This window comes from Occallatibacter sp., from assembly GCF_049582745.1.
In the GTDB taxonomy this organism is placed as follows: Bacteria; Acidobacteriota; Terriglobia; order Terriglobales; family Acidobacteriaceae; genus Telmatobacter.
In genome coordinates this window covers 114,268-203,534 of record NZ_JBAUUO010000059.1, presented here as the reverse complement: position 1 = coordinate 203,534, position 89,267 = coordinate 114,268, and the positions used below count along the sequence as shown (strand labels likewise).

Annotated in this window: 76 protein-coding genes, 1 tRNA gene, 3 pseudogenes and 2 riboswitches (1 of these 82 running past the window's edge); of the genes and pseudogenes, 29 read left to right on the top strand and 51 right to left on the bottom strand. The window is 55.4% G+C overall.

Going from position 1 to position 89,267, the window contains the following annotated elements; all coding sequences use genetic code 11:
* The 4 genes from WCA10_RS08525 to WCA10_RS08510 form a co-directional block, all read left to right on the top strand.
* Window positions 1-487 (top strand): hypothetical protein (locus tag WCA10_RS08525; protein WP_472822082.1); only part of this gene is annotated, 487 nt, incomplete at its 5' end.
* Window positions 488-1,384: 897 nt separating this feature from the next.
* Window positions 1,385-2,107 (top strand): metallophosphoesterase family protein, encoded by a 723-nt coding sequence (locus tag WCA10_RS08520; RefSeq protein WP_472822081.1) that lies wholly within the window; start codon window positions 1,385-1,387, stop codon window positions 2,105-2,107.
* A gap of 72 nt (window positions 2,108-2,179) precedes the next feature.
* On the top strand, window positions 2,180-3,061 hold the full coding sequence (locus tag WCA10_RS08515; protein ID WP_472822080.1) for a hypothetical protein: 882 nt from the start codon (window positions 2,180-2,182) through the stop codon (window positions 3,059-3,061).
* A gap of 4 nt (window positions 3,062-3,065) precedes the next feature.
* Window positions 3,066-4,763, top strand: a complete 1,698-nt coding sequence (locus WCA10_RS08510) for a dynamin family protein (protein WP_472822079.1) — start codon at window positions 3,066-3,068, stop codon at window positions 4,761-4,763.
* A 62-nt stretch (window positions 4,764-4,825) separates the two neighbouring features.
* On the opposite strand, the gene WCA10_RS08505 is transcribed toward WCA10_RS08510, so the two are convergent.
* The 5 genes from WCA10_RS08505 to WCA10_RS08485 form a co-directional block, all read right to left on the bottom strand.
* Window positions 4,826-5,554 carry a sulfite exporter TauE/SafE family protein gene (locus tag WCA10_RS08505; RefSeq protein WP_472822078.1) on the bottom strand — a complete coding sequence of 243 codons (729 nt, stop codon included), beginning with the start codon at window positions 5,552-5,554 and terminating at the stop codon, window positions 4,826-4,828.
* A gap of 159 nt (window positions 5,555-5,713) precedes the next feature.
* A complete protein-coding gene (locus tag WCA10_RS08500) occupies window positions 5,714-6,469 on the bottom strand; it encodes a hypothetical protein (protein ID WP_472822077.1) in 756 nt (251 codons plus the stop codon).
* A gap of 9 nt (window positions 6,470-6,478) precedes the next feature.
* On the bottom strand, window positions 6,479-7,012 hold the full coding sequence (locus tag WCA10_RS08495; RefSeq protein ID WP_472822076.1) for an inorganic diphosphatase: 534 nt from the start codon (window positions 7,010-7,012) through the stop codon (window positions 6,479-6,481).
* 195 nt (window positions 7,013-7,207) lie between these two features.
* Window positions 7,208-8,728: a MutS-related protein gene (locus WCA10_RS08490; protein ID WP_472822075.1), complete on the bottom strand. Its 1,521-nt coding sequence runs from the start codon at window positions 8,726-8,728 to the stop codon at window positions 7,208-7,210.
* Entirely contained in the window at window positions 8,725-10,197 is a 1,473-nt protein-coding gene (locus tag WCA10_RS08485) for a MutS-related protein (protein ID WP_472822074.1), read from the bottom strand. Before WCA10_RS08485 ends, WCA10_RS08490 begins: the two co-directional genes overlap by 4 nt.
* A 358-nt stretch (window positions 10,198-10,555) precedes the next feature.
* A riboswitch (Fluoride riboswitch) is annotated at window positions 10,556-10,617 on the top strand.
* A gap of 207 nt (window positions 10,618-10,824) precedes the next feature.
* Here WCA10_RS08485 and WCA10_RS08480 point away from each other — a divergent pair.
* Genes WCA10_RS08480 through WCA10_RS08455 form a run of 6 tightly spaced genes read left to right on the top strand, consistent with a single transcriptional unit; the run spans window position 10,825 to window position 18,473 of the window.
* The gene (locus WCA10_RS08480) at window positions 10,825-11,784 is read left to right on the top strand and encodes a respiratory chain complex I subunit 1 family protein (RefSeq protein ID WP_472822073.1); all 960 of its coding nucleotides are present in this window, start codon (window positions 10,825-10,827) and stop codon (window positions 11,782-11,784) included.
* A gap of 16 nt (window positions 11,785-11,800) precedes the next feature.
* Complete coding sequence (locus WCA10_RS08475; protein WP_472822072.1) at window positions 11,801-12,493, top strand: hypothetical protein; 693 nt, start codon at window positions 11,801-11,803, stop codon at window positions 12,491-12,493.
* Complete coding sequence (locus WCA10_RS08470; RefSeq protein WP_472822071.1) at window positions 12,484-13,929, top strand: proton-conducting transporter transmembrane domain-containing protein; 1,446 nt, start codon at window positions 12,484-12,486, stop codon at window positions 13,927-13,929. The genes WCA10_RS08475 and WCA10_RS08470 overlap by 10 nt, the downstream gene beginning before the upstream one ends.
* A gap of 55 nt (window positions 13,930-13,984) precedes the next feature.
* Window positions 13,985-15,556: an NADH-quinone oxidoreductase subunit D-related protein gene (locus WCA10_RS08465; RefSeq protein WP_472822070.1), complete on the top strand. Its 1,572-nt coding sequence runs from the start codon at window positions 13,985-13,987 to the stop codon at window positions 15,554-15,556.
* Between the two features lie 12 nt (window positions 15,557-15,568).
* Complete coding sequence (locus WCA10_RS08460) at window positions 15,569-16,324, top strand: NADH-quinone oxidoreductase subunit B family protein (protein ID WP_472822069.1); 756 nt, start codon at window positions 15,569-15,571, stop codon at window positions 16,322-16,324.
* A gap of 4 nt (window positions 16,325-16,328) precedes the next feature.
* The gene (locus tag WCA10_RS08455) at window positions 16,329-18,473 is read left to right on the top strand and encodes a proton-conducting transporter transmembrane domain-containing protein (RefSeq protein ID WP_472822068.1); all 2,145 of its coding nucleotides are present in this window, start codon (window positions 16,329-16,331) and stop codon (window positions 18,471-18,473) included.
* A gap of 14 nt (window positions 18,474-18,487) precedes the next feature.
* Here the strand turns inward: WCA10_RS08455 and WCA10_RS08450 are convergent, their stop codons facing one another.
* The 8 genes from WCA10_RS08450 to WCA10_RS08415 all read right to left on the bottom strand — a co-directional run bounded on the left by WCA10_RS08450 (window position 18,488) and on the right by WCA10_RS08415 (window position 28,093).
* Window positions 18,488-20,179 (bottom strand): dynamin family protein, encoded by a 1,692-nt coding sequence (locus WCA10_RS08450; protein ID WP_472822067.1) that lies wholly within the window; start codon window positions 20,177-20,179, stop codon window positions 18,488-18,490.
* Between the two features lie 94 nt (window positions 20,180-20,273).
* Entirely contained in the window at window positions 20,274-20,615 is a 342-nt protein-coding gene (locus WCA10_RS08445; RefSeq protein ID WP_472822066.1) for a DUF190 domain-containing protein, read from the bottom strand.
* 14 nt (window positions 20,616-20,629) lie between these two features.
* Window positions 20,630-21,373 carry a DUF190 domain-containing protein gene (locus WCA10_RS08440; protein WP_472822065.1) on the bottom strand — a complete coding sequence of 248 codons (744 nt, stop codon included), beginning with the start codon at window positions 21,371-21,373 and terminating at the stop codon, window positions 20,630-20,632.
* A 573-nt stretch (window positions 21,374-21,946) separates the two neighbouring features.
* Entirely contained in the window at window positions 21,947-22,324 is a 378-nt protein-coding gene (crcB, locus tag WCA10_RS08435; RefSeq protein WP_472822064.1) for a fluoride efflux transporter CrcB, read from the bottom strand.
* Between the two features lie 16 nt (window positions 22,325-22,340).
* The gene (locus WCA10_RS08430) at window positions 22,341-24,401 is read right to left on the bottom strand and encodes a dynamin family protein (protein ID WP_472822063.1); all 2,061 of its coding nucleotides are present in this window, start codon (window positions 24,399-24,401) and stop codon (window positions 22,341-22,343) included.
* A 99-nt stretch (window positions 24,402-24,500) separates the two neighbouring features.
* Window positions 24,501-25,805, bottom strand: a complete 1,305-nt coding sequence (gene eno, locus WCA10_RS08425; protein WP_472822062.1) for a phosphopyruvate hydratase — start codon at window positions 25,803-25,805, stop codon at window positions 24,501-24,503.
* Between the two features lie 22 nt (window positions 25,806-25,827).
* Window positions 25,828-26,136, bottom strand: a complete 309-nt coding sequence (locus tag WCA10_RS08420; RefSeq protein ID WP_472822061.1) for a hypothetical protein — start codon at window positions 26,134-26,136, stop codon at window positions 25,828-25,830.
* Between the two features lie 62 nt (window positions 26,137-26,198).
* A riboswitch (Fluoride riboswitch) is annotated at window positions 26,199-26,276 on the bottom strand.
* Between the two features lie 449 nt (window positions 26,277-26,725).
* Complete coding sequence (locus tag WCA10_RS08415; protein WP_472822060.1) at window positions 26,726-28,093, bottom strand: ATP-binding protein; 1,368 nt, start codon at window positions 28,091-28,093, stop codon at window positions 26,726-26,728.
* Window positions 28,094-28,435: 342 nt separating this feature from the next.
* Here WCA10_RS08415 and WCA10_RS08410 point away from each other — a divergent pair.
* Window positions 28,436-28,536, top strand: a tRNA-Asn gene (locus tag WCA10_RS08410).
* Window positions 28,537-28,838: 302 nt separating this feature from the next.
* Here WCA10_RS08410 and WCA10_RS08405 read toward each other — a convergent pair.
* Window positions 28,839-29,435, bottom strand: a pseudogene (locus WCA10_RS08405) (site-specific integrase); the annotation flags it as partial.
* A 2,165-nt stretch (window positions 29,436-31,600) separates the two neighbouring features.
* Between WCA10_RS08405 and WCA10_RS08400 the strand changes: the two are divergent.
* From WCA10_RS08400 to mug, 5 genes are all read left to right on the top strand, one after another.
* Complete coding sequence (locus WCA10_RS08400; protein WP_472822059.1) at window positions 31,601-31,882, top strand: hypothetical protein; 282 nt, start codon at window positions 31,601-31,603, stop codon at window positions 31,880-31,882.
* 956 nt (window positions 31,883-32,838) lie between these two features.
* On the top strand, window positions 32,839-34,188 hold the full coding sequence (gene egtB, locus WCA10_RS08395; protein ID WP_472822058.1) for an ergothioneine biosynthesis protein EgtB: 1,350 nt from the start codon (window positions 32,839-32,841) through the stop codon (window positions 34,186-34,188).
* Between the two features lie 10 nt (window positions 34,189-34,198).
* On the top strand, window positions 34,199-35,218 hold the full coding sequence (gene egtD / locus WCA10_RS08390) for an L-histidine N(alpha)-methyltransferase (RefSeq protein WP_472822057.1): 1,020 nt from the start codon (window positions 34,199-34,201) through the stop codon (window positions 35,216-35,218).
* 91 nt (window positions 35,219-35,309) lie between these two features.
* Window positions 35,310-36,194 (top strand): aldo/keto reductase, encoded by an 885-nt coding sequence (locus WCA10_RS08385; protein ID WP_472822056.1) that lies wholly within the window; start codon window positions 35,310-35,312, stop codon window positions 36,192-36,194.
* Window positions 36,191-36,742: a G/U mismatch-specific DNA glycosylase gene (gene mug, locus WCA10_RS08380; RefSeq protein ID WP_472822055.1), complete on the top strand. Its 552-nt coding sequence runs from the start codon at window positions 36,191-36,193 to the stop codon at window positions 36,740-36,742. The genes WCA10_RS08385 and mug overlap by 4 nt, the downstream gene beginning before the upstream one ends.
* Before the next feature lie 11 nt (window positions 36,743-36,753).
* Here mug and WCA10_RS08375 read toward each other — a convergent pair whose 3' ends face one another.
* The 7 genes from WCA10_RS08375 to WCA10_RS08345 form a co-directional block, all read right to left on the bottom strand.
* Window positions 36,754-37,323 carry a DNA-3-methyladenine glycosylase gene (locus WCA10_RS08375; RefSeq protein WP_472822086.1) on the bottom strand — a complete coding sequence of 190 codons (570 nt, stop codon included), beginning with the start codon at window positions 37,321-37,323 and terminating at the stop codon, window positions 36,754-36,756.
* A 131-nt stretch (window positions 37,324-37,454) separates the two neighbouring features.
* Window positions 37,455-39,203: an FAD-dependent oxidoreductase gene (locus WCA10_RS08370; RefSeq protein WP_472822054.1), complete on the bottom strand. Its 1,749-nt coding sequence runs from the start codon at window positions 39,201-39,203 to the stop codon at window positions 37,455-37,457.
* A 96-nt stretch (window positions 39,204-39,299) separates the two neighbouring features.
* The gene (locus WCA10_RS08365; RefSeq protein ID WP_472822053.1) at window positions 39,300-39,977 is read right to left on the bottom strand and encodes a cytidylate kinase-like family protein; all 678 of its coding nucleotides are present in this window, start codon (window positions 39,975-39,977) and stop codon (window positions 39,300-39,302) included.
* An 11-nt stretch (window positions 39,978-39,988) separates the two neighbouring features.
* Window positions 39,989-41,590, bottom strand: a complete 1,602-nt coding sequence (locus WCA10_RS08360; RefSeq protein WP_472822052.1) for a DHA2 family efflux MFS transporter permease subunit — start codon at window positions 41,588-41,590, stop codon at window positions 39,989-39,991.
* Window positions 41,587-42,855, bottom strand: a complete 1,269-nt coding sequence (locus WCA10_RS08355) for an HlyD family secretion protein (RefSeq protein WP_472822051.1) — start codon at window positions 42,853-42,855, stop codon at window positions 41,587-41,589. Before WCA10_RS08355 ends, WCA10_RS08360 begins: the two co-directional genes overlap by 4 nt.
* Window positions 42,852-44,393 carry a TolC family protein gene (locus tag WCA10_RS08350; protein WP_472822050.1) on the bottom strand — a complete coding sequence of 514 codons (1,542 nt, stop codon included), beginning with the start codon at window positions 44,391-44,393 and terminating at the stop codon, window positions 42,852-42,854. Before WCA10_RS08350 ends, WCA10_RS08355 begins: the two co-directional genes overlap by 4 nt.
* A gap of 38 nt (window positions 44,394-44,431) precedes the next feature.
* Window positions 44,432-44,932 carry a cupin domain-containing protein gene (locus WCA10_RS08345; protein WP_472822049.1) on the bottom strand — a complete coding sequence of 167 codons (501 nt, stop codon included), beginning with the start codon at window positions 44,930-44,932 and terminating at the stop codon, window positions 44,432-44,434.
* A 354-nt stretch (window positions 44,933-45,286) separates the two neighbouring features.
* Between WCA10_RS08345 and WCA10_RS08340 the strand changes: the two genes are divergently transcribed.
* From WCA10_RS08340 to WCA10_RS08330, 3 genes are all read left to right on the top strand, one after another.
* Complete coding sequence (locus WCA10_RS08340) at window positions 45,287-45,634, top strand: DUF488 domain-containing protein (protein ID WP_472822048.1); 348 nt, start codon at window positions 45,287-45,289, stop codon at window positions 45,632-45,634.
* A gap of 89 nt (window positions 45,635-45,723) precedes the next feature.
* A complete protein-coding gene (locus tag WCA10_RS08335; RefSeq protein WP_472822047.1) occupies window positions 45,724-46,818 on the top strand; it encodes a Dyp-type peroxidase in 1,095 nt (364 codons plus the stop codon).
* Window positions 46,811-47,629: a family 1 encapsulin nanocompartment shell protein gene (locus tag WCA10_RS08330; protein WP_472822046.1), complete on the top strand. Its 819-nt coding sequence runs from the start codon at window positions 46,811-46,813 to the stop codon at window positions 47,627-47,629. Before WCA10_RS08335 ends, WCA10_RS08330 begins: the two co-directional genes overlap by 8 nt.
* A gap of 68 nt (window positions 47,630-47,697) precedes the next feature.
* Here the strand turns inward: WCA10_RS08330 and WCA10_RS08325 are convergent, their stop codons facing one another.
* The 9 genes from WCA10_RS08325 to WCA10_RS08285 all read right to left on the bottom strand — a co-directional run bounded on the left by WCA10_RS08325 (window position 47,698) and on the right by WCA10_RS08285 (window position 54,289).
* Window positions 47,698-48,276, bottom strand: coding sequence for a redoxin domain-containing protein (locus WCA10_RS08325; protein WP_472822045.1), 579 nt, complete (start codon window positions 48,274-48,276; stop codon window positions 47,698-47,700).
* A 40-nt stretch (window positions 48,277-48,316) separates the two neighbouring features.
* The gene (locus tag WCA10_RS08320; RefSeq protein WP_472822044.1) at window positions 48,317-48,976 is read right to left on the bottom strand and encodes a VOC family protein; all 660 of its coding nucleotides are present in this window, start codon (window positions 48,974-48,976) and stop codon (window positions 48,317-48,319) included.
* Between the two features lie 61 nt (window positions 48,977-49,037).
* Window positions 49,038-49,481, bottom strand: coding sequence for a VOC family protein (locus WCA10_RS08315; protein ID WP_472822043.1), 444 nt, complete (start codon window positions 49,479-49,481; stop codon window positions 49,038-49,040).
* Window positions 49,482-49,539: 58 nt separating this feature from the next.
* Entirely contained in the window at window positions 49,540-50,346 is an 807-nt protein-coding gene (locus WCA10_RS08310; protein WP_472822042.1) for a type 1 glutamine amidotransferase domain-containing protein, read from the bottom strand.
* A 39-nt stretch (window positions 50,347-50,385) separates the two neighbouring features.
* Entirely contained in the window at window positions 50,386-51,276 is an 891-nt protein-coding gene (locus tag WCA10_RS08305) for an MBL fold metallo-hydrolase (protein ID WP_472822041.1), read from the bottom strand.
* 143 nt (window positions 51,277-51,419) lie between these two features.
* On the bottom strand, window positions 51,420-51,773 hold the full coding sequence (locus WCA10_RS08300) for a UBP-type zinc finger domain-containing protein (RefSeq protein ID WP_472822040.1): 354 nt from the start codon (window positions 51,771-51,773) through the stop codon (window positions 51,420-51,422).
* Between the two features lie 39 nt (window positions 51,774-51,812).
* Window positions 51,813-52,718, bottom strand: coding sequence for an NADP-dependent oxidoreductase (locus WCA10_RS08295; protein WP_472822039.1), 906 nt, complete (start codon window positions 52,716-52,718; stop codon window positions 51,813-51,815).
* Between the two features lie 104 nt (window positions 52,719-52,822).
* Complete coding sequence (locus WCA10_RS08290; RefSeq protein ID WP_472822038.1) at window positions 52,823-53,368, bottom strand: cytochrome P460 family protein; 546 nt, start codon at window positions 53,366-53,368, stop codon at window positions 52,823-52,825.
* Between the two features lie 189 nt (window positions 53,369-53,557).
* Complete coding sequence (locus WCA10_RS08285; RefSeq protein ID WP_472822037.1) at window positions 53,558-54,289, bottom strand: response regulator transcription factor; 732 nt, start codon at window positions 54,287-54,289, stop codon at window positions 53,558-53,560.
* A 240-nt stretch (window positions 54,290-54,529) separates the two neighbouring features.
* Here WCA10_RS08285 and WCA10_RS08280 point away from each other — a divergent pair, with 240 nt between their 5' ends.
* From WCA10_RS08280 to WCA10_RS08270, 3 genes and pseudogenes are all read left to right on the top strand, one after another.
* Window positions 54,530-55,156 carry a response regulator gene (locus tag WCA10_RS08280; protein ID WP_472822036.1) on the top strand — a complete coding sequence of 209 codons (627 nt, stop codon included), beginning with the start codon at window positions 54,530-54,532 and terminating at the stop codon, window positions 55,154-55,156.
* A 78-nt stretch (window positions 55,157-55,234) separates the two neighbouring features.
* Window positions 55,235-55,588, top strand: a pseudogene (locus WCA10_RS08275) (two-component regulator propeller domain-containing protein); the annotation flags it as partial.
* 417 nt (window positions 55,589-56,005) lie between these two features.
* Window positions 56,006-58,333, top strand: a complete 2,328-nt coding sequence (locus WCA10_RS08270; protein WP_472822085.1) for a sensor histidine kinase — start codon at window positions 56,006-56,008, stop codon at window positions 58,331-58,333.
* Between the two features lie 130 nt (window positions 58,334-58,463).
* Here WCA10_RS08270 and WCA10_RS08265 read toward each other — a convergent pair whose 3' ends face one another.
* From WCA10_RS08265 to WCA10_RS08200, 14 genes are all read right to left on the bottom strand, one after another.
* Window positions 58,464-59,423, bottom strand: a complete 960-nt coding sequence (locus WCA10_RS08265) for an alpha/beta fold hydrolase (RefSeq protein WP_472822035.1) — start codon at window positions 59,421-59,423, stop codon at window positions 58,464-58,466.
* Window positions 59,424-59,435: 12 nt separating this feature from the next.
* Window positions 59,436-59,939 (bottom strand): RidA family protein, encoded by a 504-nt coding sequence (locus WCA10_RS08260; protein WP_472822034.1) that lies wholly within the window; start codon window positions 59,937-59,939, stop codon window positions 59,436-59,438.
* Between the two features lie 70 nt (window positions 59,940-60,009).
* Window positions 60,010-60,525, bottom strand: coding sequence for a GlcG/HbpS family heme-binding protein (locus WCA10_RS08255; protein WP_472822033.1), 516 nt, complete (start codon window positions 60,523-60,525; stop codon window positions 60,010-60,012).
* 96 nt (window positions 60,526-60,621) lie between these two features.
* On the bottom strand, window positions 60,622-61,095 hold the full coding sequence (locus WCA10_RS08250; protein ID WP_472822032.1) for a DoxX family protein: 474 nt from the start codon (window positions 61,093-61,095) through the stop codon (window positions 60,622-60,624).
* 61 nt (window positions 61,096-61,156) lie between these two features.
* Window positions 61,157-62,029, bottom strand: coding sequence for an enoyl-CoA hydratase/isomerase family protein (locus tag WCA10_RS08245; RefSeq protein ID WP_472822031.1), 873 nt, complete (start codon window positions 62,027-62,029; stop codon window positions 61,157-61,159).
* A gap of 236 nt (window positions 62,030-62,265) precedes the next feature.
* The gene (locus tag WCA10_RS08240) at window positions 62,266-63,264 is read right to left on the bottom strand and encodes a DUF4331 family protein (RefSeq protein WP_472822030.1); all 999 of its coding nucleotides are present in this window, start codon (window positions 63,262-63,264) and stop codon (window positions 62,266-62,268) included.
* Between the two features lie 46 nt (window positions 63,265-63,310).
* Window positions 63,311-63,919, bottom strand: a complete 609-nt coding sequence (locus WCA10_RS08235; protein WP_472822029.1) for a response regulator — start codon at window positions 63,917-63,919, stop codon at window positions 63,311-63,313.
* A 36-nt stretch (window positions 63,920-63,955) separates the two neighbouring features.
* Window positions 63,956-65,014, bottom strand: a complete 1,059-nt coding sequence (locus tag WCA10_RS08230; RefSeq protein ID WP_472822028.1) for an alpha/beta fold hydrolase — start codon at window positions 65,012-65,014, stop codon at window positions 63,956-63,958.
* Window positions 65,015-65,394: 380 nt separating this feature from the next.
* The gene (locus WCA10_RS08225; protein ID WP_472822027.1) at window positions 65,395-65,970 is read right to left on the bottom strand and encodes a YceI family protein; all 576 of its coding nucleotides are present in this window, start codon (window positions 65,968-65,970) and stop codon (window positions 65,395-65,397) included.
* 323 nt (window positions 65,971-66,293) lie between these two features.
* Window positions 66,294-67,988, bottom strand: a complete 1,695-nt coding sequence (locus WCA10_RS08220) for a sigma 54-interacting transcriptional regulator (RefSeq protein WP_472822026.1) — start codon at window positions 67,986-67,988, stop codon at window positions 66,294-66,296.
* Between the two features lie 127 nt (window positions 67,989-68,115).
* Window positions 68,116-68,877, bottom strand: coding sequence for a response regulator (locus WCA10_RS08215; protein ID WP_472822025.1), 762 nt, complete (start codon window positions 68,875-68,877; stop codon window positions 68,116-68,118).
* A 104-nt stretch (window positions 68,878-68,981) separates the two neighbouring features.
* Entirely contained in the window at window positions 68,982-69,608 is a 627-nt protein-coding gene (locus tag WCA10_RS08210) for a response regulator transcription factor (RefSeq protein WP_472822024.1), read from the bottom strand.
* Window positions 69,605-72,409 carry a PAS domain S-box protein gene (locus tag WCA10_RS08205; RefSeq protein ID WP_472822023.1) on the bottom strand — a complete coding sequence of 935 codons (2,805 nt, stop codon included), beginning with the start codon at window positions 72,407-72,409 and terminating at the stop codon, window positions 69,605-69,607. The genes WCA10_RS08210 and WCA10_RS08205 overlap by 4 nt, the downstream gene beginning before the upstream one ends.
* 644 nt (window positions 72,410-73,053) lie before the next feature.
* Complete coding sequence (locus WCA10_RS08200; protein ID WP_472822022.1) at window positions 73,054-73,608, bottom strand: general stress protein; 555 nt, start codon at window positions 73,606-73,608, stop codon at window positions 73,054-73,056.
* Between the two features lie 233 nt (window positions 73,609-73,841).
* Here WCA10_RS08200 and WCA10_RS08195 point away from each other — a divergent pair, with 233 nt between their 5' ends.
* Complete coding sequence (locus WCA10_RS08195; protein WP_472822021.1) at window positions 73,842-74,516, top strand: hypothetical protein; 675 nt, start codon at window positions 73,842-73,844, stop codon at window positions 74,514-74,516.
* Between the two features lie 38 nt (window positions 74,517-74,554).
* Entirely contained in the window at window positions 74,555-74,917 is a 363-nt protein-coding gene (locus WCA10_RS08190; RefSeq protein ID WP_472822020.1) for a DUF6582 domain-containing protein, read from the top strand.
* 133 nt (window positions 74,918-75,050) lie between these two features.
* Here WCA10_RS08190 and WCA10_RS08185 read toward each other — a convergent pair whose 3' ends face one another.
* From WCA10_RS08185 to glgX, 4 genes are read right to left on the bottom strand one after another with little or no spacing between them, the layout of a single operon-like run.
* Window positions 75,051-75,305 carry a DUF2934 domain-containing protein gene (locus WCA10_RS08185; protein ID WP_472822019.1) on the bottom strand — a complete coding sequence of 85 codons (255 nt, stop codon included), beginning with the start codon at window positions 75,303-75,305 and terminating at the stop codon, window positions 75,051-75,053.
* 38 nt (window positions 75,306-75,343) lie between these two features.
* Window positions 75,344-77,884, bottom strand: coding sequence for an alpha-glucan family phosphorylase (gene glgP, locus WCA10_RS08180; RefSeq protein ID WP_472822018.1), 2,541 nt, complete (start codon window positions 77,882-77,884; stop codon window positions 75,344-75,346).
* A 23-nt stretch (window positions 77,885-77,907) separates the two neighbouring features.
* Complete coding sequence (pgm, locus tag WCA10_RS08175) at window positions 77,908-79,566, bottom strand: phosphoglucomutase (alpha-D-glucose-1,6-bisphosphate-dependent) (RefSeq protein WP_472822017.1); 1,659 nt, start codon at window positions 79,564-79,566, stop codon at window positions 77,908-77,910.
* Window positions 79,556-81,733 (bottom strand): glycogen debranching protein GlgX, encoded by a 2,178-nt coding sequence (glgX, locus tag WCA10_RS08170; RefSeq protein ID WP_472822016.1) that lies wholly within the window; start codon window positions 81,731-81,733, stop codon window positions 79,556-79,558. Before glgX ends, pgm begins: the two co-directional genes overlap by 11 nt.
* A 306-nt stretch (window positions 81,734-82,039) precedes the next feature.
* Between glgX and WCA10_RS08165 the strand changes: the two genes are divergently transcribed.
* The gene (locus WCA10_RS08165) at window positions 82,040-82,924 is read left to right on the top strand and encodes a RibD family protein (RefSeq protein WP_472822015.1); all 885 of its coding nucleotides are present in this window, start codon (window positions 82,040-82,042) and stop codon (window positions 82,922-82,924) included.
* Here WCA10_RS08165 and WCA10_RS08160 read toward each other — a convergent pair.
* From WCA10_RS08160 to WCA10_RS08150, 3 genes and pseudogenes are all read right to left on the bottom strand, one after another.
* Entirely contained in the window at window positions 82,921-83,976 is a 1,056-nt protein-coding gene (locus WCA10_RS08160) for a sensor histidine kinase (RefSeq protein WP_472822084.1), read from the bottom strand. The genes WCA10_RS08165 and WCA10_RS08160 overlap by 4 nt on opposite strands.
* A 12-nt stretch (window positions 83,977-83,988) precedes the next feature.
* A pseudogene (locus tag WCA10_RS08155) lies at window positions 83,989-84,321 on the bottom strand (cyclic nucleotide-binding domain-containing protein); the annotation flags it as partial.
* Window positions 84,322-84,384: 63 nt separating this feature from the next.
* Entirely contained in the window at window positions 84,385-84,507 is a 123-nt protein-coding gene (locus tag WCA10_RS08150) for a hypothetical protein (RefSeq protein ID WP_472822014.1), read from the bottom strand.
* A gap of 350 nt (window positions 84,508-84,857) precedes the next feature.
* On the opposite strand from WCA10_RS08150, the gene WCA10_RS08145 reads away from it, so the two are divergent.
* The 4 genes from WCA10_RS08145 to WCA10_RS08130 all read left to right on the top strand — a co-directional run.
* Window positions 84,858-85,478, top strand: coding sequence for an RNA polymerase sigma factor (locus WCA10_RS08145; protein ID WP_472822013.1), 621 nt, complete (start codon window positions 84,858-84,860; stop codon window positions 85,476-85,478).
* Window positions 85,460-85,738 carry a hypothetical protein gene (locus WCA10_RS08140; protein WP_472822012.1) on the top strand — a complete coding sequence of 93 codons (279 nt, stop codon included), beginning with the start codon at window positions 85,460-85,462 and terminating at the stop codon, window positions 85,736-85,738. Before WCA10_RS08145 ends, WCA10_RS08140 begins: the two co-directional genes overlap by 19 nt.
* A gap of 734 nt (window positions 85,739-86,472) precedes the next feature.
* Complete coding sequence (locus WCA10_RS08135) at window positions 86,473-88,026, top strand: MFS transporter (RefSeq protein WP_472822011.1); 1,554 nt, start codon at window positions 86,473-86,475, stop codon at window positions 88,024-88,026.
* Between the two features lie 944 nt (window positions 88,027-88,970).
* A protein-coding gene (locus tag WCA10_RS08130) for an ATP-binding protein (protein WP_472822010.1) crosses the window boundary here: on the top strand, window positions 88,971-89,267 show its 5' portion. 1,236 nt of this gene lie beyond the right edge of the window; only the first 297 of its 1,533 coding nucleotides appear in the window; it begins with the start codon at window positions 88,971-88,973; its stop codon lies beyond the right edge, outside the window.

The window sequence follows — 89,267 nt, the reverse complement described above, 5'->3', positions numbered from 1 at the left end:
CATGCTCAGGAGGAACCAACTCAGCCTGCGAGAAATCCGATGCGATTTGTTCTCGGTAGAAAGTCTGGCCAGCGCGCTTCATGTTCGCAAGGCAGAGGTCGTCTTCTGGATTCAACAGAACTGGCTCCAGGCTTCAGTCGCCACTCAAGGCAAGCGGCGTTTCTACATCATCACTCCCGAAGCGCTCAAGGTCCTTTACAAGCATCATCACGGGGATCTCACGAATCGTGGCATTCGGAACCAGGCGTTATTTGAGGCTTACGTTGAATACTGCTTCGTCCCCAAACACACGGTTGGGGAGCAACTGCTAGTCGTCCGGCGAGACAAACGTGAACGGGCGGCTTTTGCGGCGTTGGGTGACCAGGCTACTGATAACGAAGAGGAGGACGATAGCGATGAGATCGATTCGGACATGGACGGGCGGTATCGCATCGAGATGGCAGAGAGGGGTAGCTCAGAGGGAGACCCGGGAAACGGCGAAGCATGAGCTTTGCCCGCGCTGCGGCACCCCGATTCTTTCGTCCCGAATGTCGTTGAGTGAGATGGCTGTGTCGGCCCTTTGTGGGAGCCTCTTGCTATCGATCCTCATTTCGGTGTTCCTGATAGCCGAACCGTGGTTAGAGGAGGCTGGCCACCGATTCGTTGATCGAATGGTCTGGCACGAGCCGCTCGACAGTTGGAATCTGTGACCGGTTCGTTCAAGACGTTGCTGTCGGGCCGGCTTATTCCGCCTTATTCGGGTTTCCGTCTTCGAACTTTGGCGATGCGGCGAGGATCGATGCGCGGAAAGCTCCACGTGCGATGTGTCGAAGAGCGACTCGAAGTCAACAGTTAAGCCAAGGGCCACTTGTCCGGAAAGGCGACTACGAGGCGGTTCCGATCAAGGCTAGCGACTATTCGCTCAAGTGGATTGCCGCAAAATTCGACCAATGGCATTCTTGGACCTAACGTTTTCAGGGATTAACCCTTAGAATTCAGCGTAGCAAGTGTGCAATGAGCAGTTTGCAATAGTCAAAAGAACTCAACTCCAAGCTTAGTTCCGGAAGATAACAAACAGGAAACATGGCCCGAAAATCTTCGAGCGAATCCTGGGGAATGAACTACCAGGACCTACAGTGAATGCTTCCGAAATGCTCCGTCAGTTGCTGGAATCCGAGGGCCAATTTCTTGATAGAATAGCGATGTACATCGAAAGCGGGAATGTACGAGGCGAAGGGGTTCGCCTTAACCGCTGTTCCTTCCTCTCTTCATTCGCGTGGACGAACAGATGATAACCCCTGGTGAGATTTCGCCGGGGAGTTGCCTGTTCACACGGATCTTCCAGCAATCCCATCTCACCTCCAACGCACGCGCTTACTGTTTCTGCGCAAGGAATGGAGGAATCTTGAAGATCGTCATCATCTCCGATATTCATGGCAACCTCGCGGCCTTGAATGCACTGCCAGAGCGCGATTTCGACCAACTGTGGTGCATCGGCGATCTGGTCGACTACGGCCCGAATCCGCATGAGGTAGTCGAGTGGGTGAGACAACAGGCCAAGGTAACAGTCCGCGGCAATCACGACCATGCCGCAGGATTCTCTGTAGATCCGCAATGCTCGACCCCATTCAAGAAACTGGCTGAGGATACTCTGCGCTTTACGCAGGTTGTTTGCACGCAGGACGATTTTGGCTTTTTGCGAAGTCTGCCCATTCGGCAAGAACTGACAGTAAATTCCGCCCGCTTTTATCTCGTACACGCTATTCCTAGTGATCCGCTTTTCGGCTATTGCCCTGAAGGGTCTGACCAATGGAAGCAGGAAGTCGAGAGAATCAACTCGAACTTTCTCATCGTCGGTCACACTCACACTCCCTTCGTGCGACGCGAGGGCAACACAATCATCCTGAATCCGGGAAGTCTTGGCCAACCAAAGACGGGACGCCCGCTGGCGTGCTACGCCGTCTGGCAAGACGGGCATGTTTCTTTGAAGGAGTTCGAATATCCCGTAGCTGACACCATTCGTGGAATTCGCGCTATGCCAATCTCCTCAGAAGAGCAGGACGCTCTGATCGGTCTACTGCGAACGGGCACTTTGCCTGCGATGCAATCCTCGAAAGCGACAAGGTAGTTCGCAATGGGCGCGCACCAGATTCAGCCGAACCAAACGATTCAGGAAGCCATCAGAGAGCTGGATTCCTTAATGGGTGGCGAATCTGTGGTGGAGAGAGTGGTCGCGTTCGGAAAACAAGCCATCCCTCATCTCGAACACTTTCTGTTGGACTGTCCGCCAAGAACGGTTTTTATACCGCGCTGCCGTGCCGTCCGCGCTCTTGGAGAGTTGGGCGCTTACTCGGCTCTCACGCGCTACTTCGAGCGATACCAGCGTCCCGCTGACTCTGCCGTTCTGTTTGCGGAGGACGCAGTCCGCAGTGCGGCAGCAAGAGAACTCGCCCAAGTCCACTGCGACGAAGTTTATTGCGTATTACTGGAAGCTGCGAAGCGGCGCGCGACCAGCGGCCTGGTTCAAGCGTTGGGCGCATTTCGCCGTCGCGAGAGCGTCCCTTTGCTGTTCGAATTGCTCGAAGACGATTTGTGCAGATCGGACGCAATGACGGAATTGCGAAAAGTACCGCTGGCAGCCCAACCCTACGCGATCCTGTTGCTCCGCGGATGCGCGGAGACTCCAATTCAAGGGTCAATGGCGACGCGGCGACGGCACTGCACTCTTCAACTCCTGGTTGACTTCGGCATTCCAGAGAGTGACTGGCCAGAGATTCAACAGTATCTGCACGACGAAGATCTCGATTGCGTCATCGCCACGACGCGACTGGGGCTATCCCTCGCTGGGGATGTAGATAGAGAGAGCATCGTCGAGGCGTTGATCGAGGCATCGGCCAGAATGAATTGGGCGCAGGAATTGGAGGTGACCGAATTGCTGGACAGGCATCGTGCTACTGCCAGGCCAGCCGCCAACACCGTCGCAGTGCGACACGCAGATGAGGGTGAGAAGCCGAACTGGGGTTCGCCCTTATGGCGCATCCTTTATCACGTTCTCAGGGGCCACTTAGAGGAGGCGCCTTGATCCGATGAACCTAAAGGAGTACGAGCAGGCAAAGTTCTCGATGGCGGAGATTGTCCGGACTGCGCAGGCCATCGATTCGAAGGACGCGGAACTGCAATCCGCGTCCCGTGAACTGTTGACGCGCCTGGCAGACGATCGCTTCAACTTGATGTTGGTCGGCCGCTTCAGCCGCGGCAAATCCACCCTGATCAACGCTGTCCTTGGTCATCCGTACTTGCCAACAGGAATACTGCCCCTCACATCCGTTATCACTACGGTGCGATATGGAAGTCGTCCCCAGGTTGTTTTGAATTTCAGAAACGCGGGCTTGCCGCGCGAGATTCCGCTCTCGCAGTTGCCGGAATATGTGACTCAGCAGTCCAATCCCGGAAATGTGAAACATGTAGCGTATGCAGAGATTCAAGTGCCGGTGGAATTGTTGCGCCGTGGACTGTTCTTTGTAGACAGTCCCGGGCTCGGCTCCTCGATCACAGAGAATACCGAAACCACGGAGCGCTTCTTTCCGGAGGCAGACGCCTTTGTCCTAATCACAAGCTATGACAGCCCGCTCTCGGAAGAGGAGGACCGCGCTCTGCGCAGGATTCGACAGGCGGATCGAGTTCTTTTTGTGATTGTCAACAAACATGACACGGTGAGTCCAAGCGAGCGAGGACAGGTTCTGGAGTTTGTGAAGGAACGTCTTGCTCAATACTTCTTCTCAAGAGAGCCACTAGTTTTCTCCGTTTCTGCACGTCAGGCTCTTGAGGGAAAACAATCGCGAAACGACGAACTTGTCGAGTCAAGCGGCATTCGCCAGCTGGAAGACGCGCTTTTCCAATTTTTGACTGAAGAGAAGGCGGAGGCGTTTCTCGCAAACATTCAAACGCGGGTTTTGGCGTTCCTCACTCAGAGGTCCGACCTAGAACGATTATCTGAGCGACGGGAGATCCTGGATGGCCTCCTTGCAAGGTTCCGTGAACTGACAGCGCCCTCGCATCTGCCTCCACAAGAAGTCGCCGAGGACCGAGGCAAGAAAGCTGGCGTCACAGTCGGCATTGCGCTTGAGAGGCGAACCGGGTGCTGGATCTGTGGACAGGTACTGGAAGCCGTCTTTCGATTCCTGAGCAAGCACCAATACGACCTAACTATTGACCGCGCAGCGCAGCAGGAACACGCAAAACGGGGAGGCTTCTGCTCTCTGCACACCTGGCAGTACGAGAATATTTCTTCGCCCTACGGAGTCTGCGCATCATATCCGGCGCTAGCTTACCGTCTGGCGTCGGAGCTACAGGCGCTGGCCAACGACCTGGACGGGGCGACCAGAACTTTTGAGAGCATCAACCACTTGGCCGCATCTCAGGGCACCTGCCAAGTATGTCAAGTGCGCATCGAGACGGAACGAAATGCCGTCACTGAGGCGGCAGGCAGAATCCGTGAAATCGCGAGGTCACAGGCCGGCAACATGCCCGCTTGCTGTCTCGTTCATCTTGCCATGACGACCGCGGCGCTCGGGAAAGGAAAACCCGCCCAGGTATTGTTAGCTGCCCACGCCAGGTTTCTTGAACGACTTGGGGAAGATGCGCAGCGCTACGCGCTTCGCCACGATGCGCTTCGCCGGTATCTAACCAGTGAAGAGGAGCGGCGCGCGTCACAGCTTCTGTTGCTGATGCTTGCCGGTCATCGAAACGTCAACGCGCCTTGGCAGGTGGAATTTCTGCTTTAGAGTCTCAAGACGAATCTAGAATTCCCTTGAACGCTCAGCGCCACGAGTACCATGCAGCGGTTTCAGGGGTGGATAAGGAATACGCACCCAGCAATGACGAGAACTGCCTCGATCAACAGTATGAATGCTGCTTTCGGGAGATGATCGAGAATTCTCTTGCCCAGAAACGAACCAAGCACCATGGCTGGCCCCAGTGTCAGACCCACGAATACATCCGATTGCGTCAGCACAGAAGTTCCTCCGTAAGCAATTAGTTTTGTAACGTGCATGATCACGGTGGAAAGCGCCTCTGTTCCGATATAAGCTCCCTTGACCAGGCCGTAGGCAAGAAAAAATGGGGCCATAAGGGGACCAACGCTGCCCAAAAGAGCGGACAGAAAGCTGGAAACTGCGCCGATTCCGGCGAACGCCACCGTGGGAAAGGGCTTCATGACTCGCGGTCTGATATGGCGTAGGACGACGACTCCCAGAAGGAAAACCCCGAGGAGACGGGTGAGCAGGGTCAAAGGAGCGACCGCAAAGGCATAACCGCCAAGAAGTGCCATCGGAATCCCGCCGAGCGCGAACCAGCCGACGACTTTCCACTCCAACTGGCTGCGATTAAACCAGACCCGGCTTCCGTTTCCGATCAGTTGCGCGACAGTAAGAATCGGAACGGCATCTCGTACTCCGAAAGTTGCCACCAGAATTGGCAGAAGGACGGCGGCTCCGCCGAATCCTGTGACTCCCGCCAGAGTGGATGCAACGAGTGCCCCCGCAAGAAGGGCGAACCACTTTAGAATCTCACTCATTCAGATAGCGATTCCCTCCCTGCTCAATGGCGGTAGTGCATACAGACATTTCAGTTCGGATACTTCGGACTCACTGGGATAACGGATCAAACTTTCATCCAGGAAAGTCTGAGGACGGGAAAGGGCAGGGTCCGTGTTTTGATAGTCCGAACCGTCAGTTCACTCGCGGCGGCCCATTCTGTAATCGAGATAAAGAACATGCACCTTGATCTGGTCTCCGGCATAGTAACGAGGGAAATGCGCCATCTTCAGCATGTGAACGATGGAGCCGGGATTTCCGCTGCTCCATTCGACCAGTTGATGCAGGACATGATCGAGGTTTGAGGCCCAAAGTCCCGTATTGCTCGCTTCTCTCCGCGCGAATTCCAATGCAATGGGCGGCACGAACTCCTTCAACTCCAGCCGTTCCGCTTTACCGGCGCACATGGGCTGCAAATTCCCAATGTCTTCCATGTGCGGTGTACGAGCTACGAAGATCACCGGAGTCCGATCAAAATAATTGAGGTCCTTAATAAGACCCGTCACAACACGCGACGGACCCGCCAGGTGATCAAGCGCGAGGGAAAACGGATGTTTTTCGAGCGCACGTTGCACAATGCCCTTTAAAGAACCCGTGCGCAGAGACGTACAGTTTGCAGGAAGGTCAATTCCGGGCTTTGCCACGCGCCGGAGCTCCTCAATCAGAGCCAGCAACATTTCGCGCGGAGACTGGACTTGGGGAGCAAAGAGGACGAGCGGTTGTGTTTGGACAAAGGCCCGCAGCAGGCGCGTCTTGCCGACCGCTTCCGGGCCAAAAATCAGCATCGACTTCCGCCTCTGTGCCTGGGCCTGCAACCGTGCCAGTTCCTCAGTGCGCTCGACGACTGCCAAATACTGCTGAGGATCGATGGTGCCGTTAACAGCCAAAACGGCCATGTTGGAGCCTCATTCGGAAGCGTACTTCTTGTTGAACCTTTTATGGCTGGATTGGATCACCGCGTGTGCAGCATCCCGATCCTTCCAGCCGAGTACCTTCGTTTGTTTGCCTTCAAGGTCCTTGTAAACAGCAAAGAAGTGTTCAATCTCACGGAGAATGTGCGGACGGATGTCTGAGTAATTCTGGAGTTCGACATACCGAGGATTCCCGGCTGCGTAGGCGATGACCTTCTCATCGCAGACACCGTTGTCCAACATCTCGAACAACCCGATTGGACGCGTCTTGCAGAGGCACCCGGTAAAACTGGGACCGTCGCCGAGCACAAGGATGTCGAGCGGGTCACCATCCTGCGCGATCGTCTGCGTGATGAAGCCGTAATCGCCAGGATAGTGGATCGGAGAATGCAGGTTGCGGTCGAGTACGAAGACCTTCAGATTTAGATCGTACTCATACTTATTGACACTATCCTGGGGAATTTCGACGATCGCGGTGACGATATCGGGCGCGTTATCGCCAATGGGGAGTTCAAGATAGCTGTCCATTTTGCTCCTTCTCCAGGCAGAACACAGGAGCAAAAGAAAGACCCCCGCGCATCTGCAGGAGTCATCATCCAACCCGTTTCGGGCGGCGCTTAATGGCGGATTCCTTCGCCAACCTGAAAGTAGCATACTTTGCAACTCAACCGCAACGACTCCAGATGATTAGGTCCAGTCAAGCACCGAAACTGACCGTCGATCTCAACTGGCGATTTCAAAAATCCGCCGGAAGAGGTCTCCGCCATAGCTAGTCGACAGTGGCTCGCCTTCGAGAAGACGAAAAGTTCGCTGGCCATCCGCGAGCCTCTCCGCCCTTAGGAAGAGCGCAGAACTCGATTCTGAACGAAAAAAGCCCTCGGCTAATGCGAAGAGGTGCGTCACATAAAACACCTCGATTCCCATCTTCAGGAATGCGTGCACGATCTGCGTTGCTATCTCCGAGCCTTCGCGCTCATTGGTCGAAGCAAAGGATTCATTCAGCAGAACGATGCTGCCTGGAGCGACCTTATCGACAATCGTGCTCATCCGGCTCAATTCCTCATCGAGCTTTCCGCTCTGCATCGTTGTGTCTTCTTCGCGCTTGAAGTGGGTGAAAATGCCACTGCACACGGCGGCGCAAAGGGCCTTAGCGGGCACGAGCATTCCGCACTGCATCATCAGTTGCGCGAGGCCGACGCTTCGGAGAAATGTTGATTTACCGCCGCGATTGGCGCCTGTAATCACTACGAGCGGCTTGCCGTGACAATTCACGTCGTTGCCAACGGTGCGCTCGCCCAACCTGAGGCTCAGGCAAACATCATAAAGTCCCTCGCACCTGAACCCCGAGTTGAGGCTCGCTAATGGTTCTGGAATGCAGGCGGGCTCTCCCTTCCGTGCCAGCCGCTCATGGAGATTCAAGCAGCCGATGTAGAAGCCGAGTTCGAGCCGCAACATTCTGAAGAAGCTCAGAATGTGATCCGTTGATTGCGTAAGAGCGGTGGCGACATGGACGATTCCTTGCGCCCGCAGGTCTCCAAGTATTCGGAAGCCAGCTTCATCGCGTTCGTCCACCTCGTACACAAGGGCTGGATCGGACTTGCCGGTCAATCCATCCACCCATTCCTGTGCACGCTGAAACCATGTCCGCCTTGTTGTGGCCGTCTGGCGAAGAACGTAGTTGTCGCCTTTGCAGTCGCTGCTTAGTCCGGCGCTCATTAGCACCCCGTTATTGAAGTCGAGCCGTTCGAGGTACTCTTCGACGCTTCGCATGTACTCTTCGTCAAACTCGGTGACGATCATGGCAAAGAATCGCGTGAATCCCTCTGAACGAAACTGCGGGCCATTGTTTGCCGCGATTTGCCAGAGACGGCGGAGCGGACTCACGCATAGTTGAAGGACTTCAGTTGAGCGATGAAGGGCCGAGCTCGCATCCCGCTCCCACATCAGGCTCCAGACTTTTCGTTCACTTTCGATTGCTTCAATTGCAATCGCATAAATCTCTCGGATAACCGCGGGCGCTGACAGACAGTCAGCAACTATCTCTTGCCGGTAGAGAATCGACTCCGGATCGCGAAGGCTTGCGAGGGTGGCGTTCTTTGCAACCTCCCGCAGAAAGCTGTCGTCTGCCGCCATGGCGTCGAACAGAATGTCCAGTTCCAAATCCTGGGTCAACTCTCCTCTATTTGGTGGCAGATTCTCTCCGAGCCGGAAATCGCGGTCGCGATGCATGAGAAAGACCTTCATGATGGGATCTCCCTCTTTCCCTTTGCGGAAATGCGTTCCACAATGGCCTCTTGCGTGAGACGGTATTTCTGAGCGATTGCTGCAGCGTACGCGAGCCCGTCCGCAGGCTTTCGAATGATCTTGAAAGTGCGAAGGGCCGGATCTTTCGGGTCCACAGTGCTGACCATGCTGACAGTGGAATCATTCAGCGTCGCTAATTCGTCCAGGAACGTGACGGTTACGCAAAGCATGTCGAGCGAATGAATGCGCTGGATGATCTGTTTCGAAAGGAACAGCGCGTCGTTCAATGTAGTGGACAGGAAGCTCTCATTCATGATGAGAATACTTTTGTCGCTCGCCTGTTCCAGAATTCTGTGAATCCGCTTTAATTCGTCTTCGAGCTTGCCAGTCAGATTCTGGAGATTTTCCTGCCTTTCGAAGTGAGTAAACACCTGATCAAACAGGAAAAGCTTAGTGTTGGTTCCCGGAACCGGGCAGCCGAGACTGCCCAAATAGTGGAGCTGCCCAACGGTGCGAGCGAGCGTCGTTTTGCCGCCCTGATTCGGCCCTGATACGACGAGAATTCGCTCCCCGTCCTTCAAGAAGAAGCTATTCGTTACTACCGGCAGGTGCTCTTCGACGAGCTTATTTGCAAGCGCCAGATCGAAGGTGTCGTGAGCGTGGATGTCCTTGAGCGTGGCAACCACGGGATAGCAGAATGGAAGACCGCCCTGTTCAATGCGACTCTTGAACTCAATGTAGGAAAGGTAAAACTGCACTTCGCGGTCAAATACCGCAATCACAGAATCCAAAAAGCCGCCATGTCGATCTGGAAATTCCGACAGGCGCAAAAACACTTCCGGATAGAGGCGGGCGACCCGGTCCAGGATAGCGGCTTCGACGTGATTCATCTCCTGCCAATTCGATACTCTGAACTGGTACTCCTTGGATACCCCTTGTCTGAATTTCTCGAAGGCCAGCAGGACATCTGCGCTGAGGTCCGGCTCGTCGCCATATCGCCCCACGGTTACACGCTTGCCCTTGATGTGCAGCGAGTATCGGACCGACTGGAGGTCCGCTCGCAGCCTCGCCGTTTCCGCAGTTAGCAGCCGAAAATCACTAGACTTGGTGTAGCGAGCCAGATAATCGCGTAGGCTTCGGAAAGCGAGCGATTGTGGACTAGCGGACAGGAACTCGTCAGTCAGCCGCGACACAGCGGCACAGTAGCCTTCGACGGCGCTCAGGAAGAACGCATTCTTTTGGAACTTGTAATAGAACTTTGCGGACTGAGCCATGCACGACCGCATTCGCCGCATCTTTTCGGCAAATGCCTTGACCCGCTCAAACAGTGAAGGGTCCTCCAAATCCCGGAACACAGCCTGGCGATAATGGATCTCCTCAACACGCCTGAGAGGCCGGTAGAAAAGCGGCTTTAGATCGTACTCGTCGCGTCCGGCTGTCATTGCTTCAACAACCTGATCGAGGTTCAAATCACCGAAGTACTCCGGTGCCTCGTGGTTCGTGTGCTTCGAGCCATTCTCGTCACTGTCAAAAAGGACGCTGTGAAATGGCGCGGAATGGGTTTTAGACGCAGGAGTACTGTTGCTATGCGATTCAGAAGTGAGGCTTGGCGTTCTGGCGAGTTGCGATGGCACAAGCGGCTCCTCCGAGGTCAAGCCTCGCAGGAGTCATCTTCCCCTCGGGAGAGAGGCGTTTAAGAGTGGACTCCAACACTCGTCCACATTTAGTATACGCGCGATTCGAATGATTCTGCCCGCGCCGGAGCTAGCCATCTAAGCCCAATGTTGACAACCAGTCAGCCCGGGTTCATTATGGTCGCAGAGACATTTCCGCAACGGTGATGGAACTCCACCGATAACCGCCTCACGGCTGATGATTCCTACCCCGATAAGGAGTAGCGCCGTGAAGATGAACCTGCGAAAATCAACTCAACAGCCTGAATACCCGGCCCTCCCCCTCCAAAGTTCTCAATTCTCAGCCCCCTCGCGTGGAGCAATGTCTTCGCGTGGAGCCGAAGTTCGCCGCTGTTGAATCGCCAAGGAGTCCGCTGAAGTCTGGCAAGTTGGCGGTAATTGAACTCAACATGGGGAACCCTGATGGCTCAAACCATTCTCTACAACCTTATCCAGCTCCTGTTCGTGCTCGGCTTCGCTCCCCTGTATGCCGGCGTAATGAGCAAATTGAAAGAGAACGTGCAGAGCAGGCGCGGGCCGAGCGTGCTTCAGCCGTATCGGGACATCTGGAAGCTCTTCCATAAAGACGAGGTTGTCTCTTCCCAGGCAACGTGGATCTTTCGCGTCACTCCCTACCTCGTCTTCATCGTTCCGTTGTTTGTCGCCAGCCTTATCCCGGTTCTCACCGATTATCCACTCGCTTTTGCCTTCATGGGCGACATGCTTGCCGGAGGCTTCTTCCTTGCGCTTGGCGGCTTCTTTGCTGCGCTCGCGGCGGTCGATACCGGGAATCCCTATGGCCCCATGGGAGCCAGCCGGACCCGAATGGTTGGATTCCTGGCGGAGCCGGTTTTCATGATCGTCTTCTTTACCGTTTCGTTTGTCGCTCAATCTACCATTCCCTACATTGTTCAGCAGAAATGGGTCGCCAGCCCCACCGCTTTCTTCTCGCCGGCGCACATCCTTCTACTGATCGCTTTTCTGATGCTGATTCTCGCCGAGGGAGGAAGGATTCCCGTTGACAATCCTACGGGCCACTTTGAGTTGGCAATGATCGATGAATCGAAGGGACTGGAATACTCCGGCCGAGGCGCTGCGTTGATGAAGTGGGGCGGACAGATGAAATTTCTGGTGCTGACCTGCATATTCCTGAACGTCTTGCTGGCGCCTTGGGGCCTTGCAACGGATTTGCAGGTTGGCCACGTCCTTCTGGCGATTCCATTGATCCTTGTCAAGATTTTCTTGTTCACGTTGATCCTGGTGATGATTGAAACCTCCCTGGCCAAACTGCGCCTTTTTCGCATCAGCGAGTTTCTTGGGGCAGCGTTCATCATTTCCGTTGCGGCGATGATCGCGAGCATTTTTTCGTCCGGAGCGGCTTAGAGAAAGGAGCCGGAATATGGTGAATGCGCACACGCAGCTGATCTACGGCCTCAATGCACTCACTGCGGGGCTGGTCCTGCTGGCTGCATTTGGCATGGTGACAACTCGTCAGGTGCAGGGTGTACTTCGGTTTCTTATCGTTCAATCGCTCTTTGTCGCCGCATCGGCGTTCCTGATCGGATTCAACCGCGGCTCCATCGATCTCCTGGCTCTGGGTTGCATCATGATCGCTTCCAAAGTGATCACAATTCCCTGGGTTCTCAGGCGCATGCTGCCAGGGGATCTGTACGAGCGCCGGGAGATCGACCAAGTCATCAACATTCCTTTCTCGTTGTTGCTGGCGCTGGGGTTGGCAATTGCGGCCGAATTTCTGGTTGGCCCTCTGGTAGCCGCCACCCCGGACCCGGTTGTCCATGCGAATCTGCCCATCGGAATGGCTGGACTCCTAATCGGCGCATATTCCCTAATTGCACGACGGGAGGCTATACCGCAGCTTATCGGCATTCTCGCGATGGAAAACGGAGCCTTCTTTGCTGGGATTGCGATCGCGCCCGATCTCCCGGTAATTGCCGAACTTGCCATCGCGATCGATGTGATTCTTATTGTTGTCGTCGTCGGCGTGCTCACCCGGAATATCACTGAAACCGTCGGAACGACAGAAGCCGCTACCATGAGTGAACTGCGAGAGGAGCCCCGGCGATGGCACTAATCGCTGCTGTCAGTCTCCCGCTTTTAGCGGCGCTCCTTTGCTGGTTCCGGCCATTGCGATCAATTGCTTGGGCTGTAACCGTTGTCTGCCTTGCTGTCAGCCTGGGTTCAGCTGTTGTTGCTGTGGGCGAAGTTCTTTCGAGTGGACATGTCGTTGCCGTGCCGGGATGGATTGAAGCGGATGGTCTAAGCGCTCTCGTACTTCTTCTTGTCGCGTTCGTTTGCTTCGTGGCGGCGGTTTTTGCCGGCGGATATATGCGACGTGAGGCTCGATCCAAGGAACGGTTGTGGTGGTTTTATTCGAACTACAACCTGTTCGTGTTTTCACTTGCTGTGGTTCCTGTTCTCGCTCGCGTCAATTTGGTTTGGGTCGGGGTGGAGCTGGTTACTCTGTTTGCCACTCTGTTGGTTGGGTTCGAAAGCACGCCGGGTGCGCTCGAAGCGGCTTGGAAGATGGCGATATTGACCATCATGGGAGCGCCCATTGCGCTATTCGGGTTTCTAACTCTCTACTGGGCCTTTCGGACGAGCGGTGGGGGTACGGCCGAAACCTGGCAGGGCTTATACGCGATGGCATCCACCATGTCGCCGAACTTGTTGAGGCTGTCGTTTTTGCTGGTCTTTGTGGGGTTCGGCGCAAAGGCCGGTCTTGCTCCGATGCACACCTGGTTGCCCGATGCGCACAGCCAGGCGCCTACACCGGTATGCGCTGTGCTATCCGGGATGAAGACCACCATACCCCTCTACGTGATCCTGCGCCTGCTTTCCGTCATTTTGGGTTCGCCCGATGCGCGGATGGGGGAGTGGATGATCGTCATCGGCCTGATCTCTGTGGCGATTGCTGCATTCCTGCTATTGCAAGTCCGCGATTACAAGCGCATGTTCGCCTACTCCACTGTGGAACACATGGGCATCATCCTCACTGCTGCTGGCTTCGCCACCCATGCGGCGGCGTATGGAGCCGTCGCCCAAATGCTGAATCATTCAATTACCAAGTCCCTGTGCTTTTACGCGGCAGGTTTGGTCCTGATGACGTTTGGGACCCGCGAGATTAGCCAAGTGCGCGGACTGTTCCGGATCTCGCCGTTTACTGGCGGCGCGTTGCTTCTATGCTCGCTGGCAATCGCCGGGGCGCCGCCATTCCCAATCTTTTTGAGCGAGTTCTCCATTCTTTCGGCGGGCTTGCGTGCAGGGCATTACGTCGCTGTTGTTATTTTGGCAACTCTTATCGTGGTTGCCTTTGTGGCGATTCTCCTCCAGATGAACGGTATGTTGTTTGGCCATTCAGAATCGACGGTTCCAAAGGTCCCGTTGCCATTGAGCCCTCGCATCGCAATTCTGCTGGGCGCGATACCCGTTTGCGTTTTGGGTATCTACATTCCGGGGCCAATTCACTCTCTCATGGAGCTGGCAGCACAGCAATTGGGAGGGCATTGAAATGACAGCCAACTCGCCTTCCAGCAAAAGTAATAGGCAAGCTGAATTCGAGAGTTTGAGTACCTCATTGGTCGGGCATTTCATGGGCGAGGTCTCAATCGTGTCCGCCAAGGGCGGTTATTCGCTCACGCTCTCGCTCTCACGTGCAGAGATTCTTCCTGCATTGTGCAAATACCTGTTCTGGGACTGTGGTTGCATTTTTGGCGGCATCATTGCAGAGGAACGCCTGAGCCAGTGGCAGCTCCATTACACGTTCCTCTGGCCGGAGTCGGGATGGATCGAAGTAGCGCTCTCTTTGCCGACCGAGACCATGATTGTCCCAAGCATCGTGAGTGAAGTGCATGGCGCAGACTGGCACGAGCGCGAGATCGAAGACATGTTTGGGATCTGCTTCGAGAATCACCCGCGGCTTGGCGACTTCATCCTTCACGACCAGATCTGGCGTGAAGGCATCGCGCCGATGCGCAAGCGTTTCGACATCAACCAACCCCCGCTCGCACGGAAGATCGACCTTGAATGGCAACCGCTTCTGGTGGTTGGAGACCCAGGCTCATTCGCGATGCCGGTGGGGCCTGTGTATGAAGGAGGTCTCGGCGAGCCGCTGCATTTCCTGTTGGAGACGGTTGGCGAGGACGTGATTCGTGCGGTACCCCGGCTATTCTACAAGTACCGTGCGGTTGAGAAAATTGCCGAAGGCAAGAAGGCCAGCGACGTCTTGTTGCTCGCTGAGCGCTTTGCGGCGACCTCCGCTTTTGCGCACTCGCTTGCGTTCTGTCAGGCCGTCGAGAAGCTCAATGACATCGAAACGCCGGAGCGTGCGATGCGCTTTCGTGTGCTCATTGCCGAAGTCGAGAGATTGCGGCATCACGTAGGTGCCATAGGTGACATCTGCACGTCCACAGCATTGGCCGTACCGGCCGCTCACGCATCCATCATCGAAGAAGAACTGCTGCGCGCCTCCTGCGTCTTTACCGGACACCGTTATCTTTTTGGATTGAACGTGCCGGGAGGACTGAGCCGCGATTTCGAAGTGGAGGAGTGCCAGAGCCTTCTGCCGGCGATTGACAAGGCAGCTAAGGAGCTGCAAGTCCTCGAGAACCGGCTGCGCTACAGCAGCAGTTTTCTCGATCGTCTTGAAGATGTCGGGGTCGTCACCGAAACAAATGCGCGGGATCTTAATCTCGTGGGTCCAATTGGCCGCGCCTCAGCGCATTGTTGCGATCTTCGCAGGGCGAGTCCCTATTCCGGCTATCAAAATTATGCCTTTGAGGTTCCGCGTGAAACCGAAGGAGATGGATTTGCACGGCTGCGCGTCCTGTTCGCGGAAGCGGCTCAATCAACGAAATTGATCCACCAGGCGATCGACGGTTTGGAACCGGGAGCGGTCTCGATTCCTTGCGAGGGTATGAGGCCTGGCGCTGCGCTTGGATGGGCGGAAGCTCCAAGAGGTGCGACATTGCATTGGGTGAGGGTCAATGATGACGGTTTGGTGGCGCGGTTCCACGCGATCACGCCATCTTTCACAAACTGGCTTGGATTTCATGTGGCTGCGGAGGATTTCGCGTTTCAGGATTTTCCGATCATACTCGCGACGTTTGGTCTCTCTGCAACTGAGTGCGATCGGTAGAGGTAGATGGAGATGAGCTTTTGGTTTTGGCACGGTTTGCGTAGAGGGATTCAATCGACCCGCTATCCGGGAGAAGCCGAGACGGCTCCAGGCATTTCTCCTGGCCGTCCCATTGACACGGAGTTCGTTTCCGTCGACCAGGCTCAGCTTGCCGCGGCGATCTGCCCGGTCGATGCGATCGGTGTTGTTGGCCGGACTGCGATTGTAGACCACGGAAAATGCGTGAACTGCCAGCGGTGCCACTTGGGCCTTGCACCCGCAATGAATTGGGAAACCGGATTCGAATGGGCCCGTATATCTGAACAGCAAACAGGCTCCGAACCTCTGCCTTCGGCTTTCGCAAAGTCCCTGCATGTAATGGTGGTGGACACCGGAGATTGCAGCGCCTGCCTTCATGAGGTCAAGCAACTCAACAACCCTCTTTACAATTTCCATCGGCTGGGATTCTTCTTCACGGCGACGCCACGTACCGCGGATCTTCTGCTCATCGTCGGACCTGTGAGTGAAAACATGCGCGGCCCTCTCCTCAAGACATGGGAAGCCATGCCTGCGACCAGGCGCGTCTTGGCTGTTGGCAGTTGCGCCATTTCGGGCGGCGTGTTCCGCCGCAGCTTTATCTGCGCAGGGGGCGTTGCCACGGTTCTCCCGGTGGACTTTGAAGTTCCGGGAAATCCCCCGCCTCCTCTTGCAATACTGCATGGACTGCTCGCCGTGGCAGGCCGGAAATCTGCCGTTAAGAGCAACCTGGCGCCTGAAAGGAGATCGTAACCCGATGGCTTCACCGCTGGGAATTTCGATGATCGCAATCTTCCTTTCTTGCGCCGGTGGAATGCTCTTATCAGCTTTCGCTGGAAGAAGGGGCGCTCCTCTGGTCATTGCAGTCGTGGGGAGCATTTCGTCGCTGCTGATGGTCTTTGCGTCGGCGAACGTACTCCTGACAAGCCAAAGCTACGCAGCCACTTTCTGGGCCATCGATGGATTCGGGCAGCTTTCGCTCCGCGTCGATCCTCTTTCGGCCGTATTTCTTTTAGCGGCGGGAATTGTCTATCTCCCGATTTCTCTTTTTGTGAGAGATTTCATCGCCCGCCGTTTGCATGTTGATTATCCTGCCCATCGTTTCGGCGTTCTGTATTTTGCCCTGATGGCTTCCGTGGCTTTGATTCTCGTAGCCGGTGACGCTCTGCTCTTCCTTCTCAGTTGGGAGTGCATGTCGATCCTGTGCTATTTGCTTATCAACTTTGAGCTGGAACCTCAATCCGACAAGCGGGCCGGGTACATCATGCTGGCCATGAGCGAAGCAGGCTTTCTGGCGGTAGTGGTTGCTTTTCTTTTGCTGGGCAGGACGGCTTCAGACCTGTCCTTTCCTGCTCTGAGTGCCGCAGGCGCGACGCTCTCATCATCTGGACTCTGGTGCGTGTTTCTCCTTGGATTCTTCGGGTTCGGCGTGAAGGCCGGCCTGGTTCCTGTCAATCTGTGGCTGCCTCGGTCTTACACCGCGGCACCTTCCGTCTTCATCCCGGTGTTTGCCGGCGTTACGTTGAATCTCGGTTTCTATGGGATACTGCGGCTGGATGCTGACCTCGTCCACACCAGCATCGGGACCGGCGTGCTCGCATTGATCGTTGGGAGCATTACGGCGCTGGTAGGAATTCTCTATGCGACGACAGAGAACGACATGAAGACGATGCTCGGGCACAGTTCGATTGAAAACGCAGGCATCGTCGTAGCCGGTGTGGGAGCTTTCCTGATTTATAGAGCGTCGGGACATCCCACTGCTGCGGCCCTTGCCTTGTCGGCATCGCTCTATCACATGCTCAACCACTCGATCTACAAGACACTCCTGTTTCAGAGCGCCGCCTATGTCGAGGCGGAAACTGGCACGCGGGACATGAACCAGCTTGGTGGCCTGTCACGCCTGTTGCCTGGATTGTCGATTGTCTTTCTTGTCGGCTGCCTGGCAATTTCTGCTGTACCTCCATTCAACGGTTTTGTAAGCGAATGGTTAAGCTTGCAGGCGCTCTTGCGGAGTGCGGTTATATCATCCACCTCGATCAGAATTGTCTTTGCTCTCTGTGGCGCAATCCTTGCCCTCACTGCGGCATTGGCGGTGACCTGTTTCGTCAAGGCGTATGCCATGAACTTTCTCGGGACCCGCAGGGGCACCTGGGAACCGCGCCTGCATGAACATAAGGGCACTGGATTTGCTCCGATATTTCTCGCCGTTTTCTGCCTTTTGCTCGGAACACTTCCAACCTACATACTTCCGTTGCTGAACCCAGCCGTGGAGCCGCTTGCAGGCGCCAGCGCCACCACAACGCTCGTCCCTCCGTTCTTCACGGCGACAGAGCAAAACGGGCAACTTCCGACCGCGTTTCTCCACGATTTTCACAACTTGGGGGCGCAATCCGGCAAGGGAGTGTTGCCGGGCAACGGGCTCGTTGTGTTATTGCGCGGCGGTGAACAGAACCCGGTTGTATTCGCGATGTCCCCAACTTACAGCCTGATCGCTTTAACGATCCTTATACTGCTGGTGTGGTCCATCGTCACCTGGCTCACCCGGAAGCGGTCGGTTGAGCGGCGCGCTCTGTGGGCGGGTGGGATTCCGCGACTCCTGCCGCAAATGACCTACACGGCAACTGGCTTCTCGAATCCCGTCCGAGTGGTGTTCCAGTCGATCTTCCAACCCAACATTACGGAAGACACACGCCAGACGGTGGCTGTACATTTCCGTACCGCCATTCACCGGCAGCGAGAAGAGACGCATGTAGTGGACCGCGCATTTCTGCGGCCTGTGCGGATGACTGCGAGATGGATAGCCGACTTCCTTGCGCGCATGCACCACGGCCGGCTCAATGCCTACGTCGCGTATGTGCTCGCCTTCTTGCTCCTGATTCTTTTCCTGTACCGCGTAACGTAAGAGGCTGAACCGCTTTATACGAGTGCCGACAAATCCCGTTCTACCTGGTTGAGCCGTTCAAGTGCGGAGTCTACGGCGGGAGTTCCTTCTTCTTTGACTTTCCGTGCCCGATCAAGCGCCTGTTCTGCTATTCGACTGATTTCATGCAGCAGCTTGCGAATCTCAACCTCCAGACGATCCCGACTCTCCTGAATGCGATTGAGAACATCGTTTTGCACCCGAGCGCTGTTCGTTTCCAGAAGATGCTGCAGAAATTCCCGAGCCTCGTTCGTGATTATTCTGCGTGCTCCCACCGCCGGAAAGACGGCGTCGGCGAGCCAGCGCAGCGGCGACGGGGGTTGCGCAGTCCCGATGAAGTCCTCGAAAGTGAACCTGGAACGAACGCGGAATCCTTTCTCTGGATCGAGCGCATGGGGCATCCGAGTCAATTCGCTTAGCCCCGCATCGGCGAGCTTTTTCAGGAAGTTGTTTCCCATCTCTACAAATCGACGAGCAACGGCCCGGTATTGGCGCTCGCCTTCATCCTGCTCAGGTTTGAGCCAGGGCATAACCTTGCCGCGCGCGATCTCCTGGGCAAGACGCATCACGCGACGCCGATATTGTGGACCAAAGCCCAGGGAAACGGACGGTAGTTTCCTATTAAATTCCGCCTCAGATTCGTGCCTTGCGGAATTGAAGAACTGCTTGTGCCTGTCACCAAAGAGATCCGAAATCCGATGCTGCTCCGCCATGAACAGAAAACTCAGCTCATGCATGGATCGCTCGGCCTCGCCGATGGTCTCCTTCATGAGATGGATGCGCCGCTCGGATTCTTCAATCGGCCGCTGAAGCGCATCGCGGTCCTCACTGATAATGACCAGGAGTTGCTCACTCAGGCGCTGAAGGCCGCGATCACAAGCGGCGCGAACGAGATTTGAGCCAGAGTCATCAACGAGGTGATACAAACTGGCCAGCAGTCTTTCCCAATCCCGCAACGGACCGCGATTTTGCATCCGTTCGGAGGCACTCACCTCAAAAACCTCGCCCATCGGGCGATGGAGCCGCTTTTCCAGAATCTCCCGCGTGAACTTGGACGCAGCTTCCCGCTCGGGATCGCTTGTGCGGTCAGCCTTGTTGATCACCAGGATCAAGTCTTGAACCTGTTTGCCAACCGCTTCCACCAGCGTCAATTCTTCGCCGGCAATCGGTGGATCGGCTCCAACCACAACCAATGCTGCATCGATATGAGGAATGAATGCCTGCGTCGTTGCCGTATTTCCGGTGAAGACTGAACCCAAACCCGGCGTATCCACAAAACACATGCCGGAAGACAGCAAAGGGCTGGGCACAAAGACTTCCGCGCCCTCTACCGACTTTTTGTTCTCGGGGTTCAACTCTTCGGTCACATATTCTTTCAACTCGGGCATCGCAATATCCCGCCAGGACCCATCGTGCAGCCGAATACGCGCGCGGAGTTTATCGCCAAACCGAATCACAGTGGGCACGGCCGTGACCGGAACGAAGCCGGTTGGGACAACTTCGCAGCCAACGAGCGCATTCAACAGGGTAGATTTGCCGCGCTTGAACTGACCAACACATGCGACATAGAAACGCCCTGCGGCAACCCGGGCTGCGAGTTCGCGGGCTTCCTGGGCGACAGGCTCAGCTCCGAGTTCCTGTGCCAAATCCGCAAGCCGCAACAGTCGGGAAGCGCCATCCGCGGTCACGGATGTCTCAGTTGGAAGGTTCCCGTATTCTTGCAATGTTGAACTGCTGTTGTACTGCTGCATTACTCTTACTCTCTTCTTGAAGCGGTTCCAGTCACTTTGCGGCCGCACGTGAATAGCGGATCACATCGACACTGGACATGGCGATCAAGCCTTCTTCCACCATGACATCCAAATGCGGGATCAGCTTCGCAATTTGTTCGTCCTTGTCGATGATGGTCAACATGATGGGCGCATCTTTGGAAAATTTCCAATGGCTTGCATGATGGATCCTTGTGCTTGCCCCGTACCCTTCAATCCCTCGGTATACAGTGGCGCCGGCCATTCCCAGTTCCAGGCATTTGGACACAATTGCTTCATGCAAGGGCTTGCCCTCCCACTTGTCGCCCTCTCCGAAATGAATGCGTAACATGCGCGCTTGAAATTGGTCTTTCATTATTGATCCTCCGCTCATGCCGAAGCGTTTCCCGCCTGCGACTCTGGCAAATCCACGTCCAGTGCGCGGTAGGAGTACTTGATGATATCCACATCCGAGAGAACGACTAATCCTTCCTCCACCATCTGATCCACAAGAGAAAGGAAGGATCTCAGCTTCTCTTCCGTGTCAATCGCGGAAAGCATGATCGAACAATCGTGCGACAGGTGCAGCGCCTTGTCCTTGTGCATGTGGCGATGGGCACCGTAGCCGAGAATTCCACGATAGACAGTGACGCCGGCGATGTCGTTGGCTCTCATAGCTTCGACGAGCGCTTTGTATAGAGGCTTATCCTTCCAACGATCTGCCTCATCGACGTAAATGCGCATCATCTTTGCTTTGCCCTCCATCTTCACGTGCGCAGGAGGCGTGGCCTTCTTCGGTTTCGAGACCTGTGCCGGCTTCGCAATGGTTGTCTCCTGTACTTCGATCATGCCTGTACCCGCAAGCTCTTCAAGTTTGCCGAGAAGCTCATTCACTTTCTCCGGAGCTTCGATAAACTCGATCTTGAGCGGCATGTGATCTGAGATTTCGACGATGTTCGCAGAATGCATGTGATGATCCGCACCGAATCCGGCGACGCCCTTTACAACCGTCGCCCCAGACACGCCCTTATAGAAAAGGAAGTCAAGAATGCTCGAATACACCGGAATCCCATGGTGTGTTGACCCCTCGCTGACGTAAATTGAAACTTTCAAAGCCTTTCCAGTTTTCAGCATTTACCCTCCTTCAGACTCGTAATCCGCGTTGCGAAACAAGAAATTCGGCAGCACGTCCGAGTACTCCCCATCCGTTGCGGTCCATATCGGGCTCGTTGCGCAACTGATTCAGTTGTTCCTTCAGTTGCCGGCGGCAATTCTGTACGATAGCATCGATCCTCGATACGAGTACGGGCGGCACCTCGTGTCGAAGCTTCGTTGCATGCGGGATGCAGAGAACTGCTTCCGTTCTCAGCCAATCGGCCACATCTGGCCTGTGCAAACAAGTGGCCAACTCCCGAATGCGCAGGTCCTCTTCCGCCCTGACCTCGTTGCAGACGTCACATGCTTGGGTTCCATTTGCGACCGATTCCGGCTCACTCAGGATTCCGATGAAGGCCTGAGCGGCAGCGGGAGCATCCTGAACGGCAGCGAGACCCCAGGCGTGGAAATTACACAGTTTATGAGTCTCCGATTCCGATCGTTTTTGCAGTCTCCCTGCCTGATACTCCTTAAGGAACTTGCAAACCGGACATCCTGGCTCATGGAGAACCTGCAAGATCGATTGATAGACGACCAGTTGTCGATGAGTTCTCATCCTAGTACCTCCGCAAGAACCGAACCTCCCCAAACAGCGACGAGGCCTAAAAGCAAGCTGCCGACGGCGTACAGAGCCGCTAGCAGAAAAGCGCCTGAGCGAAGTGTTGAAAGCGTCTCCCATTCATAGGTGGAAAATGTGCTGTAAGCGCCCACAAAACCGACCGGGATCATGAACCGCCACGCCGGATTCAGCTCCACATGTTTACCCAGATATGTGAGCGCGAATCCGATAATGATGCAGGCCGTGATGTTGATAGTGAAGGTCCCATAGGGGAACTTCGTGCCGATGCGGCCGGAAACCGTCGATCCAACCCAGTAACGAGCAATCGAACCGAGCGAACCGCCAACCGCAATGAATAGGTACTTCTCCAATGCCCAACCTCCTAGATTAACTCCGTATTTCTGCCGTCTCGACGTTCCAATTCAATAGTCGCGAGAGATCACTTTCGAGCTCGGGCGAATTTGCCACATCAGACGATTGACCGCTGATTCGCCTGAGTTGCGCCCGATACGCATCGGCGTACGAACCAACGAAGAACTGCATCCTTCGCGCTGTGTGCTCGCTCCACTGGCTGAGTGCGCGGCCGTAACGGTGCAACTCATCCTTGAAAGACTCACCCAATTCCTCCTGAAGGCTGTGTCGTGCAAGTGCCATTGCGGTTTTGCGTCCGAACCATCTCCAGAACACTGCACCGATCGGACGCGGAACTGAAGCCATTTCAAACTGCGGCGCATTTCGGAGCAGCGCTTCGGCCTCCTCTTCCGTCGGCATGTCGGACCGTGCGATCACCTTTGCGGTTTCCCGAAGACCGGCAACTGCATCACTCAGCGCTTTACTCGTGTTGACGAGTGCTAGATCGACATGTTTTTGGATCGTTGCGCTAATCCATTCCGCCAGGGTGGAGGAATCAATTTGGGAGTTCCTCTCTGAACAAACGTGAACGGCTGCCATCTCCGCCAGCTCAGAGACGATGATCTGCGGACGCTCACCCAATTCAAGAAACGCTTGATCCAGGCGGCTGCGCTGTTCGCCAATTTCGCCGGTGATATGACGCAATTTCGCTTCTATCTCGTTCCCATCATTCGCGGGCAGGGTTTGACGCTTTCCCCGCTGGAGCGATGTCTCGAGTGCCGCAATAACAGATTCGCGAAGTGCTCCGATCTTGCGAGCAACGGACGCTTGGCGTAGATTTCGTGCCTCATTGAATCTTGGAAGCAACTGCTGCTCGAAGAACTGGTCGAGCAATCCTGAATGATTCGGAAGAGCGCTTACGGGCTGAACGTGGATTTTGATGCCTAATTCGTTCCCGACCTGCGTCTCAACGTAGGTGGCGACGCGTTGAAGGTCTGTTTCCGCGAGCAGGTCGGTCTTACTCAATAGCACGATTGCAGAGATGCCACCCTCGTGAAGCAAACGCAACGTCCCAATATCTTCGTCATTGAGTGTTGCGCCGGCATCGATTAGCAGAATTGCCAGATCACAGGAGGGCAAATAGGCCATGGTTTCGGCCGCACCGCGCCGGGCAAGGGACCCCAGCCCAGGAGTGTCTACCAACACAATGCCTTGGCTCAAGCGAGACGACGGGATTTCGACTAAGGCGTGCGTCACGTTGCGCTGATTGCCGGGATTTCCGGTTTCGCTCACCAGATTCCGAAACTCATCGATCGACACCTCTTCGTTCCGCCCACTTGCAAAGGTGATTCGGGCGTGAACAGAGTCTCCGTTACGCAGTCTGGTTGGAACGGCTGTGATCGGATTAACTCCAACGGGCAACACGTCTGTGCCGAGGAGCGCATTGAGCAGCGAAGATTTTCCGCTACTGACCCTGCCGAAAAACGCGACTTCGAGATTGTTGTCTTCAAGCCGCGCTGCAAGCGACGCGATCCTTGAACGAAACTCGACCAGACCGTGCCGCGTGACCACCGCTTCGATCGCCTGCAAGAGAGCGACATCATGGCCCGCATGCTCCAGCTTCGTCAAGCGTGATTCGAGATTGATTCCCAGTTCCTGCCGGAGATAGCGTTCCATGCTTTGTGCAACGGAACGAAGCTCGTGAACAACACCGTTCAGCTCTTCAGCAACATCCTCGGGAACGGCCCCGGAGCCGCGCATGTAGCTTGGCTTTAGTTCTTCGATGGCAATGTCGACAAAAGCGAGGTGCGTGAGTGCGGCGCGAGTGGCGGGGATTTCCGGAGGATCGGGCGTCATGTTCTGCCACGCGAGCGCGCGGAGCAGCTGCTCGCGGATGCGGCGAATATGATCCTCCAACACGCGCGTCTGCGCCGGAGTTACATCGACAACGTGCCGTGGAAACGGAGACGTTGACGTTGTTTCATGGAGAACCTGCTCTACTTCGCTGAGGAGCTTGTCGATGTAGGAGCAGGTCACGCCCAGCCGCCGAAGCTGGGCTTCGTTGAGTTCTCCATGTTGTTGCGATTCCGTGTTCATCGTTTGAATCTCGGGTATGACTCCTCCAGGCCCTTCGCTTGGAGGAGTCATCTGCCCAGGTAAGCGGTTACGGCGAACTCAAACGCCGGTTGCGAATGTTTATGCCTTCACCGGCTTCTTCCATTGGTCGTAGATGCTCGCGCCTGCGTACCGTGCCTTGCTTCCCAATTCGCGCTCGATTTCAAGCAGCCGGTTGTACTTTGCGATCCGTTCCCCGCGACATGCGGAACCCGTCTTGATCTGGCCCATTCCTGCGGCAACCGCGAGATCGGCAATGCTCGTGTCGTCCGTCTCTCCCGAACGATGCGAGATCACCGCTCCGTAGCCGTGTTCCCGCGCCATCTGGATGCAATCGAGCGTTTCAGTGACGGTGCCGATCTGGTTCAACTTGATAAGGATCGCGTTGGCTATGCCGTCCTTGATTCCCTTGCTGAAGATCTCAGGGTTGGTAACGAAATTGTCGTCTCCCACAAGCTGGATTTGATTGCCCAGTTCTTTCGTAATCGCTTGCCAGCCAGTCCGGTCATCCTCTGCCATTCCGTCTTCCAGCGACCAGATCTCCGGGTACTTGTTCAGCCAGCTCTTCCACAGCGCGATCATCTCGGCCGGGGTCTTCTTGCTTTTATCCGATTTCGCAAAGATGTAGTTGCCCTCATCGAAGAACTCGCTGGCGGCAGGATCGAGCATGATGACGATGTCGGTGCCGGGCTTGTAGCCTGCCTTCTGAATTGCTTCGAGGATGAGTTCGACCGGCTCTTCATTGGACTTCAATTGAGGCGCAAACCCGCCTTCGTCGCCAACGCCCGTGCTGTAACCTTTCTTGTGCAATACCGTCTGGAGCGCATGGAATGTCTCGGCAGATGCGCGCAGTGCCTCGCTGAACGATGGAAGACCGACAGGCGAAATCATGAACTCCTGAAAATCCACGTTGCTGTCGGCGTGCTTGCCACCATTCAGGACGTTCAGTCCGGGCGTGGGAAGAAGGTTGGCTGGCTTGTCAACGAGGGTCGCGTAAAGCGGAAGACCGTGATCCGTTGCCGCCGCGTGAGCTGCCGCAAGCGACACGCCGAGGATTGCATTCGCACCGAGACGCCCCTTGTTTGGTGTTCCGTCCAATTCACAGAGTCTCTTATCGAGCCCTTTCTGATCATTGGCATCAAAGCCGCGGACGGCGCTCTGAATTTCGCCCTCTACGTGTCCCTTCGCCTTCAGAACGCCCTTGCCGCCGTAACGGGACTTATCACCATCACGAAGCTCAACAGCTTCGCGCTTGCCGGTCGAGGCGCCGGATGGCACCTTTGCGGTTGCGGTGACGCCGTTCGCAAGAGTCACTGTGACGGCCAGAGTGGGATTACCGCGTGAGTCCAGGATTTCAAGTGCTTGGAGTTTTGCGATTTCAGACATAATGATTACGCTTTCCCGGCCATTAGGCCGCTGGTTGTAAGAGCCCAATTGCGCCGAAGACGCACGACATGGCGAAGCCCAGGTCTGCGATCGCGCAACGTCTTTGCTTTTTGTTCAGTTGTCGTGTGATTTTCGTGCCGCTAGGAAGTTGATTTTGCGGTGTGGCGCTGTGCAGACCTCCGATGCCACGAATGACACCGACGATCATTTGGGCGACGGTGCCGACGACGATCTCGGAGAGCGCCGTTGATATCCTAAGCCAGTTCGCGCGCAGCGTCGCGGCCAGCGCCAATCCCACCCACAAAGCTGAGAGGGCCCATGCATTTGTCATGGAACCAAGCTCCTTCAGTTGTATTCAGGGATCGCTGCCGGGACAAGACTCCGCGACAGGATTCCCTGTCAGGAGTCATCATCTGTCCGGCCTAGTGGAAGGGACAGCGGTTAAAGGTGAACTCCCTCACCTCAACATTGCTTGAATCGTAGGATTTCAGGCCGGTAAAGTCAAGTGATCACCGACACGGACGTTCTAGCCGATGAGAACCTGTCGCTAAGAATTAGACAATCGGCAAAAGCAATGACGTCCTAGGGAAAAGCCTGAGACCGAGACTTTGGACTCAAAATTGAAACGATCTGCCGCAGAGGACGGCTTGGATTCTACGGTCTTACGCTTCAACTCCACATAAGCGCGCGGATCATTGCCGAGTCGATAATCGAAGTCTGGTTACTACCGAAACGTCCACGTCGGCCAGTATTTATAAATCGGTCCACTGGGACGTAAAACCGGCTGCTCGGACGAGTGATCGCGGCCAATTGACTCGTTGCAGTTTCTCGATGAGCGCATTATCGCTAAAGTACTCACTGAAGATCCATATTGCGAGAGTCTGCGGTTGAGTTCGCCAACCCGAACGCCAATGGAATGCTCAATGTGGCCTCGTGGCGGGGTGATAACGCCGATGGGGATCCTGCGGACCGCTTCCAATCTCAACGATCAATCCACGTTCCACCAACGAAATTAGGCGAGTCCTCGTCGCGCGGGGAGAAAGTTCAAGTCGTTCAGCAATCTGCGAAGTGGAGAGACCGGCCTCGGCGTTCTCGGACAATACTGCGAGAATCATCTCGTCTCGCGCGTCCTTTGCAGGGGCGCTGCGAGCAACCGCCGAAAGTGTCACGCGGAAGTGGGTTCCAATCTCCTCGAAATGGGGGGCATCCAGCCCGCGATCCCGGCAAGATGCCGTCATGCGCTGAATGCCGCTTCCCCATTGTTCGATCAGTCCGAGTTCTTGAAATACGCGACCAATGACCCGATTTCGAAGCTTTGAGATGCCTTTCTGAATGTCGTCGATTGTGAGGCCGAAGGGCAGCAGCCCGGGATTCTCGATCTCAAGGCGATCATCGAACAGGGCAACGCGAATGGGCGCGCCCCGCTGAGCATAGTCAGCGTGGACGATCGCATTCATAATTGCTTCCCGGACTGCGACCACCGGATAGGTCCAGACCTCGGTCCTCTTCACGGATCCAATGACGGCCTCGCGGGTCATATGTTTCTGCAGGAAGGCGATCACTTCTTCGGCCGCACCGGGAAGATAAGAGCGTACCTCGGTGGTATCCATGATCCGGCGCCGGTCATTACCGGCGAATCTGCCGGCCTGTATCCATGCGTCTGGATAGCGGTCCAGCCGGTCGGCGCCAAAGAGAAGAACGCCGCCGATGGTCGGCACAATCCGTCCCTGGTACGTCGTCACCAGCCTCAAAGTCTCCAGTTCATGCCGAGTCAGTTTGCGGATCGGTCGAAAGTACTCGGAAGCAGCTCGGAAGTCGATGGCTTCCGAGTTCAATTCCGGGATCGGCTGCTCGTCCAGGGAAGACACCTGGCTGAAACGCCGCATTTCCTCGATCAGAACGGGGTCGGCGCGCCGGTTCGTCGAGCCTACCCGAACGAAGACACCCTCTTCCGGCCCGAGGCGGTTGAGATGGTGTGGACGGCTGGAACTCGGATAAATCTCGACTCCCAGGACATGGGTCTTCCGCCAGGCGATGACCTCGATGGAAGGGACCAGTTTGGGGGAGATGTTGTCAGCGATGAGGTTCGCCAGACGTTCCTCCTCCTTCAGGACGTTCGGGACGCCCTTGACTCCTCTTGCGCCGTCCTCGATTCCAATAAGAAGAGCGCCTCCGGAGGTGTTGGCGAAGGAGACTATGGTCTTTAACGCACCTTCAGGGGACGAGAGATCGCGCTTGAATTCGAGCGTTTTGCCTTCCGGCCGGCTAAGGAGGGAGACCAAATCCATACTCTGCATTTTACTCTGATGCGGTCGCAGAACCAGTGCTTCCGAGCTGGCTGCATTGACGAAGAACTCGCCGCACTTTTCGCCCAGATCAGCCCATGGCAAACAGAGCATCCAAATCGCGCAAATCCGTGCGATTCGAGCGCCAAAACACTGTGAAGAGATTTGTGCACCTGCTCTTTCAAAATGAGTGATAATCGTGAGCATACCGATAGCAATCGGTGAAGAGGAGGGAAGTCAGAACATCTGCTGTGAATCTTGTTGGCGCGGCCACAAGTCCTTCATATTTCAGCGGTTGATAGATGAGCTTATGTGCTTTTGCTATGAATGCCTTAGCGCAGCCTGTCCTCGGATGTTCTCCTGCCGGGCTTTTCAGAGTCGCAAAAAGCCGGAGCATTCGGCTGTTAACCGAAGGGTTGTAGGTTCGAGTCCTACCTGAGGAGCCAATTAGATTCTTAGACTTGCGATTCCTTACCACTCCCCGATGAACTTCAGAAACGACCGATTGTGGGGATTTTTGTGGGTACTCCCCTTCAGAATGCTGCGTAATTGTGGGTGATTCTGCGCAATCCGTTTCGGATGCTGGTTTCACCGCGCGGCCAATTCTAAAACCCTGAGCTCGATGTGGGTACCCCACAGTTTTGGCGTCATCAGACGAGCGAGAGTCCTCCGTCTCGTCTTCGGCGCCATTCGACTGTTTCTTGACGATCGATTCAAGCGCCGAACGCTTTGCTTCCATTCGAATATGACTGTAATGGCGGAGCATGCGCTTCGAGACGTGGCCCGCGATGTCCATGATCGTCTGATCGCCCGCGCCGCTTTCCGCAAGATCCGTGATGAGCGTGTGCCGGTTGTCGTGCCACCTTCCTGTCACCTTGGCGTTCCTGCGGACATTCTTCCAAGCTGTTTTGAAAGTTGTAATGGGCCGCGTTGGATCACAAGGGCGAGGCCTCCCAAACGGAAAGACGTACCACTCCGGGCGCGTCTCGCCAAACTTCTCTCGGTACCAGACCGCATATTCTCTCAAGACCGGAAGCAGCGAAGAGTTCAGCGGAATGGTTCGGCCTTCCCCGGCTTCCGTTTTGCTCTGCCCTACGACTAGATAGCCCTTCGCAAATTTGATCTGTTCCCACGTGAGCCCACGAAGCTCCGCATCTCGAACGCCCGCGTTCAATGCCAGGGTGAGTGCCAAATAGATGTGGGGAGAACGCGCGTTGGCGGCTTCGGTCAGCATCCGTTCTTTCTCTTCTGCTGTGTACGCTTTGCCGATATCGTTCCTCACTTTGAGCTTGAGCTTCTTCTTTTTCTTCAGTCGCACTCGCAATAGATCACCCAGGTCGCCCATGATGCGAAGCAAGAAACCAACCTCTTCATTCACGGTTTTTGGAGCTGCGCGTTCGACAAGGCGTTCGTTCTGGTACTTGACGATCGACGCCTCGTTCATGTCGACGAGCATTTTGTCCCCCACGAGACGCTTGATGTGCCCAATTGCGTACTCGGCGAACGTTGCCGACTGCGGAAGCCGCAACTTGTATTGCTCGAAGAACTCATCGGCGATCTCACCCATAGCGCGGACTCGTTCACGTCTGACGTCCGAAACGTTGTTGAATCCTTCTTCCAGTTCACGGCGGCGATTCTTCTCGGCCGACTTCGCCACAGTCTTCGATTCAGACTTGCTGGATTCCCGTATGCGTCGGCCAGCAAACCAGAATTCGTACCACCAAATGTCGCCACGTTGAAAAAGACTCAAAGTTCACCCCTGCGAAATTCCATCATTCAGTGAAGTGTCGATCATTCTTCTCCATCCTAATGCAACATTAGATGCCAGGGATTCTTTTGAACCGATTGAAGTTTATTCACCCAGATTTTCTCAGCAGGATATTGCTCCGCACGGACTTCACTTGGATTGGATCGTTGTCACTTTCCCCGCCGGTCGGTTGAGTCTGTTCCCAACGGGTCAACTCCTCCTCACCATAGCGCACGAGTGATCCGAACTTGTGATACTTCGGCCCACGATTTTCCAGTCGCCACCGACGCAATGTCGCGAGGCTAATTTGGGTTCGTTCTGATACTTCACATTCCGTCAGAAATCGGGAACTCATAGCGGTATGCTCCTCAATATGATTTCGCCTCGATCGCGTTTCTCGGATCCTGGAACACGTCTGAATGACTACCAAAAAGCGTTTCCAAACCTGGCAAAGCTCATTTTCAGAGATTGCCCCAAAATTCCACGGGCGTCCAAGACCTTTTTCGTCAAGACTGATGCTCGACGGGCATCAGGGAGGCACCATTAGATACTTGCGGGAATTGAACGGAGTAACGAGTTGCTCGAGGATGGTTCTCACACAGCTTTCGGGAACCTCACTCGCGACCGGGAGTCTACCGCTGGCCTTCCGTTTTGATCTGGGAATCTCGGCTTCAAATTGAGGTATTGAGGCATGAAATGCGCATCGGAACTACTAACCTCAATTTCAACCAAATTGGGTAGGCGTAGGCGCGGTTTGTGGCGATCCTGTTTCGCAAGCGGTCAAAGAGTTCGATTCTTGCCCTTCGAAGGTTGAAAGGGATCGTGTCAAAGCGAGGATATTGCCTGCCCTTCGGTGTAACGACATTGTGCAACTTCTGCTGCGATCCGAGAGTTTGCGTGCTATTGTTCCACGAACTAATCCTGTCTATGTACAAGCGCATGTCACGATGGCCAACGTCAACCGGCGAACTCTCGTAACCGCGGACTTCGGGCGCACTCATTCGGCAGTGCAATCAGTAGCTGAATGAACTGTGTTTAGCCGCGGGCCTCCGTCAAGGTTTTGTTGAGGAAAGACCGCACGGAGGAGGCTATGGATGTGTTGCAGGAAAGCATCGGGAATGGTTCGCATTCCTGGATACTTGCCGGAGTCGGGACGTAACTTCCGCACGTCGTCATCCCTGAGATCTCTAGCGGCAGCCAAGTAGTGCTGCTCCAACGCAGTAATCGAGGAGGATTGTGATTGAGATTAGCCGACGCCGTTCTTGGGAATGAGTCGGCGCCACAAGCTAGAAATCTTCGGCGCCAATGAACGCCAAACTTGTCACCAAATTCCTCGGGATCTCCACCTGAGACCAAACGATAACCGGTGGGCATTGGAGATGACCAAAAAAGTCTTGGACAGCACATCCGAGTCGGATCAATGTTACCTAAACGACCGCTTGTTGGGTGGGCGATGAGGGTGTGATTCGGCGTTCAATTCCGGGGTGGAGCGACGACGGTGCTGCGCACCGGATGAACTGTGACACTCCACCCCTGACAGGGTCGCGTTTGGAACCTTTCGGTTCCATTCGGAATCACTGCGAGGAATCAATGAGATGCGCACTTTTCCGGTTCCACCCGGAACCGGTGTTTCTTGCGTGAAATCGGAGAAAAGGATGACAGACAACGCAGCAGATACGGGCGTAGCTTTTCGGCGAATCAGAGGACGCGAACCTCGTACTCAGAGCATTGCAACGCGGTTCACTCGATCGGAGGAACGGGCGTTGCTGAAGAGGGCAGAGGCAAACGGCCAGAATCTACGTGAATGGGCCCGCGATGTTCTGCTGCATGTCCCGGAAAACGAAAGCCGCGCCGAGATGGAGATCCACATCTTCACCGAGCTTGTCGGTGTCCAGATGCTCCTAATGAATGCGCTCGACCCACTGTTGCGCGGCGAGAAGATGAACCAAGAACAACTCGCCGCTCTCTACCGCCAAGTCCAGATAACCAAGGCGGCGCGGGCCCAAGAACTCCTCACCAAGCGAAAGCTGACCAAGCAGAAATGACTATTCAGCATCGCCGCTTCGCACCTGGCTTCAACTTGACTCAAGTCCATTCGGGAGTCTTCCCGGGCTCTGCAGCGAGTTCCAAGTGTCACCGCCATCCACTGCTCCGAAGGGAACAACGCTCGTTGCCAACCCTTGAGGAGCGGAATCCCGAGTGCGTCGAAGTACCGGCATCGTACCAACGATTGGCCGCAACTTCAGTAGCTCTGAAGCAGACATTTCTTCCTTTTCGTAGCTCGACAGAAATTGCAGACGTTGATCCACGATACGACTCACTCTCGGGGCATACCGCATCATCGTGCGTAAGACCAGAGCTCAGGAACCATAGGGTTCCACGTCATATGTAACGCAGGTCCTTGGTCTGTTTTGTAACGCATCTCCCCGGTATGCTCAGGAGCTCTGCCCCTCGCGCCCGCAAGGGGTTTCCCCAGGCTTCCGCGCTGCGCTTGTGCAGCCCTCCGTTTCGCTCCGCCCTTTCCACTCCAGCTTTGCTTCGTTGCAAGGGTGGGAGATCCCCCTCCCCTTGCGCTTGCTACCCCCGCCTTCGCCAGGAGGCGTTCGGCATCTATGTACAACGCCGCCGCTCGATTCAAGAGCAAAGACCAGTGCAACAGCCCACGGAGGAAGCACCCATGAACAGCGGCGTCGCAATCAAGGCGAGCCGTTTGGCAGGCGTACTCATCAGCCGAGAGGTGTGTCAAACGAAGTCACTCCTAACGAGCCGTCATATGATCCACATCACACTCGCGCAGTCCTCCTTCATCGAAGAATCCGATGAAGAAGGAATTGTGAAGTTTGCCACTCAGGCGATAAAGTCGTCGGGGCCCAATAAAAGGTGTTAAGCCGTATAGACCAAAGTGTTGGCGATACCTTCGTCCAATTGTTTTCGCTCACTGCTTCCGGCTTAATCCAAGGACGGGAGAGAAAAGATGTGCAGCGTTCACGGCGAGGGAAGAATGGGTTCGGTCGAGAGTTGGAGCGCCGTCGATGCAGGGATGAGCGCGCGAGGTGGCGTTGCGGAATCCCCGGCGAATCATAGGGTGTCTGCTATCCACGCGAAATATAGCGCTGTCCGGTCGATGACGGATTCTCTTGTGGCAGGGTTGTCCGCAGAAGATCAGATGGTTCAGTCGTGCCCCGATGCCAGTCCTCTGAAATGGCATCAGGCCCACACGACATGGTTCTTCGAGACATTCGTTTTACGGCCCTTCCTAGCCGACTACAAACCCTTCCGGGAAGAGTTCCATTGGCTCTTCAATAGCTATTACATTTCTCTTGGAGAAGAGATTCCCGAAAAGAGACTGCGATCGTCATTTTCTCGGCCATCGCTTGGTGAGGTTGTGGCATTCCGCAAGCATGTGGACCGGGAAATGGAAAGGTTGCTTGGGCACTCAATCGATATCGAAGTATGCCGGCGCATCGTCCTGGGTCTGAATCATGAACAGCAGCATCAGGAACTGGCGCTTACCGACATCAAGCATGCATTCTTCTCCAATCCTCTCCGTCCGTCTTACCGGTCTTGTGCTCTACCGAAAGATCGAACTCGGGAAGTTACGACACTCGAATGGCACGATCACGAAGGCGGAGTGACTGAGATCGGCTATTCGCCAGATGCGGACAATCCTCTGGACTTTTCCTTTGACAATGAAACTCCCCGTCATCGGGTTTATCTCGAACCATTCCAGATCGCGAACCGCAGCGTGACGTGTCGTGAGTATCTGGAGTTCATGTCTGATGATGGATATTCGCGGCCCGGGCTCTGGCTTTCTGACGGATGGGAGCTTGTAATGCAGTTAAAGTGGGAGGCGCCGCTTTATTGGGAGCGAGACGCTGGTGATGAGACTGGCTGGCAGGTCTTTACCCTGAGGGGCTCACTTGGGCTGTCGGACCTGCTTGATACGGCGGTGTGCCACATCAGTTTCTATGAGGCTGATGCCTTTGCCAGGTGGCGCGGATGTCGGCTTCCGACAGAGGCTGAATGGGAATCCATCGCGAGCCAGGAGCCTCTGCAAGGGAATCCGCTTAATGCGGGGAGGTTGCATCCTGCAACGGCGAGCGGGGCCGCAAGCGTCGAGCAACTGTTCGGCGACTGTTGGGAATGGACAGCCAGTGCCTACACAGGCTATCCCGGATACAAATCTCTCCCGGGCGCTCTGGGCGAATACAACGGCAAATTCATGTCCGGTCAGATGATCCTCCGGGGAGGGGCGTGCGTCACTCCGGCGGATCATATTCGCGCAACCTACCGCAACTTCTTTCCCCCCGCAACGCGTTGGCAGTTTTCAGGAATACGTTTGGCAAAGTGAGGCGTCGATCGTGACTACGATTTCCCCAGCGTTAGATCTTGCGTGCCGGTCTGCTCTTGGAGCGCGCACAGAACTCATCCGAGAAGTGCAAAACGGACTTCAATCGCGCCCGCGTTCACTCAAACCGTGGATGCTTTACGACGAGTTGGGTTCACGCCTTTTCGAACAGATCACAGCGCTGTCCGAGTACTATCCGACGCGCACCGAACGTTCACTGCTCGAGAGGCGTACTGATGCGATCGTGGCATCTGCATGTGCGGATTCGCAACCGCTACGTGTTGTCGAGCTTGGCGCAGGCACGGCTTCGAAAACGTGTCTGCTGCTCGCGGCCGCTGTACGGAAGCGGATTGAAGTAATCTACATGCCTTTGGACGTCTCGGCGGACGCACTGGAGATCGCGTGCAGGGGCATTGAGAGCGCATTTCCAGAAGTACTGCTTGAGCCTGTGGTCGTTAATTACGTCGACAGTCCGCCAAAACTGGAGGACTTTGATGGCTCAACCCTCGCGCTCTATCTCGGTTCCAGCATTGGCAACTTTATGCCGCAGGAGTCGCGAACGATTCTCCGAAACATCGGTTCGCAACTACGAAACGGAGATGCGCTCGTTCTTGGAACGGATCTCGTGAAAGAGGAGTCGATCCTGATTGCTGCTTATGACGACAATGAGGGAGTGACCGCGGCGTTCAATTTGAACGTTCTGAATCGGCTCAACAATGAGCTCGGTGCGGATTTTGATCCTACCGGATTTCGGCACCGTGCCCGTTGGAATCCTGTTGCATCCCGTATCGAGATGCACCTCGAATGCGTGCGTGACCAATACGTTGAGATTGCGAGTGCTGAGCTCGAGCTTCACTTCAGAGAGGGTGAAACCATCCATACGGAAAACAGTTACAAATTTACCGACAACACTCTTGACGCGCTCCTTTCCGACTCGGGCCTCAAGATTGAGAGCACCTGGAAAGATGAGCGTAGTTGGTACGCAGTCACACTCAGCCGGCGGCTAGACGAGGATCAGTGCGATAGAAAGTAAATGTGACGCGAGTTAATGCCGAGGGGCAGTGATGATTGCAGCTTCTGATTTTCGGGCTACAAAGCTACCATTAAGCCACGGTGCAGGCCTCATGCCGGCACTTGGATTTGGCACGTTGATTGCCGACAGAGCCGAAACGATAAGCGCAACCAGAAATGCACTCGCGGCAGGGTTTCGACATTTTGACTGTGCGGAGCGGTACCGTAACGAGGGTGAAGTGGGCGAGGGATTGCGGGCGGGACTTGCCGCTGAAGGAATCGCGCGCGAAGACATCTTTGTTACTACAAAATTATGGAACACGAACCATCGGCCCGAGCGCGTGGAGCCGGCATTCGAGGCCAGTCTGGACAGGCTCCGGCTCAGCTATCTGGATCTCTACCTCATTCACACCCCTTTTGCATTTCAGCCCGGGGAGGAGCAGGATCCCCGCGATCAGAACGGAAACGTCCTGTACGACCACGGAGTGACTTTGCTCGATACCTGGCAGGCGATGGAGAGTCTAGTGGACCATGGCAGATGCCGAGCCATTGGACTTTCTGACATCACCTTGAGCGGGCTGTTACCCATCTACGAATCAGCGAGAATCAAGCCGGCGGTGATCCAAGTAGAATCACATCCATATCTGCCAGAGACTGACCTTTTGGAGTTCTGCAAGCAGAATGGCATTGTCTTTTTGGCTTTTGCGCCACTAGGCCATGGGGCCAGACCGGGGCCGCTTGAAGATCCAGTCGTTACAGCGATCGCCGCGCGAGTTGGAAAGACGCCGGCGCAGGTGCTGCTGGCGTGGGCTGTGCGAAGGGGCTCTGCTTTGCTTACCACGCCGAGAAGTGCAGCCCGCGCGGCGGAGAACTTTGACATCTGCCCCCTTCCAGAGGACGCGTTTGATGAAATCAATCGCATTCAGACCAGGCAGAGACTCAATGACGTGGTGAACACCGGCAGTCCTGGTTTCATTCCACGAGTTAGAGCCACATGAGGCCAAACAGCACCCGGAGGTCGACACTCCGACTTTCCGACTTACTCCGCAAGAACCTTGATGTCGTGTTTTGTGGGATTAATCCAGCGCTGAGCGTAGCCCGGGCGGGACACCATTTCTCGGGCCCGAATAACCGATTCTGGCGTGTCCTTTTCCTGGCGGGGTTTACTCCACGTTTGATTCGACCTGAAGACGACAGCACGATTCTTCAATACGGATGCGGTCTGACGGCTGCAGTGGAGCGACCGACTGTAAGTGCCAACGAGCTCACAAGTCATGAATTTCGGGAGGCCGCAGGGGAACTCGAACGAAAGCTTCAACGTTATTGCCCGCGGTATCTGGCGTTTCTCGGTAAACCTGCCTTTGCAGCTATCTTTCGAAAGGGAAGCGTCAACTGGGGAGAGCAGTTCATGAGGTTTGGTGGTGCTGAAGTCTGGGTCTTGCCCAATCCAAGTGGACTGAATCGGGCATTCAGTCTCCAGGAACTCATATCCGCATATCGGGAACTTCGGACCGTCTCAAAGCGAACGCACCGCGAATCGCGATAGACGCAGGGTTCTCATTTCATCGAGAGGGCTCTTGGGCCGCTAACGAAGGGGCTTCCCACCTCAAAAAATCTCAGCAACCGGCCGACCTCTCGGGTAATGCCGATCCGGGTGCTTGTGCCAATGTGCCCGGTCTTCCGAACCGCTGTGCCCAGCCAAAGTGGCCCTTCGGCGCACATGTCAATTCCATCCAGACTTCGGTCGATCTGTAATGCGAGTGCAAGCCGACCTGGCCCTCTTGCCAGGTCCGTAAGCTTGCCGGTCTTGCGGCGACGTTCCATCAAGTTGATTCCTTCAAGAGGCTCCAATGCCCGGAACAACACACCGGCACCGATGCCCGGCTCTTCAGATGAGACATTGAGCATGTAAGACACGCCATAGATCAAGTAGACGTAAGCAAAACCGTTGGCCAGGAACAAGGAGTGGTTTCGTGCCGTTTGTCCGCGGTAACCATGCCCGCTCGAGTCGCCTGGTGGGTACGCCTCCGTTTCGACAATTCGTCCGCTGATCCGGCTTCGTCCTACTTTGCGGACGATCGTCTTCCCGATAAGATACCGGGCCAGCTCCGTCGTATCGACTGGCAAGCGGGCCCGCGACAGTGGCCGGACATCTTGTTCAACGTGCAATCTCAAACTCCTTCACCCGAGTTTTCGCGATTTAGCGCTCGCGGAGAAGCAAACGCTTTGCACCGGATCTCGCTGATGCGAAATGTTCTCTAAGCTCTCGCTTCGGTCGCTTCGCCTGCTGCGCGCAGGGCTGCCAGGGCGGAGTCAGGATCTGGCGACACGTGGTTACGTGCACTGGCGAGATAGCGGTGAACATCGGAGATCACCACGGAGCCTTCGCCGACAGCCGAAGCCACGCGCTTGACCGAGTTCGCGCGGACGTCTCCGACGGCGTAGATGCCGGGGACGCTAGTCGCATATGGAGTGCTTTCAAATCCGGCGGTCCCTCCGGTGAGGATGAACCCCTTCTTGTCAAGCTGTACTGTCCCATAGAGCCAGCCTGTATTCGGCTCAGCTCCGATCATCACGAAGACGTCTTCAATCGCCTTTTGTGTGCGTTCACCCGTACTGCGGTTTACCCAGGTGACAGCCTGCAGATCAGGCTCGCCCTCAAGCGCGACAATTTCGCAGTTAGTGCACAGAGTGATGCGCGAGGAACTCTCGATGCGTGACACAAGGTACTGCGACATTGTTGCCGCAAGCGACGGCCCGCGGACGATATGGTAGACATGCCTGGCGATGCCCGAGAGGAACATGGCAGCCTGACCGGCAGAGTTGCCTCCGCCGACGACGATCACATCCTTCTCCCGGCAAAGAATCGACTCCATCGGGGTAGCCGCATAGTAGAGACCGCGGTTCTCATAGTTCTCGTAGTTCTGGACCGTCAGCTTGCGATATTGCGCCCCGGAGGCCACGACCACGGCGCGAGCGCATACGGGAATGCCGCCAGCGAGAAGCAGCTTATGGATTCCATCCACCTGCTCGACGCTCACCGTCTCTCGTGAGATCGCGAATTGAACGCCAAATTTCAACGCCTGCAATTGCGCACGGCTGGCGAGTTGCTGTCCCCCGATGCCGGTTGGAAAGCCGAGATAGTTTTCGATTTTAGAGCTTGTTCCCGCCTGGCCTCCCGGAGCCAGGCCTTCGATGACGATAGTGCAGAGCCCTTCCGATGCCGCATAAACGGCTGCCGCAAGGCCCGACGGGCCCGCACCCACGACCGCTACGTCATAGATCAGTCCGGGATCCGGTAGCTCGGTAATGCCCAACTCATCCGCAAGCTGAGGGATGGTCGGCTGGTGCATCACTCGCCCATCCGAAAGCCGTACTGCGGGTAGCCCGCTGACAGTTCCACCCGTAATTCCCGAACCGACCTCCTGGATCCTATATGGATAACTGTTGCGTACAAAGAAGCGTTGCAGTAGCGTCGTCTGTGCATCATTCGCCTGGCCCATCAGGACCACGCCGCTCGAAGCATCCCTCATAATGCCGATGCGACGCCAGACCGCTGCTTGCACGATGAGGTTTGCGATGTCGCCCTCTGCGCGCATCAACTGCCGCAGCTGGTCGTGATCAATCCGCAGCAGTCGGCTTTCACTGGTGGTGCGTGCCTCGACGACAACCCGCTGGGAGTTAAGAAGGTTAAGTTCCCCCGTGAAGTCAAACGCGCGATGCTGCCTATAGATCTTCGCCCCAGGGTTGGAAGCAGGCAGGAAAATATCGACCCCACCTTCGAGGATGACAAACATATCGATGTGCCGGTCACCATAGGTGTAGAGCGTTTCACCTGCAGGAAAGGTTTCTTCATGACCGTAGGGCTTGAGCCGCTCAATCATTTCTTCGGTAAGTCTTGGGAAAGCGAGGTCTGGACGAATATCCGTCCCCGTCCAGTCGACGACCTGTGCCTCTCTGAACCGATCAGCCTGATTTTGGTCAAGTTCTTCGCGCGCATTTTCCACTGTGGCAACCTCCCATGATCTGATCCACGAGCACTACATTTTACCGTCCCTCCCGAGGCGATAGACGGCCCACAATGAGCGGGAGATCTATGCTGTTCATTCGACCCTCGGTAGCTCTGGGATGTCGAGGGTTTCACACGCTTTTCCATCGGCATCCCGCTCGAACCGTTTGACACACTCAACGAGCATGGTCGCCGTACATGACTCCCCCGTTCCGGTATTGAACATTGCGTGGAACAAGCTGGGTTCCGGCCATTTCAGCCCGAGATACTGACGGATGAACGCGCCTCGGGCTTTGTCCGTTGTGTCGATCAGTTCGATTGCTTTTTCCTCACTTGCGCCCCGAGCGATCATCCTGCGTATCTTATGATCCCTGGGTGCGTAGAGAAACACATGAAAAGCATCCTTACGTTTGCGTAGAAAATATTGCGAGCCTCGACCAACAATTACCGACGGACCGCCAGAAAGCGCTGTCTTGACCGCTGATTCTGAGACCGCGGCGATCCGGCGCGCATCGAGGAACTGCAGCCGGTTAGTGGGCGGCAACCCTCCCTCAAACCCACCTCGAAGAAAGTCCTGGAAGAGCCTGTATACGAGGGGATCAGATCGCCATTCCCTCCGCTCGACCGCCTCTGGAGTACTTTCGGTCAGTCGCGCGATTTCCTGTGTCAACCGTTCGTCCCACAGACTCCAGCCAAGCTGGCCGGCGACCAAATTGGCAATTTCAGATCCTCCGCAGCCGAACTCTCGCTCAATTGTGATGGCATTGATCATCGCGTTCATCCTTAGCCCACTGCTACGTCTCCGCCCGCTCCCGGATCATTCTTTCTCAAGAAGAATGCGAGAACGAACATGATGGAGCAGAGCGCGCCCAAGACCCAGAAGATGTCCATATAAGACAGTGCGCCACCTTGTTGATGTACCGATCCGTAAAGTCTCGCAATCGCCTGATCGCGAGCATCCGCAGTGCGAAGTCCGGAGTGTACGATTTTCGAGCTCAATGCGTGGAATGCCAAGTGAAATTCAGGGGAATCGGGAGTGATGTGGCCGATGAGGATTTGCTGGTGGTATTGAGCCCGTCGGGCAATCATTGTGGTCACGACGGAGGTTCCGATGCTGCCGCCGATGTTACGCATGAAGTTGATCATGCCGGAGACGCTATTGCCTTTGTCCGGAGGAACTCCGTTGTAGCCCGCTGCGGTGATGGGAACAAACAGGAATCCGATTCCGATGACCTGGACTACGCGCAGCCACATCGCAAAACGGAAGCTGACGAACAAATTAATTTCGTGAGCGCAATAGAAGAGTCCGATAGCAAGGCATAGCCATCCCGTCGCGATCAGCCATCTGGCTTCAATCTTTGATGTAAGCCGTCCAACAACGGGCATCATTACAAGCAGGACGACTCCGCCTCCGGATAGGACGAGTCCTGCAAGCTCTGAGGTGTAACCCATCAAGGTCTGCAGGAATTCCGGAATCAGGACCAGGGTGCTGAAGAGCATAAAGCCCATCATGAACATCATTAAATTCGCCGCCGCGAAATTGAAACTCCTGAACATGCGGACATCAATGATAGGCTGTTCGCGGAACCATTCCCAAATAACCAGTGAGATCAGGCAAACGGCTGCGGTGATCGCCAGGGTCGTGATGAAGTGCGAGCCGAACCAATCGTCTTCCTGTCCCTTGTCCAAAACCACCTGCAGCGATCCAACTCCAAGCACCAACAATGGAATTCCGATGTAATCCACCCGAATGCCTCCGCTCTTTAAACGATGCAGGAATGGCGGATCTTCGACCAGGGTGTGAGTCAAATACAGAGCCACAAGGACCACGGGCAACGTGATGAAAAATATCCAGCGCCAGGAATAGTTATCTGTAATCCAGCCTCCCAGCATGGGGCCGATTGTGGGAGCAAGAACTGCAGTTATGCCGTAGACAGCGAACGCTGAGCCTCGCTGCTCTGGAGGGAAGGTGTCGTTAAGAATCGCTTGTGCCATGGGCTGCAATCCACCGCCGCCGATGCCTTGCACAGCTCGAAAGAACAGCAATAGCGGGAGGCTCGGGGCCAGCCCGCAGAGCAGTGAACTCAACGTGAAGATGGTAAGGGAGATCATGAAATATCGTTTGCGGCCGATCATCTCCGCGAGCCATCCGCTGATTGGTAGCACGATCGCGTTTGCGGCGAGGTACGAGGTAAGTACCCAAGTGCTGTCGTCATAGCTAGCTCCGACGTCTCCGGCGATATAAGGCAATGCCACGTTGGCAACGCTGGTATCCAGAACCTCTATAAACGCTGCCATCGACACCGTCGCGGCAATCGCCCATGGATTTACCTTGGGACGCCAGACCACCTGCTCGGAAGGAAGAGTCAGCGATGCGGCGGTCATCGCAAATACACTTTCGCTTCGACGTTCATTCCCGGCCGGAGCTGGCGATCGCGATTTTCGCCCGGATCGAGGACTATCTTTACTGGGACCCGCTGAACGATTTTCACGTAGTTGCCCGTAGCATTCTCAGGTGGCAACAAGCTGAAGATGGGGCCTGTTGCTCCCGCGATGCTGTCCACATGCCCGTGATAAGTGCGACCGTTAGAATCGAGGTCAATCTCTGCTTTCTGGCCCACACGCATACGTTTGAGCTGAGTCTCCTTGAAATTCGCGGTAATCCACACCTGATCCAGAGGAACGACCGTGAGCAGCTGTTCTCCGGGGTCGACATTCAATCCGACGACAACTTTCTTCGTGACTTCCCCGGCTGCGGGCGCCAATATCCTGGTGTATCCCAGATTGAGCTGTGCCTGCTCGACAGCGGCACTTTTCTGCTTTACATCGGCCATCGCTGAATACGCTTTGTCTCGCGTTGAGGTAACGCGTTGCGGCCCGGCTTGCGCATCTTCGTAGTGTGCCTCGGCCTCAGCGAGGCGACTGTGCGCTTCCTGAATGGCCTGCTGAGCTGCAGCTTCGTCAGCTTCTGCAGCAGCCACGGCGGCCACATCAGTCGCTGCGGCGGCATAAGCATGATCGTAGGTTTGCTTCGGCACCTCTTCCTTCGCGAGAAGCAAGCGATAGCGAGTGACGTCATCTTGAGCCTTCATATTTTCCGCTCGTGCTTCCAAAATGCGAGCATGGGCGGCTGCGGCCTGCTTTTCAGCGGCCTCGATCGCAGCTTCCGCGTTTTTGATATTCGAGGCTGCGGATTTCAATTGGCTTGACGTAACGACGGAAGATATGGGCACGTCGATATTCGAACTTTTCGCAGAGGCCTCTGAAGTCTCCAGCGTAGCCTGCGCTCGTGCCAATGCTACTTCATAGTCTTTGGGATCGATTTCCACGAGGGGCGAGCCTTCATCCACCCATTGGTTGTCTTCAACGTGGACTTTCTGAACATATCCAGAGACGCGAGCGCTGACAGGATAAAGATGGGCGTCCACCTGAGCATCGTCAGTGGATTCGAAGCCGGAGAGATAGTGCCAGAGGAATACTCCAGCAACGACCAGAACAACGAAAGCGGCAAGAAATATCCAGCGTTTGTGGGAATGCTTCCTCGGAAAGGCCGAAATTGATGGGTCAGCTGCGTCGGCGTTGTTCCCTGGTGCATTTGGCGGAGATTCTAGCAGTGGATTCGTCGCCGGATTTTGCTCAGCCGAGTTCATTTTCCCTCCACGTATTCAGCAAAATGTAATTCCGCTACGCCTGTCGCCCTCGCCAGAGATATTTTCGCGAGGTTGTGGCTATACACACTGGCAATGTAAGCGTCGTTAGCGATCGCCAGCGCGTCCTGCGCTTGAACGACTTCAATGTTGTCTGTAACTCCCGAAGCGAATCGATCTCGGGACTGCTCTAAATTCTGTGTGGCCAGCGCTACCGCGCTTCTTTCGACAGACACTTCCTGCGCGGACGCCTCAAGATCGAGGTAAGCGTCGCGAACCTCCTGATCGATTCTGGCTCGTAAGTCCTCCAGCCGCTCTCTTTCTGCGGTTAGCGAGGCGTCGGCTCTGAGAACGTCCCCGTGTACTCTCCCGCCTTGGAAAATGGGAATGCGGAGTGTGGCGGCTGCATTAACGGTGCCATGCGATGAGCCCGGGTTGACTCCAGAGAGACCATAGTCGGCATCTGCACCCAACGATGGATAGCGCTCAGCAGTGGCGGCCTTTCTCGAGAGTTCAGCAGATCGAACCCGATTCACCTGACTCTGAAAATCAGAACGAGTCTTGTACGCGCTTGCGAGGGCTTCATCGAGACTCGAAGTCGTCAGCTGCTGATAAGGCAAGTGGGTGGTTATCTCGAGTTGCTGACCTATAGGGAGCCCGACAGCTCGGGCCAATACCAGCTTTTCTTTTGCCAGATCGTTTTGGGCGACAATCAACTTCTGCTCGCGTGATTGCAGTTGCACCTGTGAGCGCAGGACGTCCACGGCCGAAGCAAGGCCGGCGGACTTCTGGTCCGCTGTCTGCTGATAAAGTGCCTTCGCGGTATCCCGTTGCGATCTTGCTGACTCGACCTCCGACTGATCTGCGACAACCAGCAAGTAGTTGGAGACGATGACAAGGACAACAAGCTCGCGAGCATCTCTGGAACTGAACTCCGCCGACTTTAACTGCGCGTTCGAAGATCGCGCTTGCTCGATGTATGACCAATCCAAAACGGATTGCCGGAGATAAGCCCGCGAGTCAAAATAGCCGAATGGACCAATGATCCGAGGTTTTCCGGGAATGGAAATACCGAGGGTTGCCCTCACGTTGATTTGATGAACCCCGAAGCCTGTATCAGTGACAATATTCGGAAGCAACTGGCTCAGCGCCTGCCATCGCTGCCCCTCCGCGTCGGTAATTGCATCCGAGGCCAACTCTCCGCCGAGGTTTTGCTTGAGTCCGAGGGCGACGGCGCCTTCCAGAGAAAGCTCCACCGGAGTTGAACTGAGTTTTCCTCCGGGAACTCCTCCCAGGTATGGATTCTGCGAGAGAGCTTGATAGCCGTTCTGCCGGGCTTGAACGGCTTCGCGCGGTGCCCCTGTCACGTCGGCCAAAGCAACCGGGTTGTACGGCGCTGGCGTAGCAGGCGCGCCGTACTGGGCTAACGCAGTCAGTCCACCAAGCAGCTGAGCACCGAGCAGGATCGCTCTAGCCCAGGTTCGAAGCCCCATCGCAAATCCTTTCCTGGCGTCACTGAAGGCGATGAATGAAGCACACATTTTTGACAACTCTTCGCAGTGGGCACGAGCCCGAAGTTTCAAGCAGTTTTGTTCCGCGGATCGTCCTTCGGCTTGAGGTAATCAATTCCGAGTGGCCCGATCGCCGTGATTTGAGTAATGTATTCACTGGATTTCGCCCAGTGAAAGTGCGACGTGTTGCCCGGTAGCACAATGACGGCGCCAGGTGGGTAAGCCTCCAACTTATCGGCATCGAATTGATCCCCTAATCCGATATAGAAGACCCCCGATAGCACTGTGTAGACTCGATCCTCCGGGTGCCTGTGCGGCATCAACTTGACACCGCGTGGAACTTTGACCCTGATCGTGTACGGGCCGCGCTCTGAAGGCGTGCCAACAACAACAGCCAGACGTACCGAAGGTGGAAAAGCCGGGAATGGCTTCCAGTCAATTTCCTCAGGCAGAGTAGATTTGAAAGCCGATTCGCCTGGCTGGTGCGGCTGAGCCATACCTTCTGGCGCTTCGCCTTTGCTCTCCTTTTCCTGCCGAACTGTTTCGTGCTCGATGATCACTTCGCTCATAATCGCTCCCCTTGAAAAACTCGACTTCAACGCGATCAGTACGTCCCTCGCGCTATTGCGATTAAGCTCGAATCGTGGAAGCGAAACAATCGGACTAAGGTATCGACGATACCTTCGTATCGACTCCTCGTGGAAGTCGTCGGTGTTCAAGAAACCGGTTCAACGAGACGAATTCAAGTGAGCTATGAATGTGATGGTTGGTGCCTCGGCTCAGACCCATATGACTCAACTCTCGTGAGGTTGATTGACCGATACCAAAGTGTGACCGATACTATCGTCCAATTGTTTGAATCCCGCATTGTTGTTGAGATTGCCTGTGGAGTCCCGCATTGACTCGGGACCGTGAGGTGTTCGTTGAAGGTTGAAATCAAGCGAGTGTATGAAGACCCTGGCCGCGCGGATGGGATGCGGATACTTGTCGACCGGTTGTGGCCACGGGGCCTTTCCAAAGAGAGGGCGCGGGTCGATCTTTGGCTCAAGGACATCGCGCCAAGCACCGAGCTTCGCAAGTGGTTCAGCCATGATCCGAGCAAGTGGACCCAGTTTCAAGCCCGCTACCGTCAGGAGCTGAAATCGGAGACTGATTTACTTGATGTTCTGAAAGCGAAGGCAGCAAAGGGGCCCATTACGCTGCTTTATGGAGCGAAAGATGAAGTCCACAACGAAGCTGTCGTCCTGCGGTCACTGCTTCAGCCGAAATGAGAAAGTTTGTCGTGGGAGATTTATGGCTTCTTTCGCGGTCAGGATATAGTTCTCTTGACGGCAATTCTTTCTTGCAGGTAGCGAATTGAATGGCATCGGACCCGCAAACAACGCAGGCTTCGGCAGCATTGACTCTCCCGCAGCTCGTTTCGTCTCCGCTCACGAGAGTTGCAATTTTTCTTGTGGTCACAATCAATCCCGGAGACGATCATCGGGCAACTGTTCTTTCCCTCTGTGCGGATCTCTCCGCGCTTCTTCGAGGTGTTGGTTTTCGCAATCTCGAAGGTGCCTTGTCGTGCATCATGGGGATCGGTTCCGATGCCTGGGACCGTCTCTTCGGCTCGCCGCGTCCAGCCGAACTTCATCCCTTTCGTGAGATTCGTTCAGGCCCTCGCCATGCTGTCTCCACCGCGGGCGACTTGATCTTTCACATTCGCGCCAAGCAGATGGATTTGTGTTTTGAGCTGGCCGCGCAGATTATGACTCGTCTCAACGGCGCCGTGAGCACCGCCGATGAGGTCCAGGGTTTTCGTTACTTTGACCAGCGGGATGTGCTCGGCTTCGTGGACGGCACCGAGAATCCCGCGGGAAACGCGGCTGCCGACGCCGTCTTCATTGGCGGCGAAGATCCGGCCTTCGCCGGCGGAAGTTACGTCATCGTCCAGAAGTACTTTCACAATCTCGAAGCCTGGAACAATCTCTCTACCGAAGCTCAGGAGAAGATCATCGGGCGCTCAAAAGTCTCTGATATTGAACTGGACGATTCCATCAAGCCCATGTCTGCACACAATGCCCTCACCGTGATCGAGAAGAACGGCAATGAAGTAAAAATCCTGCGCGATAATATGCCGTTCGGGAGCCCTGGGCGCGGTGAGTTTGGCACGTATTTCATCGGGTACAGTCGCTCGCCCCGCACGATCGAAGAAATGCTCGAAAACATGTTCGTCGGGCGGCCGCCGGGCAACTATGATCGCATCCTCGACTTCAGCACCCCGGTCACTGGATGCCTATTCTTCATACCCACGTCCACGTTTCTCGACAGTATTTCCCCTGACCAGCCGGTGCACGCCGCGCAGGATTCCGCACCGATCTCGGCACAAAGTGAAACCGGCGCGAACTCCGTGGGAAGGAAGAATGGTTCTCTCGGAATAGGTTCTCTCAAAGGAGAAAACTTCAATGAATAACTTGTATCGCGAGCTGGCACCGATTTCTACGGCGGCGTGGGCTCAAATTGAAGAAGAAACCTCACGCACCATTAAGCGCTATCTTGCCGGTCGCCGCGTTGCGGATGTTCACGGCCCTGAGGGCGCAGCGTTGGCTGCAGTGGGCACAGGCCATCAGCGTGCTATCGAGGCGCCCGGAGACGGTGTGACCGCTCAACAGCGCGAAGCAAGATCTCTTGTCGAGATTCGCGTTCCATTCGATCTCGATCGGAATATGGTTGACGACGTAGAACGCGGTGCAAATGACTCTGATTGGCAACCCGCAAAGGACGCTGCGCGCAAACTCGCCTTTGCCGAAGACCGCGCCATCTTCGAAGGCTACGCTGCCGCCGGAATAGTAGGGATCAGGCAGGGCACCAGTAATCCCAAAAAATCACTTCCCGTTGACGTTCGCAAGTATCCAGAAGCCTTTGCGGAGGCCTTGAGCCAGTTGCGTCTCGTCGGCGTCAACGGCCCGTACTCCATCCTGCTCAGCGCCGATGCTTATACCGAACTCGCCGAGACGAGTGATTACGGGTACCCGGTTCTCGAGCATGTGAAGCGCCTGGTCGATGGTCAAATCATCTGGGCGCCGTCAATCGAGGGCGCCTTCGTCGTCACTACTCGAGGCGGTGACTTCGATCTTCACCTCGGGCAGGACATCTCCATCGGGTACTCGAGTCACACTGAAACCACTGTTCGACTCTATTTGCAGGAGACGTTTACCTTCCTTTATCTGACGTCTGAATCTGCCGTGGCTTTCGATCCGCCGAGCAAACCGCCTTCGTCATAATGCGCGCTGTGCATGACTATAGGTGAGACAGGCGCGTCTTGGACTCGTTCTCCCAGGGGATGAGCCGCTCACAATTTGGCGCGTTTATTCCACCCGTGGAAATTTGAGAAATCACCGGAGTTCCAGGCTTCACGGAGTCCAGGTTTGCCTAGATCCCAGTCCGGCCGAATTTCACTGGTGACGGCACGCAGGTCTCGCCACAAATCTGCGATCGACGGACGGCCCCAAAACCAATAGCCGTTATAAATCTTGTGAATCACCAGGCCCGGCTTGAGGACGAGTGTGTGCGGAACCATCGGATTGTGCTCGGGATCCGTGTACTCCTGGATGTCGAGGTCCTTCTGAATGATTCGGCCAGGGTCGGAAAGAAAGGTCCATTGGGCTCCGACCGATGCACGAAACTCCTGGAGCGTGTGGTGGTCATCCGTAGAGATCGTGGCAATCTGTGTGTAGGCCACGGCGAACTTGGGGTAAAACCCGGCTAGTTCCAGATGCTGCTGGTGCTCCTTTGGACAGTAGTGGCCGCGGGCGAGCGTAAGCACCAGCGGGTCGTCTCCCTGGAGTTCGCTGAGCTTGCGCAGTGTGCCCATGTGATCCGGCAGTTGGTAGTCGGGGAAATGGCCTCCGGGCAAAATGTCGGAACGCATGATTGACTCCTTCTATTTCGGGAACTCTGTGCCGTGCTGTTCAGAAGTCACGAAACTGGCGTACCAGTCCGGCCAGTTTTTGTCGGATTTGCCCCGTCAGTGCTTCATGTTGACCGTGCGCTGTCTCAGCCCTGCGCAATGCGTCGGCCAAGTCATTCGGTGACGCGTAGGTCGTTGCTTCCGCTTCAATTCTCCCGGGCAAGCGCGTCGTGATCTCCTGCAGCAGCCAGCTGTTGCCATCCGGGTCACTAAATGTTGCAAAAGAGCTGTAGCTGGCGTGATCTGGCGCTGGTCCGCTGACGCGACCGCTGTCGCCCACGGGCTGGAACTGAGCACCCGGCGTCACAGCATGGAACACGTCGCTAACCTCGACTCCGCGCGCGACGAGTTCCTCGCGTGCGGCGGCAATGTCGGAGACGATGAGGTAGGTGCCCTGGATCGAGCCGGGCGCAACCGAAGTGATCTTCACGCCAAATTGCACGGAACAGCCGGAACCGGGTGCCGTGAACTGAACGACTCGGAAACCATTATCGAACTTGAAGTCGGCATCGAGTCGCCAGCCGAGCTTGGCGTAAAACTCCTTGGCGCGGTCAACATCAGAAACCGGGATGACCACTACCTCCAGGTTCATTTCCACTTTTGCGAGACCGGGCGCCGTGAGCTTTTCGTAACTGTGAACTCCACTGACGGGTGCCATCATTCCCTCCTATTTGAGTGGGACATCCGTAAACGTTCGCGTCTGCATCCGGCCCGGTCGGGCATTACCCGTAAGTAAGGTTCGTGCTCTGTCCAACCTCGATAATGTAGCCGTCGGGATCGCGGATGTAACAGCGGATCTCGCCGTATTTGGGGATCGGCTCCGTGATGAACTCCGCTCCTCGACTTTTCCATAGTTCATAGCACGCCTGAATATCCGCAACGCGGAAATTCATGAAGCTGTTGATGTGATTCGGGTCGGGGGTGCTGAGCGTTACTGTCGGCTTGTCCGGAGTCGGCCCGCCCCCAACGTTCAGAATCATCCAGATATTCGCAAGCTGAAGGTACCCAGGCGCGTTGCCGTCGCCTCTGCTGAGAATGCGACCGCCGAAGACCTTCTCGTAGTAATCGAGCGATCGGTTGATGTCCGTCACGGTGAGAAAACACGCGATGCTGATCCCATCCTTCGGGGGCATCTCATAGCTTTTCTGTTCCACTTGTACGCTCATTGACTCGCTCCAATCTGGATAGACTTACCGGCAGGGGAAACCACGGAACCAGCCCCCACTAAGCGGCTCGCTTTTTCCTCGCGCCGAGTGCCGATAGAAGAAGTTTCACAACTGCTTCATCCGAGAACGGGTTCTGACCGGAGATCAACTCGCGATCTTGCAGGACGTAGCTCTTCCATGGAGGCAGCACACTGACGTCGCCGCCGGCGGTACTCAAGGCGAAGTCCGGGTAGAAGAGAACCTTGCCATCAATCTCAAGCGGCTCGCGCTGCTGCTCTTCGGCCGTCGAAAAGATCGTCATCTTATATCCGGCATAGATCCAGCCTGCAGCCTTTGCGTGCGCTCCCGCCTCGTCGCCCGCTGCCAGCGCCGCGACGAACTCCCTCGAATTCGGAAGAGCCGAGAGGAGTGAAATCGGGCCATGGCAAAGCACCGCCGTTGGCTTCGATGTCTCGTGAAAGTGTCTCAGCACGATGCCGGCATCGGGATCATCCAGAAGATCGATCATCGGGCCATGGCCGCCAGGCACGAAAACAGCGTCAAATTGATCCAGGCCCAACGCGATGACATCCTTGATGCGAACCGGATCTCTGAGCCCAAGCAGGCCGTCGCGGAACAACATATAGTCCTCAAGCTTGGCCGCATCCCCACCGAAGAAATCGGCGACCTCTGAATGGACATCCACCTGGGGCGTGTTGCCTGTGGGGTTGGCGAAGGTGATCTCGTAGCCCTCCTTCATCAGGGCGCGAACCGGAACCGTCACTTCGTTGAGGTAGTAGCCGGCGCCGGTATAAATCTTGCCATCCTTCAAGGGCAAGCCTCGACCGCTGGAGATGAGTGCCAGGATTTTTCCTGCTGTTGCCATTTTGTTTCTCCTCTCTGAAGTTGGAACGAAAGCTGTGGATTATGGCTGCGGGAATCCGAACATCAGCCACGACTGGTTGGCTACCCAATGGGGGTATAGCTCCGTCATCTGATCGAACAGATCCAGGTCCGACTTCGCGGTTTTCTGCACCCGATCGAAGTCTTCCAAGTAACGCTTGGTGTCCTGGATCGCCGAGGGAGAGTCGGGCGCACCAGACTTCTTGTGACCCGCGACAACGATCGACGGATTCAGCGCCGCTAGCCGGTTCAACGCAGCAATCCAATTCTTTCGGCTCTCGGGAGTGGTGTCGCCGACGTACATGCGGCACTGGTTGTACACGACGTCGCCCGCGACGATCAATCCGATCGATGGAACGTAGAGAGACGTCGAATCGGGACAATCGGTGCGGCCCTGCTCGATGATGCGCAATTCGCGGCCTTCAAGCATGAAGGTTTCCTGCTCATAGGGCTCAGGTCCAACCAACTTCGTGGGCACTTGCCCAGGGAACATTCGGCGGGCTAAGCGCTGCGCTGGGGGAGACAAATACATCTGTATGCCCTCCACCGCTTTGGGGGTTGCGATCGCCCGAGCGCGTGGAAAACGGTCCAGCAGAACGCTCAAACCATAGAAGTGGTCGAAATGGGCGTGTGTCACATAGATGGTCTCGAGATTGCGGTTATGCAGCGCAATCCAGTCCGCGAGCGCCTCGGCCTCAGCCACCGTGGTCATGGCGTCCGCCAGTACTGCGTCGTGCTCGCCGAAGATCAACGTCGACGTTGCCGGATCAAAGCCGAGCGGTTCGCCGAAGAGCTTTGGGCGCTCGCCGACCATCGCCTTTCCCGGGGCGGTAAAAACGTTCACACTAAGTGAGTTTGGCGCGATCGGCGGCCTCACGGGCACGGCCTCTTTCAGTCCATTCTTTTCGTCCACTTGGTGCTCCTTTTGATTCAGAGCGAGTGACTGTTCAAGAAGAGATTGGCAGAAGCGCAACGACAAATCTATTGGACGAACGTATCGGAGATACCAAGGTACCGGTCACATACCAGGCGCAGAGTTATCCGCAGAGAGGCCAACTAGTGCAGCAACGATTCCCAATCAGCTGGGACTTTCTCTGCTGGTCCGGGTGCTAGTTGATTCAGGGGATGCGAATGCGGGGGAAGCAGCTCAACGCCCTTGATCATCGCGCCCTTATCATAATCGTAGAACCAATCCTCACCTGGCTCGAAGCTGGCAATGATCGGATGCCCGGTTTCAGCTGCGTGCCTGGATGCATGCTGGCTCGGAGAGCTATCGCAGCAACCGATGTGCCCACACTGCGCACACCGACGGAGATGAAACCACCAACCTTCCGTCGTCGCCAGACATTCCACACACCCATTACCAGTTGGCTTTGAATCGGGGTTGATTCCGCGCCGGCTTCTTTTCATTTCCGATTGCCTTCCGTGACACCCGTTCACAAGAGAATATCAAGCGACCAGCAAGACCTTCCCGACGCGACCCCTCTCTACGGTTGCTTGAGCCTTGGCCGCTTCACTGAGTGGCAGTTTCAGGCTAATTGGAATTACCAGCTTGCCATCTCGCACCGCTTCGGCCATGAACTCGAGCGTCTCTCTGTCGAACTTCGAGAATACGAACACCGGCTTTACAGAAGGGTAGTCCGCTGCATTCTGTGGTGTCTTGATTACCGATGCGAAGACTCCTCCCGGCTTGACCTTGGCCATCAGCTTCTCGGCGGTTCTTCCGCCAACCGCATCCGCCACCGCGTCGAGCAGAGGAAGATTTGCAAGCGCAGCGTCATCGTCGGTCGCGAGGTATTGATCGGCGCCGACAGTCTTAGCGTCGTCGATCTGCCTCTTCAGCACCCCCGCGATCACAGTCGCCCCGCGTGATTTCGCAGTGAATACAGCCGAGCGCCCGACATTTCCAGCAGCACCTATGACGAACACAGTTTGGTCCGCCGAAACTCCCGTGGCTGACATGAGCTGGTTCCCAGTCACGGTCACGAGCGGCAGCGCCGCTGCCTGAAGCAAATCGAGACCCACGGGAACATCCGCTAGAACGTCCGCTTTCACCACGCAGAGTTCAGCATATGTGTTGTCGGCCATTGCGAAGACCCGGTTTCCCTCGATAAAAGTTACAACTCCCGGTCCGACCTTCACCACCGTTCCAGACATATCGATTCCTATCAGGCCAGGGAACTGGATCGGATAGAAATCCTTCGTCAATCCAGCACGGCGCTTATCGTCGATCGGATTCACGCTCGCGGCTGCAACCCGTACCAGCACTTCGCCCCGGCCCGGAACCGGGTCGGGGTATTCTTCCCACTTGAGTACTTCAGGTCCGCCATATTGGTGGACCACAATTGCTTTCATCTTCTCTCTCCTTAGATCGCGGCATATTCCCCGGATCGCCAATTCGAAGATGGCCCTTCGCACCGCAATACTCTCCACGAGACGTACTCAAGTCTCGGGCCGGTTTAGCGCATCTGGTACGGGTGGAAGATGTAGTCCTTTGCTTTCACAGCCATATGACATGTGTTTCCGCAGTCAGCGTGAGCCGTGGGATCGGGGGTGAACCTGCCGGATGCGGCGTCGTAGTTGAACACCGCGTATCCCCAGCCGCCGGTCTTCGGGAATCTTTTGCTGTCCTTCTCCATTACGAAAGCCTGCTTAAAGACATCGGGCACGTCCACCGCGAAAGGCGCTTCCGTGCTCTTCTTAGGCTTCCACTGCAGCTTCACGATCCTGGACCCCTCCGGAAAGAAGTGTCCCTCTCGGGGCGATCCGCTTTTGTACGCCTTGATCATTTCCGGATTGGCGACAATTACCTTAAGGACTTCTTCCTGATGCGCGGAAGAGACCACTGACCAGTCCTCGTATCCCCTGAAGTCGGACAACGCAACGCCGTCCGGCGATATCAGCGAGTACTTTTCCTTGCCCTGGTCTTGAGCGCAAAGAATCGCGACGCCCAGGACGCCAAGCAACGCCGTGGCCGTAAGAATGGTAAAACGATTCAAGCGCATTTCGGGCTTTTCTCTGCGTTGCTCCCCGGCGGGAGACTTTCTCGTGGATCCTTTCATGACGTGCTCTCTTTCTGAAAATGTCTTTTACTGCTCAACTCTTCCGATCAGCCGCACGTTGATTAGGCCTGAGGAATGAGGATGAATCTATTGGACGATCGTATCGATCGATACGAAGGTATTGGTCGGTTTTCACGCATAGCTGACGCATAATGCCGTGGAGCTTGTTATCCGTAGTTTCAACGCCATATTCACCAAGTGAACTAAGGAGGTCGCCTTCATCTTCTGCATGACTTGCCCACGGTGCGCTTTAACCGTAATTTCGCTGATGCCTAGTTCCCCGCCGACCTGCTTGTTGAGTAGACCGGAAACCACCAGAGCCATGACTTGTCGTTCCCGTGGAGAGAGCGAAGCGTGACGGCTACGCAGATCGCGCATCTCCATTCCCCTATCAAGAACGACGCGGCTGCGAGCGATGCCTTGGCGAATTGTTGCTACCATCAGTTCCTGACAGAACGGCTTCAAAAGAAAATCAATAGCGCCCGCCTTCATGGATTGCACAGCGGTTGAGACATCTTCGTAATCGGCAACTACGATGATTGGCATCGCTGCGTAATCCCCGGCGATCCTCTTCTGGACTTCAAGGCCGTTAGGACCCGAAGAAGAAAAGGCAAGGATCAATGCGCAAGGGACAAACACACGCGGATGGGCGAGAAATTCTCGAGCTGAGCAACACGCCTCAGGCTGCCAGCCCTGGGAGCGAACTAGCAGTTCCAGCGATTTTCGAATATCGATGTCTTCGTCGACAATGAAAACCATTGCCTCAGTGTGAGAAATGGTTTGTGATTTCAAATCCCCACAGGCTGCGTTTATTGGACTTGGCATACGTCCCGTATTCATCTCGATCGCAGCGGCAGCACACATATCCCTCCTCCTGGAACCAGTCAGCATCTTTGAATCGGCAACGGAGCTTAGTGCGGCGAACCATCTCCGAGACTGTCAGAAGTGTGGACGTGATCAGTCTTTTCCGCGACACCAGTCATGGTGGCACTCGCCCTACAAATTTCAGTGGTCTGCCGAAACGACGGGTTTGTTACAGGCTGGAAACAATGGGTACAATCAAATTTTCCCCCGCAGATCCCCGGCTGGAGGTCAGAACAAATCGTGGTTACCGATCCGATTCGGATCCTCTGCGTAGAGGATCACCCGGTCTTCCGTGAAGGACTGAGAACGATCATTGGATATGAGCCAGACATGCAGATGGTTGGTCACGCCGCCAATGGCGTGCAGGCCATCGCGGAGTTTCGTCGTCTCCGTCCCGATGTGACTCTCATGGATTTTCGCCTTCCTGGAGCCAACGGTGTTGACGTTCTGATCGCCATCCGTGGAGAGTTTCCCCGGGCTCGCGTGATCATGCTGACCACCTCCGACGGCGATGCGGACATCCAGCGCGCAATGCGAGCAGGAGCTTCGGCTTACATCCTGAAGAGCATGCCGATGGAGGAGTTGCTGGGCGTCATCCGGTCAGTTCATTCTGGCCGGCGGCATATACCGCCCGAGGTCGCGGCCAAACTCGCCGAATTCATGGGAGACGAGGACCTCACGGCCCGGGAGCTCGATGTTCTTCGCCTGATTCGAGAAGGTTATCGCAATAAGCAGATCGCGGATCAACTTGCAATCTCAGAGAATACTGTCAATTTCCATATCAAGAACCTGATGGAAAAGCTACGCGCAAATGACAGGACCCATGCAGTCACGATCGCGCTGCGGCGGGGCCTGCTGCAAATCTGATGTCGTTACTCCTACCAGAAACTGTAGGGAATTGGCCACGATCTTTGGTGTGTTGCGCCACACGCGCAGCGCGATAACGTGACATATGAAGCTCGGATAATAAAGGCGGCGCATGTGAATCTTGCACGGTCGGTTGTGATCAGCTCTGTGCTGTTCTTGCTGACCATCTGTCTCGCTCGCGCCCTCGATCCGACCCACCGAATTTCACAGTATGGACATACGGCGTGGAGGATTCAGGACGGATACTTCGCCGGGCAGGCACTGTCTATCACACAGACGACAGATGGATATCTATGGGTCGGAACTGAAGCGGGACTTCTTCGATTCGATGGCGTTCAGTTCGCTCCCTGGACTTCGCTATCTGGAGAGCCGTTGCCGTCCAGCAACGTCCATACTCTGCTTGGCGCGAGGGACGGAAGCCTATGGATCGGAACGGTGTCTGGTCTGGTCCACTGGGTAAACCGGCGCTCGATCAGGTACCTGAGTGGAGAGCAAATAAACGCCGTCCGGCAAGACGAGAAGGGCCAAATCTGGGTCACGGCTGAAGGGCGAGGCGGTACCATGTCTCCACTTTGCCGGATTGTCGATACAGACGCTCATTGTTTCAGAGACGACGAAGGAGTGCCTACGTGCGGCGGGGGCCCCCTCGTGGAGGATACTTCAGGCAGTTTTTGGCTAGGATGCGAAACGACAATTCTCCGATGGAGGCCGGGATCATCCAAACTTTATCGACCCGCAGCGTTGGCATCCAGTCAGGGGATCGATGGTATGCAAGCCCTGGCTGCCGCGGCTGATGGTTCTGTATGGGTTGGAATGGGCGTTCCTGGACGCGGGGGAGGATTGCAGCGCATGATAGACGGTGCTTTGAAGCCGTTTATCGCTCCAAAACTAAACGGCGAAACTCTGCCGGTCGCGTCCCTTTTGATCGATCGGCAGGGAAATTTATGGGTCGGTACAGACGGTCAAGGCGTCTATAGAATCCACGGTCTAGACGTCGATCATTTTGGGAGTGTAGATGGCTTGTCCGGCGATAGCGTGTACGGTTTCTTCGAGGATCGAGAGGGTGACCTCTGGGTTAGTACATCGAAGGGCATCGATATGTTGCGCGACCTTCGCGTAACCAGCTTCTCCAAGCACGAAGGGCTCAGCCAAGACGGAGTCGAAGCGGTTCTTGCCGCGCGGGACGGCACCGTCTGGATCGGATCGGACCATCTGCAGGCTCTTCGGCCGGATGGCGTGGTTTCTGAGCCTGAAAAGGGTCTGCCGGGGAATCAAGTTACATCTCTCCTTGAAGATCACGCCGGTCGTTTATGGGTAGGATCCGACAACTCGCTTTGGGTTTATGCAAGTGGAAAGTTCACTTCTATCAAGAGGAAGGATGGCCGTGCGTTTGGGTTGGTTATGGGGCTGGCAGAAGACTCGGATCACAATCTCTGGGTCGAATCTCGCGGGCCGCCCGCAACGCTGATCCTCATTCAGGACATGAAGGTTCGGGAAGAGTTGCCGGCACCGCCGATGCCGATAGCCCGCAAGCTGGCGGTCGATCTGCAAAGCGGAATCTGGTTGGGTCTGGTGAGCGGAGATCTAGCACGCTTTCGGTCTGGCAAGACGGAGATATTCACCTTTGCCAACCATCCGAATACACGAGTGAAGGCGCTCTTTGCAGCACCGGACGGATCGATATTAGGAGGAGCTGAATTCGGGGTCGCGGGATGGAAGAACGGAAAGCAACAGATCCTCACTGTCCGCAACGGCCTGCCTTGCAATGACATTAACGGGCTTATTTCGGACGATCAAGACAACCTGTGGCTTTACGCCGGGTGCGGCCTGATCGAAATTCCGAAGGAGGAAATGCAACGGTGGTGGGACGAGCCTGAAGGGAAGCTGAAAGTGAAAGTCTTCGATGTGTTGGACGGAGTCCAGTCGGGGATGGGTCACTTCAACACGAGTGCGAAGACACCAGACGGACGATTGTGGTTTGCCAACGGCAGCCTGCTGCAGACGGTAGATCCAGCTCATATGGCCGGGAATACTGTGCCGCCGCCGGTGCATATCAACGGTATCGTTGCGGATCGAAAGAGCTACTCGCTCCAGGAAGGGCTCAGGCTGCCGGCGTTAACCCGCGATCTTGAGATTGATTACACGGCACTCAGCTTCACGGCCCCGAAAAAGGTTCTGTTTCGTTACATGCTCGAGGGTCGTGACGCGGGTTGGGTGGAACTAGGAACGCGGCGTCAGGCTTTTTATAACGATCTTCCACCAAAGACCTATCGTTTTCGGGTGATTGCGTGCAATAACGACGGTGTTTGGAACAATGTAGGGGCAACAATCGATTTCACGATTGCGCCTGCATGGTTTCAGACTTACTGGTTCTCCGCGCTATGCGCTGCCGTCGCCCTTCTTATTGTGTGGCTTGTTTATCGGATGCGCGTGCGGCAAGTTGCGAAGGCCATGTCTGTACGCTTCGATGAGCGATTGGCCGAACGCACGCGCATCGCGCGAGATTTTCACGACACGCTTCTGCAAACCATCCAGGGAAGTAAGCTGGTTGCGGATTCTGCGCTAAAGCAATCAGCCGATCCAACTCCGATACGTGGTGCAATGGAACAGTTGTCAAACTGGCTCGGACGGGCAACCGAGGAGAGCCGGACAGCGCTGAACTCGCTGCGCACGTCGACCACGGAAGAAAACGACCTTGCGTCTGCTTTCCAGAGGGCGATTGAGGAGTGTCGAACACAGAGTTCGATGGAAGCCGCCCTTTCAGTGGTTGGGGAGGCAAGCGAGATGCATCCAATTGTTCGCGATGAGGTCTACCGGATCGGGTACGAGGCAATTCGCAACGCGTGTGTTCACTCGCACGCCACTCGGCTTCAGGTGGAGCTCACCTACGCTGAGGATCTCATGTTGTGCGTGCGTGACAACGGCGTTGGCATTGCCCCTGCCATCGCGGAGGGCGGCAGGGAAGGGCACTTCGGCCTGCAGGGAATGAGAGAACGGGCTGACCGCATCATGGCCAAGCTGACGGTTGAAACTTCCGCGTCTAACGGTACCGAGGTCAAACTGGTTGTCCCCGGCAGCATCATCTACCGCAAACCTAGATCCGGGAATCGGAAGTCGACGGCGATCAAATCTTTCCTTAAGCGGATCGGTTTGACATCGGACTCGACTGACGTCTGAAAGCGAGTCGCTTATGTCGAAGCTCGCGTTTCAAGCCGGCACCGTCCGGATGCGATAGCCTCGCAGGGTCTTTGCACGGCGATAGGATTTGAACAACATGCTCGGTTCTTCCCAGCGAATGAGCAATCGATCACTTCTTTGCAATCATGAATCTGCGGATAATTTCAGCGATCTCGTCCGCCTTCGTATCGAGAGCAAAGTGACCTGCATCCAGTACGTGTACTTCCGCGTTCGGCACATCTTTGCGATAGCGCTCAGGTTCGCCGGGATCAAACGACAGATCGTGCTTTCCCCAAAGCACGAGAAGTTTCGGTTGAGTTTTCTGCATCCACGCTTGCCATTTGGGGTATGAGTCGACGTTGGTTCGATAGTCGTAGAACAAGTCGCTCTGGATCTGCGCCTGGCCGGAACTATTCAGAAACGCGTACTCATCGGTCCAGAGATCGGGATCATAGAGTTCCACATTCGGATCGTCCCCGACGTGGCGTGTTTTGGTGGCAGCCATCGAAAGCAGATTCGTTCGCAAATCCTCTTCACGCGCTGAACGATCCGCCCAGAATGCCCGCCGAGTTGCCCAGTTCACCCCAAGTCCTTCATTGTGAGCAACCGCATCCTGCACGATGAGGGCCTCGACGCGCTCCGGGTGCGCAAGGGCCATGCGGAACCCTACTGGCCCCCCATAGTCTTGCATGTAGAGTGTGTAACGGCTCAGGCCAAGGACCTGCGAGAAATCATCGATGACGCGAGTGATGTGGTCGAAGGTGTAGTCAAACTGCTTCGGGTCTGGCCAATCGCTGTGGCCAAAGCCGGGATAGTCGGGCGCGATCAAGTGGTACTTATCGGCGAGACGCGCCAGTAATGAGTCAAACATGCGGGAGGACGAGGGCAGTCCGTGAAGTAGAAGTATGAGCGGGGCATCCTTTGGACCGGCTTCGCGATAGAAAATCGTTAACCCATCGACCTTCGTCGTCCGATAAAACACCTGATTGTCCATCGCCATATCCTTTGTCTGAGAGTTCAAACCTGACACGATCACGAAGAGGAACACGGAGCTTGTCAGAATGAACGTCACAAGCTTCACCTTCCGCATGCATCCTCCTTCTTACTCATTAAGCTCGAAGATGATCTCCAATTCAATGGGGACGCCCAGAGGGAGACTAGCGACGCCGATTACCGAGCGAACAGCCATATTTTCCTCGCCAAATACATCTCGCAAAAGATCCGAAGCGCCATTCGCGACCGCGGGCTGATCGACAGCATTTCCTGAAGCCACCATGAAGACGCTGAGACGGACGACGCGTTTGATTCGATCGAGAGTGCCCAGGTAATTCCTGGCTGCGGCGAGTGCGCCCAGCGCTGCAATGCGGGCCGCATCTTGTCCGGAATTCGTGTCGAGTTCCAAGCCGAGTGTGCCAACATACGCTGGTTGGTGATCGACTACGGGCAACATTCCACTGAGGTAGAGGAGGCTTCCCGTTTGCACAGCCTCCACGTACGACCCGAAGGGAGTTGGCGGGGTAGGAAGCCGAATGCCCAACTCCCGGATGCGGTCCTCCGCGCAAATCGACGGTGCATTTGTCCGGCTTGCTCTATCTTGGTACGTCATCCAATTCACTCCCCATGCGATTCTGAATGTCTCGATCGATCCGCGTACCCGATCATTTCTCGATACTGGATTAATTTCCTTCCGCCGCGCGTTGGTTGATGACTGCCGCTCCCGCCTCGCTTACGATCTCGTCCTGAGAATCCGTGCCCCCCGAACTGCCAATTGCGCCGATAATCACTCCCTTATCGATGAGTGGGATACCGCCTCGGGACGCAATAATTCCGTCGAACGCGAGCAGATAATTCAGGTGCATAAGCTGGATGCCGTCCTCGAAGACCTTGGTTGGACGCCGGAAGGTAGCAGCCGCACGCGCCTTGTGTTGCGCAATCTGGATCGAGGCAAGCATCGCGCCGTCCATTCGTTCAAAGGCCACCAAGTTGCCACCGGCATCTGAAACTGCCACATTCATCTTCCAGTTCCGCATCCTCGCCTCTTCCACGGCTGCGTGAATAACCGCCTCTGCTCGTTCCAGTGTTATCGATAGCCCATACGGCACATCGAACGGAATTTCGCTTGGGACGACGTCAAGAGGATTCGACGACGCTGCCCCTCCTTCTATGACGTTTCCAGATTTGCTGCTTGACATATATTTCCTCCGAACGGTTAAGAGGGTGTGTCTGTAGATCCGCCCTCGGTGCGCGCCTTTCTCGCTTGAGCTGCCCGTCAGCGCTGCGTCGATTGATCACTTCTGTAACTGGCAAGCGAGCCAGTAATCGACGCTGAGCTTTCCCGGACCAGAACAAATCATCCAGAAAAAGATGAGCACGTACAGGGCCTCCGGAAGGTAGAGCAGATTGTCGACCCACTCGAGAGGCGAGAGTCCTTTAGGCATGGCTGAAAGCTTCGTGGTTAGAATGGCGACAGCCATGTCGACCAACAAGGCCAGGCTGGCCAGGCTCGACAGAAGCCCCGCAGCCAGCATGGATCCCCCAACGAATTCGACACTCGAGACGAAATAAGTCATGAGGTTCGGAAACGGGACTTTGGCCCTGGCGAGGGTCTCGCACATCGTCTGCCTGCTGCTGGCCACAAACAGTTTTCTTGCCCCGGAGATGGCGAAGAACAGCCCGATCGAAACGCGCATGAGCAAAATGGCGTATTGCTCCGAATCACTGTTACCGAGCAGAGCGAACTGCGCCAACCGTTTCCAATCCATCTGTTGTTCCCCTATCGAAGAAGTCTTGCAGCGATGCCCTCGTCGCGCAGTTGAAGTCAGGCTAACGCGAGATTTCACCGAGGTAGTATCCGAGCCGATTCTCGACATCTCCAGGTTTGTGGAAGCCGCGAGCGATGAGCGCTTTGATTCCATTCTGCGCGGCAGGTCGTCCTAGCGAAGCGATGCATGCATCCCATCCTGCGCCGAGCTCAACGTCGGGCGGCAGGCTTGTGTTGACCAGGCGCTTGGTGTTAGCGATCGCCCATTTGTCGAACTTGGCGATTCGGGTCGCGAGCGCTTCTACGAATGCCTCCAGATCCGCGTCGGGCAACGCGCGGTTAACATAGCCGTAGGCCTCCGCCTGGTCTCCCCTGATGTCTTCTGAGCTCAGGAGTACCTCAAGCGCTCGGTTTCGGCCGATGAGTTGGGGCAGTCGGGCCATGGGACCGCCGCCGGCGACCATTCCCACGCCCACCTCCCATTGGGAGATGATGGTCTTCTCGCGGCTGGCGAAACTCATGTCGCAGGCGAGCGTGATCTCGCTGCCGTTTCCCGTCGCACGACCGCGGATGAGGGCGATAGATGCGACTGGCGCGCGAGTCAGGCGCACGAGAAAGTCGGGCCAAGGCGGTAAGCCTGTTGGGCCGTCCGCCATTGAGGTCAGATCCTCGAGCTTGGCTTCGAAATCGGAGTGATTCAGAAAGTAGCCGTCGACTGCGCTATCAAAGACCACGACCCTGACATCGTTGTCGGTCTCGATGGCGTGGATGACATCCTGGAACTCGCGGACCATCTCAGGTCCCATGACATTGATGGGCGGGTTATCGATTGTGATACGCCAATAGGCAGGCGACCGCCGGGTGATGCGAAGCTGTGCAGCTTTTGTCGATTCATTCCTCTGCGCGGCTTTCGAAGTTGCGGTTGTAGTTGCCATGGATTCTCCTCGAAGTTGTTCTCGGAAACCGGGTGATTGAAGGCGCCAATTGAGCTCGCCACCTTGCGGCGTATTTATTGAATGCGCGATTTCGTTAATCACGATCTATTGGGCCAGAACGATATGCTCCGCACAATTGGACGTTGGTATGGCCAATACCTTCGTATCGCTTCCAATTGCGGCGAGAACCACAACGCAATAAGGGATGTAGACTGCACGGCTGACTGCGCGGGGACTCACGCAGCGACCTGATGCGCAGACCGATCTTCATGAGGCGCACCCAGGAAAGGGAATTCGGAAAGAAGGTCTGTATGGAGTTCCACGTTATCGCTGGTGATCCTGCCATTCGTGAGGATGCCAAGGAAAACGTCAATCGCGTCGTCGGTGAGTGCGCGGCCATTGTGCGGGAAGACCGCGGGCTGACTGGGATCGTAGAAGAGAATGTCTGGTAGCAGAGTACCTGCGACCCGCGTTGCTTCATCGGGCGAGTAGCCCCCAGTATGTTCAAGCGAGTGAGCGAAGACCGGGATGAATTGAGCATCGTCTTTCGGCTCACTGGCAAGAAAGTCGGCTTTGCGATCGCCTGCGAGGAAGACAGCTTGCGAAGGACGAGCACCTCGGTCGGCCTGAACCCACGTTCCACTTGCGCCGTCTACAGTGCGATGCCAGAGTCCGATTGGATTCGGTCCCAGAGTGGAGGTTGGAACCTCGATCACGATGCTGCAGACATCTCCATTTGTGAAGAAATCGACGCCCGTGAATTGGAGGTTGTTGAGGGCGCCCTCCGTATCGAAAAAGAAGGGGTCACTTCGCCAGCCGGCGAAGATGCGGTAGTCGCCGGCTTCCGCCACGTGCGCCGATTTGCCCGTCGACACCGGTATCCCCTCGAGGATAAGTTGACCGCCGTCGCCTGTTCCGGCGGCTTGTGTGCCGTCGACACGATAGACGGCAGCAGTCTGCGAGCCACCGTCGGAAGAAGAGAAGCGCACGCGGTAGGCTATGTCGGCGACAGCGTCGCCGTTGGTGTCGATCTTGAGCTCATAGATCGCATTCGGTGCAAAGGGCTCGGCTGTAGTGGGTCCAGGCGGGTTAACGCCGATTGACGGATGCACGTCCATCACGAAGATTGTCTTGCCGTCTCTTCCGGGGCTGGGGAAGACGTAAAGATCAGTGAGGTCAAGCCGCGCGTCTCCGTGGGGAAACCCAAAATCAGGACCGGAGTAATGGTGTGACATAGTTTGTCTCCTTTGCTTTCATTCCGAATCGAAGTTCTCAAAGAAATCAGGAATAGTAGTAGACAAGAGATTGCTCATCGGCTTCACTAGCGGCAGGACAAAATGCCAGTTGCACCCGGTAGAGGCAATGTGGACAACTCCAGTGATGCGCGGAGTCCTTCTCGTCGATTGCGCATGGATAGGCCCTCAGGCATTCTGGGCAAGCAAACGGCACGCAACTCCCGCCTTGCACTATTGATGGCTTGGGGATCCACACGGGGTTGGAGACTCGCAACAATTGTGAGTCGGGTTCGTTTCTCACTGCGTTCACGATTAGCAGGAGCTGAGCGATACTCGTTGCGTCCTTTTCGTAGAAAGCATCGGCGGCGACTCCTTGAGGAACAACTCCCCTTGGATATGAAGCGCTCATTGCGATGACCTTGATCTTGGGATGCCGTCTTCGAACGATGGACAGTAGCTCAAATCCAGACATGCGAGGCATGTTCAGATCCGACAGCAGAATATCGGGCGCCCGGCGCCGTATCTCGGTCAGGGCCTCTAATCCGCCGGCGGCACTTCTGACCGAATATCCGCACTCTTCCAACGTTTCGGAAAGCACGTTCAGCAGAACAGCATTGTCATCAGCAACGACTATGTCGACCGGGCGATGCGACATGATTTGCTTCTTCTCCGCGGATATTGGTTGCCTGCGTTAGAGTGCGTTTACGTCGATTACCGCTTTGGCAAATTCCTGCGGAGCCTCCTGAGGCAAGTTGTGTCCGATGCCGCCAGTGATGAGGCGGTATTCGTACTTGCCCGAGAATTTTCCGCGATAGGATGAGTCGACTGGATGTGGCGCACCATTAGAGTCCCCTTCCACGGTGATCGTCGGCACAGTAATCACCGGACTCGCGGACAGTCGCCTCTCCAATCCGTCGTATTGAGACTCACCCTTCGCCAGCCCAATTCGCCAGCGGTAGTTATGAATCACAATGTCCACGTGGTCAGGATTCTCAAAAGATGCAGCGGAGCGATCGAAGGTGGCATCGTCGAAGTTCCACTGCGGCGATGCGAGCTGCCAGATGAGCTTCGCAAAGTCGTGTCGATACTTGTCGTAACCCGCACGCCCGCGGTCCGTCGCGAAATAGAACTGATACCACCAGGCCAGTTCGGCCTTCGGTGGCAGCGGAGCCTCGTTGGCGGCCTGGCTACCAATCAGATAACCGCTCACGGATACCAGGCCCCTGCAGCGTTCCGGCCATAAGGCCGCCACGATGTCGGCGGTCCGGGCTCCCCAGTCAAATCCCGCGAGGATCGCCTTCTGGATCTTTAGCGCATCCATCAGAGCGATGATGTCGACTGCGACCACCGATTGCTGGCCGTTCCGCACCGTTCCTTGGGACAGGAAGCTGGTTGTGCCAAATCCGCGCAGATAAGGCGCGATCACGCGATAGCCCTTAGATGCCAAGAGACGCGTGACATCGACAAAGCTGTAAATGTCGTAAGGCCAGCCGTGGAGTAGGATCACCGCGGGCCCGTCGTCGGGGCCAGCTTCAGCGTAGCCGACATTCAGGAGGCCCGCCTCGATCTGCTTGAGCGAAGCGAACGACGCGTGCGAAGCACTATCAATGCCGGTACGCGCGACATTGCGTGGCTGTGCATCACCAGAACCGGCCAAACCAAAGCTCTCGGTTATAGCCGCCGCAGTGGCAGTTCCCAGAAAGCGACGGCGATCATGATCGATTTCTCGCGATGCTATGTTCGTATTCATTGGCGCGCTCCCTGTATCGGTGATTTGTCGTTGACGCTAGCGGAGTTCTCAGCTCTCGATTTGCGATGAGCAACTCGCCTATGCATTGCTGCAGGCTCCTCAAATGGCCTTCCCACTCTCTCTCTTGCTCCTGGCGCCACTTCAGCTGCTGCCATCCAGCAACAGAGCCACTCGTGAATTGCTGCGCGCGTCCAACACTGCGAGGAGCCGATTGGGTTCGACGATCTTGTCGTTGATGGGCAGCCATAACATCTCCATATCATTGGCTATTGTTGTCACGAAGGCGTAGGTTGTGATTCTTACTACGTTGGCTATCGACTATTTGCCGGTGCTGTCGAATCGGCCGAACGAGCAGTCAAAGGCTGCTGAGGGTTTGCCCCTTATGCCTTGATGAATTGCACATCCAGTGTGATCGCGACTTCGTCGCCCACCAGGACGCCGCCGAGCTCCAGCGGAGCATTCCAAATGAACCCGAATTCTTTGCGATTGATCTTGGTTGAGCCGGCAAGACCGATGCGCACGTTGCCCCACGGGTCTTTCGAGGGTTCGCTGACATCTTTCACTGCCAGAGTCACGGATTTTGTGACGCCGCGGATCGTCAAATCGCCGGCAACTTCATAGTCCTGACCGCCCGCGTAATGGATGCTCGTAGACCTGAACGTGAGCATGGGAAATTTCTCAACGTCAAAAAAGTCCTCGGCCTTCAGGTGAGCATCGAGCTTCTCGTCGACGGTTCTTACGCTTGTTGCCGGGATCGACACCTCAACGGTGGAATGAGCGTAGTCGGTCTCGTCCAGCTTCAGCACCCCGGAGAGCCCTGAGAGCTTGCCCTTCACGTTTGAGATCATCATGTGTCTCACCTTGAACTCGGCCGCTGAGTGCGCAGGATCAATGTTCCAGGTGCTGAAATCCTCAGCCGTGATGCTGGAATTCGCGATTTTCGAAGTTGAAGACATGAGATAAATCTCCTTTTCACTTGTTGAAAGTCATTGCAGCTGTTTCTTGCAAAGAACAGCCTGACTCAAGGTCTCGGAATGCGCCGGGACTTGCTCATCGTTGCCATTAAGCCAGAAGTGAGGAGGCGAATCCATTAGACGATGGTGTCGCCAATACCTTGGTATGAGCAGTCCGACGAATGGTCGAATGCTGCAAAAGCTCGCGGAAGATTGGCCAAATGCGAACGACCTGTTTTGCGGTCAGAAAGACACCAATAGGGCGAACGAATGCGCCGAGCACGTTGCGGATCAGCAGACGACGAAGCGTCTCGTGGCAAGGACGGTTATGATCTTCCGCCTGCCGCCTTGAGCGTAGGTCCGCTCGAAGAAGCTGGCCTATTCATCCTGCGATCGGGCGAGCCGGAGATTGGAGAAGGTGACGGTGACCTGAGCTGGCCTGCCCCGGCAAGTGCGCGCTCTGATCGCAGCCTTGTGGCCATTCTTACCAAGTCCACGACAGACTTGGCTCCCATCTTTTGCATCACCCGGCCTCGATGAGCCTTCACTGTAATTTCACTGATTCCGAGTTCTGAACCGATCTGTTTGTTCAAGAGCCCAGACAGCACCAATGCCATGACTTGCCGTTCACGGTGGCTGAGAGACGCATAAGAGTCGCGGACCGACCGCATTTCAGCTTCGCGGCCAAGCGCGATAGAGCTCCGTTTGAGGGCCTCCCGGATTGCATCGAAAAGAGCGTCATCCGTGAATGGCTTGATCAAGAATTCCACGGCTCCGGCCTTCATGGCTTGAACCGACGTGGGTACATCTCCGTGATCAGCGATGAATATGATTGGCGTTTCCATTCGTTCGATGACGATCCGCTTTTGCAGTTCAAGACCGCTGAGGTCTCGAGGAGAAATATTCACCACAAGGCAGTTTGGAACATGTGGCCGTGGCCGGTCGAAGAACTCTTGAGCGAGGGCGAACGTCTCTGGTTGCCACCCTTCGCGGCAAAGTATCTGTTTCATGGATTCACGCGCAGGGACGTCATCATCGACAACGAACACGATGGGGAGATCATGTGATGTGCCTGAAGATTCGAACTTATGATTAAGCAAATGCCCGTTCTTATCCGAACGGTCGCCCGATGTAGGTGGCGGGCTCGGAAGTGCTTCCGTATTTGAGTCGATCACCGCATTTCCAGAACCATTGGATGTGCCCTGTAGCGCAGTCACCCTCGTCGACTTCTTGGCCATTGCAGATAAGAGGTTCGGAAGAACCGCGTCGTTCGACAGGATTATCGCCCGTTCGATCAAATTTTGAAGCTCTCGCACGTTGCCGGGCCAGGAATGTCCAGTGAACGCACTCAACGTCTCTGCCGGTATGTCGTGAATTTGCTTTCCGATGCGTCGTGAAAACATTTCCACGAAATGCGAGACCAACAAGGGTATGTCTTCGCGGCGCTCGCGCAACGGTGGGAGGTTGATTGGAAATCCGCTCAGTCGATAATAGAGATCGCTACGGAATTCTCGCTGACTGATCATGCCCACTAGATCTCGATGCGTCGCAGCAATTAGACGGACATTCACGCGATGCGTCTGGCTGCTTCCCGGGCGCTCGAATTCATGCTCTTGTAAGACCCTCAGCAGTTTGGGCTGCAACGCCAGGGGAAGATCGCCTATTTCATCAAGGAACAGTGTTCCGGCATCAGCCATTTCGAAACGGCCTATTCTGTGCGCCGAAGCCCAGGGAAAGGCGCCCTTTTCATGGCCAAAGAGTTCGCTGTCCAATAAGTCGAAGGGAATTGCCGCGCAATCCAATTTCACAAATGGGTGCTCGCTGCGTGAGCTGAGACTGTGTATGGCGCGAGCGATCAGTTCCTTGCCGGTACCCGTCTCTCCAAGCAATAACACGCTGGCATCCGTCGGTGCCACTCGCTCCACTTCCGCAAGGACGGATTTCAGAGAAGGGCTGATGCCAACGATCTGTTCAGATCTACGTTCACCACACGTCTGGTCAAGCAAATTCAAATTAGACACAGTTCACCTCCGCGCGGGAAAACCTGGGAAGCTCCGCGTACTACTTTGGCTAATCGTTAGAGCAGCGTGGACTTTCTCAAGCAGCTCTCCGGCATCGAATGGCTATCCTGACGACGCCTCCGTTGAGTCACATAGATATCGGACCGCCTTTGTCGTGCCTTAAGGCTGCGCGAAGGATTTGGAGTAGTTGCTCATCACTAAAAGGCTTTCCTAAGAATGCGACAGCGCCCGCTTGCATGGCGCGACCACGCGATTCTTTGTCGTCATATGCAGTGATAAAAACGATAGGAATGTTGCAATCAGCTGCAGCGAGCTCTCTTTGAAGCTGCAATCCATTCATCTGCGGCAGCCGTACGTCAAGGATGAGACACGATGTATTGTGCTGCTGGCCTGACTGGAGGAAGCTTTCGGCAGATTCGAAGGCAATCGCCCGAAAGCCAAACGATTCTATGAGGAGTGTGGTCGTCCTGCGGATGGATTCATCGTCGTCGACCACGGCGATCAGATTCCTTGTCGCCTCTAATGTTCCCCGCAATGCTAAACGAATGCCCTCAAGGAGCTCCTCGTCGTTAAATGGTTTTCCGAGGAATGCGACCGCACCTGCTTGCTTTGCCTGGTGACGCAAACCCTTGTCGTCGTAAGCGGTGACAAAAATGATGGGAATGCCGATACCTTCGGCAGCTAGCTGGCTCTGAAGTTGTAGTCCGCTCATGCCCGGCATTTGCACGTCAACGATGAGACATGAAGTCTCGTGCAGTCGGACCGACTTCAGCAAATCCTCGGCAGATTCAAAGGCCGCTGATCGAAAGCCGAAAGATTCGATGAGAAATGTCGTAGTCCTCCGGATGGACTCATCATCGTCGACTATCGAGATTAGAGCTTTTGCCACTTCTAACTCCATACTCAACAAACCTTATTGTCGAACGGAGAAAGAAGCTATTGGATCTTGGGATCCCCGACTTAGGAAAAAGGCGTACGCGGATAAACCTTGGTTTACTGGTTTCTTCCCGAGGGGACTTTGAGCTTCTCAATCATTCTGACGAGATCGGCAAGAGATTCCGCGTGCATCTTCTCCATTGCCCGGCTACGCTGGACTTTCACGGTACTTTCCGCAGTTCCAAGTTGGTCCGCGATCTGTTTATTGAGCATGCCCGACACGACCAGGGAGATCACCTCCTGTTCGCGCGAAGTCAACGAGTCGAAGCACTGTTTGAGGGCGGCCACCTCTTTTCCCTCTTCACGTCTGGCGCGATCCCGTTCCAGTGCGATGCGAACAGCATCCAACAGGTCTTGATCGCGGAATGGCTTGGTGAGGAATTCGACGGCACCGGCCTTCATGGCGCGAACGCTCATTGGAATGTCCCCATGGCCGGTGAGAAAGATAATTGGAATACTGATGTTTTTCGCCGTAAGCTCGCGCTGAAAATCGAGTCCGCTCAAACCAGGCAGTCTGACATCGAGCACAAGGCAACTCGGCGCATCTGGCGGCGTCTTGCGCAGAAAGGCATCCGCCGAGTCAAAGCTCTCAACTTGTAAACCAACGGTGCTCAAGAGGAACTTCAGCGAGGAACGTACCGATGGATCATCATCGACGACAAAGACTATCGGCGTACGAGTCATGAGAGATTCCCGCTGGTCGTTGGGATTGTGAAGGAAAACACGGCGCCGTGAGGAGAGTTGTGTGTGGCCCAGAGTCGACCACCATGACCTTCAACGAGAGAGCGGCTAATCGACAAACCCATTCCCAACCCATTCGCTTTGGTTGTAAAGAAGGGAGTGAAAACGCGATCTGCCGCAGTACCAAAGCCAGTGCCCGAGTCGCTTACGGCAACGAGCACGTCACCAGATTGGTCGATCCGGGATTGCACCCCGAGCAAACGAGGTCGATCTGTCACCGCAGCCATGGCCTCGATGCCGTTCATGATCAGATTCAGCAGAACCTGCTGCAACTGAACACGATCAGCCAGGACAGATGGCAGATCATTTGCCAGTTGGTTTTCGAGCAAGACCTGATTCTCATAAAGCTCACGGCCAGCCAGGGTAAGTACCTCATGAATGACTTCGCTTAAATTCAATTCGCTCTTCTCAGCAGCTTCTTTTTTTATGAATGCGCGGATTCGGGACAAAACGGCACTGGCGCGAGTGCCGTCGGCAACGATTCCTTCAAGAGCCTGATGCAGAATATCGGGTTCTAGATTGCGATTGGCAAGCAATCGCAAACACGCGCTGCCGTTATTGACTACTGCAGTCAAGGGTTGATTTATCTCGTGGGCGATCGAGGCTGCCAGTTCACCCATAGTTGTGAGCCTGGAAACCCGCGCGAGCTCCGCTTGTGTCATCTGCAGGTTACGCTCGCTCAGACGAAGCTCACCTTCAGCACGTTTGCGTTCAATACCTTGTGCGATCAAGTCCGCTGTGGATGCCAGTGCTTCTGCTGTTCCCGGTGCAAGCGGCTTTCGAGAGAACATTGCCATCACACCAAGAGTTCGCGTTCCGGCCAACAGCGGGTAGCCTGCAAAACTCGACATCCCCTCATTTGCTGCCCAAGCTTTGTCGCTGATTCGAGGATCATTGATGATGTCGTTGGTGAGAACGTGTTTCTGTTCCCGTGCGATCGCCCCAATTTTGAGTTGGCCAATCGGTATCTGTGAGTGAGCTCCATTGAGGTGTGTGTAAAGCCCTGCACTGGCCCTCAACTCCAGCATTTTTCCGTCAGGACTCAGCGTCCAAATTCTCGCGAACGCTGCATCGAGATGCCGCACCAGGGATTCCGCACACTCGTGCAGGATCGCTTCAAGACTCTCTCTCTGTCCAAAAGCAAGACTCACGTCCGCGCGGACCGCGACCTGACGGGTCTGAATCGCATGCAATGCCTGTTGCGCCTCTCTCCAGTCGTGCAGATCAACTATAGTTCCGAACCATCTGATGACCTTCCCTTCGAGATCACGCAATGGTACGGCGTTGGAAATACACCAACGGTAACCGTCTGGTGCCCGCCGAAAGCGAAACTCGCACTGAAATGCTTCGCCGCTTTCAACCGAGCCCAACCATGCATGAGTTGCCTCTTCCACGTCGTTCGGATGAACTGCTGTCAGCCAGCCAGAGCCTTGCACTTCTTCGGCAGATAGCCCCGTGTAGTCGAAAGTTCGCTGGTTGCAATAGTTCAGTGTGCCGTCCTCCTCGGCACTCCAGAGCATCTGCGGTATGGTCTCAGTTAACTCACGCAAGGTACGCTCGCTCTCACGAAGCTTGTCCTCGGCCTGTTTTCTTTTACCGATATCGCGGATGAATCCGGTGAATATCGTATGCCCATCTCTGGTTAGTTCCCCAAACGAAATCTCCACGGGGAACTCCTGGCCATTCTCGCGCAGCGCGGTCAGTTCGGTCCCCTGCCAGTTGATGTGCCTCTGGCCCGTATCCAGGTAGCGCCTGAATCCATTCTCGTGAAGCTCGCGCATGAATTTCGGCATGAGTACGGTCAGTGGCTTCCCAATCAACTCCGCGGGGTCATAACCGAAGATTCTCTTGGATGCTGGGTTGGCAAACTGAATTGTGCCGGTGTCGTCCATGCTGATAATGGCGTCGTTGGCCGTTTCGACGACAAGGCGATGCTTTTCTTCACTGTAGCGGCGCGCCGACTCCTCTTGTTGACGTTCCGTGATATCAGTCGCGACAGAACCGATGGCGTAGACCACACCGTCCGCATCGAACAGCGGGATCTTTTGAACAATGAGCGCGTGTTGCCCGTCTTCTCGAAAAAAGACGTCCTCAAATCTCACCCGAGTGCCTGTCTCAAGCACTTGCAGATTCTTTGCTTGAAAAGCTGCAGCCTGTTTGACCGAAAACAGTTCTTCGTCCGTCTTCCCTTTGACTGGTTCTTCGGTGACGCAGAGCGCTCTTTGGAACTCTTTGTTAGCGTAGAGATACCGGCCTTGCCGATCTTCTAGCCAAATTAAATTCGGACTGTTATCGCAAAACGCCTGCTGAAGGGCTTCGCTAAGTCGCAGCTTGACCAGGGCCTCTTTTCGATCGTTGATATCTTCGAAAGCGATCAAAATACGCAAGGATGCCTTGCTGCCTCGTGTTTCTGAAACGGCGGGACCCTTTCGAATCGAAAACCAGTGATAGTGTCCGTCGGCGCGCCGCATACGCGCTTCGGTCTCGAACAGCCTTTCAGTCGAAGGAGATGAGTTCCATTCGCTATTAAACTTCGCCAGGTCGTCTGGGTGGATCACCGTTTGCCAGGCCCAACCGGTCAGTTGCCCTGATGAGTAGCCCGTATATTCCTGCCAGGCACGGTTTGCAAACTCGGCGGAGCCATCAGGTAGTGCACATATAACCAACCCGGGAATCATTTCGATCAGGTCCCGTAGATTAGGTGCTTCGCTACTCTGTTTTGCGTCATGTGTTCCAGGGGTCATGCTCCCAGCTCGCTCCAGCGGTCGATACTGTTCCCCGACGGCGACCGCCCTGCCCCACGATGACGGTTCGGCCACTGATACCAAGGTATTTCCAATACCAAGGTCCAATTGCATCAGGCTATCGGCTCTGGCTCAATCAGTGCGCGTGCTTCGAGTTTGTGCGGAAGGGAAATGCCGCTAGGATCGTATTGTTTTCAAAAAAGGGACCGGGAAGCTGGGGAAAACACGGATTTGAGCCTGGAACTAGAATACGTCAACAGTGTTGCCTGTGGTGAAATTCATCGGAATAGGATCTGTCGGACCGCAAGCGCATAAAGAATTCATAAAGATTGTGTCCGGAGAGGCTCGGTCCGCCGAGTCAGCAAGGCGAGACCAGTTCGCGCTCGTGGCATGGAATAGGGAGTCGCGTTCGCTGCTCGGGCGGGAGCCTATTCGACGGAAAATTGACCGCACCGTGCCGATAACTGTGGTCCAGTTAGCCTGCACCCGATCATTGATCTTTCGACGCACTTCGGATCAATGGGAGTTCCTGTGAGCACCATCGAAGGCAGTCTTCCGACCGAAATTCTCAAACTAAGCCCCTACGCTCCCGCCCGTTCACCGGCCAGACAGCGAAGCCCCGCCTCCCTGGATGTCTCACTGGCTCACGCGACCTGCGCCACTCCGGCCGAGGAGTCGTAGTTTTCGATATTCTCCGCTCCCGATGTCTTCAAGATGTCGCGGGCCTTCGCTACTTCCACGGCGCTTCCGTGCGCAACAAGAACGAACTTGCCGGCTTTGATCGACATCTCGTACGTGACGACGCTGTTTTTAGGGATGCCCAGACTATAGAGGCCTGCACCCAGGGCACTAAGCCCTCCCACGACGACTGCTCCTTCCAGCGTCGAAATGATAGAAGCGACAATCGAACCCGCGGCAACAACCGGCCCGACGCCAGGGACAATCAGAAACGCTGCACCAAGAAGCAGACCCCACAGGCCGCCCCAGAACGCGCCCCATTTGCCCCAGTATTTCATCCTCTCGCCAGTGTTATAGAAGCCGACGATATCCTCCTCCGATTGATAGTCGCGGCCGATTACGGCCAGCTTTTTGATGTCAAAACCGCCATCTTTCAGTTGCTTGATGGCATTCTCCGCTGCGGAGTGTTTGCTGAAAACTGCAACGACCGAGTTTTCGTCCCGTTTTGGCGTGTTACTCATCGTTAGTCTCCTTTTCTCGTATTCACAATTGGCCTGTGCCCATCGCGATTCGCTTCGCATTGCCGACTGTATGGCTAAAGAGCACAACACAAAAATGCATCACGGCTCAGTCGAGCGCAATCGGACGTTGGTATCGAGGTTGTGATTCACCGGTCCGAAGGTATTGGCGATACCAACGTCTAATTGTCGGGCGACCCTCCTTGTGGTGTGATCCGATCAAGAAAAGGGGAAGAATGAGCACGCATCTCGATCACAAACATGAGTTGCTTCTGGAAAGTCTCCTAGGGGGCAGCCTTCCACGTAACGTTCACTGGAGTGATGTCGTTGAACTGATCGGGAAGGTGGGTGAAATCGAACCGCACGGGGGCACTGAGTTTGTGTTTGTTGTCGGCTCGCAACGCGCATTCTTCAAACGTCCGAGAACAAATAGCCTTGAAGAGGGAGAAGTATCGCGCCTTCGCAGGTTCCTGCGCGAGGCCGATGTTAGCGCCGCTCCAAAGAAGCCGGTGCGACCGGTACGCAGCATTGTTATCATCGACCACCATCTTGCACGAGTCTATCGGGAGATCGATCACAACCAGGCTCAAAGCGAAGATGCTGCGAGGCCGTATGATCCGCATGGATTTCATCGCCACTTGATCCACCGCAAGGAAACTCACTATCAAGGCCAGCGGGTTCCGGAGGAGCCTTCGTTCTATGAAGAGCTCGCGAAAGATCTTCTACCTTCCGAGGAAATCGTCCTGGTCGGCCACGGCACGGGAAAGAGCAGTGCTTTGGAATTTCTGGCGGAATACTTGAAGAAGCATCATGCGGCGCTTTATCGGCGGGTGATTGCAACAGAGATCGTGGATCTCTCTGCACTCAGCGAGCCGGAGATAGAAGCAATTGCGAAGAAGCACGTGAGTTAGATGAAGTGGAGAGCAAACAGTTTCTAGGTGGAGGCAGCATGTCAACTTTGGAGGCAACTTGGGAGCCGTTCGAGGAAGTCACGCGTCACATTACGCGAGGCAACCTTCCTGAGACAGTGTTTGCGTTTCCCGAGCAGCACAAAGAGCCGATGACCGACGCTCAGCACGTGCGGAATGCCGTTGCCCGATTCGATCAAGTGCTGGACGTGTCCGACGAAGATCGGGCTTTAGCATTTGCCAACATTGAAAAGGCCGCGAAGTATTACGGCGTGAATTTTTCCGAGACCAATTGGCATGAACTCGGCAAACACCCGAATCCGCATCGGTTTGAGGCTGCAGCCAAGGCCGCAAGAACCAGAAAACGCACAGCAAGGAAAGCCTCGGGAGAACGTCTTAGGTAAATAAATCGCTCACATTCGCCCCAGCTGTTCCATTGAGGAACGCCCTTTTACAACCGCGATCAGGAGTGCCTGTGAGGCCGACCTAAAGTCTAAGGCGCACAGCGGCTTCGTCTGCTTGCGCCGAAGAAGTTTACTACCTGTAAAGTTTTTCTTCGAGGTGCTGCATGTCAGTCGCGGATGGGGTAATCAAGCCCGATGCCACCAACGACGAGTAGACGGCTCGTTCCGCCGCGACCCAATCAACGTCAGGCGAGCCGGACGGTCGACCCCTCTTTTCCCAAAGCTTGTAAGCCAGCGTTTCTACAAACTCATGCCGATCCTCATATGGAAAATCAGGGATGAGTTCCACCGGTTGCTGCCTATCCATCTCCGCAAATTCATTCCGCATCTGACTACCTCGCTTTCAAATTCCTAAATGGTTTTGAATCATCGCCAGGAGGGCGCGTCGTGCCACAGAATAAAGGGCGCCTCCAACGGGACCAACGCCGCCTCGTGCTGCGGAACAATGCGCGGTGTAAAGTCCCCAGCCGGGCGAGTTGCGGGAACAAAAGCCGTATATGTAAAGCCCGTTTCCTCGCCATCTCGTTCGTCACGACTCATCTTTTCGATGACTGGGCCAGCGTCGTTCTCTGTGTTCGCGTAGAGTTCGACGCTTATCGCATCGGAGTTCATATCACCTAAAAAGACCTGCACCTGGAAAAGCGATTGCCCGTCCGTTTGCTGAACGGTCGCCGATCCGAATCGAATCGAGGGCCAATACTTCGCCAAGTCTGCTTCCCAAGCGACCAAATCGGCGCCCAGTGAGCCTCGCTTCTCGGCACGCCGGCGAAAAGCAGCAGCCGTCGAGATGTAGCAATCATCGGTATATTGCCGTACCGCTCGATTTGCTGAGAAGCTCGGAGTCAACCGAGCCATACTTGCACGCATGCGATCGACCCAACGGCGTGAAATTCCGCGTTCGTCCCGCGAATAAAACTCTGGCACAACCTCGTTCTCAAGCAGCGCATAGAGACTTTCGGCTTCGGTCGAGTCCCAGGAAGGATCATCTCCGTGTTCGCGCCCATCGCCGATAGCCCAGCCCACCTCTGGCGAATATGCCTCGGCCCACCAACCATCAAGTTCCGAGAGATTCAGGCCGCCGTTCACCAGCACTTTCATCCCGCTTGTACCGCTCGCTTCCCAAGGGCGTCGCGGAGTGTTAACCCAAACGTCCACACCCTGGACCAGGTGTTCCGCCATCAGCATGTCGTAGTCGGCAAGAAAGACCACTCGGGATCGAGCTTCAGGGCGCTGGGCAAATTCAATCCACTGCTTGATCATGTCTTGCCCCTCGACATCCTGTGGGTGCGCCTTTCCCGCAAGTACCAGTTGGACGGGATGCTCTCGATTCGTCAGGATGTTAAGTAGACGCGCTGGATCATGAAGAAGGAGGTTCGGGCGCTTGTACGTGGCAAACCGACGAGCAAATCCCAGAGTCAAAACATTGGCATCGAGTATCTGCGCTGCCCGTGCCAGATCTTCCTTCGGTGCACCACGAGCGGCTGATTGACGTGTGTAGAGTCTACGCACATAGTGAACGAGAATTCGCCGGCTTTCGGCGCGGAGTTGCCAAAGGTCAAAGTCACATACGGCGCTGACATCATGACACATGTTTGCCAACGCACCGCGCCAACGGGTTTTGCCGCACGCCAGTGTCCAAACGCGGTCTGCTTCCGCAGAGTCCCACGTGGGCATGTGAACCCCGTTGGTCACATGCGTTACTGGCACTTCTTCTTCCGGCCATCTTGGAAACAGTCCCTGAAAGATTCGACGGCTGACTTGACCATGTAGTTTACTGACGCCGTTGATGGCGTAGCTGCCTCGGATTGCGAGATACGCCATATTGAAAGACTCAGATGAGTCTTGTGGATTCTGGCGACCCAATGCCAGAAGCCTCTCGAATGAAATCGAAAGCTTCTCCTCCGCATACTTCTTGAGATATCGCTCCATCATGCCAGGCGTGAAGCGGTCAAAACCTGCCTCCACCGGAGTATGGGTTGTAAAGAGGTTGCCTGCGCGCGTGACAGCAAGCGCGACATCAAAGGTCTGACCACTATCTTTCATGTAGGAACCCGCCCGTTCGAGCAACGCGAACGCGGCATGACCTTCATTGAGATGGCAAACCTCTGGCTGCAATCCCAATGCGCGCAGAAGTCGCCAGCCTCCGATACCAAGCACCAACTCCTGTCTCAATCGCAACTCTGGACCGCCGCCGTACAGCTCGGTTGTAATGGCGCGGTACTCAGGAGGGTTTGCTGGGACGTTCGTATCCAGCAAATACAATGTCGCCCTGCCTACCTGGACCTGCCAGGCTCGAATCCACAATTCAAACCCCGGCAAAGGAAGGACGAGCCGCAGCCATTCGCCATTTGGCTTCCGTACGGGCCGGATAGGCAACTGGCCGGGATCATTAAATGGGTACAGAGCCTGCTGGTTGCCCTGAAGATCAATTTCCTGGCGAAAATAGCCCTGCTGGTAGAGAAGACTGACTCCGATTACAGGAACGCACAGGTTGCTCGCTGCCTTGAGTTGATCGCCGGCAACGTTTCCTAGGCCGCCCGAATAAATCGGCAAGGCCTGGCTTAACATGAATTCCATCGAGAAATACGCTATTGTTGACACGCCCGAATTCGGATGAGCCTTTTGAAACCACCCGTTCGACTTTTCATCCTGCGTTTTCTCTTCTCGGAGCTGAGTTAGCAATTCTTCAAAGTCTGGGTTGGCGGTAACACTTTGCAGTTTTTCCTGAGATGCGGTTTGCAGCACGACCCAGGGATTGTGCGTTAGTTCCCAGAGTTCAGGGTCAAGCTGCTCCCAAAGCCGATCCGCCGCGTGATTGAACGACCACCTCATATCCAAAGCCAGGTCGGTCAGCGCATCAGAGATGCTTGCATTGGAGGAGCGATCAACGTAGGTTGGGATGCTCATAAGCAACTCCTTCTCACTGCTTGTTAAGTTGTCCGAGTGTTCCGTGCCAGCGATTCCGAAACTATCGACTGCGCTTCCAACTGGATCTTGCGAAGATGGTCCTGCCCGAGAAAGCTCTCTGCATAGATCTTGTAGATTTCTTCCGTGCCCGATGGTCGTGCCGCAAACCATCCATCCTTGACGATCACTTTGATTCCACCAATGGCCTTCCCGTCCCCGGGAGCGACGGTGAGAATCTGCTCAATCTTCTCGCCGGCAAGTTCTGATGCGTGAATATCGTCAGGCGACAATTTCTCCAGTACGGCTTTCTGTTCGGGCGTGGCAGGAGCGTCGATGCGCTCGTAAACTGGATCGCCTAGCTCACGCGTGAGCTCGCGATAAACTTCGCCTGGATCTTTTCCCATGCGCGCGGTAATCTCTGCCGAGAGCAGACAAGGAATGATTCCATCCTTGTCCGTTGTCCAGACGCTGCTGTCCTTCCTGAGAAAAGAAGAACCAGCGCTTTCTTCGCCTGCGAGACCCAAACGGCCAGCAAGCAAGCCTTCAACAAACCATTTGAAGCCCACTGGCACTTCGTAGAGGGGCCGATGCAGGCGCGCGCTGACTCGGTCAATCATGCTGCTGCTAACTACGGTTTTCCCAACGGCCACGTTCTCGGGCCAGCCTTTTCGATCTGAGACTAGATAGTGCGCACAGACCGATAGGTAGTGATTTGGCGGCAACAACCCGCTCCCCTTGGTGACGATACCGTGACGGTCATGATCCGCATCCGCAGCAAACGCGAGGTCGAACTTGTCTTTCAGACCGATAAGCCTCTGCATGGCATACGGGGACGAAGGATCCGTGCGAATCTTCCCATCCCAATCCACAGTCATGAAGCGAAACGTGGGATCAACGGATTCATTCACGATCGTGAGGTCCAGGCCATACCTCTCAGCAATTTGCGGCCAATAGTCGATTCCTGCCCCGCCGAGGGGGTCGACACCAAGCCTTATCTTCGCCTCGCGGATGACCGTCATATCCACGACGCTGTCGAGATCTTCGACGTACGCGTTCAAAAAATCGTGCTTGTGCGTGGTCGAGGCTTGACGCGCTTTCTCGAGGGAGAATCTTTTCACACCATCGAGCGCCGATAGTAAAAACTCGTTGGCTTTCGATTCGATCCAGGAGGTTACGTTCGAATCGGCCGGCCCTCCTTGGGGTGGATCGTATTTGAATCCACCATCGTCTGGGGGGTTGTGAGACGGCGTGATTACTATGCCGTCGGCCAACCCCGACTTCCTACTGCGGTTGTACCGCAAAATCGAATGGGAGACCGCCGGAGTTGGGGTGTATGGCGTGCCTTCAGAGAGCATCACGTCGACACTGTTTGCCGCAAGCACTTCCAGTGCGCTTGCGTATGCAGGCTCAGATAGCGCGTGAGTATCCATACCGAGGAAGAGGGGCCCATCAATGTTGTGGAGCTTCCGGTAGTCACAAATCGCCTGAGTAATCGCAAGGATGTGCCACTCATTGAACGTCACGCTTGTAGCAGATCCGCGATGGCCCGACGTGCCAAACACGACACGCTGTTCCAGGTCACTCGGATCGGGACGCAACTCGTAGTAGGCGGTGATGAGCTTTGGGACGTTCACCAGGATAGAAGCATCAGCAGGTTTTCCAGAGGCGGAACTAATACTCAACTGGCACCTCTCGTTCATCGGCCAAAAGAATCGCACTCGATCGGGCTTCAACTCGAAAGGTGCTTTGCTCCTGCAAAAGAGGCTCTTTCCCGGCGTCATAGAGATCGTAAGGGGCGATCTGCGCGGTATCCGCCGCTAAACGCCATGTCCTATCCAACGTCAACGAAGGAATGAAAAAATCAACCGGTCCGTTGTGGGCGTTAAACATCAGGAATAAGTCGGGCTCGGTTTGACCCAGAATGAGACACGCAAACGATTTCTGCCACTCGTCTGCCCAGTTGGGCGCTCCACCGTTCGGCGCGAACCATTTTAGGTCAGCATCTTTGTAGAAAACTTCCTTTCGCAAAACAGGATGTGCTCGACGAAAGGCGATCATTCCGCGCGTGAAGCGCAGAATGTCTTTGTGTTTCTCCGCCAGGCCCCAGTCAAACCAGCTCATTTCGTTGTCCTGGCAATATGCGTTGTTATTTCCGCGCTGGCTGCGGCGAAACTCATCGCCGCCCAGCAACATGGGAATCCCTCGAGAGACAAAAAGCGTCAAGAGAAACGATTTGATTAAGCGGTTACGCAATGCGTCGACAGCGGGATCATCGGTTGCTCCTTCCATTCCGCAGTTCTCGCTGTAATTGGCATCGCTTCCATCACGGCTGTTCTCGCCATTCTCGTCATTATGCTTCTGCTTATAGCTGACCAGATCATTGAGCGTGAATCCGTCATGGGAAGTTATAAAGTTCAAGCTGGCTCGAGGGCCCTTACCAGATTTCTGATATAGATCGGAGCTTCCACAGATGCGATTGGCGAACTGCCCCATCATGCCTGCTTCGCCTATCCAGAAGCGGCGCACATCGTCACGAAAACGGCCATTCCATTCTGCCCAGCGTTGCGTGGAGAAACACCCTACTTGATACGCACCGCCCGCATCCCAGGCTTCCGCAATAATCTTTATGTCGCGCAGGATGGGATCCTCGGCAATGCTTTCGAGAAGGGGAGCGTTGCGGAGGATCTTTCCATTCTCATCCCGGCCCAGGACAGAAGCGAGGTCGAAGCGAAATCCATCAACGTGCATTTGCATGGCCCAGTAACGGAGAACCAGCATGACGAACTGTCTCACGACGGGATGATTCGCGTTGAGCGTATTACCCACGCCTGTAAAGTCTTTGTAGTATCGTCGGCCGTCCTCTTCCAACGTGTAGAAAATCGAGTTCTCAATCCCGCGCAGACAAAACGTCGGCCCCAGTTCATCCCCTTCAGCTGTGTGGTTCAGCACAATATCGAGAATCACTTCGATCCCGGCGCGATGAAAAGCCTTAATCATCTCCCGGAACTCCAAAGCCTGCTCGCCGCGTGATCCCCCGATGCTGTAGGACTGCTTCGGGGAGAACAGCGCAACCGGATTGTATCCCCAATAGTTTGTGAGTTTCTTTTTGGTTACCGGGTTCAGTCGCATCAGTTCGTTTTCGTTGAATTCGGTGACCGGCATCAACTCGATTGCCGTTACGCCCAGGTCTTTCAAATAGGGGATCTTCTCCGTCAAAGAGCGGAAAGTCCCCGGATGGGCCACCCCCGACGTGGGATCGATGGTGAATCCGCGTACGTGCGTCTCATAGATCACCGTATCGGATGCTGAATGATTCGGAGGCGCATCTGTCTCCCAATCGAATTCGTCGCTGGTAAAGATGCACTTTGGCGTCGTGCCTGCGTTATCGACGGTTGAAATACTCAAATCACTCAGGCTGCTCGATGAATCGTAGCCGCGGGCGGCTGAAAAGTCCCAATACTCAACGCCAGCAAGTGCTTTTGCATAAGGATCCAGAAGCAACCTATTTGGGTTGAAGCGGTGACCCAGTTCCGGTTGATAGGGTCCCTCGATGCGATAGCCGTAAAGTTGACCCGCCGGAATACCTCGCACCCAAACATGCCAGATGTCACCGGTCCTATGACGCGCCGGATCCAAATCAATGCTCCTGGCCGCATATGAGTCGTCGGCATTTCGATAGAGTTCCAGGTGAACCCGGGTCGCGTGGCGGCTGAACAAGACAAAATTAACTCCGTCTCCGGACTGATGCGCGCCTCCAATCGGCAACGCGTTTCCCGGCAGAACCTCACCCACCAAGAAAGGCGCCTCTAGAGCGTGCGATCCATTCTCTTTGACGGCCATTTCACCCATCGCACTCCCATCCGAAAGTTGATCACCCTGCATCCTGTGCGCGTACCCTGCATCTCAAACCCTGCAACAGATCAAGGCAGTGCGCCATTGGACTTTGGTATCGCCAATACCTTTGTTCAATGGGCTCGATATCTTGCTTCCGGCTTAACCTTTGGGGGTGACGGTGTTTCCGCTTTTCTCTGAAGAGATCCGAAAACGACACCTTCGAGAGGACCTTTCCCGAGACAATGTTTCGGTGCATTTTCCGATTTACAATCGACCCGGAGTGCCGGATCTCGCATGCTCGGAGAAGACAGGGGAAAACAGATGACGCCTATACGAACTCTCGTTGATCGCGATCAAGACAAATTGAAACCTAGTCTTCCGCCTGGCTTGAGAGATCTCTACGATGGGGATCTGCACTTCCGAGAATCACCTGCTGAGCGCCCCTTCGTCTTTGCAAACTTTGTTTCCACTCTTGATGGTGTTGTCAGCTACGCAATAAAGGGTCAGGCTACCGGCTCCGCTATAAGTGGCTCCGACACCGCCGATCGCTTTATCATGGGGCTGTTACGGGCTTCCGCTGATGCCATTATGGTTGGCGCTCGAACTGTCCACGAGACAGGACCGCAAAGCCTCTGGACTGCCGAATCCATTTACCCGGATGCGAAGCAGTTGTACGCCGAATACCGAATTAACGTTCTGCACAAACCGCCGCGTCCGCTTCTCGTCGTCGTGAGCGGCAGTGGGAAACTGGAGTTGGAGAGGGCAATCTTCCGAGTGCCTGAGGCCCGGACGGTGGTGATGACAACCCCGGCAGGCAAGGATGCACTCACCGCGGCGGGCGCTGCGAAATTGCCCTCCGTTCAAATACACACTCCAGATTCCAGTTCCGGAACGATCGACCCGCTGGCAATGCTGCGATTGCTCCACGCGCAGTATGGGATACAAAGCCTCCTCCATGAAGGCGGCCCTTCGCTTTTCGGAGAATTCATGGCAGCGCAAGCTGTTGACGAACTCTTTCTTACCTTGTCGCCGCAAATCGCGGGCCGAACGTCTGACGCAATGCGGCCTGCGCTCATAGAAGGAACGGAGTTTATGCCGGAGTGTGCTCCGTGGTTCCAACTGCTCAGCGTCAAGCAAAGCGCAGACCACCTGTATCTGCGGTACCAGCGCACCGCATCTCTGCCGAAACCGGTGAGTGCTTGCTAGCCATTGGGTAGATCGGGCTCGGAGTGGTCCGCACGGGGAAGCCATACTTGAAAGCGAGTGTCTCCCGGTCTTGTGTTCACATGAATGCTCCCTCCGTGCTTTCTGACGATCGTTCGCACAGTGTTGAGTCCAAGACCCGTTCCTTCCCCAATGCCCTTCGTCGTGAAGAAGGGATCGAAGATGTGGGGCTCTATCTCAGGAGGAATTCCAGGACCGTTATCGCCGATTTCAACCACGATATTGTGATCTTCACGGAAGATGTGGAGCCGGAGTTCTCCTTGACCGTGCATCGCTTCGATGGCGTTCTCGATAAGATTGGCCCAGACCTGATTCAATTCATTGCCAACCGTATTTACAAGGAGGGGTTCCGTCGGATAAGTGCGCTGCACCTTGATTGAAGGTTGCAAAAGATGGGCCAGGGTGCTGAGCGTAGCTTCCACACTTCGCACAATGTCCTCGTTTTGTGCTGGTGCTTGATCCATGTGGGTATAGTCCTTAACCGTCCGGATCAGATCCGATATTCGCGCGCTTCCGTTCTCGATCGCGCTGAGAAGAGCCGATAAGTCTACTGCTGTTGCTATGCGGGTAATCGCCGCGCGGGCCGTTTCGGCATCGAGGTCTCTCAGCAGAGAAATCAGTGTGTCCGCAGGCATGTTCGCTCTTGCAAGAGCGCCAGAAAGCTCCCATGCATTCTCGAAGCCATGACTCTTCAGGATTGAATCCAGATGCTCTTCCAAATCGCTGAGCGCAAGGCCATCCAGCGGTGTTGATGATTGCAGCAGCGACGCTTCCAAGGCCTCGATTCGGGCTCTATCTGATTCTTGAATCGGCCTCCGCCAGAGTTCCGCATTGGCATTGCGCATCTTCGTCAAGGCGTGGCGTATCCCACCGCTCGCGCGTTGGGCAGCAGACGCGGGGTTATTCAACTCGTGCGCAAGCCCCGCTGCTAACTTGCCCAATGAGACCAGACGGTCGCGCTGCTGCTCAATTCGGGTTCCCTCGCGGATTCTGTCCGACATAGTGGCGACTAGTCTTTTCGTCAATTCAGGCATCTTCTGAACAAGTTCTGGAAGGAGCGATGCCGGAAACTTGAGCAAGCGCCCATCGGTCAGGGCTCGTCCTGTCACAGTGAACTGCCGCATCCTCGAAAACGGAAATACCCCACTGACTTCACCGGCATGTGCCGGGAGTGAGACAGTATCTCCTCCGAACTCTCCTCGCCATTGAAAGAGTCCTTCCAGGAAAACGATCATCCAGTCCGCCGGGTCACCTTGTCGTACGAATGCCTCTCCCGCTTGGAGAGAGACGTCTTCAACGGCGCTGAGAAACCACACGAGCTGCTCCTCAGGTAAATCTGAAAATGCCGTGACGCACCGCAATTCGGATGAACTGATCATCTATAAAGACCTCCGCTGACTCCGACATCTACTCACGCACAGTTCCCGCGTTTCGTGTCTTGTTTATTGAATGCCGCGACGCAGTTCTTGCGCGGGGTCGAGTTGGGTTGCCGCATGGATCGCTTTCTCGAGTTGGATGTCCGAGACGCCGGGCTTGACTGGATAAATCTGTGTAAGAAAACTCATGACGCACACTTCACCCTTAGGGCGCTCGATCGAAGGGTCACCGCTGTTCCGCGCTTGAAACTGGGACGTGAATCCGCAAAAGCACGCGAACCCCTGCAGCCTTATACCAACGTATCGCCCATACCTATGTCCAATGGCGCGCGGTCCTGTCCTGTGGCGTAATCATAGCGATCAATGAATTGGAAGCTGAACAGAGAGGTGTGCAAGTGGGAGCTGGAACGACTCATTTACCAGGATCGCCAACGTCGCGTATCGGCGTCACCATCAATCGCGAAACGGAAGCATCTCGCAACCAAAGCATCGTGCAAGGTATCACAGCGCGCGAAGGGGAGATAAGGACTGGTTCGAGTATGGGTTCGACAACCGCATTCGATGAACTCCAAAAGGAGTATTCGTCCCGGCTCTTCAAGACTATTCTTCGGATAACAAAGAATTGGGAGGACGCTGAAGATGCCCTGCAGGATACGTTTCTGCGCGCATATCTGGCTCGGCATGGTTTTGAGGGCAGATCAAGCGTTTACTCATGGCTTACGCGAATTGCCATCAATTCAGCACTGATGGTCCTGCGCAGGCGTCGGTCGCGACCCGAGGCATTGCTGATCTGCTCTTTCGAGGATGGGGAGGGCGATTCTCCCCTGGAGTTCAAGGATTCATCTTCGAATCCGGAGCAACTGTGCGACCTTCGCGAGAGAAAGGATCACGTGCTACGAGCTATTCGCAGCCTTGAATCTCCATTACGTGCGCCGATCGAAGCTCAAGTGGCTCAGGGGTACTCGGTAAAAGAGGTTGCCGACACGTTGAACATCTCAGTAGCAGCGGCAAAGGCGCGGCTCTATCGGGCTCGCGTTCGGCTGCTCGAACGGGCCTCGGTACATTCCGTAGCTAGGAAACGTGTGCCAACTAGTTTCGTTGACACGGGCGCGCGCGCAAATCTCAAAAATCGAGAACAGCAATGGACAACATGCGGCTAAGACGAGGGGAATGTATTGCGGCCTGCGAGCAGCCCATCACCATGGCCGAGCGAGAACTGCGATCGTTTGTGGGCTCTGTCATCGACCTGCTCGGATCGGAAGGGGCTAAGGTCCTTGAAGACATCTGGCTCGACGAACTGGCTGAGATGGAAAGGACGCCAGAACCGACGAGCCCACAGTGGCGGCTGGTGAGTATAGCTGCATCCTCGCGACTCGCGGGTCGGTTAATGGACCTCAAGCATGATCGGTCGTGCATTTGAACGGACGTCGCAAGTTCGTCTTGATTCCGGCAATGACAGTCGCCACAAAAGAACTTCGACAGAGCGAGAGGGTCCTTTTCCGTTCCAATTTTGCCCGCGTGTCTGAGCATCCGTGAATACCGCGACGAAGATCGCCTCGAGCTGTTTCAAGTTGTCGCGCGATGCAAGATGATGCGGCTCGTTTTGTCACCTGGACAGGTGCAGAACGATCAGATCTCGCTCTTTCGGAAGCAGCGAAGGATTGGCGCGCACCTTATCGGGTGCGAGCCACTCTGTGCGCTTGGGATGACGACGGAATCTCCCAACAGATCCAAAGGCTGGCGAACATCAATGACAAGAAACGCCAACAGTGCATGCAACCCCTCCGGTGTAATCGCGACGGTCTCTCATGTGTTTGGCTAGAACGACAGCCACCAGGACAACAGCGCAAATGATCGATATCGCCAAGAACAACTCTGCTTCTCCCAGGAAGTACTCAGATTCACCTGAGAGCTAACGGGATTCATTCAGACATCATGGCTTTTCTGCTGACGGAGCCGAGCTCTGCGATGACTTAGGGAGCGAGCTGAAGTTCGGCTACGCTGAAGTGATGACCGATGCCAATCGGCGATGCGAGAGCGAAGAGCGTGAAGAGAATGGCGTGGGCTGTGGCTGAGGGGCCGATGGCTGTACAGTTTGTTCATGAGGTTTTGAAGATCTACGGATCTGGCGCGTGATCTATGAATTGTGGCCCCATGCCATGCAAGGAAGTCGACACATCCGCCGCGGTCATTTCGGGGCCAGGTGAGTCATCAAAACACTGGGTGCTTGCGGCGACCATCCTAGGATCGAGCATAGAGTTCATCGACGGTACCGTCGTGAACGTGGCCCTTCCCAACCTGCAAACTTCACTGGCGGCAACAGGATCGGAGGCTCAATGGGTCGTCGAGGCGTACGCGCTTTTCATATCTTCGCTATTGCTGATCGGTGGGTCGCTTGGTGATCGATTCGGACTCAGAAGAACGTTTCTTTGCGGCGTCGTAGTGTTTACCCTTGCCTCGATCTGGTGTGGTTTGTCGCCGGGAATTGTGCAGCTTCTCATCGGGCGGTGCCTTCAAGGAGTTGGCGGTGCACTGCTTGTCCCGAACAGTCTCGCCATGTTGAGTGCTTATTTCCAGGGAACAGAGCGCGGCCGAGCCATCGGAACCTGGTCCGGGTTCGCATCGATCATGACTGCGTTTGGCCCTGTACTGGGTGGGTGGATGGTGCAACACGGCTCGTGGCGAGCCGTCTTCTTCCTGAATGTTCCGATTGCCCTGGTTACTTCTTGGATCATCCTGACGAAGACTCGAAGTCGAGAGACGCGAGCCGAAAGGAGGCGGCTCGACTTGCCGGGGGGGCTGCTAGCAACAGTTGGATTGAGCTGCCTCACCTTCGGGCTACTGGAGTGGTCGAGCCAGAGGATGCTGTCGCGCCTTTGTGGAGCGGTCGGGCTGCTTTTGCTCCTTCTATTTGTTCTGGTCGAGAGACGGACTCGCGCGCCGCTCGTTCCCATGGAGCTTTTTCAAAACCGGAACTTCGCAGGGGCCAATCTCCTCACGTTGTTTCTATATGGTGCCCTTTCTGCCACGCTGTTCTATCTTCCTCTAAACCTCATTCAGGCTCAGCACTATTCCCCAACCCAGGCTGGCGCTGCAACATTGCCGATGGTTCTGCTGATGTTCCTGCTCTCCCGTTGGGCTGGTGGTCTTGTGGGGCGATACGGACCGCGAAAGCCCCTCATCATCGGCCCTTCTGTTACGGCAGCCGGCTTTGTTCTTTTCGCTCTTCCAGGAGTTGGGGGATCGTATTGGATAACATACTTCCCAGCGGTACTCATGTTGGGATTCGGGATGACCGTCAGCGTGGCACCGCTAACGACACTTGTTATGAGTTCAGCGACCCAGACTCGTGCTGGCGCTGCATCAGGAATCAACAATGCCGTATCGCAGACAGCGGCGCTGTTGGCCATTGCCGTCAGCGCACCAATCTTTTTTGCGTCCTTCCGCGTTGCGCTGCCCAATCAGATGAAAACTGTAAATGTTTCACCGCCTGTGGCCCGACAGCTTCAAGAACAGCAAAAGCTACTCGGCGCAATCAAGACGGACGACCCGAAAGGCAGGGTTGCAATCGACCGCGCATTTGTTGACGCGTTTCGCCTAATCGCTGTGCTGGCTGCAGGCGCGTCGGCTGCGGCGGGAGCTACTGCGCTCGTGACGATAAGATATCAAACTCCGGACTTTCACGGGAGCGCAGTGGATGTGTCTTGAGAAGAGGCAGGATTGATATCTATGGCGGCACGCGTACGTCAGCGCGGGCCTACTTGCCCCCTTCGCAGCGTGTAGCGCACTGTCGGATTCGGCGATGAACGCGGGCAATCCCTGGAGTTCGAGTGTTTGTCTCTCACTCCGCTATGTGGGGATTTTTGTGGGTGGGCTGGTTAAAAATAGCGGGCAATTGTGGTTAGTCCAACAAGCCGGTGGCGATAGACGAACCACCATAAGGCAATTAAAATGAGCAAAGTAGGACAATAAAGAGCAATGCTGAAAAGTGCAAATGCCTAGCTGTTAACCGAAGGGTTGTAGGTTCGAGTCCTACCTGAGGAGCCAATTGTTTCTTAGATTTACGAACCCGTACTACTCCCCGATGACCCTCAAAACTACAAGACGGTAGGGACTTTCGTAGGGACGCGCCTTCAAAATGCTGCGTACGTATTCATTGGCAATTCTGAGAAGAGACTTCACTCCGATTTGTTGAGCGGTATCCTCTCCGCCGCTTGGCTGTGCCTGCTCCCATCGGATTAATTCTTCTTCTCAGTAGCGAACAAGCGAATCCAAGCACGAAGCCACGAAAGCGGTCATTGCAAAACGCCTCGCCGATCGGCAAAAGTCGCATCCGGTGTGAGGCCCATTCGCATGAAAGCACGGTTGCGTTTTTGTTCTGAAGAGACAAATGACATTCCCCGGATAGCCCTAACACCGGCCTCCCAGCCTCGGCTTAAAGTCAGCTATCCGGGGAAAGGCAGAATGGTTCTTCTCTCTCTCGTGAATACAGCAACCGAGTCCCCGGCATTTTCGAGAAGCGACACCGAGTTGTGTCGTTCCGATGATTCAACTCGAAACAGAATCCGTCGTCTCTTATGATCCTGACTGGAGTTTGCAGGTCGGCCGCTGAAGGCCAGATAGCTCTATTTTGTTCCGTTTATGATGCCAACATGGCCACCACCGAACGGACCAAGCTTTCTCGGTTGACGATGGAGTACGGGCTTAGGCCCAGCGCCATTGCGGGTGCTTTCGTCCTTGTGGCCATGCTATGGACGTTTCCGCTTCAACACTTCATCGCCTATCCGTTTGTGTTTCTTTTCTTCGCTGCAATCATGGGAAGCGCGTGGTTTGGCGGCCTCATTGCCGGCTTCATGGCAGTTGTATTGTCGTCGCTTCTGATCGATTATTTCTTCGTCCCTCCTTTTTATTCGATCTCCGTGGCAAAGGAATCGCAGAGCTTTTTCGCC

What these genes read in the sequence shown, in the direction of transcription:
- WCA10_RS08200 (WP_472822022.1), bottom strand. Translation starts at nt 73,608, where the DNA reads ATGAGTAACACGCCAAAACGGGACGAAAACTCGGTCGTTGCAGTTTTC.
- egtB (WP_472822058.1), top strand. Translation starts at nt 32,839, where the DNA reads ATGGGTTCGGTCGAGAGTTGGAGCGCCGTCGATGCAGGGATGAGCGCG.
- WCA10_RS08245 (WP_472822031.1), bottom strand. Translation starts at nt 62,029, where the DNA reads ATGGCAACTACAACCGCAACTTCGAAAGCCGCGCAGAGGAATGAATCG.
- WCA10_RS08360 (WP_472822052.1), bottom strand. Translation starts at nt 41,590, where the DNA reads ATGACCGCCGCATCGCTGACTCTTCCTTCCGAGCAGGTGGTCTGGCGT.
- WCA10_RS08205 (WP_472822023.1), bottom strand. Translation starts at nt 72,409, where the DNA reads ATGACCCCTGGAACACATGACGCAAAACAGAGTAGCGAAGCACCTAAT.
- WCA10_RS08185 (WP_472822019.1), bottom strand. Translation starts at nt 75,305, where the DNA reads ATGCGGAATGAATTTGCGGAGATGGATAGGCAGCAACCGGTGGAACTC.
- WCA10_RS08470 (WP_472822071.1), top strand. Translation starts at nt 12,484, where the DNA reads ATGGCACTAATCGCTGCTGTCAGTCTCCCGCTTTTAGCGGCGCTCCTT.
- WCA10_RS08335 (WP_472822047.1), top strand. Translation starts at nt 45,724, where the DNA reads ATGGCATCGGACCCGCAAACAACGCAGGCTTCGGCAGCATTGACTCTC.
- WCA10_RS08310 (WP_472822042.1), bottom strand. Translation starts at nt 50,346, where the DNA reads ATGGCAACAGCAGGAAAAATCCTGGCACTCATCTCCAGCGGTCGAGGC.
- WCA10_RS08515 (WP_472822080.1), top strand. Translation starts at nt 2,180, where the DNA reads ATGGGTGGCGAATCTGTGGTGGAGAGAGTGGTCGCGTTCGGAAAACAA.
- eno (WP_472822062.1), bottom strand. Translation starts at nt 25,805, where the DNA reads ATGTCTGAAATCGCAAAACTCCAAGCACTTGAAATCCTGGACTCACGC.
- WCA10_RS08210 (WP_472822024.1), bottom strand. Translation starts at nt 69,608, where the DNA reads ATGACTCGTACGCCGATAGTCTTTGTCGTCGATGATGATCCATCGGTA.
- WCA10_RS08350 (WP_472822050.1), bottom strand. Translation starts at nt 44,393, where the DNA reads ATGTGTGCTTCATTCATCGCCTTCAGTGACGCCAGGAAAGGATTTGCG.
- WCA10_RS08195 (WP_472822021.1), top strand. Translation starts at nt 73,842, where the DNA reads ATGAGCACGCATCTCGATCACAAACATGAGTTGCTTCTGGAAAGTCTC.
- WCA10_RS08300 (WP_472822040.1), bottom strand. Translation starts at nt 51,773, where the DNA reads ATGAAAAGAAGCCGGCGCGGAATCAACCCCGATTCAAAGCCAACTGGT.
- WCA10_RS08475 (WP_472822072.1), top strand. Translation starts at nt 11,801, where the DNA reads ATGGTGAATGCGCACACGCAGCTGATCTACGGCCTCAATGCACTCACT.
- WCA10_RS08255 (WP_472822033.1), bottom strand. Translation starts at nt 60,525, where the DNA reads ATGTCAAGCAGCAAATCTGGAAACGTCATAGAAGGAGGGGCAGCGTCG.
- WCA10_RS08270 (WP_472822085.1), top strand. Translation starts at nt 56,006, where the DNA reads ATGATAGACGGTGCTTTGAAGCCGTTTATCGCTCCAAAACTAAACGGC.
- WCA10_RS08385 (WP_472822056.1), top strand. Translation starts at nt 35,310, where the DNA reads ATGCCGGCACTTGGATTTGGCACGTTGATTGCCGACAGAGCCGAAACG.
- WCA10_RS08325 (WP_472822045.1), bottom strand. Translation starts at nt 48,276, where the DNA reads ATGCGTTCCGACATTTTGCCCGGAGGCCATTTCCCCGACTACCAACTG.
- glgP (WP_472822018.1), bottom strand. Translation starts at nt 77,884, where the DNA reads ATGAGCATCCCAACCTACGTTGATCGCTCCTCCAATGCAAGCATCTCT.
- WCA10_RS08160 (WP_472822084.1), bottom strand. Translation starts at nt 83,976, where the DNA reads ATGCCTGAATTGACGAAAAGACTAGTCGCCACTATGTCGGACAGAATC.
- WCA10_RS08250 (WP_472822032.1), bottom strand. Translation starts at nt 61,095, where the DNA reads ATGGATTGGAAACGGTTGGCGCAGTTCGCTCTGCTCGGTAACAGTGAT.
- WCA10_RS08150 (WP_472822014.1), bottom strand. Translation starts at nt 84,507, where the DNA reads ATGAGTTTTCTTACACAGATTTATCCAGTCAAGCCCGGCGTCTCGGAC.
- WCA10_RS08135 (WP_472822011.1), top strand. Translation starts at nt 86,473, where the DNA reads ATGCCATGCAAGGAAGTCGACACATCCGCCGCGGTCATTTCGGGGCCA.
- WCA10_RS08490 (WP_472822075.1), bottom strand. Translation starts at nt 8,728, where the DNA reads ATGAAGGTCTTTCTCATGCATCGCGACCGCGATTTCCGGCTCGGAGAG.
- WCA10_RS08510 (WP_472822079.1), top strand. Translation starts at nt 3,066, where the DNA reads ATGAACCTAAAGGAGTACGAGCAGGCAAAGTTCTCGATGGCGGAGATT.
- WCA10_RS08415 (WP_472822060.1), bottom strand. Translation starts at nt 28,093, where the DNA reads ATGGATTTGGTCTCCCTCCTTAGCCGGCCGGAAGGCAAAACGCTCGAA.
- WCA10_RS08230 (WP_472822028.1), bottom strand. Translation starts at nt 65,014, where the DNA reads ATGAATACGAACATAGCATCGCGAGAAATCGATCATGATCGCCGTCGC.
- WCA10_RS08355 (WP_472822051.1), bottom strand. Translation starts at nt 42,855, where the DNA reads ATGAACTCGGCTGAGCAAAATCCGGCGACGAATCCACTGCTAGAATCT.
- WCA10_RS08145 (WP_472822013.1), top strand. Translation starts at nt 84,858, where the DNA reads ATGGGTTCGACAACCGCATTCGATGAACTCCAAAAGGAGTATTCGTCC.
- WCA10_RS08330 (WP_472822046.1), top strand. Translation starts at nt 46,811, where the DNA reads ATGAATAACTTGTATCGCGAGCTGGCACCGATTTCTACGGCGGCGTGG.
- WCA10_RS08480 (WP_472822073.1), top strand. Translation starts at nt 10,825, where the DNA reads ATGGCTCAAACCATTCTCTACAACCTTATCCAGCTCCTGTTCGTGCTC.
- WCA10_RS08455 (WP_472822068.1), top strand. Translation starts at nt 16,329, where the DNA reads ATGGCTTCACCGCTGGGAATTTCGATGATCGCAATCTTCCTTTCTTGC.
- WCA10_RS08430 (WP_472822063.1), bottom strand. Translation starts at nt 24,401, where the DNA reads ATGAACACGGAATCGCAACAACATGGAGAACTCAACGAAGCCCAGCTT.
- WCA10_RS08140 (WP_472822012.1), top strand. Translation starts at nt 85,460, where the DNA reads ATGGACAACATGCGGCTAAGACGAGGGGAATGTATTGCGGCCTGCGAG.
- WCA10_RS08320 (WP_472822044.1), bottom strand. Translation starts at nt 48,976, where the DNA reads ATGATGGCACCCGTCAGTGGAGTTCACAGTTACGAAAAGCTCACGGCG.
- WCA10_RS08420 (WP_472822061.1), bottom strand. Translation starts at nt 26,136, where the DNA reads ATGACAAATGCATGGGCCCTCTCAGCTTTGTGGGTGGGATTGGCGCTG.
- WCA10_RS08190 (WP_472822020.1), top strand. Translation starts at nt 74,555, where the DNA reads ATGTCAACTTTGGAGGCAACTTGGGAGCCGTTCGAGGAAGTCACGCGT.
- WCA10_RS08460 (WP_472822069.1), top strand. Translation starts at nt 15,569, where the DNA reads ATGAGCTTTTGGTTTTGGCACGGTTTGCGTAGAGGGATTCAATCGACC.
- WCA10_RS08440 (WP_472822065.1), bottom strand. Translation starts at nt 21,373, where the DNA reads ATGCTGAAAACTGGAAAGGCTTTGAAAGTTTCAATTTACGTCAGCGAG.
- WCA10_RS08240 (WP_472822030.1), bottom strand. Translation starts at nt 63,264, where the DNA reads ATGTCACACCATTACTCCGGTCCTGATTTTGGGTTTCCCCACGGAGAC.
- WCA10_RS08295 (WP_472822039.1), bottom strand. Translation starts at nt 52,718, where the DNA reads ATGAAAGCAATTGTGGTCCACCAATATGGCGGACCTGAAGTACTCAAG.
- WCA10_RS08315 (WP_472822043.1), bottom strand. Translation starts at nt 49,481, where the DNA reads ATGAGCGTACAAGTGGAACAGAAAAGCTATGAGATGCCCCCGAAGGAT.
- WCA10_RS08345 (WP_472822049.1), bottom strand. Translation starts at nt 44,932, where the DNA reads ATGAGCGAAGTGATCATCGAGCACGAAACAGTTCGGCAGGAAAAGGAG.
- WCA10_RS08505 (WP_472822078.1), bottom strand. Translation starts at nt 5,554, where the DNA reads ATGAGTGAGATTCTAAAGTGGTTCGCCCTTCTTGCGGGGGCACTCGTT.
- WCA10_RS08365 (WP_472822053.1), bottom strand. Translation starts at nt 39,977, where the DNA reads ATGATCAATGCCATCACAATTGAGCGAGAGTTCGGCTGCGGAGGATCT.
- WCA10_RS08495 (WP_472822076.1), bottom strand. Translation starts at nt 7,012, where the DNA reads ATGGACAGCTATCTTGAACTCCCCATTGGCGATAACGCGCCCGATATC.
- mug (WP_472822055.1), top strand. Translation starts at nt 36,191, where the DNA reads ATGAGGCCAAACAGCACCCGGAGGTCGACACTCCGACTTTCCGACTTA.
- glgX (WP_472822016.1), bottom strand. Translation starts at nt 81,733, where the DNA reads ATGGGTGAAATGGCCGTCAAAGAGAATGGATCGCACGCTCTAGAGGCG.
- WCA10_RS08445 (WP_472822066.1), bottom strand. Translation starts at nt 20,615, where the DNA reads ATGAAAGACCAATTTCAAGCGCGCATGTTACGCATTCATTTCGGAGAG.
- WCA10_RS08225 (WP_472822027.1), bottom strand. Translation starts at nt 65,970, where the DNA reads ATGTCTTCAACTTCGAAAATCGCGAATTCCAGCATCACGGCTGAGGAT.
- WCA10_RS08285 (WP_472822037.1), bottom strand. Translation starts at nt 54,289, where the DNA reads ATGTGTGCTGCCGCTGCGATCGAGATGAATACGGGACGTATGCCAAGT.
- WCA10_RS08165 (WP_472822015.1), top strand. Translation starts at nt 82,040, where the DNA reads ATGACGCCTATACGAACTCTCGTTGATCGCGATCAAGACAAATTGAAA.
- WCA10_RS08500 (WP_472822077.1), bottom strand. Translation starts at nt 6,469, where the DNA reads ATGGCCGTTTTGGCTGTTAACGGCACCATCGATCCTCAGCAGTATTTG.
- WCA10_RS08265 (WP_472822035.1), bottom strand. Translation starts at nt 59,423, where the DNA reads ATGCGGAAGGTGAAGCTTGTGACGTTCATTCTGACAAGCTCCGTGTTC.
- WCA10_RS08260 (WP_472822034.1), bottom strand. Translation starts at nt 59,939, where the DNA reads ATGACGTACCAAGATAGAGCAAGCCGGACAAATGCACCGTCGATTTGC.
- WCA10_RS08290 (WP_472822038.1), bottom strand. Translation starts at nt 53,368, where the DNA reads ATGCGCTTGAATCGTTTTACCATTCTTACGGCCACGGCGTTGCTTGGC.
- WCA10_RS08235 (WP_472822029.1), bottom strand. Translation starts at nt 63,919, where the DNA reads ATGTCGCATCGCCCGGTCGACATAGTCGTTGCTGATGACAATGCTGTT.